Genomic DNA, 115,343 nt, shown 5'->3' with positions numbered 1-115,343 from the left:
TGTTGCGGAAATCGATGTAGTAGGAGTGCTCCCATACGTCACAGCCCAGAAGAGCAGTCTGGTTGAAGCACAGTGGGTTTACACCGTTTTCGGTCTTGGTCACTGCCAGCGAACCATCCGCATTTTTAACCAGCCAGCACCAGCCGGACCCGAACTGGCCTGCGCCTGCCGCTGAGAACTGGGATTTGAAGTCGTCGACAGAACCGAAGGATTCGATCAGAGCTTTCTCAAGCTCACCCGGCATTGCAGATGCGCCCGGCCCCATCATTTCCCAGAACTGGTTGTGGTTCCACAGCTGGGAGATGTTGTTGAAGATGCCGTTTTGTGCCACTGCGTTTGCGTCGTAGGTGCCAACGATGATCTCTTCCATCGTCTTGCCTTCCCACTCTGTGCCCGCGATGGCGGCGTTGCCATTGGTGACATAGGCGTTGTGGTGCAGGTCGTGGTGATACTCCAGCGTCTCGGCGGACATGCCTTTGTCAGCAAGTGCGTCGTGGGCATAGGGGAGATCAGGAAGTTCAAAAGCCATTGCAGCATCCTCTTCTGTTGCGCGAAATTTGTCTGCCCCCAGATGCGGGGGATTTCAGGGCAAGGTCAAGCCCAAAGCGTCCTATTTACGTGACCCTAGTCCGGTTCAGCGACGTTGGCACGTTCCCTGAGCGCTGTAGTACTCGGGCGACTCGCCGAAAGCGTTCAGAATGTCGATGCCCGGTGCGTTCAGATTGGCGGTCGCCTTGTTGCGCTGTTTGAAATAGCTGAGGGAGTAGTTCAAGGACGGCCCGTAGCCGAGACTGGTTTTGACACCCTTGAGTTTCCACCGCAGGGTCAGCCGCGTGTCTGTGTTTTTCTGAACAGTTGCCGGGATCGGACCGCCCTTCTCCTGATTGATGAGGCTATCAAATACGGTCACCTGGTCGCCAGTGAACGTCACGACAATTCGGCTGCGGATCCATTCGTTCGCACCTTGCCGCGGAAAACTGCAATCAAATGTTTGAGCGCTGGCAAGCGGAGCAGCCAAAGCGGCAGCAAGTAGCATAGGGATCAATAGCTTCATTGTTTACGGCCTTTCCTCAGGTCTCCCGTATACGGCATCAGGCCTGCGATGGATGCGAAAATCAAGACGGGGCATTCAATATGCCCCGGCTCCGCGCCAACGACCGCATCAACGGGCTTCTTTTGAAAGTGGTCGAAACGCGGTCACAGCGCCCATCGCGACGCCCACGGCCAGTACCTTTGTCCGACTTAAGAGTTCTTGAACTTAAGGTTGAACCGGTCGGCATTTTCCGGTCGCTTTGGTGTCGTTCAACACATCCACTGTCGGCGTTGCACGAAGAGATCCTTGTTTCGTCTTCATGTTTATTGATGCACGGTATTTGACGTCCACCAATCGGGTGTCGCCACTGCGAAACCGGGACGGGATAGCTTTGACTTCCCAGTTGAATTGAATGCGCTGAGTGCTGGCACGTGTGAGTTTCACATCGATCGGGCCGCCGTGCATTTCCTTGATATAGTAGTCATAGGCCTGCGCCGTGCCTTTGTCCTCGTCAAAGATAAAGAGGGCCGCTTCGCTGGTCCAACCGCCGTAGCCGCTTGTGTATTCACATACGAAGGCTTGTTCGGCACCGATCGCTGGTGTCGCCAGCATGGTTGCAACGGCGACAGTCTTGAGCGTATTTTTCATGAAATGGTATTTCCGTATTCTCATTTAACTTCAGATTGCGACTTCTTTCGCAAATACGGGAATACCTTCTGTAAACGGCAAAATAGAAAACACTGATGCCGGCTCCCGTCTGGATCGAAAATAAGAAGTCAATCTAATTTAATGTCAATCCTAAACACCGGACAGCTCGGGATTAGCTGACCCGGTGCACTCGGTTGGCGATCAGCCTATGTGCTGAACTTCGCCGCCCTGTGTCGCCGAAAGGCGCAAAACATCAAAAACATACTGCGTGACTGAACGGAAACAGATGACTTCGAAACTGTCAGATCCCGTCTGCCAGAAGGCAGCAGGCACCTGTGCGAGACGTGTACGGCGGATTTCATCGGCAGAGAAGACGTCGTGCGAAAGATCCACCGGAGCAAGCTTTGCCAATACATCACGGGTTCCGGCCCCGCTGACCTCAAACACAGCTCGGGCATCAGACACGTTAGCCACCAGAGCATGAGTTCCAGAAAGGCTCTCAGACAAGACAGCGACGGTGTCCAGCACAGTGGCATAGTCAACGACGACCAGAAGCTCGTCAGGTGACATCCATGCAACCTTACCCTTCTCGCCAATCGATACTTTGCGTTGCGCGGGCACTTCGGCACCGGTGGCTACTTTTATCGCAGCGGCCATTTCCTTTGAGGTTAAATCTCCGCGAACCGTGATCATGCCCCGCAGACCTGTTTCCGTGACTTGGGCAAAACCCGTGAACTTTGCGCCAGAGAGCGCGCTAACCGTCTCAGACATTCTGCTTCTCCCCGTCTTTGTCATAGAAAACCGGATCAACCACTTTCGCCTTAACGGTACTTCCATCGACTTTGTTGAACTCTACAACCTCGCCCATTCGGTCAGGGCCAAGATGTAGCAACCCCATCGCAATCCCGCGATCCAATGTTGGAGAGTAGTACGTCGACGTCACGCGCCCTTGCACGTTACGTTGACCATTGGCGTTGGAACCCGAGGCAACGATATAGGCGCCGTCCGGAATAACCGAACCGTCCAGCGTCTCAAAACCCGCAAGCTTCCAGCGGTCGGGGCTCGCCATGTGGTCGCGCATCTGCGCGCGTTTGCCAAGGAAGTCTTCTTTCTTCTTGGAAATCGCCCACTGCATGTTGAGGTCCTGCGGGATCACTGTTCCGTCGGTTTCATCGCCAATCATGATAAAGCCCTTCTCGGCCCGCATGACGTGCAGCGCTTCTGTGCCATAAGGCATAATGCCGAACTCTTCACCCGCCTCCAGCAGCGCGTCCCAGAAAGCACGGCCTTGGCTGGCAGGCACAGCAATTTCGTAGGACAGCTCGCCGGAGAAGGAAATCCGGTAAGCGCGGGCGTCAAAGTCGCCGATCTTGCCGTCTTTCCATTCCATGAAGGCGAGGCCTTCTTTGGAGACATCCATCTCGCCGCCAAGTTTCTCGATCACCTTGCGGGCGTTGGGGCCCACCACAGCGATCTGCGCATATTGCTCGGTGACATTGGCGGTATAGACCTGCCAGTCCCACCATTCGCATTGCAGCCAGTCTTCCATCCAGCCGTGGATGCGCTCGGCGCCACCTGTGGTGGTGTGACACAGGAACGTATCCTCATCGATCCGGGCCACAACGCCGTCATCAATCAGGAAACCGTTCTCGTTGCACATCAGACCATAGCGGCATTTGCCCGGCTTCAGTGTCGACATCATATTGGTGTACATCATGTCGAGGAATTTGCCCGCATCCGGCCCTTTGACAATGATCTTACCCAGCGTGGAGGCGTCCAGAAGGCCCACTGAATTGCGGGTCTGGTTGATCTCGCGCTTTACCGCATCGGCATGGCTCTCATTGCTGCGCGGGAAGCAGTACGGCCGCCGCCAGTGACCCACAGGCTCAAAGAAAGCACCGTTGTCTTCGTGCCAATCATGGATCGGCGTGCGGCGCAGGGGTTGGAATGCCTCATCCCGCGCCTCACCGGCAATCGCGCCCATGGAAATCGGCGTGTATGGCGGGCGGAACGTTGTCGTGCCAGTCGCCGGAATGGGTTGATTGAGAGCATCAGAAAGCACAGCCAAGCCGTTGATGTTGCTGAGTTTTCCCTGATCAGTTGCCATACCAAGCGTGGTGTAGCGCTTGGTGTGCTCCACGCTTTCATAGCCTTCCTGCGCCGCCAGCTTCACGTCCGACACTTTTACGTCATTCTGATAATCGAGCCAGGCTTTCATGCGCAGCTTCGGCCCAGCCCCTTGCGGCATCAGCCAGACAGGTTCCATGCTAGCTTCGTCTTGTACTTCAGCTTTCGGGGCTTCATCTGCGGCTCCGTCGAAGCCAGCCGCCTTAGCCGCCGCGACACCTGCGGATTGCGCATCCGACAGCACGTCACCAGTCAGCAGCGGACCACTTGCGGTGCCTGCGGTGACAACAAAACCGTTGCCGTCATGGCTGGTGGGTGCCCTGTCAGGATCAGGGCGGAAATGGGCCTGATCCTCGTCCCAGATCAGCTTGCCGCCACAGTGGGACCAGAGGTGCACCACAGGGGACCAGCCGCCGGACATGGCCACTGCGTCACAGGAAATCTCTTCCAGCACACCGCCCTCGCCCGCTTGCGCGCAGATCGCCACGCCTGTCACGCGCTTTCCGCCTTTGACCTTGGCGATGGCCTTGCCGTTCTCGACGCGGATGCCAAGAGCCTTGGCTTCCTCCGCCAATGCCCCGCCACCAGCGGCGCGGGCATCAAGGATCACCGGCACATCAAGGCCAGCGGACTTGAGCGCGATAGCGGTTCGGTAAGCGTCGTCATTGTTTGTCACGACAACAGTGCGGTCACCAGCGGACACACCAAAATTCACCGCATAGTCGCGTACGGCACTGGCCAGCATGACCCCGGGGATATCGTTACCCGCAAAGGAAATCGGCCGTTCAATGGCCCCCGTTGCAGTCACAATCTGCTTGGCACGGATACGCCACAACCGGTGGCGTGGCCCAGCCACAGCCGGCGCATGATCCGTCAGTCGTTCATAGCCCAACACGTACCCGTGGTCGTAAACGCCCGCCCCCATCATCCGTGTGCGGATGGTGACGTTGTCCATCGCGTTCAGTTCTGCAACGGTTGCATTGACAAATGCCTCGGATGTCTTGCCGTCAATCTCGCCACCGTCCACAGGAGCACGTCCCCCCCAATGGGCGGTCTGCTCCATCAACAACACCTTGGCACCCGCCTGCCCTGCGGCCTTTGCAGCCTGCAAACCAGCCACACCGCCGCCGACAACAACAACATCGAAGAAGGCGTAGTAATGCTCGTAGCGGTCCGCGTCACGATCCTTGGGCGCTTTGCCGAGACCCGCGGACTGGCGCACAATGGGTTCAAAGACGTGTTTCCATGCCGCGCGCGGCGCCATGAAGGTCTTGTAGTAAAAGCCTGCCGGGAAAAACCGCGCGGCGTAATTGTTGACGACACCCACGTCGAATTCCAGAGACGGCCAGTGGTTCTGGCTGGTCGCGCTCAGACCGTCGTATAGCTCGGTTGTGGTGGCGCGCTGGTTGGGCTCAAACTTGCCGCCTGCGCCAAGGTTCACCAGCGCATTGGGTTCTTCCGCGCCCGAGGCCACAACGCCGCGGGGGCGGTGGTATTTGAACGACCGGCCCATCAGCATCTGGTCGTTTGCCAGAAGGGCTGACGCCAGAGTGTCGCCCTCATAGCCGGTGTAACGGCGGCCGTTAAACACGAAACCGACCTGCTTGGATTTGTTCAACAGGCGACCGCCGGTCGTCAGGCGTGTGCTCATGAGAAGTTCCTCCACGACCAACCGGGATACTTGGCCGAAATTTTGTCTTTGATGTCTTGCGGCGGCTCCAGCGTCTGCGCGGAATAGGTGCCAAAAACCTCAAGCGTGGTCGTGCTGCGCGCGGCATGGAAGAACTTTCCGCAGCCGTTGGAGTGCCGCCAGCGTTCAAAATGCACGCCCTTGGGATTCTCGCGCATGAAGAGGTAGCTCTCGAACTCATCGTCGCTGGAGCCGGGGCCAAAACGCTTCAGATGCGCTTCGCCTTCGGCATGAAGTTCGGTTTCCTCGGCCCAGACGCCACAATAGGGGCATTGAAGGGTTAGCATGTTGCGGTCTCCCAAAAAGTGCGGAGGGCGGCGCCCGATCCGAGGGTGGGTGCAAAGCGCCCGCCCGTGGGGGCGGATCGGGCGCTGCCCGGCGTTGCCGGGCGAACTAGGTTGAGAAGGTGCGCCATCAGTGAGCCACCCCCGCGGCAACGCTTTCGTCGATAAACCGGCCTTCGATGAACCGTTCCATGCCAAACTCGGCCGCCAACGGGCCCGGCTCACCCTTGGCGATCAGCTCGGCCGTGGCCCAGCCGCCACCGGGAATGGCTTTGAACCCGCCGGTGCCCCAGCCCGCGTTGATGAAGCAGTTGCCCAATGGCGTCTTGCCAATCACAGGCGAGCGGTCGCCAGTCACATCTACGATGCCGCCCCACTGGCGCAGCATCTTGAGACGGCTGACCATCGGGAAGGTTTCGCAAAGCGCGCGCACAGTTTCCTCGATGTGGTGGAAGCTGCCGCGTTGGGTGTAGTTGTTGAACCCGTCGGTGCCGCCACCAATGACCATCTCGCCCTTATCAGACTGGGACATATAGCCGTGCACCGTGTTGGCCATCACAACGATGTCCATGCAGGGTTTGATCGGCTCGGATACCAGCGCCTGCAGCGCTACGGATTCCATCGGCAGACGGAAGCCCGCCATATTGGCGAGATCACCGGAGTTGCCCGCCACAACCAGACCCAGCTTGTCGCAATCAATCGGGCCTTTGGTGGTGTCCACGCCAACAACTTTGCCGGCTTCCTGACGCACGCCCACCACTTCGCATTTCTGGATGATGTCCATGCCCATATCCGAACAGGCCCGCGCATAGCCCCAGGCCACAGCGTCGTGACGGCCCGTGCCGCCGCGCTCCTGCCAGAGACCGCCAAGAACCGGATAACGCGGCCCGTCGATGTTGATGATCGGCACCAGTTCCTTGACCCGCTCAGGACCAACAAACTCGGTCTGCACCCCCTGCAACGCGTTGGCATGTGCGGTGCGCTGATAACCACGTACTTCGTGCTCGGTCTGCGCCAGCATCAAGACGCCGCGCGGCGAGAACATGACGTTGTAGTTCAGGTCCTGAGACATGGTCTCATACAAAGACCGCGCCTTTTCATAAAGCGCCGCGGAGCTGTCCTGCAGATAGTTGGAGCGGATGATCGTGGTGTTCCGACCCGTGTTGCCGCCGCCAAGCCAGCCCTTCTCGATGATGGCGACATTCGTTATGCCGAAGTTCTTGCCGAGATAGAAAGCCGTGGCGAGTCCATGGCCGCCCGCCCCCACGATGATGACATCGTATTTTTTCTTTGGTTCCGGCGAACGCCACGCGCGTTCCCAACCGGTATGAAACCGGGCGGCTTCGCGGGCGATAGCAAAGGCTGAATAGCGTCTCATTGGCAGTGATTCCGATACGGCAAAGCTTTCCCCCAGTTTATGGACTTTGCCCGCGGCCTTGCACCCTGATTAAAGCGTACATTTGCGTTCCGGTTGCGACATGTTGCCAAACTCGCTGTCGCTTATGTGATTTTCCCTTTTGCCCGCCTTCACGCAGCATTAAGTGTGGTGCAACCAACGGAGGCCCGATGATTTTCTGGATTGTAGCAGGCGCGTTTGCCCTTGTTTCCATTGCGCTTATGGCGCTGGCTGTGTTGCGGCGACCTGAAGAGGAAGAGCATCCCGCAGCCTATGATCTGCGCGTCTACCGCGACCAACTCAAGGAAGTGGACAAGGATCTCGCCCGTGGCGTGATCAACGAAGGCGATGCAGCCCGCATTCGCACGGAGGTCTCGCGCCGCATTTTGGCTGCCGACGCCCAGTTGCAAGCCGCAGACGGTTCGGCCCAATCCGGGGGACCGGCTCAAAGGGTTCTGGTCTGCTTGCTCGCGGTTGCGGTGGTTGCAGGCAGCTTTGGCCTTTACGCCGTTTTGGGTGAGAATGGCGCTGACGACCAGCCTCTCGAACTGCGCATTGCAATGGCACAGGAACGTCTTGATACCCGCGACGGCCAAACAGTCGCCGAAGCCAACATGCCGCCACCGCAGCCGATCACACCGGACGCCGAGTTTGCGGATCTCATGGACAAATTGCGCAAAGCTGTCGCCGACAATCCCGACGATTTGAACGGGCATGTCTTGCTGGCGCAGAACGAGGCGCGGCTGAACAATCTCACGGCGGCCTATGACGCGCAGGCACAAGTGATCCGTATCAAGGGCGACGATGTCACGCCTTCCGATTACCTCATCCACGCCAACATTATGATTTCCGCAGCGGGCGGATATGTTTCTCCCGAGGCACAGGACTCTTTGCGCAAGGCGCTGGACATGGAACCCTCCAACCTATTGGGGCGGTATTATTGGGGTCTGATGCTCATGCAAAACGGCCGGCCGGATGCGACTTTCCGCCTTTGGGACAAAGTTCTCATGCAAAGCCCGCCGGATGCGCCCTGGGTGTCCCCGATCCGTCAGCGCATCACCGATCTGTCGTGGTTCGCCGGGGTCAAGGACTACCAGATGCCTTCCATGGTTGATCCCCATTCCGGTGCCATGTTGCCGGGCCCAAGTGCCGAGGACATGGAAGCCGCGGAGGATATGGATGCCGGGGACCGTCAGGATATGATCCGCAATATGGTCGAGGGTCTTGCCGAGCGACTTGCCACAGAAGGCGGCACGCCGGAGGAATGGGCACGCTTGCTGACGGCCTATGGCGTTCTTGGCGAGCGTGATCGTGCCGCGCTGATCTGGGAAGAAGCTCAGCAGGTGTTCGCGTCCAGCCGCACCGCGCTCGAGATCGTGCGTGAAGGCGCCCGCAACGCGGGCGTGGCTCCATGAGCGTGATCTATGACGATTTCGAGGAAATGGCCGCCAGCCTGCCGCAGATGCAGGCGTTGATGGGGCTTGATCTCGGCACGAAAACAATCGGCGTCGCTGTCTCAGATGTGATGCAGTCCGTGGCGACACCGATTGAAACCGTCAAACGCAAAAAATTCACTCTGGATGCGGCGCGCCTTGTTGAATTGGCCAAGGACCGGCAGATTGGTGGCATTATTCTGGGTCTGCCGCGAAACATGGATGGCAGCGAAGGACCGAGGGCCCAATCCACCCGCGCTTTTGCCCGCAATTTGCTTCCGCTGGTGACGTGCCCAATTGGATTCTGGGACGAGAGATTGTCGACGGTTGCCGCCGAAAGGGCTCTTCTTGAGGCGGATACGACACGAAAACGTCGCGCAGAGGTTATCGACCACGTTGCCGCAGGGTATATCCTGCAGGGGAGCCTCGACCGGCTCAAGCACATCAGGAGCGCGCTTTGAGCAAAGATATCGTCTGGAAACGCAACGAGGTGGAAAGCCCCTGCATTCAGGTCTGCGTCGTGCATCCCGAGGAGCGCATCTGCACCGGTTGTCTGCGCTCCATCGACGAAATCACCCGTTGGTCAAAGATGGACGCTGACGAGCGGCGTACAATTATGGATGAGCTTCCAAGTCGCGCTCCGCGTCTTCGGAAACGTCGTGGTGGCAGAAGCGCCAAACTACGCCGATAGAGATTTCGCGAACGCCCATAAAAGAAAAGCCGCGCAGAAGAGCGCGGCTTTTCTTTTTTATGTGATTTGTGTCAACGTCGCTTCCGGTCCGTGATCCGTGCGACCTCTTCAACAAGGCTGACAGCGCGCACCACGAAAGGCACAGGGGCAAGAAACAGCAACGCAAGCCAGTTTAGTTCGCTAAACCACTGCATCAGACCATAACTTCCGCAGTGGTTTCGATCACGATCGCATCTGCTGTCAGTGCGGGGTAGCCTCCCACAACCGTTCCGATGACTTCGCCGTCATAGCTGATAAGCGCCTGACCGGCTGTGTCCGGATCCTCCGAGATCGTGACCGTGCCCATAGAACCTTCGGGCACAACAATCATGATCTGGTCTTCGAGGAAGTCGTAGTCTTCGATCACGGGTGCAGTCGCATCCGGAGACAGACCAAGTTGGCTCAAAACAAAGTTGTCCCCATCCAAGCCGCCGGTCGCAGAATCTCCGGCGCCAAGCCACATCATGTCTGAACCGTCACCACCGACCAACGTGTCAGCGGCTCCGTCATCTTCGATGACTGCAACACCGTCGACCGCGTCCTCAGGTGCAGGCGTTACGCTGAGACCAAAGAGGACATCGCTGCCGGCACCACCTTCAAGGCTGTCCGCCCCTTCGCCACCGAGCAAAGTGTCGTTGTCATCTCCGCCCATCAAGGTGTCATCACCGAGGCCACCTTGCAGAGTGTCCATGCCGGCATCTCCGAGCAACGCATCCGCGCCCTCGCCACCGTCAACATAGTCGTCCCCGTCGCCGCCAGCTGCGCCGTCATCTCCAACGCCGGCCAGTATCGAGTCGTCGCCTTCACCACCCAAGAGAATATCGACGCCTTCGCCACCCTCCAGCGTATCGTTACCCAGACCACCGTCTGCGCTGTCATCGCCAAGGCCACCGAGGATGGAGTCGTCCCCCTCATCGCCCATCATGAAGTCTGCGCCCTCGCCTCCGTCCAGGGTGTCGTTTCCGAGACCGCCGTCAGCGTAATCGTCGCCATCTCCGCCAAGGATCGCATCGGTGCCGTCGCCCCCAAAGAGGGTGTCGTCTCCAAAGCCGCCACCGATCAGGTCATTGCCGCCACCCGCAACGACATAGTCGTTGCCAAGACCACCATAAAGGATGTTGTTGCCTTCGTAGTCCTCGATGTCGTCGTTACCGTCACCGCCGCGGATAACATCATCGCCCTGACGACCGCTAAGCGTGTCATCGCCAGCGCCACCATTCATCGAGTCATCGCCAAAACCACCGATGACGCGATCGTTGCCTTCACCACCAAAAAGTGTGTCGTCACCCGTGCGTCCCGCGATCCAGTCATCACCCAGACCCCCCCCAACGGCATCGTTGCCGCCAGCTCCGGTCAGGCTGTCTGCTCCAGCGCCACCCCACACTGCATCATCGCCGCTACCGGCGTTGATGGTATCGTCACCTTCGTTTCCAAGGATCAATTCACCTTCGGACGTTCCCGCTAGGACGTCAGCCGCTGCTGATCCGAGAATGTCCTCTGCGCCAGCAGAAGCCGTTGTGACGCCGCCGCCTGTCGTTCCCCCGCCATCGGTTGTTCCACCACCGGTTCCTGTTGTGGAGCCATCATCACTGGCGGGATCCATTGAATCGTCGTTGTTGGAATCGTTGTCACTTCCGGTTTCATCAATTGCCCAGGCAATCAAACCAACGCCCAAAAGCAAACTCAGCGTAATTAACATATCAAATCCCCCCGGATTTTCTTACCCGTCACACTCTGCCCGAGAATTAACACAATTTTGCCTAAATTACAGATATTTGTTGGATTGTTTCCGGATGCGGAGCATTGCCCGATTTGACGGCAATCTGTTTCCAGAAATTGCGGATTTTGTCCGCGAATTGATTAACGAAGCTTTAACCAGTCATTCCCAACGGAATTCAATTCAGGTCGGAAATACGCAATTGCGCGATGTTCCTGAGCCGACTCGTAGGTGTCCGCCCACGGACCCACCCCATGCAACAACAGACGATGAACGAGGATCGTTTCGCCCGGTTTGGCTTGTACACAAATCCTTTGACATTGCTCAAACACAGCCCGCCGCGCCTGTTGATATGGCTGCCTGATGTCTGTCACGGACCACTTTTCTGGCGGCACATCCCCAAGAGCAGCAGCAAAGGCGTTTCGCATGATCTCGTGGCTGCCGTCCCAAACCACCAACGGGCCCTGATCTGGCTCGTTGGCCGTTAAAGGCAGACCCATGATCCAAGCATGCGGTTCTTCTAAAAATCGTTCCCCGTTTGGTCCCCGTTTCAAGCCATCGACATGAGCCGCGTCTCTGCGTAGCCGGTACCCGAAGGCCGCCTCGCTTTCATCTTCACGTGGCCTGGGGTAACCCGGAGACACAACCGATAGTTGAGCTTTGTGTAAATCGGGCCAGCTGCCGTAAAGAGCTTTTATTGCGGTTACCGGCGCCCCGCCGAAAGGTACGTTATTGATGCTGCCTGTTTCGTCGTTTGGCAGCGCATCAACGCCGACAAACCATGTGTTTTCGCAAACCCACCACTGGCGCATACTTGGCGCCTGCATCGCCTCTCGCCCAGCGCGCCAAGCTGCCTCCCCCCATGTTTTGACACGCGCATCAAACGGAAGCACGCACCAGCCACGAGAGAAAAACGCTTCTACCATCCAAGTGCCTTGCGCAGCATATTGAGCGCCACCAGCGTCAGGAAAACGGCAAATACGCGCTTCAGCGGTTTGGGGTCCATGGCGTGCGCAATGCGCACACCGATCGGCGTCGTAAGAAGCGTCATCGCGATAATGATGAAAAACGCTACCAAGTTGACCGCGCCGATGGTGAATGGCGGTCGATAAGCGGCATCAACCGGAAGGAAAAGGAAGCCAATCACAGACGGAACCGCAATGGTCACCCCAAAGCCGGCAGCGGTCGCCACCGCACGGTGTATGGGCGTGTTAAACAGGCTCATGAGCGGGACACCAAAGCTGCCCCCGCCAATGCCCATCAGGACGGACAGGAACCCCATCATAGGGCTCAAAACCGCGCGCAATGGGCCCTTTGGCATTGCTTGTCCTAACCGCCAGTCCGACTTGCCAAGCCCCATGTAGGCCCCGATCACCAAGGCCAGACACCCAAATACCACCTGAAGTGTCACGGAACGCAGATTTGACGCGACCAACACCCCGATGATGGCACCGAGGACAATACCCGGAGCCCAACCCCGCAGGATCTCCCAGTCCACAGCGCCCTTCTTGTTGTGACTCATGACCGAACGCACGGACGTTACTATGATCGTCGCCAGCGACGTCGCGAGACACACCTGCATCAATTGCGGACCGTCATAACCCAGAGCCGTGAATGCATAGAAAAACGCCGGCACCAGAACGATACCTCCTCCGACGCCAAGCAGCCCCGCGAGCACACCTGCAAGCGCTCCTATAACCAGCAGCAATACAAGCATCTGCAAAAGCAACATGGGATCGGCGGTCATGGTCAGTCTCCGGGCAGTCTTTTTTGTTCGCGCCCGCAGCTAAAACCTAAAAATCCGCTCGCTGCAAGGTGAGCCCCTGCCCGAAGCCGTGCCGTCACCAAACTGTGAGCGCGTCAGGCCGCAGCCTTTGTGACATATGCCAGCGCGGCTTCAACGGTATCCGGTCCTGCGTCTGGTTTGGTCGCATTTTCAGACAAGTAGCGTCTCCAGCCACGCGCCCCCGGCCGTCCCGCGAAAAGACCAAGCATGTGACGCGTCACCTGATGCAACTTACCGCCGCCGCTCATGTGCTGTTCTATATAGGGCAGCATTTGCGCAACCACCGTTACGGGATCACTGTGCTGACCGGTGTCGTAGATGCGATTGTCTGCCTGACACAAAACATCCGCAGGATTGTGATAGGCAGCCCGGCCGATCATGACGCCATCCATGCCGGCCGCAAGATGGGCCTCAGCCTCATCCAGAGTCGTGATCCCGCCGTTGATCGACAAATGCATGTCCGGGAAATCGCGCTTCATCTGATGTACCAGCGGATAGTCCAATGGCGGAATGTCACGATTTTCCTTCGGGCTCAGCCCCTGCAACCAAGCCTTGCGCGCATGCACTGTCGCGCGCTGTACACCGGCACGGGACATGTGATCGAGGAAGTCAGGCAAGACTTCGGTCGGCTCCTGATCATCCACGCCAATTCTGCATTTGACAGTGACCGGCACCGACACAGAGTCCTGCATGGCTTTGACGCAGTCCGCCACCAGCGCGGGTGTGCGCATCAGTACTGCTCCAAAAGTGCCGGACTGGACACGATCGGACGGGCAACCGACGTTCAGGTTCACTTCGTCGTACCCGCGCCCTTCACAAAGCTTCGCGGCCGCGGCCAGTTCTTTCGGGTCTGATCCGCCCAACTGCAACGCCACAGGGTGTTCTTCCTCGGAGAAATCCAGAAGATGCAGTGCCCCACCCCGCACCAGAGCTGGCGATGTAACCATCTCGGTGTACAACAACGTCTCACCAGACAGCAGCCGATGCAGATACCGGCAATGGCGATCCGTCCAATCCATCATGGGCGCGACCGACAAGCGGGCCGCTCTATCCAGGTCTTTGTCTGTCATCTCTTTGACGTTCTTCCGGGTTCTTCCGTGGGGCATGGCCCATCATGTAGTCGGTCTTGGCGCGTTTGCCAGATCCAACGGGCATTCAATTTGACCTCAGGCTCATACAGAAGAATCCACTTTAGCAAAACGGCAATCGCATAGACGACTCAGTTTGAAACCGGAACGCATTGGTCTGCAAAAAGTTGCGAATGTGCCTCTTGGAAGGCTGCGCCTGTCATCTGAACCAAAATATTTGGCGCGTTTATCTGTTGGATTTTCTGAAAAACTACGTGCGAATGCGCTGAGCCTTACATCAACCATCCGGCGTAAATTCAATAATTACAGCACCTTAACGCGTTTCATATTTTAGGTAAATCAACAGCGGATTTGACCTCAATTCCCTTCGCAATCGCGCAGTTTCCGCTTTTGGATTTCGTTAACTTCTAGGGCCTAGGTCCAAGTGCAGGGATGCCGACTGACGCATAAGAAATGCGCGATAGGCCCCGAGGCAGAGCCAAGAATTGTCGCTCTGGACGCAGAAAGCATCACGCGAATTAGGCGGCAGCAGCCGCAACTTCAGTAAGGAGCAATCCATCCGGATTGCGGCCGCGACCTCGTTTTCACGACCAATTTTCTGGCTCAGGGATTCAGTACGATGCCGACGACTATTACAATTGATACAGACAAGGCACCGATCGAGGTGAAGCAGGACATGTTCGGCGGGAACATCCTGTCTGACACCAATGAGACCGACGGTACGCCCAACGACAGCTTTGTTGAAGCCGCAGACGCATTGGGCGTGTCCCATCTTCGCTATCCGGGTGGTCGTGCAGTTGGTGAAGACATTACCCAACTTGACACCTTGGCAACCGGGTTCGATCAGCTTGACGCCGACTTGCGTGCCTATCTTGACTGGGCCAAGGCCACCGGCACCTCCACAACTCTTGTTGTCGCGGCACTTGACGAAACCCACACCGACCCGGCTGAACTGAAAGCCTGGTCGCAACTCGTTCTTGATTACATGGGCGCCGACGCGCACCTGATCAAAGCCTATGAGATCGGCAACGAATTCTGGCAAACCATCGACGAGACGGAATACGGTGCAAATGCCCGCGCGATCACCGAAGCCCTGAACAGCGTGACGGTTGATGGCTACCAGCCCGACATTTATGTGCAGACTGCCAATGTGACTGGTGGTCAGTCCAACTACAAAGGCTCCAGCAACGGCTCCATTTCCGACGCTGACGCCAAAGCCGCCATGCAGCATTGGGAAGCAGACCAGCGCCCGGATGACTGGCTCGACGGAATGAGCGCGAGCGATTTCTACCACAGCCTGAACGACTACGAGCAACGCATCATCAAAGGCAATCTCGAGCTGATGCAGGAACTTGATGCGGACGGCGACATTACCAACGGTTTCCAGTTCGACAGCAGCAACGGCTTCGACGGCATCGTCGCGCACTATTACTACAACGACTGGGAAGGCGGCTTTGACCTGACCGAGAACGACAGCAAGATGGAGGTACGCAACCTCGATCTGCGCTTTGCGGTTTGGGAAGGTCTCATTCCGGATGACGTGGACATTCGCGTCACCGAATGGAACGTGGACAGCAACAACTACAGCGCGCTCGGCTTGCGGGCTGCGGGCACAACGATCGAGATGTTTGCCAACATGCTTGAACTTGGTGTGGACGGTGCCGAATTCTGGGCGATGCGCCACAACACCAGTTCTTCTGTCGCGGGTCCACACCTCGACAATCGCGCGATCGAGTACACGCCGGCCGGGTTGGCCATCCAGCATTTGTCCGACGCATTTGAGAACGCGGGCGGCTCTCTCGAGTTGATCACGGTCGAAGGTTTCAACCCGAGCGAGATGGAAGTGAACGTCTTCAACTCAGAGGACTATGTGGTCGTTTACGTCATGTCGATGAGCGATGATTTCGGCAAGCAGTTCGATCTGGATTTGTCCGGTCTTGTTGACGGCGCGCTGGATTGGAATGCAATCAAGTTCGGCATCGACGAAAACTCCTCTGACGGCCTCAGTGAGAACCGCGCGTATGACGAAGACGGGCTTCTCGTGTCTCGCAACCCGAAGCGTGTGATCAGCAACGAGGAACGCGACGCCTTGATCGCAAAGTTGGGCGACGCGTTCTCCGACGGCATGATCAAATTGTCCGGTGGCGTTTGGAAAACCTACCTGCCCCACCCCGAGGATATTCTGCTGCGCCCGGGCGTGACCAACCCGACGTCGCTCGAAGATTTCTACTATCCGACGGAAAGCGATGTCATCGGCATGGAGACATATTTCTCCAGGGACGCGCTCGGCGGGTCCGTCGCGGAGTTCTCCTTCGAGCTGGATCCCTATGAACTTATCGCAATCACCATCAAGAAGGCTGACGCCGCCATCCACCAGACCGGCACGGACAAGTCCGAGTATTTTGCCGGCGGCAGCGGCAATGACGTTTTCCATGGCGGTAACGGTGCTGACACGATCCGCTCCAAGGAAGGCGACGACACGCTTTATGGCGAAAAAGGCAACGATCACCTGGTTGCAGGCAAGGGCGAAGACATCCTGTACGGCGGCGGCGGTCGTGACAATCTCGAGGGCGAAGATGGCAATGACCGGCTCTTTGGCGGCAATGGCCGAGACACTCTGCGGGGTGGCGATGGCGACGACACGCTCTACGGCGAAAACGGCGACGACTACCTGTACGGCGATGCCGGCAATGACCTGATGTACGGCGGGATCGGCAGTGACCGTCTATATGGTTACGACGACAACGACACCATGTACGGCGATGCTGGAACCGACACCCTTTACGGCGGCAATGGCAACGACGTGATGAACGGTGGCGACGACAACGACACCCTTTATGGCCAAAACGGAAACGACATCCTGTTCGGCGACGCGGGCAACGACTTCCTGTCCGGTGGCGAAGGTCATGACGTTCTAAAAGGCGGGACTGGCAACGATCGGCTGTACGGCGGACGCGGCAACGACACCATGACGGGTGGAGATGGCGCCGACGTCTTTGAATACAAGAACGGCGACGGCATGGATGTCATCACCGATTTCAACACCGCAGAAGGCGACATTCTGAAACTCGCAGGCGTAAAAACGATCGATGACTGGAACGATTTGGTGAGCAACCATCTGATCCAGGACGGCAACAATGTGATCGTACATATGGGGTCGACCAACCACATCACGCTCAACAACGTGAGCATTGGTGACCTTACGGCAGACGATTTCCTGTTCTAACACGCCAAAGTTGTGAAAATTTCAAAGGGCAGTCCGTTTGGGCTGCCCTTTTGTTTTGCCACTCCGCCGGAACAGGCCTCTCCAATGAGGAGAAACCCGCCAACCCTTTGCAAGCAGACCGCTTTCTGCGTTCGACAAGGCATTAATCAATTCCAAAAAATATTTGGAAAACTTGATTTGTCTGCGTATAGTGCGGGCAAATCATAAGGGCAAAAAGCCCAACTAATGAACAAGAGCGGTGAAAACTCATGAATAGTTTCGGTTATGCCGTCCGTGGCGCGGACGGGGGTGTGGTACGTGGGCAATCGGCAGTTTCCGACCACGGAATAATTGCTGTTTCGCAGGCAAGTGAAGTATCGCTGAACCTCTCGCCAATGGATGTGACGTCTTACACCCGTCAGGGCGGTGATCTGGTGGTCACCCTGGCGAGCGGTGAGACAATTACGCTTCAGGGCTATTTCACCGGAGACATGGCCGAAGATCGTGATCTTTATCTCAGCAAGGATGGCCAGTTCCACAAAGTGGAGATGGGCGAACCGGTCGGCGACCAGTACTTTGTTCAGTACGACACCATTCCGATGGATGACAAATGGTCCGAGTATGACGACCTCGCCTTTCTCGATCTGGAACGGATCGAACCTGTTGTCGCGCCAATCGCAGCCGCAGTTCCCGGGATCGGTACGCTTTTGGGTCTCGGCGGTGCGGCGGCCGCCTCCGCGCTGGTAAGCGGCGGCGGAGACGACTCCGGCGACGGCTCTGGTAGCAACGGCTCTGGAGATGATGACGGCGACACGGGTGGTGGCACAGGCGGAGGGTCTGGCGGCGGCGGCACCGGAGCTATTGTTCCAACCGTAGACGACCCGGACGTTGATCGGATCATTGGCGGCACGGGTGACGACACCGTGACCATTACTGGCACCGGCGAAGCTGGCTCGGTCGTCGTGGTGAACGTCGGCGGCGCGACAGAAACGGTCACCATTGACGACTCCGGCACTTGGGAAGTGGTATTGGACCCGTCCGAACTGCCAGCTGACGGCGTATATGATGCCGCGGTCACCGTGACTGCGCCCGACGGCACCGTCTACAATCTGGACGGACCAACAGTGGACATCGACACCACTGCGCCCGATGCGCTGGTGACAGAGGGGACGCAGTCGGTTGGCGAAGTTGTAAATGCCGACGAGCGGGACGCGGGGCACGTGATTACCGGCACAGGCGAACCCGGCGCGTCAATCGACGTCGAAATTGATGGCACCACGCACAGCACAACAGTCGCGAACGACGGGTCCTGGTCGGTGACCTTTGCCTCCGGAGAGATTGCAACTGGCGAATACGAAACCGCTGTTACGATCACCTCCACTGATGCGCGCGGCAACGCGACAACCGTCACGGACATTCTCGAAGTGGACACCATTGCGCCGGGCGCGACGCTGGGCGTTGTCGAAGGCGACAATGTCATAAATGCCGCAGAAGCCTCCGACGGTGTTGTTTTGACTGGAACCGGTGAACCCGGAAGCTCACTTACGATTGATTTCCAAGGACTTACTCGCACTGTCACCGTCGGCAACTCCGGCGCTTGGTCGATGTCTTACAGCGCTGCTGAAATTGTGCCTGGCACATATGACAGCGACATCACATTGACGGCCACCGACGCCGCGGGCAACAGCTCCACACAAAGCTTCACCGTACATGTCGACACCGTTGGTGCCGCCAGCATCACCTCCCCGATTGCCGGGGATGACATCGCAAACGCGGCCGAAGTTGCTGCGGGCCTGACACTTACCGGCACTGCCGAAGCAGGGTCTCAGGTGGCTGTAACGGTCGAAGGTGTAACCCGCAACGTACTGGCTGATAATTCGGGTAACTGGACTGCAAGCTGGACGGCAGCCGAAATTCCCTCCGGCACATATGACAGCACAGTCACGGTCACCGCCACGGACCCGTCGGGTAACAGCACCACTGTGAGCGAAACTTTCACAGTCGACACGGAAATTTCCGCGGGGCTGGACGCAGGGCAACTTGGCGGCGACAACACCGCAAATGCGGCGGAACAGGCCTCTGGCATCACCCTCACCGGCACTGCAGACGCGGGCGCACAGGTTCTGGTCACACTGGAAGGCGTAACACGCACAGTCATGGCAGATGGCTCTGGCAACTGGACCGCAAATTGGACGGCAGCCGAAGTTCCGGCAGGGACTTACGACAGCACCGTCACTGTGGTTGCCACCGATCCAGCGGGAAACAGCACGTCTACAACCGGTACCGTACATATCGATACAGAGGTGTCTGTAGGCTACGACAGCGGTCAGGCTGGGGGCGACGACATCGCAAATGCGGCCGATGTCGCCGGGGGCGTGGTCCTCACCGGAACGGCCGACCCTGGAACATTGGTCCAGGTGACCCTTGCCGGCGTCACCAGAACAGTGACCGCAACGGCAGGCGGCACATGGTCCGCCGCGTATTCTGCGGCTGATATCCCTCAAGGAGAATACGACGCAGCGGTCAGTGTTACCGGCACCGATGCCGCGGGCAACCTAGCGACCACGTCCGGTACATTGCGCGTGGACACGTCCACCGCCGTGACCGTGGATTTGAACGCAGCCATGTTCACAAATCCGGTGAACGCAGCGCAAATGCAAGGTGGCCTCGTGATGGATGGCACCGCAGAACCCGGTGCCACTGTCAGCGTTACCGTAGAAGGCGTGACGCGCACCACGACCGCGGATGCATCCGGCAACTGGTTCGTGACCTACGAAAGCGGTTCCCTGCCCGAAGGCACCTATACCGCCAATGCGACGCTCAGCGTGACCGACGTCGCGGGCAACACAGCATCGACCACCGCGACCTTCGAGGTCGACACCGAAATCACGACCCCGATTGTTCAGTCGGTGACGTTTGCGGGTGATGATGTGACCTCGGTGTCGCTCACGTCCGAAGACCAGACCTACGAGATGCATGCGCTCAATCAGGATGGCTCGACGGCGCAACTGGCAACGACGGAAGTCGCGCTTGGCGGCGACGAAAGCCTGTTTGTCCTGAATCCGCGCGCCGCGGATGGCACCCATCTGGTGATCTCGTCCGAGGATGCGGCAGGCAATGAGTCTGACACTCTTCTGGTGCTGGACGACAACGTCACCAATTCCGGCACCCTGGATCACGCCGCGCTCGGTAACTTCAACATCGAAGCTCTCGAACTGGACTACGCGTCAGACACCAGCCTGACACTGACGGAATCTCAGATCCGCGATCTTTCCGACACCTCCGATACGCTCACAATCCACGGTGGCTCGGACGATCAAGTTACGGTATCCGGAGCGACCAATACGGGACAAACCGTTGATATCGAAGGTGAAACTTATGACATCTACACAGTTGGCGACGACGGTGTGACGCTGGTTATCGATCAGGACATCAACGTCATCGTCTAATTCATCCAAACGGGAAACGCACTCGGGACACAAGCTCAGATCATGGCACTGCATCCGCTTATCAAAGGTCTTCTGCCTCTTCTGGGGCTGAGCCTGCTTGGCGGTTGCATGCAATCCATGCCGCTTGAAGCGCCGGCTTTCCTGAAAGGGAAACAGCAAGAAGACGGCGCTGAGGTCATGAAGGCCGCGAGCGCGTTTTCTCAACCGGACACTAAAGCCCAATCCGACATTCTGGAGACGCTGGTGGCCCGACGTTCGGTTCTGCCGGAAAGCAGCCAGCTTGCCTATGTAACAGACGTCGCGTTGACCTCGTCCAATCGCGCCGCCGAAGCGCAACTCAAGACCGCCAAGTTGCGGGCGGAAGCCGAAGACAAGAACTGGTTGCCAACGTTGGGTCCGACGGTGTCGCTTACCTCGCTGGGTGACGTCGTGGCCGGACTAGTGCTGGATCAGGTCCTGTTTGACCACGGTCGCAAAAAGGCGGAGCGCGACTACGCGGCGGCCGACGTCGAAGTGGCGGCAGTATCGTTATCGCAGGACATGAACGACCGCGCCTACACCGCATTGGCGCTCTATATCAAAGCACTGCGCGGCCAGGAAAAAGCTGCTCTCGGAAACCGAGCACTCAAGCAGATGAACCATTTTGGCGACATTGTCGAAGGTCGCGTGTCCGGTGGCGTGTCCAACAAGGGCGACCTGAGAATGGTTCAAACCAAGATCAATACCCTTCGTACGATGCGGGACACAGCCTCCGAAAGCACCGAAACCGCGCTGTCGGAGTTGACCGCGATGACCGGCACGCGATTTGACCTTGCGCCAGTTTCCGGCGTCGAGGTCAATGGGTCTGTCGAAGCACTTGAGGTTATCAAGGCCAGCGCGGAGGCCAAACGCGCTGTGGCACAGGCGACAGTCGAGCGTGCCGGACAACTGCCCGGCCTTTCGGCCACGGGAACATTGGCAAACACAGGCAATTCCGCGTCTTTGGACCTGAGCACCGAAACGGGCCTTGGTCTTGGCACCGGAAAGCGCATTCAGGCAATTGAATCGACCAAGGAAACGGCCAAACGGCAGGTTGAGGAAGCGCAAGAAGACTCCGCACGCTCCGAAAGCCGCCTGCGCCGTGAAATCGAAAGCCTTTCCCGTCAGGAGAAAGAGGCCAATACTTTGGCCCGCGACGGGCGCCAGACCTATAAACTTTTCGAAGCTCAGTTCCGCGCTGGCCAACGATCTGTGTTGGAAGTCGTTGATGTCTACGAACAATCCACCTATCGCGCTCTGGACGGGATTGACGCGAAATACGACAAGATCCTCGCGCAGCTGCAACTGGCCCGAGACATGGGTCTTCTGGCGAACGGAGACGCGATTTGACCAAGGCCAAAGCCCCGGTTGTTCTCTCGATCGCCGCCGTGAAACCCGGTGCCGCCGCCAACACGCCGCAAAACACACCGTCCAAACCAAAGCAATCTGAACCCAAGGCAAGCGTCACGCTGAGCCAAGCGCAAACAACGCCGAAACCTGCGGCAAAACCGGCTGACGCGCTGCACGACCTGGTAGAAGCCACTGCGACTCGCATCGAACATCGTGCCGGCCTCGTCTCGACTCTGGCCGCTCTCAACGGAGTGGACGTTCCGGTTTCGGATGTTGGCGAGTTCATGTGGACGACATCGCCCGGCGACGTGACCTTGACTGCACTGGCAAAGGCGCTTTCCCACACGGGCGTGGATCCCAAGATCCACAAATCTCTCGCGATTGCGCCCAAGAGCTGGCCCGCGATCACGATGATGAGCAACGGGCAGTCGGTCCTTGTGCTGTCACAGGAAGAAGAGACACTCACAGTCTACGATCCTAGCCAGCCCGACAACCGCGCCGAAGTGCCGGTAACGGAGTTCGCGCCGTTTTTCACCGGACAGGCTCTGGCGGCAAAGGTCTCGCTGCGCCAGTTGGCCGACAGACATGTGCCGCAGATCACCAACGACCATTGGTTCTGGGGCGAGTTTACCAAGTACCGTCGGCACGTCGGCGAAATTATGTTGGGGTCGCTGGTCGCGAACCTTCTTGCTGTGGCGGTCGCGCTTTTCTCGCTGCAAGTCTACGACCGCGTTATCCCGCATCAGTCCGAAGCGACGCTCTGGGTGCTTGCAATGGGCGTTATCTGCGCGATCCTGCTTGAAGGCGCTCTGAAACTTGCCCGTGCGCGAATGTCCGACGCCGCAGGCCGCCGTATGGAGCTTTCGATCCAGCATCGCCTGATGAAGCGCCTTTTGGGTATGCGCTCCGACCGGCGCCCCCTGCCCCCTTCGGGCTTGTTTGCCGCCATGCGTGATTTCGGGGCCGTGCGCGACTTTTTCACGTCCAGCACGATTTCCGTTTTGGCCGACATGCCGTTCATCCTGATCTTTCTTGCGCTGGTCGCCTCCATCGCCGGCAACATGGTCTGGGTGCTGGTCGCTGGCGGTCTGCTGATGGTCTTACCGGCCTATCTCTTGCAAAAGCGAATGATCGACTTGTCCCGTCAGACCCAGGGCGCATCGACAAAGGTCGGTCGTTTGCTGCAGGAAGTCATTACCGAACTTGATACAGTCAAGACACAGCGCGGAGAGGAACGTGTTCTGCGCCTTTGGGACGAGCTGAACGAGGTATCTTCGTATTCGTCTGCGGAGCAGCGCCGGCTGGCCGCGACCCTGACCCACTGGTCCAACGGCGTTCAGCAGATGACGTATATCGCGACCGTCGTGATCGGCACTTATCTTGTTTTCGCTGGCGAATTCACTGTGGGAACCATAATCGCGGTTGGCATTCTGACATCACGAACTCTGTCACCGTTGACCCAGTTCGCCGGCACTCTCGCACGCTGGTCCAACGTCAAGGGAGCGCTTGAAAGCCTTGATGCAATTGCCCTCTCCGAACAAGAGAAAGACGGCGCCCGCAAGTACCTGCGCCGCGAAAGCCTGAAAGGCCAGTTTGAATTGCGGGAAGTCAGCTTTGGTTATGACGAAGAAGCGGCCCCGACGCTGGATGTGCCCGGCGTCGTAATCAAACCGGGGCAACGTGTGACCATTCTCGGCGCCAATGGTTCCGGAAAGTCCACGCTGCTCAAACTGCTTGCAGGACTTTATGGGCCTACCAAAGGCCGTATTCTGATCGACGGTGCCGACATGGGGCAAATCGATCCACGAGATTTGCGACGCGGGATCGGGTACCTGTCGCAGGATGTTCGGCTGTTTGCTGGTTCACTCCGCGACAACCTTAACCTCACGCAACTGGAGCGCGATGACGACCGCCTGATGCAGGCAATCGATTTCGCGGGGCTGGGCGAGTTTATACGCAACCATCCGCAGGGCCTTGATCTTCAGGTCCGCGACGGTGGCGAAGGCCTCTCCATCGGTCAACGACAGTCCATCGGCTGGGCACGGCTCTGGCTACAAAATCCCCCTGTTGTCCTGCTGGACGAACCCACTGCGGCACTGGATCAGACGCTGGAACGTACGCTTGTCAGCCGACTGGACACTTGGCTTGAGGGGCGCACGGCACTTATCGCGACCCACCGCACGCCCATTCTGGCGCTTTCCACAAGGACTCTCATCCTTCAAAGCGGACGCTTGGTTGTAGACGGGCCAAGAGAGAAAGTGCTCGCCCACCTCGCTGCGGGAGAGCGCGCATGACCAGCCTGACACCGGAACACTTTGACAATGAGGATACGGCTTTTGAGGAACAATTGCGTGCCTCGAGACTGACCATCCGGCTGATCGCCGGTGCCGTGCTTCTGTTTCTGGTTTGGGCTGCTTTCGCCTGGGTCGATGAAATCGTGCGCGCAGATGGTGAAGTTGTCAGTTCGTCGCGCAGCCAATCCGTCCAAAACCTTGAAGGCGGTATTCTGGCCGACCTCGCCGTCAAGCAGGGCGACCTTGTAGAAGCAGGCCAAGTCCTCGCCACGCTCAGCGATACCCGTTTCCGCTCGGCATTTGACGACCTGCAAGACCAGATCGACGCTTTGGAAATTCGCCGGATGCGCTTGGAGGCTGAAATCGCCGGCGCGTTCGAATTTACCGTTCCGGACACACTTGCCACCCGCGCAGAGCGGATGCTGGCCTCGGAGCGCGCGTTGCTCAAAGCCCGCCAGACCGATTTGGACAGTCGCCGCGAGGGCGCTTTTACCCAGCTTGAGCAAGCCAAAGAAGAGCTTCGCAATATGGAAGGGCTCTACAAGAAAGAGTATGTGGCTCTGCTTGAGGTCAACAAGGCGCGCGAAAAAGCGTCAGAGGCCGAGATACGCTACATGGACATCCTTACGCAGGCCGAACTGGTGCTGGCGGAAGAGTACTCGGAAACCCTCAAGGACATCACCTCTCTCAAACAGGAAATGCGTTTGGCGACGGACCAACTCAACAGGACCGTGATCACCGCCCCCATGCGCGGCATCGTCAACAATCTGGCCGTCACGACAATCGGAGGCGTGGTGCGCCCCGGTGAAGAAATCTTCGAGATCATCCCTCTTGGCGAAGACCTGTTTGTCGAAGCCCGCGTGCGCCCGGAAAACATTGCCAATGTTGAACCGGGACAGGATGCATCAATAAAGCTGACAGCCTATGACTACACCATTTACGGCACGCTCAAAGGCAAGGTTGATTTCATTTCCGCCGACACTTTCGAGGACGAACGCGATCCCTCCGCGCCGCCGTTTTATCGCGTGACCGTTACGGTGGACGTGGACAATCTGACCGACCGCCAAAAAGCCATCGAAATCCGGCCGGGCATGCGCGCGAGCGTCGAATTGCACACCGGTTCCAAAACGGTTCTGCGCTATTTGATGAAGCCGCTTTACAAGTCCCGCGAAGCGTTCAGAGAACCGTAAACGAAACACTGTCTGTTCCTTGTGGAAGGAACGCACGTTCTGCCGACACCTGACGGGCTACGGACAAAGCCGACGGCAGACTCTGGGCAATCTACGTCTTTATGCAACTCAAGCGCATTTTGCCGGTGCCGACTGAGGCAAATGGAACGGACTTCCTGTTCTTGCAGCGTAGAAACTGTTGGACCTCAGACCAGTATGTATTCATTTGGCAGCACAGCGGCGTTGGGTCGGGGCTGGACACATGGGCTGAATCATGGCTGAGTCTCGTAAAGCATCCTGGGTAAAACGAACTCCCCGCAATGAACCTGAATGTATTCAAGCTGGTGATCACCTCCGCTACCGCAATCCTGCTTTTGGGAGCAGGAGCGGCTCATACCTCCTCTGAAAAACCAGCATCCACAGAAGATGTTTCCTTTTGGGACGAAACCGTTGAATCCCTTACGAGAAGCCCTTGGATATATGAAGGAACAAATGTTTTTGGAGAACTGGCACGAGTTCAACCGTCTGAAAGGGTCCGTGCTCTGGAAAGAACCCCGTACCCGACGGAGCTTGAGAATTTTACATTTCTAGCCAGCAATGATGAAGAACAGAACATCGCCGATTGGTTGCACCAAACGCATACCGATAGCTTTTTGATTTTTCACGATGGCAAGCTTGTTGCTGAAAAGTACTTCAACGGCATGAGAGCTGATACGCCTCATCGCATACACTCCATCACAAAAACGGTCTTGGGAATGGCCGCCGGGCAAGCGGTTGAGGCAGGAAAACTGGATCCTGAGAAATTAATGACCGAATACCTTCCTGCGTTGGACGGCCCGGCATTCAAAAATACAACGGTTAGACATCTACTCGATATGACTGCCGCCATTGATTGGACGGATGGTTCGTCAGGTTACATAGCCGACGCCGGCGCGCTGTTCTGTGCCTTCGGTCAAGACCACTCGGACCAAATTGAAAACTGTGATACCGAGGCTGGCGTCAAACAGTACATGATCTCTCTGGCGGATCGTGAGAGCGTTATAGTAGACGGTGAGGCATTTGATTACCGCTCAGTGCTATCGGCATTACTGGGCATGGTTGTTGAAGCGGCGTCCGGCGAAAGCTACCTGAATGTGCTCGCCGAATTATGGGAAAATATCGGTGCGCAAGATCCAGCATACAGCGAACTTGGACCCAAGGGGATTGTGCAAACAAGTGGAGGGTTATTTACAAGCTCGCGAGACCTCCTGCGATTTGGCATTATGATGCTGGAAAACGGCGAAGTCGGCGACACCCAAGCCATTCCCTCGGATTGGATAGCTGACACTATTCTAGCAAACGATGAAGTGATTGCGGCCTACGAAAGAAGTGCATACGCAGAGGTCTTCGAAGGCTTCCACTACCGCAACCAGGTTTGGGTAAAGAACAGAGAAAATGGTGTGTTTTACGGCATTGGTGTCTATGGACAGCTATTGTACGTAAACCAGACAGCCAATGTGGTTATGGTAAAGTTATCAAGCCAGCCAGATGTTCAAAATACATCTATGTACTTAGACTCTATGGCTGCAATGGACGGAATTGCAGAGACCTTGAGCAAGTGATTTTCACAGCGCCCTGATCTGGCATTCAGAGCCAAATAGCCCAAGCCTCCTTTTTGCTATCCCACTTGGGCTTAAGTCCGCTGGTTGTCGGTTCAGATAGCCGTGTCAGAAGAAACCACCCCAAGTCCGGCTGGAGAGCTCCAGCATTTCTTTTCCAGGAACCAGCATGTTGTGGAACAGCGCAAAAGGTGCCGCGAAGACCCGCCCCGTCGCCGTCGCTGACAGGCCAACGATCAAGGCGCAGGCTACAGCAGATTCAGGCCCTGTTGTTTGTTCGGCAGCTTGACCCAGAACAAATTTGCATACCAACTAAACGAAATCCGAAGGCCCACAGGAAACTCGGACAATAGACGGGGTGAATTCCAACATGGATGGAGGATAACTTGGCCAACAATAGTGAAAATTCGTCAACCGCTCACGTCGAACTGGACCCTGAACACGAAGATGCGGTTGTGAGATGGTGCAACCGAATGATCCGTCATGGCGTTCGTCTCATGTCGGTTCTAATGCTCATTATTATTGTACTGGCGATAATCGATGCGGGATTTACAACGTTCCAGAAGCTTCTTGAACCACCTCTATACATTTTGGAAGTGAGCGACCTGCTCACTGTCTTCAGTGCTGTGCTCGTTGTTCTAATCGCAGTCGAGATCTACACAAACATAACCCTTTACCTGACCGCAAATGTAATTCACATCAAGCTGGTAGTCGCGACGGCCCTGATGGCGGTGGCTCGAAAGATCATCACTCTGGATGACAAGAACTTGGAGCCGCAGTATTTCCTTGGATATGCGGCACTTGGACTATCGCTCGGCCTTACTTACTGGCTCATTGCGAGGAAACCTTGAAACCTGTTTGGACTGAGCAAGCCCAGGTAGGTTTGTTCAATCAAACTATGTATTGAGCCAAACCCGAAACGCTATTTTGGCTTGCGCCTGTTCTGGAATATCGGACCGGCCGGAGGGAGCCACGATTTGTGTACACTGCATTTCGGTCCTCGCACGGTATCGTTGGGATCCGGCTGGCAATGCACTTTCGTAGTGCGCGAAACGGGCACAAATTCTGGCAGTTTTCACTGAAAACGTTCCCCAAACTGCCTTCTTCCATGACATGGGCCTCCACCTCACCTAACGTTTGACCACCCTCAATCGGAGCGCACTATGCATCTCACTCACCTCGTCGCTTTCAACATCGCCCTTCTGGCCGCCATCGCCAGCCCCGGTCCAGCGTTTTTGGTGGCTGTGAAAACCGCCCTCACAAGCGGCCGACGCGCTGGCATCGCCGTTGGCCTGGGTCTTGGCCTCATGGCAGCCCTATGGACGGCAGCCGCCCTGTTTGGTCTCGAAGTTGTTTTCGTCGCCTTCCCGTGGGCCTATACGATCGTCAAAACCATCGGTGCGCTCTATTTGATCTGGATCGCCTACGGCATGTGGAAAGGCGCGCGCGCACCTCTTGAGACAGAGGTGAAACCCGCACGGCACGCTTTTCGGCAGGGTGTTCTGATCAACCTGATGAACCCCAAATCGGTGCTGTTTGCCGCTGCGGTTCTTGTGGTGATTTTCCCGCCCGACATGACGCTCGCCGAAAACCTGCTGGTCGTGGGCAATCACCTGATTGTCGAGTGGATCGTTTATACGGCCATTGCCTTTGGCATGAGCACCGAGATGGTCAGCCAGCGGTATTTAAGGGGCAAGGTCTGGCTTGATCGCGCGGCAGCTTCGGTTCTGGGCGCTCTCGGCATCCGACTTCTAATGGATCGCTAAGGGCTCAGCCGCCGCGCATCATCTTCTGCAGGGCGTCCGTTGTCAGGGTTGTGCCAACAGACACAGTCCGGCCGCCCATTGCCGCGCGGGCGGACACCACCGATACCAATGCCGGATTCTTGCCGTTGCTCAGTGCCAGAACAGGGGCACCTGACGCGCCAAAATCCACATCGCAGCTCATCACTACGGTTTGGTGCTGCGTCGCCAGAACACGACAGGGGTATTCCAGCACAGGATCATTGCGGTTGCCGATGTTGTAGCTCAGCACGCCCAGCATGTCGCCAGAACCAAGGCGGATATCTTGCGCCATCGGCAGCACAGCGTTCTTGTCGATCGGACTCACCAAGCGCAATAACGCCAAATCATGGCCGACCTGTGCGGTCCCCTTGTGGACGTGGCGGTACTGGGGATGCTGCGTTGCGCTCCGAACCTTGCGAACAGCCACGGCCTTGCCTTTGCGCAATCCCGCCTGAAATTCTATCTGGTGGGGTTTGACCCGGCGTCCGTTGTTGGGATCATAAAGGCAATGCGCCGCCGTCAGAACAAGATCGGGCGACACCAGAGCGCCGGTACACATCGCATTCCCGTTGACCATCAACCGTCCAACCGATGCCTCGCCAGGGAGAGAGTCTGCAAGCTTGCGCGCCTTCTGAGCGTCGGCAAAACCCGCGGTCGGCAGCAAGCCGGCAATCAGACAGATCAGTTTTACAAAACGCATAGCAGCTCCTCTGGTCAGCCCGACCAGATAGAAGGACCACTTGGGCAGCATTCAGGCAAAACCGGTGCCTTTTGCCGCCCTTTTCGGCCCCATTTCGGGCGCGGTGCGGGCCTTGTGCCCACTTCCTGCCCCAATCCCAAGCGCTGCTCTTGGACGTTTCGTCCTGCTTGAGCGGACGAGCATGGAACGTTTTGTCACACCTGTCACGGATTAGTTTTGCACCCGCCAAAGCCCATCACTGGCATACGCCCGCGGGCGACGGCGCGACAGGGCATCCATAAAAGGCCTTTATTTCAAAGCTCTTCTCGCCCGTTTGGAAATTTTATTTACACATATTTGAGCGCTAACAGGAAATCTATTTACAGAAGTTTTGTTTTATTTCGGCAGGTTATTTTGTTCTTTTCTGTTCTGTCTATTCTTGTACTGGGCGCTGCCGTCTGTGCAGCGGGGAGAGAGTTTTTGAGATCGAGGAGAGGAGCCTCTATGTCGCCTGATACCGTTGTTAACCACACATTCCCGCCCTCCAGCGAGCTGGCCGAAAACGCCCACATCACCGCTGCGCGCTACGACGAGATGTACGCGTCGTCTATTAGTGACCCAGATGGTTTCTGGCGCGAGCATGGTCAGCGTGTTGATTGGATCAAGCCTTTCACGACGGTGAAGAACACGTCGTTTGCGCCGGGCAATGTGGACATCAAGTGGTTCGAAGACGGCACCCTGAACGTGTCGGCCAACTGTATCGACCGCCACCTCGCCGAGCGCGGCGGGCAGACCGCGATCATCTGGGAGCCCGACAGCCCGGACGAACCCGCGCAGCACATCACCTATGCCGAACTGCACCGCCGCGTCTGCCGCTTTGCCAACGTGCTCGAGGAGCTTGGCGTACGCAAGGGCGACCGCGTGGTGATCTATCTGCCGATGATCCCCGAGGCGGCCTATGCCATGCTCGCCTGCGCCCGCATCGGCGCCATCCATTCCATTGTCTTTGCCGGCTTCAGCCCCGACGCGCTGGCCGCCCGCATCAACGGCTGCGATGCAAAGGTGGTGATCACCGCCGACACCGCCCCCCGTGGCGGGCGCAAGACCGCGCTCAAGTCCAACGCCGATGCCGCGCTGCTGCACACCAAGGACACGGTCAAATGCCTCGTGGTCAAGCGCACCGGCGACCAGACCACCTGGATCAACGGCCGCGACTTTGACTACAACGAAATGGTGCTGGAGGCGGACGACTACTGCAAACCCGCAGAGATGAACGCCGAAGACCCGCTCTTCATTCTCTACACGTCCGGTTCCACCGGTCAGCCCAAGGGCGTGGTGCACACCACCGGCGGCTACATCGTCTATGCCTCGATGACCCATGAGTACACCTTCGACTACAAGGACGGCGACATCTTCTGGTGCACGGCGGATGTGGGCTGGGTCACCGGCCACAGCTACATTGTCTATGGGCCCCTGGCCAATGGCGCGACCACGCTGATGTTTGAGGGTGTGCCGACCTATCCGGACGCATCGCGCTTCTGGCAGGTCTGCGAGAAGCACAAGGTCAACCAGTTCTACACCGCCCCCACCGCGCTGCGGGCCCTGATGGGTCAGGGCAACGAATATGTCGAGAAATGCGACCTCAGCAGCCTGCGCATCCTTGGCACCGTGGGCGAACCGATCAACCCGGAGGCCTGGACCTGGTACAATGACGTGGTCGGCGGCGGCCGCTGCCCGATCGTGGACACCTGGTGGCAGACCGAGACCGGCGGTCACATGATGACCCCCCTGCCCGGCGCCCATGCGACCAAGCCCGGCGCGGCGATGAAACCGTTCTTCGGCGTGCATCCGGTGGTGCTGGACCCGCAGTCCGGCGAAGAGATCACCGGCAATGATGTCGAGGGCGTGCTGGCGATCAAGGACAGCTGGCCGAGCCAGATGCGCACCGTCTGGGGCGATCACGAGCGCTTCGAGAAGACCTACTTCGCCGACTACAAGAACTACTACTTCGCCGGCGACGGCTGCCGCCGCGACGCGGATGGCGACTACTGGATCACCGGTCGCGTCGACGACGTGATCAACGTGTCGGGCCACCGCATGGGCACCGCCGAGGTCGAAAGCGCGCTGGTGGCGCATGCTGCCGTGGCCGAGGCCGCCGTGGTGGGCTACCCGCATGACATCAAGGGTCAGGGCATCTACTGCTACGTGACGCTGATGAACGATCAGGAACCCAGCGACGAGCTCAAAAAAGAACTCCGCACCTGGGTCCGCACCGAGATCGGACCGATCGCAAGTCCCGACCTCATCCAGTGGGCCCCGGGCCTGCCGAAAACACGCTCCGGCAAAATCATGCGACGCATCCTCAGAAAAATCGCCGAAAACGACTACGGCAGCCTTGGAGATACCTCCACGCTGGCCGATCCGTCGGTGGTCGATGATCTGATCGACAACCGCATGAACCGGAGCTGACAGATGCTGGACACACCAAAATCCACCGCGCCGGTGCTGATCCTGCTTGGCCCTCCCGGGGCCGGTAAAGGCACGCAGGCCCGGATGCTGGAAACCTCCTTTGGCCTTGTGCAACTCTCGACCGGCGACTTGCTGCGCGCCGCGGTGGCCTCAGGAACCGATGCAGGCAAACAGGCGCAGGCTGTCATGGCAGCAGGAGATCTTGTCTCGGACGAGATCGTCATTGCCATCCTGCGCGACAGACTCGCGGAACCGGATTGTTCCAAAGGCGTAATTCTTGACGGGTTTCCCCGCACCACGGTGCAGGCTGAAGCGCTGGACGCGCTGCTTTCGGAAACAGGGCAGCGGATCAATGCCGCCATCAGCCTTGATGTTGATGACAGCGCGATGGTCACACGCATTTCCGGCCGCTACACCTGCGGCGCTTGTGGAGAAGGCTATCACGACAGCTTCAAACAGCCCGTCAATGAAGGCGTTTGCGACAATTGCGGCGGCTCCGATTTCAAACGTCGGGCTGATGACAACGCCGAAACCGTGGCGGCCCGTCTTGAGGCCTATCACGCACAAACCGCGCCCTTGATCGCTTTTTATCAAGCGAAGGGCGCGCTGCAATCCGTCAACGCCATGGGCGAGATTGACACGATTGCCAAAGAACTTGGGACCATCGTCGGAACCACTATGGTCTGAGGGAAACCGGAGGCGGCAGGGGCTGCTTCCGAGGAGGAAACGGAACAGAGAAGGAGGAGACTTCATGTCCGAAAATTCATCCACCAGCGCCTATTGGTCAGCCAATGTGCGCATCATCCTGATCAGCCTCGTCATTTGGGCGCTGGTCTCGTTCGGGTTTGGCATCCTGCTGCGCCCAATGCTCGCGGGTATCACCGTTGGCGGCACCGATCTCGGCTTCTGGTTCGCCCAGCAAGGGTCGATCCTGGTCTTTCTGGCTCTGATCTTTTTCTACGCCTGGAAGATGAACAAACTCGATGCCGAACACGGCGTTGAAGAATAAGAGGGCTGAGGGACAATGAGCCAATTTGCTATCAACCTGCTGTTTGTGGGCGCGTCCTTTGCGCTTTACATCGGCATCGCGATCTGGGCCCGAGCGGGCTCCACATCGGAATTTTACGCCGCGGGCCGCGGCGTTCACCCTGTCACCAACGGTATGGCAACCGCAGCCGACTGGATGTCGGCAGCCTCGTTCATCTCGATGGCGGGCCTCATCGCCTTCACCGGCTATGACAACTCTTCCTTCCTGATGGGCTGGACCGGCGGCTACGTTCTGCTGGCGCTGCTGCTTGCACCTTACCTGCGCAAGTTCGGCAAGTTCACCGTGTCGGAATTCATCGGCGACCGCTTCTACAGCCAGACCGCCCGCATTGTGGCAGTTGTCTGTTTGATCGTGGCCTCCACCACCTACGTGATCGGCCAGATGACGGGTGTGGGCGTGGCCTTTGGCCGCTTCCTCGAAGTCTCCAACACAGCCGGTCTTCTGATCGGTGCTTGTGTGGTCTTCGCCTATGCGGTTTTCGGCGGCATGAAGGGCGTGACTTACACACAGGTGGCGCAATACTGCGTGTTGATCACAGCCTATACCATTCCGGCAATCTTCATCTCTCTGCAGCTGACCGGCACTCCGATCCCTGCATTGGGGCTGTTTGGCGAACACGCTGCTTCCGGCGAGCCGCTCTTGGCGAAACTGGATGCGGTTGTCACCGAACTGGGGTTCAAGGAATACACAGCGCATCACGCGGATACGCTCAACATGGTACTCTTCACCCTGAGCCTGATGATCGGTACCGCAGGTCTGCCGCACGTGATCATGCGCTTCTTCACTGTTCCCAAAGTGTCTGACGCGCGCTGGTCTGCGGGCTGGACTCTGGTGTTCATCGCCCTGCTCTATCTGACTGCTCCGGCGGTTGGTGCAATGGCACGCCTGAACATCTCCGAACTGATGTGGCCGAACGGCGGCATCGAGGGCGGTGCTGTGACAACCCAGCAGATCGAGAACGACCCCGAGTATGACTGGATGGCAACCTGGCAGAAAACCGGTCTTCTTGATTGGGAAGACAAAAATGGCGACGGCAAAATCCAGTACTACAACGACCAGAACCCTGAGCTTCAGGCGCTTGCAGCGGAGAAAGGCTGGGAAGGCAACGAGCTGACCAAGTTCAACCGCGACATCCTTGTGCTGGCCAATCCGGAAATCGCGAACCTGCCTTCTTGGGTGATCGGTCTCGTGGCAGCCGGTGGTCTCGCGGCCGCCTTGTCGACCGCAGCGGGTCTGCTGTTGGCGATCTCATCAGCCGTGTCTCACGACCTGATCAAAGGCGCAATTGCTCCGAACATTTCGGAAAAAGGCGAACTTCTGTCTGCACGGATCGCTATGGCAGTGGCCATTGTGGTGGCGACCATTCTGGGTCTGAACCCGCCAGGCTTTGCCGCGCAAACCGTGGCTCTGGCCTTCGGTCTGGCAGCGGCCTCGATCTTCCCGGCGCTGATGATGGGGATCTTCTGGAAGAAGATCAACAACACCGGTGCAGTGGCAGGTATGGTTGCGGGCATCTCCGTAACGCTCGTCTACATCTTCCTGCACAAGGGCTGGCTGTTCATTCCGGGCACCAACAGCTTCACCGACGCCGATCCGCTTCTGGGCACGATCAAGTCGACAAGCTTTGGCGCAATCGGGGCCATGGTCAACTTCGGTGTCGCTTATGTGGTGGCGTCGATGACCAAGGAAACTCCGGACGACATCAAGGCTCTCGTCGAAAGCGTGCGCATCCCCAAAGGTGCTGGCGCGGCACAGGACCACTGATCGGTTTTCCCCACCGATCTGGGGCGGCGCGCCTCCCGGCACCGTCCCAACCTCCTGTCCCGCCCGGCACCTGTCGGGCGGGATTTTTCAATGATAGAGTGCAGTTATGCCCCTGACCCAAGACCAGATCACCCGCTTCCTGCGTTCCGTGCACCCTTATGATGCACTTCCGCCAGACGCGCTGCCGGACCTAGCGGCGAGTTTCGACGTCTGGGAGGTCGAGAAGGACTTTGCCGTCTACGATCTGGGTGAGAAGCTTGCGGGCCTGTTTATCGTCTACGAAGGCGTCATCGAAGTCCGAGACGAAAACGATGTTGTGGTGTCCCACCTTGGGTTGCGCAACTCTTTTGGCGAACGCGGCCTGTTACGAAATGGCATGGCTGTCACGTCAGCACGCGCTGAAGAACATGCACTCCTGCTGGTGCTGCCGGCTGCAAAATTCCGCGCTTTGATTGCCGAACACGAACCGGCACGACGTTTTTTTGATCGATCTCGTTCCGCACGCAAAGCATCTTCAAACGACCTCGCGACGTCGCGCGTAGACAGTTTCATGGCCCGTACGCCGGTCTCGGTTGTACCGGATACAAGTGTCGGAGACGCCGCGCGTCTTATGCGCGGCAAAGGCATTTCGTCCCTTTGCATCATGCAAGGAACAGCCCTCTCCGGCATACTGACTTCCGGCGATCTTGTCGGCAAGGTTCTGGCCGAAGCACGCCCATTGGATACGCCTGTCTCGGACGTGATGTCCCCAAACCCGATCAGTTTGCCGCCAACGGCAATCGGATCCGATGTATTGCACGTGATGATGGAACGCGGCATCGGCCATGTACCGATTGTGGAGGCCGGAAGGCTTATTGGCATCGTAACTCAGACCGATCTTACCCGCGTACAGGCTGTCAGCTCGGCAGAACTCGTCGCCGAGATTGCCAATGCCCGCACAGCGCAGGATATGGCGAAGGTCACCGCGCGCATTCCCCAACTTTTGGTCCAACTCGTTGCCGGCGGAAACCGCCACGAAATCGTCACGCGACTGATCACCGATGTCGCGGACACGGCGACGCGACGCCTGCTTGCAATCGCCGAAGACGAACTGGGGCCGCCGCCTGTGCCTTATCTGTGGCTGGCTTGCGGATCTCAAGGCCGTCAGGAACAAACCGGCGTTTCGGATCAGGACAACTGTCTGATCCTAGACGACAGTGCCACCGACGATATGCGAACCGGATATTTTGCAAAACTTGCCCAAATCGTCAGTGACGGTCTGGATACGATCGGCTATTTTTATTGCCCCGGCGATATGATGGCCACAAACGCGCGATGGTGTCAGCCTCTCGCCGTCTGGCGCCAGTATTTCAAGGGTTGGATCGACACACCCAACCCGGAGGCGCAAATGCTCGCGAGCGTGATGTTCGATCTGCGTCCAATTGGCGGCACCTTCGATCTCTTTGCAGATTTACAGGAAGACACGCTGAAAGCAGCCTCTGCCAACTCAATTTTCGTCGCCCACATGACCGGCAATTCGTTGGGTCATCAGCCGCCACTCGGCCTGCTTCGGGGCTTGGCCACCATTCGTTCGGGCGAGCACAAAAACCAATTGGATATGAAGCACAACGGAGTTGTACCCGTGGTGGACCTCGGACGGTTGTATGCGTTGCAGGGGCAACTTGCGGAAACCAACACCCGCGCCCGACTTAAGGCAGCGCAATCGGCTCAGGTGCTCTCTTCAAGCGGCGCAGCCGACTTGCTGGATGCCTATGATCTGATTGCGCAAACCCGACTGGAACATCAGGCCAGGCAAATCACGGCAGGCGAAAAGCCGGACAATTTTCTAAGCCCCGCCGCCCTCTCGGATTTCGAACGCAGCCACCTCCGCGACGCCTTTGTCGTTGTGAAATCGTTGCAATCCGCTATCGGTCACGGCAAGGGCATGCTGGGCTAAGACGAAGGACCATGGAATGTTTGTAGAACTCATCGCCACTTTTGTCGCCGGGATTGCCGGCGCTGGCCTGATGATGCTGATCTTGCGCGTCACCGGCAACCGGCTGCCGCGTTGGTTGGTACCCGTCACCGCCGGTCTGGCCATGCTCGCAGCTACCATAACCTCCGAGTACGGTTGGTATGATCGCACAATTGAAACCATGCCAGAGGGGTTCTCGGTTGTGCAAACCGTCGAGAACCGTGCGGTCTACCGTCCCTGGACATACGTCGTGCCATTTGTCGAACGCTTTGTCGCGCTGGACGCAACGAGCCTTCAAACCAATTCGTCCCTGCCGGATCAACGTTTGGCGGACGTCTACTTTTATGGCCGGTGGTCGCCGCTTAACCGCCTCACTGTGGTTGCGGATTGTGTCCAAGGCCGCCGTGCCGCGCTGGTCGACAATGTCGCGTTCACGGACACGGGCGCACTCGAAGGCGTAGACTGGGTTTCCGTGTCTGACGACGACCCGCTTCTGATTGCTATCTGCGAGATCTGATATGACCCGCCTGAGCCTGCGCCTGCGTATCCTTCTGTTCTTTGCCCTCATGGCTGCGGGCGGCATTCTGGTCGTGGCACTTGCTCTGTTTGCCGGCTATCGCCATTCCTTCGAAGGCGGCGCCGGTCCCGGTTTTATGCTTGCAGCTATCATATCGGGGTTTGGCCTTTTGGGCCTCGCCACGGCGATATGGTTTCTGTTCGACGAAAACGTCGCAAAACCTATCGAAAGGCTCGCTTCGACCTTGCGTGTGCGGGCTCATGCCGGCGTACCGGCCGCGTTGGATACACACGCAGCGCGCTATCTTGGTGACCTTGCCCCCGCTGCGGATGCCGTGACGACACAGCTCGATGCACAGACCTTGGACGCCGCCGAGCTTGTCGCACTGGAAACCGAGGCGCTGTCTGATGAAAAGAACCGCCTCACGGCGCTTTTGTCGGAAATACCTCTCGCGATCGTTCTGATCGGACCGACACATCGCATTGTGCTTTACGATGGCCAGGCCGCCAGCGCTCTGGCGCAGATTGCCCCGCCCCGCCTGAACGCGTCGATCTTTGACTATTTCGACAAAAGTGTACTGCTGGCGGCGCACGATGAACTGGTTAAATCGGATCGCGAAATCCGCTTTGAGGCCACATGCCTCAACGGCGACGTCAGCTTCGCCGCCCGCCTGAAACCACTGGGCACGGCGCGCGGATACATGATGCTGATTGACGAAGCGCACACCCATCTCTCGCCAGAAGCGTCGCGCCCCCTGACATACGACTTCGACCTGCTCAGCAACGCCGGCCCTTCCGATCTTTTGAAACTCCCGATCGACCGCGTGCCGTTTGTGGTGTTTGACAGCGAGACGACAGGGCTGCTGCCGCATAAGGACGAGGTTGTCCAACTCGGTGCTGTTCGGGTGTTGCGCGGCATGATCGTGGCAGGCGAAAAGATCGACCGTCTTGTCAATCCCGCTCGCCCCATCCCACCGGCTTCAACAAAAGTGCATCACATCACAGATGCTATGGTGGCAGACGCGCCGCCATTTCAAACCGTGGCGACAGAGTTTCATCATTTCGCCCGCGACGCTGTGATCGTTGCCCACAACGCGCCTTTTGACATGGCCTTCCTGCATCGGCGCGCCAAAGACTATGATCTGGCATGGACCCATCCAGTTCTGGATACGGTTCTGCTCTCCGCGGTGCTGTTTGGCACCACGGAAAGCCATACGCTTGACGCGCTCTGTTCGCGCCTCGGCGTGTCCATCCCGCAGCATTTGCGCCACACAGCGCTCGGTGACGCGCAGGCCACGGCAGAAGTGTTGTGCCGGATGCTACCCATGTTGAAATCGCGCGGCTTTGATACCCTGCAAAAGGTCATCGAACAGTGCCAGAAACACAGCCGCCTTCTGGAAGATTTGAACTGAAACACCTGTATCCGCAATTTTTGCACAAATCCCGCACCTGTACGTAAATCCATTGCAGCCCCTTGCAACAGCAGCCAATTCGCTTCAATGCTGCCCCAAAGCACACAGGCACAGACGGCAGGCCCTTGATGGACATCATCTCAGAGGTTTTCGAACCCACCGCGGACAACGAACGCCCTTATCGCAATGCGTTGGGCAGTTTCGCCACCGGCGTGACCGTCATCACAACACTGACTGACAGCGGACCGATTGGCATGACAGCCAATTCGTTTTCCTCCGTGTCGCTTGACCCGCCGATGGTCCTGTGGTGCCCGGCGAAGAACTCTGACCGGTTCGAGCCTTTCGCCTCAGCCAAACACTATGCGATTCATGTATTGCGCCATGATCAATACGACCTCGCACTCGAATTCGCACGCCGCGCTGATGCGTTCGAAATGGTCGATCCATTCCCGGGACATGACAACGCGCCCATCTTTGACGACTGTCTTGCGCGTTTTGAATGCACCACGGCGGCAGCTCATGATGCGGGCGATCATGTGATCATGGTCGGCAACGTCACCCGCGTTTTGCTCAATCAGGGTGCGCCTCTGATTTGGTCGCAACGCGACTACGGCACCTTTGCCGAAGGCGTCTAGGCCCCTTCCCCGCCGGAACCCTTGTCAGATCAGTCGCGGATGGCGAAACTATGCCGATCCCGCGAGGTTTTTGTATTCCTGAAATCTGTTGCGGCTATTGAAGCAAATACATTCAGTTGTGGAGATTCCCTTGGACCCGAACGCCCCCCACCAGAACAGCTTTGACGATATGCTCGCGGCCACCGAACCGCTGGACCCGATCCCGACCGCCGTTGTGCACGCCTGTGACTCCGCTTCGCTCGAAGGCGCATTGGCTGCACGGGACCGGACTTTGATCACTCCAATCCTTGTCGGCCCTGAAGCTCGCGTTCAAGGCGCTGCCGAAGAAGCCGGACTGGATATTTCCGACATGGAAATCGTCGACGCGGAACACAGCCATGACAGCGCAGAGATTTCTGTCCGGCTTGTACGTGAAGGGCGGGCGCAGGCCCTGATGAAGGGCGCCTTGCACACGGACGAAGTCATGAGCGCCGTTGTTCACAAAACGCACGGCCTGCGAACGGCGCGCCGCATGAGCCATGTTTTTGTGCTCGACGTACCGACCTATCCCAAACCGCTGCTGATCACGGACGCTGCGATCAACATTTTTCCGGACCTGATGGTCAAAGCTGACATTGTTCAGAACTCCATCGAATTGGCCCAGGCCCTGGGCGTGGACATTCCCAAGGTTGCAATCTTGTCCGCGCTGGAAACCATTTATCCCAAAATTCCTTCCACGCTGGAAGCCGCTGCCCTTTGCAAGATGGCAGACCGTGGCCAGATCACCGGCGGCATTCTCGAAGGACCCCTGGCGTTTGACAACGCCATCTCAGCGAAGGCGGCCAAAACCAAGGGCATCGTGTCCGACGTGCCTGGCGATGCGGATATTCTGGTCGCCCCGGATCTCGAAGCCGGCAACATGATTGCCAAACAGCTGATGTATCTTGCCGGTGCAGACAGCGCGGGGCTCGTTCTTGGCGCCCGTGTTCCGATCATGCTGACCAGCCGCGCCGATGGCACGCTATCGCGCCTTGTGTCCGCCGCGCTGGCGCAGCTCATGGTGCACCATAATCTTGGAAAGGACTTGATGTGAGCACCGCCAAGAAAGACGCCTTTCTGGTCCTGAACGCCGGTTCGTCATCTATCAAATATGCCGTTTACGGCACCGACCTGACCCTGCATCTGCACGGACAGGTCGACCGTATTGGCCTCGGACCGGCCTATCACGGTGGCAAGAATGAGATTGATCTGCCTGTTTCGCCGGACGCCACTCACGCCGAGGTTCTGGACTGGCTGCTTAACCACATCAAAGGGCTCAGCGACGAATTGCGCATTGTCGGCGCGGGTCACCGCGTCGTGCATGGTGGGCAAGACTTTGCAGCCCCTGCCCGCGTCACCGACGCGGTAATGGCCAAGCTGGAAAAGCTGGCACCGCTTGCTCCCGCCCACCAGCCGCACAATCTCGCTGGCATCCGCGCCGTTGCGCGGCGCTTGGCAGACATCCCGCAAGTCGCCTGTTTTGACACAGCTTTTCACCGGACCCAGCCGCGCATAGCGCAGCTTTTTGCAATCCCACGCTCGTTTTCTGACGATGGCGTGTTGCGCTACGGTTTCCACGGTCTGAGTTATCACTACATCTCGACACAGCTTACACATCATCTGGACGTCCCAAACGGCCGCGTGATCGTCGCACATCTGGGCAACGGCGCCTCTATGTGTGCGATGCAGAACATGAAATCCATCGCCACAACGATGGGCTACACAGCGCTTGACGGTCTGGTCATGGGGCGGCGCTGCGGCGAGCTTGATCCTGGTGTTATTTTTCACATGCTGCGCGATCGCGGCATGACCGTGGAGGAAATTGAAACCACATTGGGCAGCAAATCCGGATTGCTCGGTGTGTCCGGCATCAGCTCAGACATGCGCGACCTGCTCGCATCCGACAGTCCGGCGGCAGTCGAGGCCGTGGATCTCTTTGTCTATCAAGCCGCCAAGAAGATCGGCGCGCTCGCGGCAACGCTCGGAGGTCTGGACGCGCTCGTCTTCACCGGCGGCATAGGCGAAAACGCCGCGCGCATTCGTGCCCGTATTTTGCAAGCCTGTGCATGGCTCGGAGCGGACATGGACGAAACCGCCAATTTCGCTGGAGCGACGCGCATAACTACGCCAAACAGCCGCCTTGCAGCACATGTGATCCCCACAGACGAAGAGCGCATCATTGCCGGAGAAACCCGCCGATTGGTGACGGGCTGAGCTGCCATTTATCCGGGTTCGCCCGTCACACCTCAGAAACGCACTTTGAGTGGCGCGGCACATGGGCCGCGCTAACGGAAACCGGCCCGCAACAGTTCTGCGATCGAGCTTTCGTTGCGGCCCATTGCATTCAACACTTCGGCTTCGCTCCGGAAGATCAGGACAGTCAAATTCTCGATCTGGCCCTTCGCAATCTCACGATGTGCTTGAGCCAGCCCGAAACCAACATCATCAGGCGCATAAATATAGTGCGTCGTCAGTTTCGCTTGCATCTCATAGTGAACGGCCAATTGGGACGTATGCGCGTCCATGCTCTCCACGACAAGTTCTGTACCTTCAACCTCGGAAAGATCGGTCAGTTCAGACATTCCCGGCAAAAAATCGGGGTGCTCCACCGTCGCAAACATTGCTTGCTCCGTTTCCCGGGTTTTAACAAAACCGGAATACTTGGTGTAAACGAGATTCAGCTCTTTGCTGACGGTTACTTCAAAGCCCATGACGGAATGCAAATACAATCCCAACTGTCAGTCAATCCCGGCTCCGCACCTAATCTGGAAAATTTTATTTTTCCAGAGCCGCACCCGGTTCATTCAACAATCGCGTGACATCCCATGACAGCCTCCCTAGCGTGCTCTCATGGATATTTTTGAACGCTTTGTAACGCTTTGGGTTGTGATCGACCCGATCGGCACCATTCCCGTTTTCATAGCTGTGACCGCAGCAATGACCACACCGGAACGCCGCAAGACCGCGTTGCTCGCATCAGCCGTTTCCGCGGGAGTGTTGCTGTTCTTTCTCGTATTTGGCCAGCTTTTGATCGATGGTCTCGGTATCAGCCTCCTGTCGTTCCAGATCGCAGGCGGCATTGTCCTGTTTCTCTTTGCTCTCTCGATGATTTTTGGCGAGTCCAAACCCGAAACGGACAAGCATTCTGCAGACATCGACGCCGAACTGCCCGAGCGCCCCTCACCCGCAGTGTTTCCGTTGGCGGTACCGTCCTTGGCCTCACCCGGGGCAATGCTGGCAATCGTGCTGATGACAGATAACAGCACCGTTCCGATCACCGATCAGGCGTTCACCGGCGCCATTATGCTCGCAGTCCTTTTGGTCGCATATCTTTGTATGCTCGCGGCAGGTCCGATCATCCGGCTAATTGGCAATTCGGGCGCTGCCATTGTCAGCCGCGTGATGGGCATGATCCTCGCATCTGTGGCCGCCGACCTTGTGCTCGGGGCCATGTTGGAGATCTCCAAGAACGGCCTCTAGCCGCGACCGACGTGATGCAGACGGAATACCGACGTTTTGCAGACAGGACTCACAGATCGATTTCGACCACGCCACCGGCATCCTTTGCGCGGCTCTGGCAAAGGATGACCGAAGTCTCTCGTTGCTTGTTGGACAGCACGAAATCGCGATGCTCCACCTCGCCGGAAACCAGTCCACACTTGCAAACCCCGCAGATCCCGTCACTGCACTTCACGTCCACATGAACGCCGTTTTCCAGCAAAACATCGGTCGCGATTTTATCTTCAGGAACAATTAGTTCCCGACCATCTTTCAACTTCAATCTAAATTCGAAGTTTTCATATTCCGGCTGTTCCGGCACAGAGAAATACTCTAGGTGGCGCGCGTCGTCCGGAAAGCCTTGCCGCTCAGCTGCAGCCATGACCCCGTCCATGTACCGATCGGGTCCACATGTATAGACGTGCCACCCGTCCTGATACCCTGCTAGTATCGCGTCCAGATCCGCCCGCGTGCCCTTGTCCGAAAAGTGGAACTCGACTTTATCCGCCCACGGCATCCCTTTGAGATCATTGATGTATCCGGCACCATCCTCGCGACTAGCTGAATAGTGTAGCGAGAAGTCCCGCCCCAGTTCATGCAACCGGTGCGCAAAGGCGATCATGGGCGTTATGCCAATGCCGCCGCCCATCAGAAAGGTCCGGGTCGCACTTTCTTCGAGCTCGAAGTGGTTTATTGGTTTGGACACAAACACCTTTCGGCCTTCAGAAAAAATCCTGTGAAGTAAGGCACTTCCGCCCCTACCTTCATCTTCACGCAACACACCGATCTGATAGGTATCACGATCGTTAGGATTTCCGGACATGCTGTATTGACGCAAAAATTCGGGAGCAACAAGCACGTCAAGATGCGCACCAGCGGTCCATTCGGGCAACGCCGAACCATCCAGCGTCCGGAACTCATATTTCGTCACGTCTGCCGTCATCGCTTCAACCGCGCTGATTTCAACACGCACAACCGGGGCATCCTCCGAAGAAGGAACAGAGTATTCATGCACAACTGACATATCGCCCGCCGAGATGCGCGACTTATATTCCTCCGCAGAAACCATTGATTCATATGCGGAAATACCGGCTTCCCGGTCCATCGGAAAAGGATAGGGCCACGGATGTGGCGCCAACTGCGCTGGATAGACTGCCAGTGTTTGATCCTCGTATTTCAAGTCCAGATCAACTTGCAGATCTCTTCGATTCAAAGGTTGCTTGGTCGGGCGGTACGCGCCGTCCTCCTCAAGTTCGAGGTCCCACCACCACTTCTTCACATCGTTCAACCCGCCGTTGCCGACGGCGTCGTCTAGCTTCGCCAAAGGTTTGGCTAGGCTCGGGAAGTTGCTGGCGGCCCAGCGGAAAGGTGCTTCCGCAAACAACCCTTCGAGATTCCAAGGACAGGTTTTCATACATCGACCGCACATCGCGCCACCAGGTGTGGTCACCCGATATGTAGCGCATTTCTGGCTGTCCGATTTCCAAATTTCGTAGCCATTAAACATCCGTTTCGGGCCGGCCGTAATGGCTCCGGACGGGCATTCTCGAGCGCATTTGTTGCAACTCTCACAGAAGTTTTGCAGCCCAAAATCAATGGGTTGATCATGGTCCATCGGCATATCTGTGGTAATCGCACCAGACTTCAGACGCGGCCCCAGATAGGGATTCAAAATGACCTCCCCGATGCGGCTCACTTCTCCGAGCCCCGACAGCAACAACAGCGGTGGCTGCAAGACTTCACCGTCCATAACGGTATGGGCTTTGGCGTTGTACCCGAGGTTACGGATCTGTTGTGCGATCACGCCGCCAAGCAACGAAAACCGCAGGTAAGCGCGCATGGACTGAGCCACACTGATCCAATCGTCACCGCTTGCACCCTCCATTGTTTCATAGCCCTGATCGATGATCATGCTAATGGCCTGATCGTGTGTCGGATTGATCGGTTCGCCGGTGGCGTCGTGGCTATACCACGCCCACTCCGGACACCGGCTCAGACCTACGGCATCTACACCAAGAAAGTAGCTGGCTGCTTTGAGATTTGCTGCGTTACGCTCCGCATCTGTGGGCTTTTCAACGTCTGCGCTTTCACCGTCCTGCAGTAGGACAAACGCACCAAGCGCACGCCTTTGGGCCATGCTCGGCGCGGCCTTACGAACATAGTACCCCCCTTTGGCCGCGTCCTGAAGTGGCTTGCCCATGTCCCCGAATTGCGCCCGCGCAAACATATCCGCCCGTTTTGGCACCCGCGCCACACGCGCTTCGTCGATGTAGGTCGTAGGTTCTTTGACTCGCTTCAACCTCTCAAATGGATGTGCCCCTTTCACGTAGTCCCGGTTGCGAAACGGATCCTGATTGAGGCTGGATTTGGCAAACCCCTTGCCAAGCCACCACGCCGGCCCTTGGGTCCGGAACCAAGGCTGTTTCGCCATCGGGGCCAATGGCAAGTCATGGGCCAGCTCCATATCAGTGGTCACAACTGCAAGGCCGTAACGCGTACCCAGCCAGGGTGCCACCAAGTCTTCACCTTCAGGGCTGAGCAATCCCGCCGCGACGCCCAGCCGCCCCAAGTCAACATCGGTGGACGTCGCTGTATGGGCCTTGGCATTCCACCCCAACAGGCGAATGTAATTGGCAATCACCACGGCTGTCTCAGTGGCTCGCAAACAGGCCCTGTGGTCCTGTGCATCCATGATCCAATCGCTGCCAGGTTCCCCCCTTTCCGGATCGCGCATGTGCTCCACCAAGAAAACGATCGCCGTTCCCTGCCCCTCGATGCTGCTCGGCGGGGCTTCCATGCTGTCTTTGAGATCGGCCATTATCAGGTCAATTCCGGAGGCGAGAGTTTTGGTCTGACGCGTTTTCAGCGCGTGCGCCAACCTGTCGATCTCCGGATTGCGACGGGGCGTTTGCAAAACGGCCTCAGTCGGTACAGGCCCAATACCGACCATGGACGTATCACTAAAGTATCCAAACGCTTTCAGATGGTTGGACCGTTCCTGGAGGTCTATTGGCACCGCAGAACGCACCTGATTTACAAGCCCATCTCTGAGCGCATCCATCATTGCCTGAAACTCGCCCATCGCATTGACGATACTTTCGGGACTCTCCGGCCTGCTGAAACTCAATGTGCCGTCGCAAGGAACTGCACCCAGCGAAGGCATTGACCCACGCTCCAACCGCTCAAGCGGATACGGGCCCATATGCACAGGCCGTGATTTGTCTGAAAAGAACCTGATCCCCATTGCCTAGCGCTCCCTTTCGCGTCGGTCCGGCCCAAACTGCACGGCTCTCTATGGGGAGGCAAGCGGAAAATGAACGATCATTCAGTCCTGATCTATACGGAGGCTATTTGGTCAGAGACAGGGAGATGGGATCAAGCCCATCGATGAAACCCGTAACGGTCTGCCCAGCCGAAACCGGCCCCACGCCCGCCGGTGTGCCGGTCATCACGACATCCCCAGGGTGAAGCGTGTAAAAACGTGACAAATGCATCACCAGTTCAATCGGCGACCACACCATTTCGGCGAGCGAGGCATCCTGACGAATTTTGCCGTCAACCTCTAAGGAAATCCGCTGGTTACCCAATGCACCAAAGTCTTCCACCGGCGTCATCCGCGCAAAAACCGCAGAATTTTCGACGTCTTTACCCAAGCTCCACGGACGACGGTTGTCCTTTCCGTCTTGTTGCCGGTCCCGCCGCGTCATGTCCAGGGCACAACCAAAAGCAAAGATCGCCCCAGCGGCTTCAGCTTCGTCAGCATTGGAAACCTCCAAACCGATTGCAAAAGCCAGCTCCATCTCGTGATGATAGTTTTCCGTACCGCTTGGATACGGCACCTCGGCACCGCTCAGAACAGCATGCGCAACAGACTTCGTGAAGTACCACGGCGCTTCACGATCGACCTCTCCACCCATTTCGGCGGCGTGGGCGGCGTAGTTGCGACCAACGCAAAAAATACGGCGGACAGGTAACCCGCTGTCATGGCCTTTGACAGGAATTACGAAAATGGGAAGTGGGTCGAACAACAATGACGGCATTGGCCGGGCTCCTCACAGGATCAATCCAGCGCACCATAGCCCCCCATCTTCCCAGGTGCAAAACCGGGCTTAAAGCCTGCTAGAGAAACACAAAATTCGCCGCATCCCGCACTTCAGCCGCGGACATACTTCCTGCAAGATAAAGGCTGCCATGCGGTCCAACATGGACAACAACGCCACCATCGATGTCACTAATCGACAAGTCATTCAGTGAATTGATGTCGCCATAGTCCAATTCGATCACGTCGAAACCCACTTCAAAGTCGGTTATCAGATCACCTGCGGCCATGTCTTCACCGGCAAAGCGGAAGATGTCGGTGCCGGACCATCCGGTCAGCGTGTCACGACCTTCTCCGCCAACCACCGTATCCGTGCCGACGCCACCGTTGATCGTGTCATTGCCATCTCCTCCGCGCAGCAGGTCGTTGCCTTTGCTTCCAGACAGCGTGTCGTTGCCCTGATTGCCGGAAATCGAGTCATTGCCGTCGCCGCCTTTCATGTCGTCGGCACCGCCAAACCCGTAGATCGCATCATCCCCTTCATTGCCGCGAACGTAGTCGTCGCCCGTTCCGCCTTCGAGGCTATCGTTACCTTCATTGCCATAAAGCGTATCGCTGCCGTCACCGCCTTCCACAGTATCGTTGCCATCCAGAGCGTCGACCGAGTCGTTGCCATTGGTGCCAATGATGAGGTCAGCCTGATTGGTGCCCGTGATCGTTCCACCTGGCGGCGGTTCTGGCGCCTCCCCGGGCGGCAAGTCGTTTTCACCGAACAAATATGTGATCTGGACGACCTCGTATGGTTTGAGTTCCAGCAACACTTCATCATCGGAGATTTCCATGTCCGTGATCGTCGCCAGAGTGTCAAATTCGTTGAAGTAATACGGCTCGCCGTCAACGATTGTGAACTCGGCCTCTTCGATGTCTCCGTCGCCATTACGGAACACGCCATCAGAACTATTTGGCGAACTGTCATAGCCGATCCGCACTGCATAAGCCTCATCAAATCCAGGCATCAAGGTTGAGAAATCAAGATCGAGGTTGAGGACCTCGTCGTTGCGGGACACAACCTGGAAAACAACTTTTTCTTCATTTGCGTATGTCTGGATCTCCACCCGTCCATCTTCGTTGCTGAAAGCAGCATCGATCAGTTCGGTGCCGACGAGTTCGGTCGACATCACATCAAAGATGGCACCACGCACAGAATTTAGAACGCGCCCTTCTTCATCAGTGATTGGCATGTCTGTTCGGGTGCCCGCATGATGCGTGGACGTGTTGTGAACCGGTGGCCAAGCATGGGCAGCATCCGCGCCCATTTCAATCATGTACTCGAATTGCTCGGCAATGATGCCCGCTGCCCGCATACCGTTTTGCGGGTAGTTCGTGGTCCGAATATTCCATTCGGTAATGTGTAGATCGAGCTCCTTGTCGAAGTTCTGCTCCCAGATTTCATAGTCGCTGTCGATGAAACCACGTTCGTTCCCATCCCCGGTGAACTCATCATAGTGCTTGTTGTAGTAATAGTGCTCAACAAGGCCATCGATTTCGTCGCGCGCTTCATCGGAAAGCTGATCAATGATCTGCTGGTTGGCATCGTCGCGACGGGCGCCAAACGGACGATCGTCCACGGACGTGTGGAACTCCGATCCATTGTTCGGTGTTGCCATCTGCACAATAATCGACGGTTGCTCGTCCTGAGAAAGGCCTGCCCGCTCCATACCTTCTGCGAATGCACGAGCGGCTATGTCGGCCTTCTGACCATAGGCCGTCTCACCCTGAATCCAGTATTCGTTACCGATTTCGAATGCCTCAACAGCCTCTCCGTACTCGGTAACAACCAGTTCGGCAAAACGCGCCATGTCGTCATACATCGCTTCGTATTCTTCAACGGTGAAGACTTTGGTCGGTGTACTGAGGGTCAAGCGAACATCTGCACCGTTTTCGTGAGCGGCAATGACGGCATCCAATGCAGCCACAACTTCAGGCCGAAGAACCATCTCGCCGTTCTCATTTTCCTCAAGCTCCATGACGTTGAGCCAGCGGGTGCCCTCTTCTTCCGGCGTTTCCGGGTCAGCCTGCCCAGCTGGGAAACGCACGTGCATCACATCCAATGCGTCAACAGCCGCAACATAGTTGTCCAGCGGCACCCCGAGTTCAGTGTTCACGCTATAGATCGCATTCGCACCGAACATTGCTTCGCTCACCATGTTGCCGGTGCGCGTTGCTGTTTCCAACGTCATGGAAATTGTCGGCCCTTGCTGCATCGTAGACTGGAAACCTTCCGAGTCCGGGTCAGGTTCCAAATTGCCCAGCCACAAGGTCTGATCCTGCAAAAGATGCGAGTCCACGCCATGCAAAATAGCGACGACACTGCCATTGTACTCGACCAAGGCTTCGCCGCCTTCTTCACTCTGGTAGATCACAACGTTGCCGGTCACTTCCTCCGCGGTCAACGGCGTTCCGTCTGCATGCAGTAGAGTGATGATCTCGATATTCCCTGTGTCGGTATACGTTTCGAAATCAAAGACTTGCACAGGCACATCGTCGCCTGAGTCTGGCACAACGATCTCAAACAAATCTGTGCCTTCTTGCCCGACAACCAAGTCGCCGTCGTCGGCACGGATTGTGTCATCGCCATCGCCGCCGCCAACGGAGTCAGGAGCAACAGAGGCGTCATCAACGCTGTCGATGGACACCAATAGGTCGTTACCTTGTTGACCGTCCAAATGGTCCGCCCCGTTGCCGCCAATCAGGGTGTCGTCGCCAAGCGCGCCTTCCAGGAAGTCATCAGTCGCAACGCCATCCGGGTCGCCAACAAGAAGATCGTCACCGTCAAAGCGGCCGGTCAATCCTGGAGACAAGTTACCAAGCCAGTTTGTGTCGGCCAAGAGATCGTCACGAGTGAAACCTTCTATGATCGCAATAACTTCGTCATTGAAAATAATGTTGGCGTTGCCTTCCTCGGTGTCTTCTATGCGAGCATCCGCCTCGATCAGTCCGGCGCGCGTAATTAATTCCCCATCTGCGTTCAGGAACGTCACAAGGTCGGTGCGCAATTCCGCGCCCTCTTCATGGAACAGGCTGAGGTCAGTTATGACCACAGGGTCTTGCCCTTCACCGCCAACAACAATCTCAAATCTGTCTACGCCGGCACCTCCGGAAAGAGTATCTCCGTCATCGCCAAGCAGGCGATCGTTTCCAGCTTCGCCGAATACGAGGTCGGCTTCGCCAGGATTTCCACCAACATCAAGCGCCGTGATGACATCATCCCCCGCGCCCCCTTCGAGTCGGTCAAACCCGCTGCCACCAGAAAGGACGTCGTCCCCTCCGCTACCAATCAAAGTGTCATTGTCACCGTCACCGAACAGAAAATCATTTCCTAGCCCACCTTTGACGAGATCATCCCCGGCACCGCCACTGACCACATCAACGCCGTATCCTCCGAGGAGTGTATCCATACCTTCGTCGCCATAAAGAAGATCGGCTCCGGCCATCCCTTCGATGCGATCATCCCCTTCGCCACCCGAGATTGTGTCCTCTCGCAGAGTGCCGGTAAGTGAATCTGCATCGTCGGTGCCGACAATGTTTTCGCCGGGTAACGCAGCAACGGAACGTACGGCGCCATCCTCAGTCACTGCGTTTGACGTCTCGGTGTCCGAAGCTTCTGTTTCCGCCTCACCTCCGTCGTCGCCTTCAGTTGCAAAGCTTTCGACAGTTTCATTTGACGCAACGGAGTCGGCACCTGAAGTACCATCTTCTGCGGTGTTGTCACCGCCTGCAGGGGACGCACCATCCGAGGTGTCCCCATCGTCCGAAGTATCAATGGTTAGTGCCAAGAGTCCGGCCGCTGAAGCCAGAAGTAGTGCCATCAACATTTGCGCCCCCGCGAAATCAGTGGGGAAACCTGCCAAGTGCTCGGACTGTCTCAAGCAGCCTTATTTGAAAGTGTAGCGCGACATTTCAGATACCGTTAAGGGAATCTTAAGTTTTTTGTTTCCGATCTGAAAACAATCAAAAGTTAACGTTACCGTTATCTCCCGCTGCCTTGCCCAAGAACGCTGCGTAACCCACAGCTTTGACTGGATAAAACGCCGCACAATTAGAAACGAAGGCGGAAACAATGCCCGCCCTCGAATTAAACTTTTCCATTCTCGTGAGTAATCAGATCCGGAAGATCGGCTGAAGCAGGCGAGGTACAAACGCGTTGAACTTCAACGGAGCGTCTGTCGCCGCAAGGCAAATGCACGCAGGTCCATCATCTGCCACCGGTGTGTGTTCCAAGTCTTCGTTTGCCACTTCCAAATCGCCTACGCCAAAACTGCCGGTTTCGTCGCTAAAGCTGCCTTGCAGGACCAAAGTAAGCTCCAGACCACCATGCGTATGATCGGGCACGGCCTGACCAGGCGGAATGTAGAGTAGCCGAACGGACCCGGCGTCTCCAGCATCAAGGATGCATTGCTTTACGCCCATTCCAAGTTTTTTCCAACGTGGAGGACGGCCCTTCAGCGCTTCCATGACGGGTCCCGGATACACGCCGGAACGTTTGGCCAATGGTGTCTCATCAATCGGTTCTGCAAGGTCCAGCATTGCCATTAAGGCCTCTTTGACCTCGGCTTCCACCGGTGCTGCAGTCATCTCTTCCAATACTGCGCCCCCCATGTGTTCATGGGCGGACAATGCAGCACGGCACGTGTCACACATCGACACATGCGCTGCAATCACCAGCGCGAAAGGTTTCGGCAACGTGCCGGCTGCATAAGCCGCAAGCAGTGGTTCGGGGATATGATGGGTGATCGCGGTCATTCCTGACGCATTCCTTTTAGCTCGTGGCGCAACTTGTCCAGACCAAGACGGATACGGCTCTTGATCGTGCCAAGCGGCAAGCCTGTCTTTTCGCTCAACTCCCTGTGAGACATCTCGCCCAAGTAGGCGGCCTCGATCATCTCGCGTTGTGCGGGCTTGAGCCTCGACAAAGCTTCGCGCAGATGCAGAGTTTCTTGTTCCATGCCCAATATCTGCGTCGCATCGGGCTCAGCATCAGGGGCTTCACCCAATTCTTCAGGTATGGGACGGTTCTCTTTTCGGATCACGTCGATATGGCGATTACGCGCAATCTGGTAAATCCAAGCCGACACCTGAGCTCGTTCTGGATCGAACATGGCAGCCTTACGCCAAATCGTGAGCATCACGTCCTGAACGATTTCGTCTGCTTGTCCGTGGCCGCACCCTTTGCGCATCAAAAGACCTTTGATCCGCGGTGCATAATGGTCGAACAAAGAAGCAAAGGCCGTTTTGTCGCGCGCATCTCGCACAGACAGCATCCATTGCGTCTGCTCCGTGTATTCTTTCGGCGCCTTTGTCGACACGTGCCGTCTGTCCCTGGTGTGACGCGCGTGTGTGGCAGCCGGATTTTTTGCCGGTGTTTCAACGCGTTCTTTATGTTCTGTCAGTGTCAGCATACCGAGTTTACGCGAGATGGCAAAACTCGGATCACTACGGGCCCTATTTTTTGATCCGTCCGCTACAATACCCCGTAAATTCAAAGAACTGACCAGCGGAGAACTCATGTCTTTTGATGCACCCCCAATGCGCCCTCAACGCATTGCCGTCGTTGGTGGCGGCATTTCCGGCCTTGCGGCAGCCTATCTTCTGGCGCCGCAACATTCCGTAACAGTCTTTGAGGCCGCACCGCGGCTTGGCGGCCATGCGCGCACAGTTTTGGCGGGCAAAAACGGAGACCAGCCTGTCGACACAGGGTTCATTGTCTTTAACTATGCAAATTACCCTCACCTGACGCGGATGTTTGCAGACCTCGACGTTCCGGTGGCAAAATCCGACATGACTTTCGGCGCGACCGTAGATCGGGGCCGCATCGAGTACTCTGTACAATCCTTGCACGCTCTCTTTGCACAACCGCGCAACATTTTGCGACCTGGCTTCCAGCGCATGATACGCGACATTCTAAAGTTCAACGCCCGTGCTGAAAGTCTGGCAAAGGACGATCTGACCCCACTCGGAGATCTGATGGACGAACTCAACACAGGCGAGTGGTTCCAAAGATATTACCTAACACCGCTTTGCGGAGCGATCTGGTCTACGCCCACCGACCGAATTCGCGATTTCCCGGCACAAGCCGTGGTGCGGTTCTTCCGGAACCACTCTCTTTTGTCCGGTCGCGAGCAGCATCAATGGTGGACCGTGGATGGCGGTTCAATAGAATACGTCAGGCGGCTCGAAGCGTATTTGCGAGGCATAGGCGTTGCCGTTCGTACCGCAACCCCCGTTGTTGGTGTTTCCCGCGATCTTAATGGCGCAACAATACGCACAAAGCGCGCGGAACCGGAGCGGTTTGACCAAGTGATTTTCGCTTGTCACCCAGACGTTGCACTCAAAATGCTCACGGACCCCAGCCCGGCGGAACGTCAGGCACTTGAGCCATTTCAGTACCAAGACAACCGCGTCGTGTTGCACCGCGATCCGCGTCAAATGCCGAAACGCCGCGCCGTTTGGTCAAGTTGGGTGTACAAGGCGGACACGACAAAACCGGAACCTGCAATAGGTGTGTCCTATTGGATGAACCGTTTGCAAAACATTCCCCAGAACGATCCTCTGTTCATCACTCTCAATCCGACGGATCCAATTCCGGATGAGCTGATTTACGACGACAACACATTCCGCCACCCGGTATTCAACGCTGGAGCTTTGCAAGCTCAGGAGGCGCTCAAATCACTTCAAGGTGCTCAGAATACGTGGTTCGCAGGCGCGTACACCCGCCATGGCTTCCACGAAGACGGCTTTGCAAGCGCTGTGCGCGTGGCGCGGAAACTGGAATTGGTGTCCGCATGAGTTCAAACATCTGGCCCGACCACATCCGGGGAACGACCACTCATGCCCGAAGGGGCGCTATCACAAACGCGTTCAGATACGGCGTCGACTTTGTCCTGATTGATCCTGACAGCGCGGCTGGCCCGAGACTATTTTCGCGCAATGGGACGGGGCTCATGAGCGTCACAGACGTTTCAGTTGGAGGCCCGCTTGGCGATGGCCGCGGAGCGGAGTGGGCGCGCGACGCCTTTTCCGCTCGGGGTCTTGATGCAGACAGCTACGAGTTGCGGTTTCTTACTCAACCAGGCTTTCTGGGGCATGTTTTCAACCCGGTCAGTTTCTGGCTCGCGATGCGCGACGACAACCTGATTGCGGTGATTTCCGAAGTCAGCACGCCGTTTAAGGACAGGCACTCCTACTTAACCCACCTGCCGGACTTCGCGCCGATGGGCCCAAAGGATACGACCCAAGCAACCAAACGCCTACATGTGTCTCCGTTTCAGGACGTCGCCGGCGATTACACTTTTTCGTTTTCGATAAAACCGGACCGCATTGCGGTCCGTATCTTTTACGAACATGGGCCTGAGGGGGTGATCGCCACTCTTTCAGGACCGCGACAGCCACTCACGAACAGGTCCATCGTGGCCTCAGCCATACGCCGCCCGCTTGGCACAATACGCACCGTAATACTGATCCACTGGCAGGCGGCTAAACTGAAACTTAAAGGCGCAATCTGGCGCCAACGACCCGTACCACCGACCGAGGAAATCTCCTGATGTTTTATGTCACCAACCGCGTAAAGCGCGATTTTCTGGCAACCTGCGAATCCATCACTCACGGTGCCCTACGCATTCGCACTCCGGAGGGGCACGTCCATGATTTCGGGTCGGGCGCGTTACAGGGAGAAATGCAAATAAACGATTGGTCGGTCGTCACCGCAGCCGCGACGCGCGGAGATATCGGACTTGGGCAAGCCTACGTAAAGGGCCTTTGGGACAGCCCGTCGATCAAGGACGTCGCAGAAGTTGGGCTACGCAATTTGCACCACTTCCACAGCTATGCGCACGCCGGCTTTTTTCACAGCCTCAAGTACTCCGTTGCAGACAGATTGCTACGTCCTTCTGGTCTGCTGAAGGGCGCTAAAGGGCAAAGCATTGGCAACGAATTCTTTCAGCTTTGGCTGGACGATGGCATGAGCTATTCGGCGGCGCTCTATTCGGACGACATTTCTGATTTGGCTGGAGCCCAAACCAACAAAAACGATCGCATTCTGGGACGCTTGTCGGACGGCGATCGTCTGCTCGAAGTCGGGTGTGCTTGGGGCGGCTTCACCGAAATGGCGGCGGAACATGGACACGAAGTGACCGCACTGACACAGTCTCCCGGGCAAAAGGGATATACCGACGCACGCCTTGATGGGCGTGCAGAGGTCATGCGCGGAGACCATCGCTCCACGCAAGGTCAATTCGACAATATCGTCTCCATCGAAGCGCTTGAGCGACTTGGACCGCGCGAATGGCCCGCGTTCTTTGCGTCCTTGAAAAACCGCCTCGCAGAAGGTGGCCGCATCATGTTGCAATCTATCGTGGTGCCGGATGACAACCTATCCCGGTACCTCCGTAGTTCCGATTTCTTTAGGCAGGCCATGGTGCCAGGCGGAGCCGCCCTCTCCCGACGTGAGATAAGTCGTCAAGCAGGTCTTGCTGGCCTCCGAATGGTCGATGACTTCGCATTTGGTTTGTCATATGCCCGAACCTGTTCGGATTGGCAGACTCGATTAGAGGCCAAGACCCCGCGCTTGAACCGCATGGGGTTTGACGACACGTTCCTGCGCGGCTGGCGCTATCACCTCGGCGCGGGTTCCGCAGCTTTCGCCGCGGGGCGCGCCGATGTCGTGCAAGTCGAATTGGCCCACGCCTGAACCCAATCCGGCCTAACCGGCCACCCACCAAGGACCAAAATGAGACTTTCAATGCTGATGAGCTGGATTATTCCCATTGCCGTTTTCCTGGTTCTGCTCGCAATCGCCGGGCGATGGATTGGCTTTCGGGCGCAAAACCCCGACTTTTATTCTGAACAGGGACCGGAGTTCGTTCTCACGGAACACCTGAACGGCCCCATCCTTTGCGAAGGCGTCATCTATGGGCCTCTTGGCCGCGTAGGCAGCACTTTCGTCGCCCACATGCAGGGTGACTGGAACGGGGACACAGGAACGTTGGCAGAAGACTTCACGTATTCGACTGGCAACACACAATTGCGCAAATGGCACCTCAAACTGGGTGAAAATGGGCAATTCACAGCGACCGCTGACGATATCATCGGAACCGCCGAGGGTGTACAACGGGGAAACACAGTACGAATGACCTATAGCATCCGCCTCACAGAAGAAGCCGGTGGTCACATTCTGGATGTCACAGATTGGATGTATCACACTGGCGATGGCGTGATCATCAACCGTAGTCAGATGCGCAAATTCGGCATCAAAGTCGCTGAACTCGTTGCAACCATGCGCCCAGCGACAAAAAATACCAGCCAGACGGACAACTTGGCGGCGGAATGATGTTTCGGGACAAAACATACTGGCTCGTGGGCGCTTCCCACGGGCTTGGGCGTGCGCTTGCCAAAGCGCTTGACGCCGAAGGGGCAAAATTGGTTTTGTCCGCGCGTTCTCCGGATGAGCTCAGAAACCTTGCACATAGCCTGACTTCAGCGTCGGCACTGCCTCTCGATGTTACGGACAGCGAAGCTGTTGCCCGTGCCTCCAAGGAGATCGGGCCGCTGGACGGTGTTATATACTGCGCTGGTGCATACGATCCGATGGCTGCTGCTGATTGGAAGCCAGAAGGCGCGGAACGTATGGCTGACGTGAATTTTATGGGAGCACTTCGGGTTCTCGGCCAAGTTGTCCCCGCAATGGCAAAACGTAACGCTGGCCACATTGTTTTGATCGGCTCCCTGGCAGGTCACCGCGGACTTCCCAATGCGATCGGATATGGTGCATCAAAGGCCGCCGCCATGCATCTTGCGGAAAACTTGCGGGCAGATTTACGCCGCACCAACATCAAAGTTCAGATGATCAATCCCGGGTTTATTCGCACGCGGTTGACGGACAAGAATGAATTCGACATGCCGCAAATCATGAGCGCGGACGATGCTGCCCAAAACACGCTGAAGGCGATGAAGTCCAATCGGTTTTCAACGTCTTTCCCGGCACCTTTCGCCTGGCTTTTCGTCTTGGGTCGGTATCTGCCGCTGAAATGGTTTCAAGCCATTTTCGGACAGAGTAAATAGTTTGGGCAGCTAAACAACGTCGACAATATCGCCTTCTTTGTAGCCCCTCAAACGTCCTTTCTCGCGCGCGGCAACAATCGCCATCCGTCCAAGCCCATGACGTTTTTGGTCAGACGTGCGTTTGTACCAAAACAAAACGCGAGTTTCGGGAAATCCAAGCCAGTTCAATATCTTTTTCATAGACTTTGGACCATCGGGCAGCCACGACAACCTATGGACCCCCGACATCAAGGCTTCAGTCGACTCAAATTTCATTGTGAGCGATGTCCCTTCGTCCGCGCCGGATGCCAGAGGCCTTGTCGCGGTTGTTATGAACAGTATGTCGCGTGTCTTGTCCGCTGCTATTTTCAATCCAGCCACTGGGTCGGGCAAGTGATAGAAAAGGCCTGAAAACCATGTCACATCAAAGTCTTCCGGCATCGCTTTCAAGTTCAATAAATCCGCGACCTCAAACCTCATGCCCTCCGAATTTCCGCTACGGTTTTGAGCCACAAAACGCGCCTGATCAATCCAATGCTCACGCACATCAAACCCGAAAGTCCGGGCGGCCCCAGCGTCTTTTGCTGCAAAGCAATACCCTCCTGCATTGCAACCACAGTCCAAAAAACTGCGCCCATCCAACCCGTACGGAAACAGCCCCTTCAGGCCTTGCCTAAATTTTTGCGACGGGATGACCACCGACACTTTCTCGCGCGTTTCATTCCAAACCACGTCCGGAGCAGTAAACAAACCATCTCCCATATCTATCCGATGATGCCAGGGACCCAAGCTTTCAATCTCCTGTTCCAACGATTTCCGCTTCTCCGGAGAAAACACCGCGGGTCTTTCCTGATCAAACTGCGAAAAATAGTCAGCCATAGAAGGATCTGCAAACGCTTCGTAGAGCGCGATCTCTTCTGCTGATTTTTCCCTTATTTGGTCCCCGTATTTGTTGAAAAGCTCTGCAGCGACCGTAGGCTTCTTGGCCGTGTTAACCCTTTCTACTTGCGGAACTGAAAGACCCAAACGCCGCAAGAGTTGTTCGCTATCGTCATCAAACCGCTCGACCAACATCACTCCATAGAAATCTCGTTTGATGGCCTCAATTGTCTCTAGGAAGCTCGCGCCTTCATACGGCTGCAAATATTGTAGCTGTTTGTTATATTGTAGTGGCGTGTTCAAATAGGTCTCAAAATCGGGAAAGCGCTCCAGAAACCCTTTCTGATCCGTATGCCTGTCGGACGTGCAATAAAGATAGTCGGAAATAAATCGCTTCACCGGATCGCGAAGAGACGTCACCAAATGCACCTTTCGATCGCTGCGCTTTAGGCATTCGCGGATGTCGCGATACCGGTAGTGACCACTGATCATACAAGTTGAGCCAGTCGGCGCGTTGTTTAGCGCCTCTTCAAATTCGGCCGTCATCTGACGATGGTAGCCGCTTTTATGGCCTGCGTGATTGTCTACGCCGATGATTGGCGCCGCCAGGTTGTCCTTAGCAAGCGCTCGTTGCATCGTTCTTCGAAAACTCGAACCCGCGGTTTTTGGGATGTGAATGTTTACAATTAGTTTCGACAATTGTGTCCCTTTGGTTCGATCAAGTTCGAGTCTGCTCAAGCCGTTCGGAAATAGCTGAATACATTGCCATTTCCGGCGCCAAAGCTTCTCGAAGCAATTCGCCATATTGGGTCATTACTTGTTGAGATTGCGCCGTGTTGCCCGCGACATTCTCCCGTGTCGGCGGCACAGGCCCCAGAGATAGCTGAGGCAAGAGCGTTTTCAAATCGTCGTCAAACCGTTCGGTCATCCCAATGAAATCAAATGCTTTCAAGGCGGCCTCTGCGGTCTCTTCAACAGATGCGCCCTCACGTGGCCGCAAGTAGTCGAACTGCTTATTCATTTGCCCTGGGCTTTTTACATAGTCGCCCAACGTCGGGTACTCCGCCTGGAAGGCCAAATGCCCCGGATGCTTTTCTGAACACGAGTATAGATAGTCGGACACAGTGCGCTTAACGGGGTCCCTCAGAAAGGTAACAAGTGACACTTCGCTCTGCCTTCCGGCAAGGACAGGCACAATGTCCCGATAACGAAAATGCCCAGACATTATCTGCAAGCCATCCGCAAAAAGCCGGGGGAGACTGGCCCGCGCAGCTTCTGCAAGGCCCTCGAAATATGGTAGCCCTTCCACGCCACGGTCGACGCCAATGATACCAGCGTCCAGCTTAGGCAGATTACCCAGTGCGAAAGCCAAAGCTGATCGCAAAGAGGACCCTGCCGTCTTCGGTATGTGCACCAAGATCACCTTGTTCTGCACACTAAATTCTCCTTGGTCCGAAAGTTGTTGGATTATCCAGACTTACGCGCTTGCAAAAATCAAGCTCCCGATACCTGTTTGTCTTCTTTTTGTTGACTCAGCAGCCGGATAAAGTTCTGGTTTGGCGGCGGGTTGCCCGAATTATTTCGGAACAAGGCATTTTGGGGGGAAGCTATGAAGGTTTGTGTTACGGGGGCTGCTGGGTTTCTGGGCTCGCATTTGTGCGACCGCCTCTTGTCAGAAGGTCACGCGGTTACAGGCATCGACAATTACCTCACCGGCTTTCCAAAAAATCTAGCTCAAGCCAAAGAAAATCCAAACTTCACGCTTTTGAAACATGATGTAGAACAGCCTATGTCAGGGGAATTTGATCTTGTTTATCACTTGGCTTCGCCGGCCTCTCCGCCGATGTACCAAAAGGATCCCATCGCTACCGCGCGGATCAATTTTCTCGGCACTCTGAACGCACTCGAACTGGCCCGTCGCAGCAACGCCCGCTTCCTACTCGCATCAACATCAGAGACTTACGGCGATCCTAAAGTACACCCGCAACCGGAAACCTATGCTGGCAATGTCAATCAGACAGGTCCGCGCGCCTGCTATGATGAAGGCAAGCGCATTGCGGAAACTTTGGCGTACGACTTTGCCCGCCAATACGGTCTCGAGACGCGCGTTGTCCGAATTTTCAACACGTTTGGCCCGCGTATGCATCCTGAAGATGGCCGAGTGGTCACAAGCTTTGTGTATCGGGCATTGCGCGGCGAGGATTTGACGGTATTCGGCGATGGATCACAGACCCGTTCGTTCTGCTATTTCTCCGATTTGATCGAAGGATTGGTACGCATGATGAATGCGACTTCGGTCAATGGTCCGGTCAACCTCGGCAACCCCGAAGAAATCACAATCGCCGAACTAGCGCAGTTGATTGTGGAAATGACCAATTCCGGCAGCAAGTTGACTTTCAAACCGCTTCCGCAAGACGATCCCAGACAACGCAAACCCGACATTACGAAAGCCAAAGCCGTTTTGGGCTGGGAACCACAAGTCACTATGCGGGAAGGCCTTCAGAGAACGATCGAGACGATGTCAGCGCAACCTGAAGCACAATTGCTGAAAATCCGGGCCTGAAATGTCGCGCGTGTTGGTATTCGGAGGCGCTGGATATATCGGCAGCCACACTTGCAAAAACCTAAGCGAAAACGGCTTCACACCTGTGACTTTCGATAACTTGAGCGAAGGTCACAAAGACCACGTAAAGTGGGGCGATTTGATAGTCGGAGACATTCGAAATCAGGATGAACTTGATAAGGCCGTCGCCAAGGTTAGGCCTTCTGCGGCAGTTCACTTTGCCGCCTGTGCGTATGTAGGGGAGTCCGTACGGAACCCGTCGCAATACTATGAAAACAACGTTCGCGGTTCGCTTAATATCATACAGACCATGCATCGGGCTGGAAACATTCCCCTCATCTTCTCCTCCTCCTGCGCCACCTATGGCGACCCAGCGGCAGACCGCATTTCCGAGACTACGCCCCAGAACCCGATTAACCCTTACGGTCGAACAAAATTGATGACGGAACACATGCTTCAGGATTTTTCCGCTGCATATGGTCTTCGCTCCGTGGCCCTGAGATACTTCAACGCTGCAGGTGCCGATCCAGACGGAGAAATCGGGGAATCGCATCGTGAAGAAACCCATCTGATCCCCCGAGCAATTCTATCTGGACTGGGGGAAATCGACGATTTTTATGTTTTTGGAACAGACTATTCGACGCCTGACGGCACGGCCGTACGTGACTATATCCATGTTACAGATTTGGCACGTGCACATGTTGCCGCGTGTAAATACCTTCTGGATGGTGGACAGACGGACCAATTCAATCTGGGCGTAGGTGAGGGATACTCTGTCAAACAGATTATCGAAACGGTCAAAGTTCACCTCGACAAACCAGTTCCGCACCACCTTCGCGCAAGGCGACCAGGCGATCCGGCAAGCCTTGTCGCGGACGCCAGCAAGGCTCAAAGGGTTTTGGGGTTCGAACCGCTACACTCCAGCCTCAATGAAATTGTCGAGACCGCCACCGCCTGGCACCGCAAGCAAGCGACTCACAATCCGGCAGAGGCCGAACTGCAAAGCCGATGAAACGTCACCACCTATTTGATACTTTCCCAGGGTTCTTTGACTTACGGTTCGTGCGTACCTCGCAGAATATTTCCGAAGCTGTGTCGGATGAAGAGGTTGTCGAACAAATTTTGGCGGAACGAACGTCAGCTCTTCCACCGAATGCATTTTTCGATCTAGCATTTTACCGTCGGCAAATTTCGGGGACTTCCGAGCCCTCACTCAATCCGACCGTCCATTTTCTTACACATGGTGCGGCGGAGGGCCGCCTGATCAACCCGCTGTTTGATCACGATTTCTATGCGTCCCAAGCTCGACTACGAAACGTGACACCTGTTGAAGCGATTGAGCATGCAAATGTGCATTTCGGTGCCTCAATTGCTCACTTCAGCCCATTTTTGCATCGTGAAAGGCTCGCCGTTCACCTGGAGGGCCCCGACGCAGCTTCGCTTCTGGAAGAGTTACTACAAAACGATGCACCTCCAAGATTGGCACATCCCTTTCTAGGGCTTGGCTTGTCCAGCGACGGGCTTGAGGGTCTGTCGGTCAAAAGTGCTATCGAGCACTATTGGCAATCCGGAAATGTGCAATCTCCTCATCCCATGTTCGACGAAAGCTTCTACCGTTCACAACTTCCGGATGGTTTGGACGTCCAGTACGCGCTTTATCACTATCTCACTTCGGCAAAGACCACGTCACCTCATCCTCAGTTTGATCCGGAATACTACGAGCAGCAATTCATAAGACATGGCCACAAACCACCGCACGATACACTCCTGCATTTCTTAGACACGCCGGCCGAAAATCGGCTCCCGTCCTCACCTTTCGTTTGGGCTGCGCCGCGGATTGGTGATCCGATTTCGAAACAGGCGTCTCAGGATGTAAACGTGCCGTCTCCCCACAAAATGATACCGAGCGAAGCATTTCGTATGCATCGGCGAGCCTCAGCCAAGTCCGACTCTTTTCCAGACCAATGGATCAAAGATAAGAGCAGTATTCCGCTTTCGTTGTTTCCGGATTTTTCGCCTGATTTCTATGCGCGGCAAGTTCCGCAAGAATTGGACACCCCTGCGGCTTTACTCATGCATTATTTGCGGTTCGGCTACCCGTCAGGCAGTCGCCCCAACGGTCTGATTTCATTGCCTTATGTAAAATCTCAATTAATCCGCTCGGGTGAAGGTATTCAGGATCCAATCGACCAATACTTCTCAAACAACTGGCACCTTAGGCCACGCGTGATGATTGTTCTCGAGACCCTGGAAGACACCGAACCAACGCGTGCGTGGTTGGACTTTCTAAAGGCGCAGAACGGCGCCAGCGAGGTTGAGTGGATTGTTGTCGGACCAACACAGACGCAACTATCTCAGTCCTTTTTTGACGTTGCCCACGTCTGGCATTTGGGCGCCCAACCGCTGAGCAAACTAAGCGAAGCAACCATAAGGGAATCTGCCGAAAAATTGGTTCGAACGCTTGGGGTAAACACACCCGTTGCAGCCTTTTTTGACTGTTCTGACCAAACCCGGCTTCTAGAGGCATTCGGACAAATGCGCTGTCCCAAACTTGCCTTTGGATCGCAGGGGTACGCTTTGGAACAAGACGTGCAGATGCGGTTGGAACAATGGGCGGACAAGGTGCTCTTTGAGAATGACACAGAAGCCGCAAAAATAGAGGTCAACGGTGCGGTCGCCTCACACAAACTTCACTCCGGTTTTCACCTGCGTCTTGCACGGACGAAGAAACGTGCACTAACCCCACAAAACCTTCGCTCGAAATATGGATGGTCGGACACAGACGTTGTCGTACTTTCCAGCGGCCCACCCTCTCTGGCAGACGGCGCAGACCTGTTTGGAGCTTTGGCGGCACTTTGTTTTGAAGACCGCGATATCCCAAAAAATGTTCGGTTTGTTTGGCACGGGGAAGGACACCTCTGGGGCAACGCGCCGAAATTCTATGCGGCTCATTATGCGCGAACGAGTGGCGGATCAGATCGCTTTCATTTGGTCGACGACATAAGTTTTGAAGAAGCGCTAAACGTCGCGGACCTCTACGTAAAGCTCGGGCGCGACGGGTGCGACCAAATCCACCTGAAACACGCGTTGTCGCAGGGAACGCCTATCCTATTGATGGCTGGATCAATTGATTTTGAACCTCTCGTGGCAACGGACGCGGTAGTTTCCTGCCCTGCTTTTGACCTGAAACGACTGAAGTCCGCTCTAAAACAACTGTCTTCCGATCCCGATGCGCGCTCGGAACAAGGTCGTAAGGGTACGGAGTACGTGTTGAAAAGTTTATCTCTGGAGGCGCTCTCAAAGCGGATATCAGAGGCCTTGGGTCTGGTTGCAAGCGACTTGGATTTACCCGCTCCAGACCTTGCGATCGACCGTACTCTTTTGCTGGTCACATCCTCACCGGATAGGCTCGGTCTTCATCTCGACGCAGACGCAGCCAAGTCCGATTTCAAACACTTTCACACCGCCCAAACAGAAACAGGCCTTTTTCCCGCCGAAATGGAAAGAGAGTTGCGCAATGCAAAATGCGAACATTTGGTGTTTGCAACGCCATCTTCGGCGCAAACCTGGAAGGATTTGGAGAAATTTGACGCAGCCATATGGATGGTTGAGAGTATCCAAGCCGAATTAGACGCAATTTACCAACATGGTGCGTCGTTTGACAAAATCGTTGTTTCAAGCCCGGAAACTTACGACGAACTCTGCCTCCTGACACCCGAACTCACCAGCCGGATTACCGTCACCGACAGGATGCAGCCATGATCCAGGCAACTCTCAATACAATCCTGAACATTCTCAGAGACCAAAGAACCAGCGCAGCGACGGGTTTGAAAAAATCCGACGTGTCCAAGGTGCTCGACTCAGATTTTTATCAACGCACCAACCCGGATGCTGCTGCTGCCGCAGTTCCAATGGACCAACATTTCCGCAGACACGGCATCAGTGAAGAGCGAAAACCAAGCGCCTTTTTCACCGCGGACTATGTCCGCAACCACCTGATCGATAGAAGTTTTCGCGATGAAACGGCACTCGATGCCTACGTAAGGTCGGGAATGTTCGAAAAGCCCCGCCTTCTGTTTGTCAGTCACGATGCCAGTCGGACGGGCGCACCCGCTATTATCCTGCGTCTTCTGGACATGATCTCAAAAACCGGAGCCTTTGAGTGTTTCACAATTTTGGATGCAGGTGGCGAACGGCTTCCCGAATTTCAGGCCTTGTCCCATTGCCACGTAATGTCCCGAAGCCGACACGCGCCCGACGGGACCGAGGAACAAGCTATTCACGAAATCCGCTCGCTGTTTGGCAAAACTGGCATTTTCCGCGGCAACCCACCGGTTTGCGCATTGGTAAACTCGGCAGAATCCCATCGCATTGGCCGTGCACTGGCCGCGCAGTCTGTGCCGGTCATTTCTCTAATACACGAAATTGCTGCCTACTATCCCCCTGCCAGATTTGAAGAAATTGCAAATTACTCGCACACGGTTGTGTTTCCGTCCCAATTCGTCAGCCGGGCCGCGGAAACCTATTCCGAACTGGACATGAAAAAGACGACGGTACGCGGGCAAGGACTTCTTCAGGATGATTTCGGCTCGATGGAAAAATCCACTTGTCGCCGCCTTTTGCGTGAACGGTTGAATCTACCCGAGGACGCCTTCGTTGTTCTGAACGTTGGGACGGTTGATATTCGCAAAGGGTCGGACATGTTCGTCGACATCGCCGCACTCGCATTGGAAATGGCGCCACAGGGCAAACCACTTCACTTCGTGTGGCACGGTGCGCCGGATAAGAGTTTTACCTACGCTCAGGATGCCGTGATTGCTGCGGAGCTTGAGCAAAACATTCACTTTCTCCCATCTACCCCCGATATCGAACAAGTGTTCCTTGGTGGCGATCTTTTCTTGCTGACGGCGCGCGCAGACCCCTTCCCGTGCGTGATTCACGAGGCAATGGCATGCGGCTTGCCGGTCATTGCTTTTCGCAATGGTGGCGGTGCTCCCGAATTGATCGGTGATGACGCTGGCACGATTGTTGACATGGGTGATCTGGCCGCTGCAGCAAGAGCCGTCGACACCTATCTTATAAATCCTGCTTTGACGGTTGACCAAGGCACTGCTGCGAAACAGAAAATCGCAGCCAATTGGGACTATGCTTCCTATTGCATGGACGTCTACGGGCTCATAAAATCTGCAGCCAAACGCCAACCGGTCGCGGGCTGGCCCGAACTCCAGTTTCAAACCGCGCCCGAGCACTTGATCGTTATGAACGGCTGTCGAGAGGATTTGCGAGCACTCATGGCGCTTGGGGGGCCGCCTGAACAATGCGACGTCGTCCTCATCGATGGCCGTTTTGGAGCGGACGTGGACGAGGTTCTGGCGGAGCTGAACGCCAAGAATTTTCGCGTTAAACTGTGCCAGCCTCCGGAAGACACACGCGACGCTCGGGCACTATTCTTGCGCGATTTGTTGGCGAACCCTCGCCCCAAACGCCTTACAATGATCAATACGTTGGAGCTTCTGTCGTTGACCCAACTCACTCCACTGACGATCCCGAAACAAGCGGTGCTGACCGGCAATTCCTTGTCGACAACCTATCTCGGCAAGAGAATTGGACATCTTGAGGCCCTGCATCTGTCTGATCCGGATCTACAAGCGGCGCTTACCACCCACACTCACGGCGCCAGAGATGTGGTGCGCCCCTTGCAGGTCTCGCCATAAGTGAAAGGCAACAAGCTTGAGTAAATCAACTCGGAACATCGTTTCAGAAATCGAAGCTCTGGCGCCTTGGCACCACACCATCGAACTGGGTGGCGGCATATCAACCCAATCGGCCAAATCGTCGGCCAATGGAATTTTGCAGTACGATCCGTCCAAACTATTTTTCTCAGTAATCGACAAGATCTTTCCTGATGGCCTCGCCGGCCGATCTTTTCTCGATTGCGGCTGTAATGCTGGAGGCGTGGCATTGGCCGCTCATGAACGGGGTGCCGGAAGGATCTACGGGTTTGATGCCCGGTCGAACTGGATTGAACAGGCAAGTCTGGTTTTGCGCCATAAAACAAATGCTCCTCAGAACATTTTGTTAGAACACGCATCTTTGTCGGAGCTTGAGACACACGACGCTGAATACGACGTAACTTGGTTCGGCAATCTGTTTCAGCATCTCGCCACTCCGGTCGAGGGATTGAAGTTCGCGGCGGACCGGACACGCGAAGTGCTGGTTCTGACGACCGCTTGCGCCGCCTACGACGCCCGAGAACCGGAAAGCCCAAACATTGAACTGGTCGTTGAAAAATCAAGCCATCCTCTTTCCGGAATTGATGGCTTTGGGTCTCTGCCAAGCGGTCCAGAGGTGATCGAGGGAATTCTCTCTTGGCTGGGCTTCGTGGACATCCGTGTAGTGCGATGGCGACATCTTACGCCCAAGCAGAGCGAGGGAAAATCCGAGGCGCCACCTCGCGGCAGGTTGGTTATCGTTGCGGCCAAACAATCTGGATTACTGCGCAACCTTCCCAACCTGACCCACCCAACCGATCGCGCCTGCGAGGCAGGTTCAGAACCAAGGCCCCGTCAGTTTTCCAACGGGGGTCGGCGAGGCCGCGCAGAAAATCCTCCGCTGGGCTGGCAGGACACGTCGCCTTTTGAAACAACTGAGGCACCGGCGGCTTGGGACCAAACACGCCTCGCAGACATCGAGCCCCAGAAACTTCCGAACATTCTGAAAACTCTGGATCTTAAAGCAGCGTCCTCGCGCGATACTGCCGCTATTCCAACCCCAAAAGACAAAGAAAAGCACGACGAGGACAGCGACTTACAGTACTGGTTGTCCGGACTTCGGGACTACACCCTCATTTCTCGGCAGTTGGAGGCATTGAACCACTCGACCAAGCGTCTTTTGGACATCGGTTGTTCTTCAGGCCGAATATTGCGCCATTTCGCGTTCCAATCCGATGTTCCAGAACTGTGGGGCGTGGACGAGCAGCACCGGCAGGTTAGGTTTGTTAACACGCATTTACCGCCATCCACACGCGCCATCGCCGTGCAAGACATTCCTAGTCTTCCGCTAGAGGACAACTATTTCGATGTCATCACCGCTCTTTCCAATGGTTCGCGGTTAGAACCGTTAGAGACCGCGTTTCTGGCTGAATTACGTCGTGTTCTGCGACCCGGCGGTATCGTTTTTTTGACTGTTGATGAAAGCCGCCTAAAAAAAGAACCGCTTTGTGAAGAGACTGAAGAGCTCGGATTGCTGTCTCAATCGCGCGGGGTCCATCATCCAAGCCTTTCCAACCAAATTTGGGGTCGCATATTTTCGAAGGCCGAATTCTTACCGACCGAAAACACGGAACAGTCACTTCTCATTTTGCAAAAGTAGTTTATCTCTCCAAAGTAAGCCGAATTTTGCAAGATAACTGCGACCTCTCTATCGAGAACGGCACTTCCAACTAAAAAATGGACTAGAGTGTGTTTGGCGAAGATTGAAAAGTGGTGCCCCCACACGGACTCGAACCGCGGACCTACTGATTACAAATCAGTTGCTCTACCAGCTGAGCTATAGGGGCACTGGCGGGGAGATACGCAAAATGCGGGGCGCCCGCAACCCCCTTTTTGACTATCTATTGGCACGCGCCAACAATGCCACCGCGACCAGCCCGACAAGCACGATCATGATGGCACCGGGACTGGCGTCTCCCAGGTTCTCCAAGCTCGCCTGGTCATGTACTTGTGTCGCCAACGTATCAAAGTTGAACGGCCGCAAGAGCATCGTTGCAGGCAGTTCTTTGACGCAGTCCACAAAGACCAACAACAAGGCTGACCCAACCGTACCGCGTATCAGCGGCGCATAAACTTCTCGCAGGACCTGTCCCTTTGAGCGCCCCAAAGAACGCGCGGCCATCGCCAAGCTCGGGGGAACGCGCCCCATAGCGCCATCAGCAGCCCCCTGCGCAATGGCAAAAAAACGTACACAATACGCCAGAACGATCGCAAAGGCAGACCCGGTAAGCAGCAATCCGGTCGGTCTTCCCGTTATCGTCTCCACAAGATCAGCCAACGTGTGATCGAGCGATGCCAGGGGAATCAGGATGCCAACGCCAAGCACAGCTCCGGGCGCCGCATATCCGATGGTTGTTAGCGGCAGAAGAAGCCTCGGCAGGTTGCGTCCGGACAACCGAACGCCGTACACCATAAATACGCCTGCAAGCACTGTCAGAACGGCCGCAATCCCGCCAACGCGCAGTGTGTTTCCAAGTGCCCGTACAAGGTCGGGGTCTGTCCAACGATCCCCATTTGACAAGGCATGGTTCAAGATCACACCAAATGGCAGAACAAAGCCAACGGCGAACGGAATAAAACAGGCCACAAACGCCAAAACTGAAGTCGCGCCGCGCAATTGAGTACGCTCCGGAGGGCGATGACGTGTTGACAGGCTGAAGAACTGAAATTTGCGACGACTGACCTTTTCCATTGTGACCAAAAAGATCACAAGCATGAGAACCACAGTCGCAATTTGAGCGGCCCCTCCCGCATTATTGCTTTCCAGCCAGACCGAAAAAATACCAGTGGTCAAAGTCTGCACTGCAAAATAATCGACGGTGCCAAAGTCATTCACCGTCTCCATCATCACGATGGCTGTGCCTGCCGCGATCGCAGGTCGGGCAAGCGGCAGTCCGACCCGCCAAAAGCGGCCGAACGCGCCTACTCCCAACGACTGCGCGACTTCTTCACCAGCGCCGGACTGTTCGCGAAACGCTGCCCGCGCCAGGATGTAGACATAGGGAAACAGGGCTGCGGCCAACACAACAATAGCGGCCCCCAAGGACCGGATCTCAGGAAACCAATAGTCCTTGGATGTCTTCCAACCGAACAGATCACGCATCGCCGTTTGAACCGGTCCCGCGTATTCCAAAAAATCAACCAGAGCATAGGCCCCGACATAGGCCGGTATCGCCAAGGGCAGCAAAAGCGCCCATTCAATCCACCGCCGACCGGCAAAGTCATACCGTGTGATGAGCCACGCAGTCGTCGCGCCGATTGTTGCCGCCAAAAGCCCAACAGCCATCATTAGGATCAAAGTCGTGCGCACATACCTTGGAAGGGTCGTGGACAAGAGGTGCGGCCAGATGTTTTCGACGGGATGAAAGGCGATCCATACAACGGCCAGAATTGGCCCCAAGACCACCAATGCGATAAAAAACGCGCCCACGGACCATGGGTCAAGGCTCACGCGAAACGGCGCAAAAGCGCGGGAGGACGGATGTGTTTCCTTCATTGCGCCCTTCTGTTGCCTGAATCTGGTTTCACTGTCCAGAAACGAAGATATACTAAACACGACCCTCGCGGAAAATCAGACAGAAAATGAAGCTCGTTCTCCACATCGGCGCCCATTTCACCGACGAAAATAAGCTTGTTAAAAGCCTTGTGAAAAATGCGGCAAAGCTGGCCGAGCATGACGTGATTGTGCCCGAGCCCCGAAGCTATAGACGACAGATCCGCGACATCATGGACAACGTCGATACCTATCCCATTGTTCCGGCGCACCGCGACAGCCTTTTGCGGGGCATGCTCGGCGACCGGCTTCCAGATAGGATTGTATTGTCCAACAGCAACTTTTTTGGTGTGCCTCGCGGCGCTGTACGTGAAAATCGCATCTATCCCAATGCGGTAGAGCGGCTCCGCGACTTCGCAAAAATTTTCCACGCCGAAGACATCGAAGTTTTTATTGCGATCCGTGACCCCGCGACCTTCTTGCCCGCGCTTGTGAATGGCAGCACAGAAAAGTCGCTCGAAACGGTTACTGGTGGATCGACCCCAATGGCATTGCGTTGGTCCGAACTGATAATGCGAATCCGTCAGGCCCTTCCTGAAGTTCCCGTCACGGTCTGGTGCAACGAAGACACCCCGCTCATATGGGAGGAGGTGCTGCGCGAGTTTGCTGGATTTGATCCCAACATGCCCATTGATGGCGGTTCTGATCTACTGAGTTCGATCATGACGCCACAGGGATTCGGACGGTACCAAAGCTATGTTGCTTCGCATCCGGACCTAACAGAAATGCAGAAACGCCGGGTAATCGCTGCATTTCTCGACAAGTTCGCAATTGAAGAGGAGGTCGAAGAAGAGCTCGACCTTCCCGGATGGTCTGAAGATTTTGTCGAAGCCATGTCAGACGCCTACGATGAGGACGTCTTCCTGATTGAGCGCATCCCGGGCGTGACACTGATAACGCCGTAGGCCCTGTCTAGTTCTACGCCTTCCATTGGGCTGGATCCAATCGCAACAACTGCGAAATCTGGGCATAAACTTTTGGTTCGCCCTCCAGAAGCTGATCCGGCTTCTCAAAGAAGGTTTCTATGGCGACAGCAAAGAACTCTTCATGGTTTTGCGCACCATAGGCATCCAGAACCGTCTTTCGCCCGCGTTCTACGTTTTGAACGTGACGGTCATAGGCCTCCAGAATATCACGTTCCCACGCCGCGAACTCTTGCCCTTCAGCCATGACAGGCGCACCATCCGTCCGCCCCGATAAATCATCCAGTTGATGGGCAAATTCGTGCAGGACAACGTTGTGTCCATCGCGATCGTCAGCGGCGCCCTGTGCAGAATGTGCCCAAGACAGGATCACGGGGCCACGCGACCAGCTTTCTCCAGCCCGTACCGTCTCCCGTTCCGTCACCACATAGCCATCATGGACCACGTCCATCGATTTGAAGGCACTGGGATAAACAAGAATGGTGGTCAGGTTGCGGTACCAGGCGGGGCTGTTGACCACCAACAGACAAGCTTGTGCAGCGATAGACAACATCATGTCTTCGCTGACTTCCAATCCGTCACAACCTTGAAATTCCACTTGATCAAGAAACAGGTTCATCTTTCCCTGCAACTGGATTTTCAGCGGCTCAGGCAAGCGTTCGACAAGTGGCACAAGTTTAAGAACGACCGCCCAGTCTTCAGTGGACAGCGTTGACCGCATCAAAGCTTCCCTGCGTTGCTTACGCTTGTGCGTCCTTTGCAGGAAAAAGCCTACCGCACCCGACAACACCAAAACTATCAGCACCGTGATCATGTTGGATATCCCCTGAACCGGATCATGGACCAAATATCACGGCAGTCACGTAACGCCCAATTTTGTGGTCGCGTGGCCAGGGAGCGTTGCCCCCAGCCAGATGCGTCAGTTCATGCCGAGCGCTTCTTTGTACATTTCGAGCACAGCCTCTTCCTCGGCAATGTCGTCCTTGTCGCGTTTGCGCAGGGCGACGACCTTACGCAGAACTTTGGTGTCGTAACCGCGGGACTTTGCTTCCGCCATTACTTCTTTCTGCTGATCCGCAATGTCTTTCTTCTCCATCTCTAGCCGCTCATAGCGCTCCACAAACTGACGCAATTCGCCAGCGGTAACGCGATAGCTGCTGTCGACACTGCTTTCGGTCGGGGTATCGGACGAGAAGTCAGACATGGAAACTCCTGAATGGTGGCCAAATGGCGGGAAACGACTGGTCAAAGGTGCCACTGCCATATGGGCCGAGGCGACCGAGGCCGCAACCTAGCGCCCCCCTTACGGCCCTGCAACCGCGGATATGCGCCCGCGGCCAATTCGCGCCGCATCTTGCGCGCTGAGGCCGGATACGATACCCGCCATGCGCAAGCTACGGCAAGGAACGCAATATGAGCTGGATAATCTGGGTAGGCGCGGCCATCTCACTTTTGGGATTGATCGGTCTGATATTGTCTATCGTCAAGGTCAGCAAAGCTCGCAAGGCCGGTCTATCTGATGAAGAACTGCGCGTCGCCGTGCACAAGGTGATCCCGCTTAACCTTGGATCGCTGTTTCTTTCGGTTCTCGGCCTTATGACAGTGATCGTCGGGATCTCTTTTGCCTGAGCCTATCGCGCCAAGTGACCGCCGTTCTTGATAAGGTGATCGAAAACGGGATCAGGCGCCGACAAACTGTCGCCTTCCGCCTGCATGGCCCTGAGTGTCGTCCGAACACGGACCAAACCCTCCAGTTCCGCCGCCATCATTGGCCCGCCGCGCCAGCGCGGAAACCCGCAGCCGTGAACCAACGCGACATCTATGTCGGAGGGCGTGCGGACCACGCCCTTGCGCAAAAGCCCGACTCCCGCATTGGCCATCGCCGCCAAAACGCGCCCCTGAATGGTTGATGTAGAAAAGGTCTTGGGCTCCAAGCCGGCCGAAGAACGCATTTTGTGCAGTGTTTCATCCAGATCAGCCGATCTGGGCTTTCCTGTTTCGTCGTAAGCATACCAACCGCGCCCCGCCGCGCGCCCGCGGTGAAGAGCGAGTGCCAGGGACAAACTCAACCGTACACCACTCGTTTTGAACCACGGTGCATCAAGCCCAGTCAGGTCTGCTGCCTCAAACGGGCCGAGTGACATGCCCCACTCACGCATTGCCGCATCAATGTCGTATGGATGCGCACCGCGCAAAACCATTTTTTCAGCGGCTCGCAAGCCTGCGCTCATGACGGAATGCCCGATTAAACCTGCAACCGGCTCGACACGAACGGGCACTTTGCCCAAACGCCGCAAAAGCCAGAGCGCACGCGCCACTGTGTCATCACTGCTCTTGGGACCGACGACCAGCTCAACCCCTGGCGATAAATGCGCTGCCCCCGAAAAATAGAGGCCGATCACCTCCTCTGGGCATCCAGTTTCCAATGCCAGCGAAGTCACATTCACAGAAGCACCATGTGCCGCCAACACCGCACCTTCTTTGGAAACGCCATCCAACTGAGCAAAAATCTGTCTTTCGACTTCAGTATTCTGACCGGAAGCCTCAAGGACAAAGTCGGCCTCCGCGACAGCAACCAGATCATTGCCCGTGTGCAACGAGGCCTCGATTCCATCGCGTGCAATCTGGGTCAATCGACCCGACGCAACCGCATGGTCAAGCAACCCGCCAATTCTGTTGATGCCCTCTTCCAAAGCAGATGTGTTTCGCTCAACCACCACCACTTCGAGACCTGCCATAAGGCAGGCGACCGTAAATCCCGCGCCAACTGCGCCGACTCCAATAACGCCCACAAGCCCTACGGGGTCCGCTTTGCCGTTCTTGAGTTCCGGAAATTGCACAACACGTCGCTCTGCCAATGCGATATGGCGCAAGGCTTGGAATGTCGGTGCGCCAATCCGTGAGAGAAACCTGTCCTGTTCAAAACTCAACCCAGCGTCGAACGGCAGCAGGCGACTGGCTTCGACGCATGCAAGAATATCATCGTTGGATGCTTCAGGGTGCGCATGCAACCTGCCCCGCCATTTGGTCAGCGCCGTCTCAAACGCCTCACTATCCGCGAAACCGTCGCGCCGGTCCGAGGTCCGACGAGGCCCCAACCCCTCTTCGACGAGAAGTGATGCAAAGGCTATTGCAACTTCCAGCACATCTTCTTTCACGACGCGGTCAAAGAAAGCTCCAAGTTCAGCCTCCGTAACCGACAACGGCACGCCTTCAAGCATCAGTCGCAGCGTTACATCAGCCCCTGCCAACCTCGGCGCACGCTGCGTACCACCTGACCCGCAAAGAATGCCCAAACCTACGTCGGGAAACCCGACTTTTGCACCAATATCGGCAACTCGATAGTGGCACGACAATGCAAGCTCGAACCCCGCGCCTAAAGTCATTCCTGACACGGCGGCAACAACCGGCTTTTTACAAGTTTCAATCTGAATACAGAGCCGCGCGACCTCAGCGGCTCGATTGGCGTCCAGCGCGCCCAACGGGTAACCGGCGCTGAATTGCCCGCCGCTTCCTGCTACGACAATAGCCGCGACATCACGCGATGCTTGTGCCTGCGCAACTGCCATCGACAAGCTTGAACAAACTTTGGCGCTCAAGGCATTGTTGGGCGGCGACGCGATCTGCAAAACCGCAATACCGTCGCTTACTGAGTACCTGACTGCTTCTGTCATGCCTTGCCCGGCCCCTTTTCGCGGCGCATTCCTGCGCAACTTTCGTTCTGTGGAAATCTTATCCACAGGGCACGCCGAAGCAAGTCCTGCTTAACAGCTGGGGTCAGACTGGCAAATTATCAAAACGGTCCTCGATCTCTTCCTCGAGCAACTCAAGGTCGAGATCGCGGAAGCGTAAAGGCACCGTCGCGCCATGCAGTCGGATGTTCGTAATCACCCGGTGCAAATCCTGATGAAGACTATATCGCTCCGCTCCGTTTGCCGCAGCAATCAAACCGACCAAACGGTCTCCCTTTCGGATCAGCTGTTCTGTTTCAGCATGAACCATACGTCGTCCTCCCTCTAAAATGTCTCCTCGTTGTGTCTGCGCATTTTTAACGCAGACACTGTTGCCCCTCTCCGCCTCAGCCTGCGTGACGCGCCGCGCAGGTAACGCACATTGTCGCCTCAGGGACCAAATCTAGTCGCGCCTCCGCAATTTCTTCACCGCAAGACAGGCAATCGCCATATTCCCCATCTCGCAAACGCTTGAGTGCAGCCTGGATTTTGACGACTTCGCTCAGGCTCTGCTGTTCCAGAACTTCCAGAACCTCTTCGCCTTCCACTTCTTGCGCCTGATCTTCAATATCCTTGGTGTGCGGAACGTCCAGTTCTGCTTCGATATTGTGGATGCGTTCATCCAATTCTGCCAATCGCGCCATAAGGGCGCCTTTGCGTGCAACAACGTCAGTCATGATGGGACTCCATATGGGACTCCATTGGTTATCGGCAAATATTATGACAGCGGATCTCATAGCCTGCATTGACCCACATCAAGCCGATGCCGCATTCTTTCACGGCGTAGGCTTGAAACACATTCAAAAAGTGATATGTGTTTAACAACGAAACGGAGGAATCACTCGTGAAACCTGAAGTAACCGGATTTTTTGACGACGCCACGAACACTATTTCATTCGTGGTCAAAGACCCCAACAGCGCCAGTTGCGCGATCATCGACAGTGTTCTTGATTTTGATTACTCCTCGGGCCGAACTGACACCAAGTCCGCGGACGAAGTAATTGAATTCGTGAAAAAAAATGACCTCAAAGTCGAATGGCTTCTGGAAAGCCACGTGCACGCGGATCACCTGTCCGCAGCCCCCTACCTTCAGGAGCGCATCGGCGGAAAAATCGGCATAGGCGAGAACATCACCGTGGTGCAGGACACCTTCGGCAAGGTCTTCAATGAAGGCACGGAGTTTCAGCGCGATGGTTCCCAATTCGACAAGTTGTTCGTGGAGGGCGACAGTTTTCATATTGGCCAGATGCGCGGGGATGTGCTGCACACGCCGGGTCACACGCCTGCATGCCTGACCTATGTAATTGGTGACGCCGCCTTTGTGGGTGATACACTTTTCATGCCCGATTTTGGCACCGCACGCTGCGATTTCCCGGGCGGTTCTTCGGAAATGCTCTTCAGCTCAATCCAGAAGATTCTCGCATTGCCGGAGGAAACCCGCATCTTCGTCGGTCACGACTACAAGGCTCCCGGACGTGATGAGTACGCTTGGGAAACCACAGTGGGCGAACAAAAAGCTCTCAACGTCCATGTAGGCGAAGGCAAAACCCAAGAGGAGTTTGTTGAGATGCGAGATGCGCGTGACGCAACACTTGCCATGCCAAAACTGATCATCCCATCGCTGCAGGTGAACATGCGCGCGGGGCAAATGCCGGAACCGGACGAAGAAGGCGATGTCTTCCTCAAAGTTCCGGTGAACAAACTCTAATCCCACTCACTCCAAGGAGTTCAAAATGTTGCAATCTATTCCCAGCGACTGGCTCTGGGGCCTTGGTGGCGGCCTGCTGATCGGCCTCGGCGGTGCAGTCTACCTTCTCGGAAACGGGCGTGTCATGGGCGCGTCAGGCATTATCGGGGGACTGGTAGATGGATCTGGTCGCTCCACATGGGCCGAACGTGTCGTTTTCCTCGCGGGCGTGTTCCTCCTGCCTCTATTGCTCTTACCGACAATGGCGCCAGTCGATACACACGCTACCAGCAATGTCGCGGTTCTGATCGCAGCCGGTCTTTGCGTAGGTGTCGGAACCCGCCTCGCGAACGGGTGCACTTCCGGTCACGGGGTGTGTGGCATTTCACGGCTTTCCCTTCGTGGGATCACTGCCACCGTTTTCTATATCCTTGCTGGCGGCCTGACTGTCGTCTTCTTCCGTCACCTTCTGGGAGTGATTTGATGCAACGCTTGTTTCTCGCATTCGCCGCGGGCGGCCTATTTGGAAGCGGCCTTTTCCTGTCAGGCATGACAGATACAGCCAAAGTTCAGGGCTGGCTCGATGTCTTTGGCAACTGGGACCCCACGCTGGCTTTCGTTATGGGCGGCGCCATCATTCCGATGGCCATTGCCTGGGCATTCACCAAAGGCAGAAAACCATTGGCGGGTGGTTCGTTTCCTGCCCCACCCGAGCCAAAACTTGGACGGAACCTCATTTTGGGGTCGGTGCTTTTCGGTGTCGGTTGGGGGCTTGCCGGCTTGTGCCCGGGTCCGGCCGTAGCGTCACTCACCTATGGCGGCTGGCCGCACTGGGTGTTCTTCGTCGCCATGATCGCCGGGATGGCCTTCGCTCCTTCCTTCCGCGCGACTATGGACAGAGCAATTCCTGCCGAGTAATCAATCATCCATGGATATTCGACAGATCACCGACCGCTTCTTCGTCTCGCCGCAAATCGAGGCATCCGACATGCAGGCTTTGGCCGATGCTGGCTTCACACTCGTCATCAACAACCGTCCAGATGCGGAAGTTGGCCCGGACCATTCTTCGGCCGCCATGCAGGCCGCAGCAGATGCCGCCGGGCTCGCGTATGTAGAAAATCCGCTGACAATGGAAACGATGACCCCCGATCGGCAATCGCTGCAACGCAACGCCTCTGAAGAGGCTACCGGCAAGGTTCTGGCGTACTGCAGGTCCGGAACTCGTTCTGCGATTTGCTGGACACTGTCTCAAGCCGGCCGCATGAAGGCGGACGATCTTCTCGCTGCCACTGCGGCGGCAGGATACGACCTCGGCGGATTGGAACAGCATCTGCGCGCCAGAGAGGCCTAGGCCTCACGCAAGATCACCACAAAGAAACCGCGTCCAACACATCCTGTTGGCGCGGTTTTTCGTTTCTAGGAACCTGTCAGGTCGAGATCTGGCAAGTCGGCCAGATCAGGCAAGTCAGGCAAACTGTCGAGATCCGGCAGATCCGGCAAACCGCCTACATCGGGAAGATCTGGAAGACCGCCTATGTCTGGCAAGTCCGACGGACCGCCAACATCCGGGAGGTCTGGCATGCCCAAATCATCCATATTGAAATCACCCAGTCCCTCCATAGCCGCATCTAGATCCGGAAGATCCGGGACCTCTGGTTCTGGTACGGGAACGGCCGCTGGCTCCGGAAGCGGCGCAGGTTCGGACACTGTCATTGGCTCTGCAACGTCCATCTCCGGCATCGGAGGCGACATGTCCTGCGAAGCATTGTCATCTGCGCCAGCCGGTACGATGGCTTCCACCAACCTCACTGCCCGCATGCCATTGATTTGTCCCAACTTCACTGCGGTAACGCGACCACCCTCGACGCTTTCAAGCGTCGTTTCCTTAGTCGCCTCGACGGGAAGCGTGATTACTTGACCCACTTGTAGATGCTGCATGTCGCCAATGGTCATGTGCAGCCGGCCAACGACAGCCGTAAGGGCCGCATGGGCCTGCAGAACCCCAGCCTGGAAGGATCCTGCAGGAGTCTCTGCCTCGTCCACCTCTTGAGGCAGTTCGACTTCCGGCTGGAAGTCTGGGAACGCAATTCCTAGCGTTCCGGACTTGGCACCGCCATCCAGCGAAATGTCCATTAACAGAAAGTGGTAGTCATGGGATTTCAGCGACAATGACAGCGTCCGCGTGTCTTCTGTCACCGCCCCGAATTTATAGTGCTGAAGCCAACCCGGTGCTTCGTCTGTGCTCATAAGAGTGACGAAGCGCGCCACAGTGTCCTCTACAAACGGTGTCACAAGCGCGGCATCAACCAGAGTCGGCGTACGCGGCGCGGCGGCATGCGGCAACACTCGCCCTAATGTCTGGTGCTCAACGAGGCCAGACATCACCTGAATATCAATCGCGAGAGCCGCGCCGGCACCGTTCTCACCTTCAAGAATGGCCAAAAGGCTTTCGGAGTCCAGCATGCCGACAAGAGTCTCGTGCGACACCATGCTGCGCTGGACACGAGTCACTTCGCACGCCAGCCCCATGCCGTTTTGTGCCGACAAGGCCATGCCCAACCGCATCGCCTTTTCTGGACTCATGGACCGAGCTTTGTGTCCATTCAGCCCATCGACGGCCTTGCGCTTCAAGATAGATGTTGTTGCCGCGTCGCTCATGTTCGCTGCCTGCGTCTCTTTGGTATTGTCCCCAGCCGCAGTCATCGCCCAATAAGGTTACCAGACGCTTTACAAGTTTAACTATTGTGCCGCCATTTTCCCGTGATCCGGAAGGGTTACGCGAAATGCCGCTCCCCCCTGTCCGGGCAAATAGCCGACCGACCCGCCAAGTCGCGTCATGATTTCGCGACAAATCGCCAATCCCAGACCGGCACCGTTAGCCCGCTGAACCCCGACGCGTGCAAACTTCTCAAACACAACTGCTTGATCCTGTTTGGAAATTCCAGCGCCATTGTCAATGAAATCGACGGTCGTGCCATTGTTCGACTGTCCGACCTCGATGCGGAGTTCGGGGCGAGCGGCGTCACAGTATTTCTGAGCATTTCCGATCAGGTTGATGAATACCTGACCAAGACGGTCCAGATCGGTGCTCAACGAGATTTGCTCTCCAGCACGTTGCCGACGAATCCGCAATCGGTCCTCTCCGCTGCCTGTCAGCGCAGTCGCGACGGCGTGGTCGATCAAATCCTCCAGATTGCCCGATTGCATGTTCAGGCTTACCTGACCGTTTTCAAGCACGCTTAGGTCCAGCAAATCATCCAGAAGCCGTGTTAATCGCAGAGCCTCATCATGAATGATCGAGCTGTATTTGATCTGCTCTTCGGCACTTAGTTTATCTGTATCGCGCAAAATCTCGGAAAACGCCCGTATCGATGTCATGGGCGTGCGCAACTCGTGGCTCACCTGGCTCAGAAAGGCGTCCTTCTGCTCAGAAATCTGCGTAAGCTTCTCGTTTGCTTGTCTCAACTGCCGTGCTGTTCGGGTCAGTTCCTGGGATTTTGCCTCCAATTGGCTGGAATGCTCCATGATCTGCGCGGTTTCATCCGCAACTGCCATCAGGTCTTCGACCGATACCGACGCTCCGCCGACAATCTGTTCAACCATGGCATGCGCGGTCGCCGCACCAACCGAGCCTGCAAGCTCTCGCTCTAGAACCTGCAAGAAATCAGGCGACGGTTCTGGCAAAACTCCGGACACTCCCTGCCGCTTGGCTTCCCGCTCAAACAAGCCCTGAGCTTCCCGCGCGCCCAGTATCCGTTGGGCCATAATCATCAGGTCTTCCGACTGGACCATGTCACCGCTCCAGCCTTGTGGCGTTCCGGAATGCTCAAACACATTCACAAACTGCGCACCTTGCAGTCGCTCCACCGGAGACGGAAACCCGACTAGAGAAACAACAAAAAATGCTAGGGCATTCAGAAGGATAGACCAGAATATAGCATGAACCAGTGGGTCCATTCCGGTGATCCCGAAAAACGCTTGCGGCCTTAGCCAACCGATCCCAAATGGCCCGTTTACCACCAAATTTTCCGAGATCATGCCAGTTCCAAAACTCGGCAACAACAGCGTGTAGGTCCAAATAACAAATCCAACCGTCAACCCGGCGAACGCACCTGGCCTGGTTGCACCGCGCCAGAATATCCCGCCGATTAAAACGGGCAGAAACTGCGCAACCCCTGCGAATGAAATCAGACCAATTGAGGCCAGCGCCGTACCGCCGCCAGACACTCGGTAGTAAAGATATCCAAGCGTCACAACGGCGGCGATGGAAATTCGCCGAGAGAGAAGCACCACGTGCCGCACGTCCCCAGATACGGTCGCCCCGCCAAGGTTGGAACTCAGCCAGATCGGCATCACAATATGGTTCGAGACCATCGTCGACAACGCAAGAGCCGCCACGATCACCATCGACGTCGCGCTTGAGAACCCGCCGAGGAATGACAGCATTGCCAGCGTGTCATTGCCTGTCGCAAGAGGGACTGTCAGAACAAAGAAATCCGGGTTCGATCCGGGCGGCAACAGGTCGAGCCCAACCACGGCAATGGGCACAACGAACAGGCTCATCACCATCAGATAGGCGGGAAACGCCCAACTTGCGGTGCGCAAGTGGTCCTCGCTTTCGTTCTCGACCACCATGACCTGAAACATGCGCGGCAAGCACAGGAAGGCTGCTGCCGACAAGAAAATCAATGTCGCCCAGCGATCTCCCTCGATTTTCCATTCGCCGATCTTGCTGGCGTCTATTCGCTGAAGAATGTCACCGACACCGCCGCCGATGCCCCAAACAACAAACACGCCGACTGCCAACAGAGCAAATAGCTTGACCACAGCCTCGACCGCAATGGCGATCACCACACCATGGTGGCGTTCGTTTACATCAAGGTTTCGGGTGCCGAAAATAATGGTGAACAAGGCCAGGCCTGCGGCCACCAATAGCGCATTGCTCTCCTGTTCGCCAAGCGGCACACCGGCATCATAAGCATCTGAAAAAACAGCAAAGCTGACGGTAACCGACTGAAGTTGCAAAGCAATATAGGGCGTCGTTCCGATCACAGCGAGAATGGTAACGCCAACCGCGAGCAGATTGGACTTGCCGTAGCGGGACGAAATCATATCGGCGATCGATGTGACCCTTTGCGTTCGCCCGATGCGGACAAGTTTGCGTAAAATCCACCACCATCCGACCATCACCAAAGTCGGACCGATGTAGATTGTCAGGTACTCGAGCCCGGAACGCGCCGCATATCCGACCGCGCCATAGAAAGTCCACGCAGTGCAATAGATCGAGAGCGAAAGCGTGTAGACCAAGGGCGACCGTAACCAGCCACCCTTACCTTGCATCGCGGCCCGCTCAGCTGCGAAAGCCACTAGGAAAAGAAAGGCCACATAAATCAGACATACCGAGACGAGAATATTCAGCGTGCCCATCACTCACGCCCCTCCTCGGACCCGTCCCTTCCGTCTCTCAACGCCCGCGCCAGAATGCCTCCACAAACCACAAGGCCAAACCAGACAACAAAAACGTAAACGACGGCATCAGAGGTCGCTACGCTTTCCCCGTCTTCGGTGGACCACAGCAGCGGCACCGCCCAAAGGATCGCGCCAATCACAGGCACCATGCGGATAAAATCAATCAGACGGCGGCGCCGGTAGCTTTGCCGCTCCAGAAATACCTGTTTGGGTCGCTCGCTCACCCGACCACCAGCTCGCGTACCGCCTCCAGCACTTCGGCATTGGAAAACGGCTTGGTCATGAACCGGCTTGCGCCAGCGCGCTCCGCCATTTCACGATCCTTGACCTGCCCCTTCGCGGTCAGCATCAAAACCGGCAAATCGGCCAAACCTTCATCTTCGCGTAGCTCACGGAGAATCTCGTAGCCGGTTTTACCGGGAAGCATCACATCAAGTATGACAATGTCCGGCTTCGCCTGCACCACAACGCCTACCGCGTCGTGCCCATTGGAATGGGTCGCAACAGACCAGCCGTCGCGAGACAAAATGAAGCTAATCGCCTCTATGATATTGGGTTCGTCTTCAATCAGAAGAACGCTCTTGCCCATGCAGCCTCCCCTCCCCGAAAGTCTCATGAGTGCCGACCCATTCTTAGCGGGGTCCTGCCAAAAGCCAAGGAAAATTGCGGGCTTGCCCGATCAAGCCAACAAAGATGGCTCACGTCGCCCTTCGCAACCGACACTTGGGCAAACCCGGCAGCTTGATCCAACTTCGCGGCCCTCCGAAGTGCCGCCTTCCAAAGGAATAACCAACATATAGCTGTGGTAGAGGGGCGCTTCGTCGAGTTTCATAGGTCCAATTGGATCTGCAACGGCGTAGCATTCAAAACTGCGCGCATCGCGTCCGGTGACTGTGACCGTCTGCCGCAGCGGTTGCATCGGCCGCGCCAGTGCTTGAAACAGCGGCCACTTGGGACATGCACCGGAAAAACGTGGCATTGGAAAGCCGTCTATCGCCTTCCTTTGCATCAAAGTGCCCGCCCCGTCGCACATCACCAAACCACAAGCCATCGGCAACATCTGCTCTGAAAGTGCCGCAAGCCGGCGCAGCACAACTGCCAGCGGGACAGCGGCAGAATTGGCAATGTCCACAGGCTTGGCTCCGTATGTACCCACAAGTGATTGCAATCTGTTCGAGGGCAACCGACGGGCATCATCCACAAGTTGACTGATCACGGTCAAAGCCATGTCTTGCGCTGCTTCCGAAGTAAGAGTGTCTTGCTCCTGCACAAAACTCTTCAAAGCCTCGCCATCCGCATTGATAAGATCATCAAAGCGGAACCCGTTGGACGACAACATCGCATCCACTTCTTCCGTCGGCAAAGTCAAACTCGCAGCGGCGTCCCCCGCTCCGTCCAGATAAGCCACAAGCTGCTGTGAGCTTTCGGCCAGCCGCTGGCTGTCTTCATTCAGGTTGCGGTGAAAGCGGTTTTGCCATTCCGGTTCAATTTCCCCGGGCTCGGCAAGAATGCCCGCAGTAGACCGGATTGCCGTCACCATCGTCAGCATCTCGTGCATGGACGTTGCAAGATGCGGATCATGCGTCAGACGGTCCGTAAGTGTCACCGCGGTCCGCTCCAGGTCTTCGATCCGGCTGTGCTGTCGCGCAATCAACGCGGCCCACCCCGGAAAACGCCCCGCAAACTCGTCTACACGATCAGTTTCCGCGCCCGCCTGCGCGCCATCGGCGGCAGCTTCTCCAAGCGATGAAATCAGTGCGGCTTCTGCTCCTTCGCTCAGCAAAGAGGCTTCGACACCAAGCTCTGCCGCTATGTCCACAAGCAGTTTGCCGCCGATTCTACGCCGGTTGTGCTCGATAAGATTGAGATAGCTCGCCGAAATCCCTACTGACTTTGCAAGCTCTGCCTGCCGCATGCCGACCACCGTCCGCCTTTCGCGTATCCGGCTGCCTGTCAATGTGTCGCGCGCCATTGATTTTTCCTTGCGTAAATCAAACACTTTCCGCGTCGCAGAAAAATTTTTTTACAAATTGCTGCGTCGCAATGCGAACATCTTTACAAAAAAATTGTGTCTTTGAAAGCAGTTGTTGCGAAATTTTCGACCTCGCCGCGATAATGATTTTGCACATAAGTGCGCGCCGCCCGTCGGGGAAGAGGAGCCTCAAAGGCGGCGACAGACCAAACGGGAGGATTAAATGTCCAAAACCAATTACACACGTCGTCGTGTGCTAAAGACCGGTGCCGTCGCAGGTGCCGGTGTTGCGCTGCCCACTATCTTTACGGCGCAATCTGCAGCGGCCTACACCAATGAACCTACCGGTTCGTCGGTCACTCTGGGCTTCAACGTGCCCCAGACCGGTCCTTACGCAGACGAAGGCAACGACGAGCTGCTCGCTCAGCAGCTGGCCGTAGAGCACCTGAACGGCGAAGGCGATGGCGGCTGCCTGAACACCTTCACCTCGAAAGCGCTCAAGGGGAACGGCATTCTCGGCAAGAAAGTCGAGTTCGTGACCGGCGACACCCAGACCAAGTCTGACGCCGCCCGTGCATCGGCAAAGTCGATGATCGAGAAAGACGGCGCGGTCATGATCAATGGCGGTTCGTCTTCGGGCGTGGCGGTGGCTGTTCAGGGTCTCTGTCAAGAAGCTGGCGTGATCTTTATGGCGGGTCTGACGCACGCCAATGACACCACCGGCAAAGACCGCAAGGCAAATGGTTTCCGTCACTTCTTCAACGCTTACATGTCCGGTGCTGCACTCGCACCCGTGCTGGCCAAAGAGATGGGCAACGACCGCAACGCCTACCACCTGACTGCCGACTATAACTGGGGCTGGACCCAGGAAGAGTCGATTGTGGCCTCTACCGAAGCTCTGGGCTGGAACACAGTGAACACTGTGAAAACCCCGCTGGCGTCCACGGACTTCTCGTCCTACATCGCGCCGGTTCTGAACTCCGGTGCCGACACACTGGTTCTGAACCACTACGGCGGCAACATGATCAACTCGCTGACCAACGCGGTTCAGTTCGGCCTTCTCGACAAGGTCGTGAACGGCAAGGACTTCAAGATCGTTGTGCCACTCTACTCCGAGCTGATGGCCGCCGGTGCTGGCGAGAACATCAAAGGCGTGCTGGGTTCCATGAACTACAACTGGCAGCTTCAGAACGAAGGTTCCAAGCAGTTCGTGAAGTCCTTCGGTGAGAAGTACGGCAAGCCGCCGTCCAACTCCGCACAGACATGCTACGCTCAGGTTCTGCTTTATGCTGACGCATGTGAGCGCGCGGGCACCTTCAACCCGTGCGGTGTTGTCGAAGCGCTCGAAGGCTTCGAGTTCGACGGTCTTGGCAACGGCAAGACGCTGTATCGCGCCGAAGACCACCAGTGCTTCAAGGACGTTCTGGTTGTACGCGGCGCGGAGAACCCGACGAACGCCTACGACACGCTGGAAATCGTCGAGGTTACCCCTGCAGAGCAGGTAACCTACGCACCGAACCACCCGATGTTCGGTGGCGACGAAGCCACGCTCGGCACCTGCAACGCAGGCGCCTGATACAAGGCCAAAAGCCAGCCGGTCGCGCATTTTGCGCGGCCGGTTCTGCCCGCTTTTGACGCCGCCTCCTAAGAGCTGCGCATCGCGCTGGCAGCCATCATAACCAACAGGTCGAAGACAATGGACGCATTCATCCTGCAGATCCTGAACGGGCTCGATAAGGGCTCCGCCTATGCGCTGATCGCGCTGGGACTTACACTCATTTTCGGCACTTTGGGCGTCGTGAACTTTGCACATGGTGCGCTGTTCATGATCGGCGCCTTCTGTGCCGTGTCGCTCTCCAAACTAATGCAACTGAGCTACATAACCATCGACGAAACCCAAAAGGACTTCCTCGGCAATCCTCTGAAGGTGGAAACACCCTATGTCGAAAGCTGGTTCGGCCCCGAAATGGGCGCCGCCATCATCGACTGGTCAGTGCCGCTGGCGATCCTTCTGGCGATTCCGGTGATGATCCTCGTAGGCCTCATCATGGAGCGCGGCCTCATCAAGCACTTCTACAAGCGTGAGCACGCCGACCAGATCCTCGTGACCTTCGGCCTCGCCATCGTGCTGCAGGAAATCGTGAAATACTACTTCGGCGCCAACCCGATCCAGACCCCGCCGCCGGATGCCCTTCTGGGTGTGTCCAACCTCGGCGCATGGTTCGGCTTGGAGCTGCCTTACCCGAACTGGCGGATCGTATACTTCTGCTTTGCCGGTCTCGTGATCTTCGGTGTCTTTGCCTTCCTGCAATTCACCACCTTCGGCATGGTTGTTCGCGCCGGTATGGCAGATCGGGAAACCGTCGGCTTGCTGGGCATCGACATCGACCGGCGTTTCACCATCATGTTCGCAATCGCCGCCTGTGTGGCGGGCCTTGCGGGCGTAATGTACGCACCGATCAACCCACCAAACTACCACATGGGCATGGACTTCCTTGTTCTCAGCTTCGTGGTCGTTGTGGTCGGCGGCATGGGCAGCCTTCCTGGCGCAGTACTGGCTGGCTTTTTGCTCGGTATTCTGGAGAGCTTCGCGTCTACGACCTGGGCGACCACCACGCTCCCCGGCATCAACCAGATCATCATCTACCTTGTCGCGATCATCGTGCTCTTGACCCGTCCGCGTGGTCTGATGGGCCGCAAAGGCGTGATGGAGGAATAAAACATGCTTGGACTCAATAAAAACGACCTCACGCTTCTCGTGGTTGTCGCGGTGCTGACACTCTTCGCACCCTTCATCCTGAACCCCTTCCCGACGGACAGCGCGATGGCGCAGTTCAACGCGGGTTATCCGGACCTGATGCAACGCTTCATCATCTTTGGCATCTTTGCCATCGGGTTCAACATCCTCTTCGGCCTCACAGGTTATCTCAGCTTCGGCCACGCGGCCTTCCTGGGTGTTGGTTCCTACGCCGCGGTCTGGATGTTCAAACTGCTCAGCTACAATGTGGTGCCGGCCATCGGTCTGGCAATCATTATGGCAGGACTGTTCTCGGTGCTGATCGGCTATGTGTCATTGCGCCGCTCGGGGATCTACTTCTCGATCCTGACGCTTGCATTCGCGCAGATGTCCTTCGCCTTGGCGTACTCGGTTCTCTCGAACCCGAAGTTTAACCTCACCAACGGTGAAACCGGCCTGCAGGTCTATCCGAGTGATCCACAGATCTTCCACGGCGAGGGCATGCAGGACTTTCCCCATTTCTTTGGGATTTACATGAACAGCACGCACACTATGAACGTCGGCGCCTGGAGCTTCGACTTCAACGCAGGCTACTATCTCTGTGCGATCATCATGATCGCGGTGTTCTACCTGTCGGTCCGTATCTTCCGGTCGCCGTTTGGCATGATGCTGCGCGCTATCAAGTCCAACCAGACCCGTATGTCCTATACAGGCCTGAACCCGCGTCCGCACACTCTGGCAGCTTTTGTCATTTCCGGCATGTATGCCGGTCTCGCGGGCGGCCTGATGGCAGCAATGGACCCCCTCGCTGGCGCCGAGCGCATGCAGTGGACCGCATCCGGTGAAGTTGTTCTTATGACCATCCTCGGCGGCACCGGCACCCTGATTGGTCCGGTTCTGGGCGCGGGCTTCATCAAGTACTTCGAGAACATCTTCTCCAAGATCAATGACAACATCCTGCACCAGTGGTTCGCGTTCCTGCCCGACGGCCTTGAGGATTTCGTGGTCTTCATCATCCACCCCTTCATCGGCAAAGGCTGGCACCTGACTCTGGGCATTATGTTCATGCTTGTGGTGATCTTCTTGCCCGGTGGTCTTGTCGAAGGCGGACAGCGTCTTGGCAAATGGATCAAGTCCCGCGGTAAATCCAAAGCCGCAGCAACCACCGAACCCGCAGAATAAGGAGACCGACAGATGGGAATTCTCGAAGTCAAAGACGTAGGTAAGCGGTTCGGCGGCCTTCAGGCGCTGGGTGACGTGAACCTCTCCGTAAAGGAAAACAGCGTACACGCGATCATCGGCCCCAACGGGGCCGGGAAATCCACCCTCCTGAACTGCCTTGTGGGCAAGTTGATCCCTGACACCGGCTCAGTCATGTTTGACGGCCAGTCTGTGCTCGGCCGCAGCCCTCACGAAATCAATCAGATGGGTATTTCCCGCGTGTTCCAGACACCGGAAATCTTTGGCGAGCTGACCGTCATGGAAAACATGATGATCCCCTGCTTCGCCAAACGAGACGGCGCCTTTCGCATGCATGCCATCAAGAACATGATGTCCGAGCGCGACGTCGTGGAGCACGCCGAAAAGGTGCTGGAGGACATGAACATGGCCGACAAGCGCAATATGCACGCCGACGCCATGTCACGCGGAGACAAGCGCCGCCTCGAAATCGGCATGTGCCTGGCACAGGAACCGCGCCTTCTTTTGCTTGACGAACCAACAGCAGGCATGGCGCGGGCCGACACCAACAACACCATCGACCTGCTCAAGCAGATCAGCGATGAACGCGACATCACAATCGCGATTATCGAACATGACATGCACGTTGTGTTCTCTCTTGCGCAGCGCATCACCGTGTTGGCGCAAGGCACTCCGCTGGTCGAAGATGATCCGGAAAACATCAAGGGCCACCCGAAGGTACGTGAAGCGTATCTCGGCGAAGCCGCGTAAGGGAACAGGACACATGAACGTCAAACCCGACTTCTCAAAAGGCCACAATCTGGCCGAAACAGCCCCTGCTTTCCTCTCTGTCTGGAACATGGAGAGCTATTACGGCGAAAGCTACATCGTTCAGAACATCAGCTTCAATGTGCACGAAGGTGAAATTCTCGCCCTTCTGGGCCGCAATGGCGCCGGCAAGACCTCAACCCTGCGCTCGATTGCCCGCATGGACAATCCTCAGGTGACTCACGGCGAGATCTGGCTCGACCACCAGCCCCTTCACCTGATGAAAAGCCATGAGGCGGCACAGGCCGGCATTGGCCTCGTTCCGGAAGATCGCCGCATCATTCCCGGCCTGACGGTTGAGGAAAACCTCGACCTAGCCCAGATCGCCCCGCCCATCGGCTGGTCCAAAGAGCGCCTCTATGAGCTCTTCCCCCGCCTCGGCGAGCGTCGCAAACAAGAAGGCGTGACTCTCTCCGGCGGCGAACAACAAATGCTTTCGATTGCACGCGCCCTTAGCCGCGACATCAAAGTGCTCTTGCTCGACGAACCCTATGAAGGGCTGGCGCCTGTGATCGTGGACGAGATCGAAAAAACTCTCCGCATCATCAAGGAACAAGGCATCACCACAGTGATCGTCGAACAAAACGCGGTGCGTGCACTGGAACTGGCCGACCGGTCGGTGATCCTCGATACCGGGTCTGTGGTTTTTGACGGCGCCGCGGACGAAGTTCTTCAGAACGAAGAGCTGCGGGCCGAATACCTCGCGATCTGATCGCAGAAACTTGCCGGCTGCGCCCAAGGTCTGATTGACAGTTGGGCGCAGCCGCCTACGCTCGCCTCAAACAGGACTACACGAGGTACGACTATGTCTGACAAAACCTATGCCCCGTCCGCGGAAATGACCGCCAACGCGCACATTAACCCCGACAATTACGCATCCATGTACGCGTCGTCTATTAGTGACCCAGATGGTTTCTGGCGCGAGCATGGTCAGCGTGTTGATTGGATCAAGCCTTTCACGACGGTGAAGAACACGTCGTTTGCGCCGGGCAATGTGGACATCAAGTGGTTCGAAGACGGCACCCTGAACGTGTCGGCCAACTGTATCGACCGCCACCTCGCCGAGCGCGGCGGGCAGACCGCGATCATCTGGGAGCCCGACAGCCCGGACGAACCCGCGCAGCACATCACCTATGCCGAACTGCACCGCCGCGTCTGCCGCTTTGCCAACGTGCTCGAGGAGCTTGGCGTACGCAAGGGCGACCGCGTGGTGATCTATCTGCCGATGATCCCCGAGGCGGCCTATGCCATGCTCGCCTGCGCCCGCATCGGCGCCATCCATTCCATTGTCTTTGCCGGCTTCAGCCCCGACGCGCTGGCCGCCCGCATCAACGGCTGCGATGCAAAGGTGGTGATCACCGCCGACACCGCCCCCCGTGGCGGGCGCAAGACCGCGCTCAAGTCCAACGCCGATGCCGCGCTGCTGCACACCAAGGACACGGTCAAATGCCTCGTGGTCAAGCGCACCGGCGACCAGACCACCTGGATCAACGGCCGCGACTTTGACTACAACGAAATGGTGCTGGAGGCGGACGACTACTGCAAACCCGCAGAGATGAACGCCGAAGACCCGCTCTTCATTCTCTACACGTCCGGTTCCACCGGTCAGCCCAAGGGCGTGGTGCACACCACCGGCGGCTACATCGTCTATGCCTCGATGACCCATGAGTACACCTTCGACTACAAGGACGGCGACATCTTCTGGTGCACGGCGGATGTGGGCTGGGTCACCGGCCACAGCTACATTGTCTATGGGCCCCTGGCCAATGGCGCGACCACGCTGATGTTTGAGGGTGTGCCGACCTATCCGGACGCATCGCGCTTCTGGCAGGTCTGCGAGAAGCACAAGGTCAACCAGTTCTACACCGCCCCCACCGCGCTGCGGGCCCTGATGGGTCAGGGCAACGAATATGTCGAGAAATGCGACCTCAGCAGCCTGCGCATCCTTGGCACCGTGGGCGAACCGATCAACCCGGAGGCCTGGACCTGGTACAATGACGTGGTCGGCGGCGGCCGCTGCCCGATCGTGGACACCTGGTGGCAGACCGAGACCGGCGGTCACATGATGACCCCCCTGCCCGGCGCCCATGCGACCAAGCCCGGCGCGGCGATGAAACCGTTCTTCGGCGTGCATCCGGTGGTGCTGGACCCGCAGTCCGGCGAAGAGATCACCGGCAATGATGTCGAGGGCGTGCTGGCGATCAAGGACAGCTGGCCGAGCCAGATGCGCACCGTCTGGGGCGATCACGAGCGCTTCGAGAAGACCTACTTCGCCGACTACAAGAACTACTACTTCGCCGGCGACGGCTGCCGCCGCGACGCGGATGGCGACTACTGGATCACCGGTCGCGTCGACGACGTGATCAACGTGTCGGGCCACCGCATGGGCACCGCCGAGGTCGAAAGCGCGCTGGTGGCGCATGCTGCCGTGGCCGAGGCCGCCGTGGTGGGCTACCCGCATGACATCAAGGGTCAGGGCATCTACTGCTACGTGACGCTGATGAACGATCAGGAACCCAGCGACGAGCTCAAAAAAGAACTCCGCACCTGGGTCCGCACCGAGATCGGACCGATCGCAAGTCCCGACCTCATCCAGTGGGCCCCGGGCCTGCCGAAAACACGCTCCGGCAAAATCATGCGACGCATCCTCAGAAAAATCGCCGAAAACGACTACGGCGCACTCGGGGATACCTCCACACTGGCAGAGCCTCAGGTTGTGGACGATCTGATCGAAAACCGGATGAACCGCTGAATTTCCCCCGGTTCGGGCTTCCCAATTGGCCCGAACCCACTCCCTGTCGGGCCGGCGACTTCGCTGGCCCGTTTTTTTATTCAGCAGGCCGCAACACCGGGCGCCGCAATCGCCAAACCGCGCCTGCAACAGCCGGTAGGACACAGGCCGCAGACAATAGCGCGATGCCCTGAAACCCGATGACGCTGTATGCCTCTTTGAACAGTGCTGTGCCGGCAAACATCGCAACATAGGTTGTGGTGCTATAGAGCCCCAGAATGGCGCTACGCTGGCTGACAGACAAAGCACTCAACTGCCCGACCATGATGTTCAAACCCAGATGATTGATGCCCCCCCAAAGAAGGCAAACAACCAGAACGGCTGTGCCACTTTGCCCAAGCGCCGACATCAGAACATAAACCAGCGTCAAGGCACCGAATACCACCGGCGCCGCCCGCACAGCACCAAAACGGTCTATCAGTTTGTCCAGCGGCGCGACCACGCCAAACCCGATCCCGTAGGCCAAAGACGCTACTCCCGCCACCGCCGTGCCGTAGCCCAGGGTGGCGGTCATATGTGTACCAAGAAAGGCATAGGTGCCGTAAAAAGCGGCCATGAATGCCGCGACGGCCACCAAGACCGGTTTCACTCCGGCCACACGAAACGCGCTGAGCGGAGACGTGGATACGTCCGCCACGGCCTTCCGGGGGACGTCTAGCCGCGCGACCAACAACCAAAGCAAGACACTTGCCAAAGCCATAACCGCAAAGACAGCCCGCCAATGCAAAACATCTGCGAGTACAGCAGACAGTGACACGCCCGCGACAAGGCTCAAAGTCCAGCCTGTGAGCACTTTGCCAAGCGTCGCGCTCTCCTGCCCTTTTGGCGACACATCCGCGGCCAACCCATAAATCGCGGGCAAAGCCAAACCTGCACCGATGCCCGTAATGCCCTGTGCGACAATCAAGATGGTCAGCGAGGGCGCGGAAGCACTGAGCAAAAGCGCAGCTGCGAGAATACTTAGCGCCCAAAGCAATGCGCGTTTCAACCCGATGCGATCAGCCTGTGGTGCAAGAAACAACGCACTTAGCGCGGTTCCGGCACCATAGACAGCCGAAGCAAGCATCACATCAGCGGCATCCCGCCCTGCAAAAGCGGTCGCCACCTCGGTTGCAATAGGGCTCAGAACCAACGAGTTCGCGCCGACCACACCAATGGCGCACATCAATATCCAAACAGCTTTCATTGATTCCTCCAAACTTGAGAAATCAGTAGTTTCATTCGCGATTTAATTGTACATAATTCTGAGGTTTCTTGAAAAAATCGAATGAGATTCAGACAGCATGAAAGACAAACAAGGTTTGGACGGCATTGACCGAAAATTATTAGGCCTTCTGACTGAGGATGCGGAGCAAAGCTACGCCACCCTTGGTGACAAAGTCGGCCTGTCACCTCCCGCGGTTCATGAACGTGTGAAACGTTACAAGGCCAACGGTCGAATTTCGGGGGTCTCCGCGCATCTGGATCCGGCAATGACCGGCAAAGACTTTCTTGCCTTCATTCATGTGGACACATCAGGCTGGGGCAAAAGTGATGGCATAATGAATCTGGCGAACCTGCCCGAGGTAGAAGAAATCCACTCGGTGACAGGCGACACATGCATGTTGCTCAAGGTGCGTATGGAAAACCCCAAGGCCATGGAATCCCTTCTTGAGCGCATCTACAAATTGCCGGAGGTCACGGCGACAAAAACCTATGTCGCGCTGTCCACATATTTGGAACGTCCGGTCCAGGCTGGGATCTCGGTATTCTGACGCCAAGGGCATTTCGCCAATTGCCTTCTTCGTCTGGCACGCCTAGCGTGCAAAAATGAACGGTCATTCAGATACCCGGGACCACCCATTGCTCGGCATCATGCTGATGCTGGGATTTTGCGTTATGGCTCCAGTCGGCGACGCCCTCGCCAAACTCCTGTCCACACAAATGCCGATGGCACAGCTGGTTTTTGTACGGTTCTCCGTTCAGGCGGCCATCCTGATACCGATCGTCATCCTGACGCGGCGCCACTGGCGCATGTCAACGCGGGTATTCCAACTGGTCATCTGGCGCACCTTGCTGCACATCGCCGGCATCGCGTGCATGTTCACTTCCCTGCGTTATCTACCTCTGGCCGATGCAGTCGCCATCGCCTTCGTAATGCCTTTCATCATGCTGCTCCTGGGCAAATATGTATTGCACGAAGAAGTCGGCCTCCGCCGCCTTCTTGCATGTGTGGTCGGGTTTGTTGGCACCCTGATGGTGATCCAGCCCAGCTTCGCCAAAGTCGGCGCTCCTGCCCTACTTCCACTCGCAGTGGCGTTCATTTTTGCCTTCTTCATGCTGATCACTCGCAAAATCGCAAAGGATGTGGATCCGATTTCAATGCAGGCTGTGTCCGGCGTCATCGCGACCGTTTTGCTTTTGCCGGTGCTTTACTTCGGGGCATCGAGCGGGGTCGCTGACCTGGAAGTTATTGTGCCTCAGGGCGACATCATCTGGCTTTTGGTCGCAGTGGGGATTGCAGGTACGGTTGGACATCTCTTTATGACGTGGTCACTGAGATATGCGCCTGCGGCTACGCTGGCCCCTATGCAATACATCGAGATACCGATTGCAGCGCTGGTCGGCTGGATTGTGTTTGCAGACTTACCCAACGGACTGGCCGCGCTTGGCATCTGCGTCACCATGGGGGCGGGTCTTTATATTGTTTTCAGGGAACGGGCCAGCTTGCGCCAGAGTCAGTCAGCGCCCTGACCGCTTCCTGCAAACAGGACCGCGGTAGTATAACAAGCATGCCTGGCGCGCCTACCTCGAGATGCACCGGTCCTTTCGCCGCATTGGATGTCCCCACTCTCCCATTTGGCGCAAGGCTCAGCCCCTCCAAAGGCCACTCAAGCCCCTCCGAACGCCCCGTAAGGTGTGTCATGGGAAACAAGGACACCCGCGTTCCCGCAGCCAAATCGAGCGTTAACTTTGGAGGCGCGGTAAAGACGACGTCTTCGCCTCCCAACAAGACACATTGCCGGTGAGACAATCGCACGAGCGTATTGAAAGCCGCCAGGTGATGGTCAACGCGAGCGCCACCGAACCCGATTCCCACCACCAGCGGAGCCTCGATTGAGCGCAGCGCCTTGTCGAAATCGGTGGTCTCTTGCTCCGCAATCCGGTGCATCCTGTTTGCAGGAATTTCCGACAGAACCCGCGCAGGAATCGAGTCGAAATCTCCGATAACAGCCTCCACAGCCAGCTCGAAATCGAGGCAATGGGCTGCGCCCCCATCTGCCGCAACGACTCGGGGTGCAACCTGAGTCGCCTCGATTACGTCTGCATTCGTTAACGAACCCGCCCCTACGAGTGTGATTAGTTCCAGACTTTCAACAATCGCGGTCATGAACGCCTTTTTCGCCTCAACTTGTTGGCCAAGTCACAATTTGGCCCCAAAATGATACCCTGCGTTGCACAGAATCGGTCACGTTTCGACTTTCCTGCCGTGGTAAAGAGAAAGTCGAGCAGTGCAAAGGACCCGAATTCAATGGTTACGAATAACAAAGTGCTTACGGTTTCCTACGGGACTTTCTCGTGTACCCTTGAGGGGTTCGAGGATTCATTCGATACGATGAAGGCGATTGCGGAGTACTTCCGCGATCTGGCCGCTGATGATCGCTACTTCGGAGCCGAGCCTCCGACCCCTGATGCCGAAATGCTCGCTCGCATTGCCGAGCGCGAAATCGAACGCCGCGTGAGTGCGCGCATGGATCAAGGCGCCATCGTGCTCAGCGCTGCCGATCGTGTTGCCCCCGAACCTGTGGCTAACGACACAGCCGAAGACACTGCTCCCGAAGTCGAAGAAGTTTCCCTCGCTGAGGCTCATGACACGGCGCACGATGAAGCAGCGCAAGACATTGCTCCCGAAGCACCTGTTGTGGTGGATCAGGAAACAGCTGAAGCGGTTGTCGTTTCAGAAAATGATGAAGCCGCTGAAGAAGCATCTACGCAAGACGATGCAGCCGGCGCGGATGTTGCGGATGTCGCCGTAGCAAGCGCTGCTGCTGCGACCGTAGAGGCCATTTCGGAAAGCGATGAAGATGCTGCAGAAGAGACCGTCGAAGCGCCTGCCGAAATGGAAGTCACAGACATTGTAGAGTCTGACAAGGCTGGCGATGGGGAAGAAGCTCCGGTTCACGAAATGGCGGAAACCGACGAAGCGCCCTCTTCCGAAGCGGATGATGCCGACGGCGTCGATCTTGGCGCAGTCGCAGAGGCCGCTTCCGAAGACGAACAGGAAGAAGAAACCGTCGACTATGTTGCGGCAGAAGAATCCTTTGACGCCGAAATCGAAGAGGCCGAAGCCGATGACGTTTTCGACTCTCTGGCAGCGGCTGACGTACTTGTTCTGCAAGACAGCATTCAAGCTGCCATTGCCGAAGACACACCTTCGGTTGCCGAGGACAACTCCGACGACGTTCAAGATATTGACGTGCCGGACGTCGAAATCCTCGACCCGGTTGCAGAAGCTGACGATGTATCGGACGACTGGGACGAGGAAGAGCCCGCCTCCGACTATGAGCAAAACTCCATCGCGGCCAAACTCGAGCGCATCCGCGCAGTAGTTGCCCGCGGCAACAGCACCGCCGACGAAGACGGGTTCTCCGAAGACGAGCACGCACGTGACCTGGAGGTCGCCGAGGACGCGCCGGCCGCCACTGTGTACGATGCCGAAGACGACGACATCTCCGATATCTTCGCTCCGAAAATCCAGCCAGTGTCCGACATACTCGACGCCGCTGAGGAAGCAGACGAAGCGGACGCTGAAAATGACGTCGTCGAAGCTTCGGCTGAAGAAACTGCAAAACCGGCGCTACGCGCCCGTGTCGTGCGCATGAAAAAAGCGGACTTCGAAGAGGCTGTTGCCTCCGGTTTGCTCGAAGCCGAAGCCGTGGACGATGAAGAAGACGACTATGCCGACGACGACGAGGACATTTTTGCCGAGGACGCCGCTCCGGCTCATGCCGTAGCTGACAGCGCCCTTACGCCCGAGGATGAAGCCGACCTGATGGCAGAATTGGCCCAGGTCGAAGCGGAACTCAAAGGCGACGTCACGGCGCAACCGGAAGCGGGTCTGACAGACACCGCGCCGGAAGAACTGACCGCTTCCATCGAGCAGGAAGACGACTACGCCGAGGACGCCGCGCTTGAGGAGACCGAGGAAACGTCCGAAGCCCCTGTGGAGGAACCTCAGTCGTCCAAGCCGGTCGAGTCGACACATGCCGAACCTGACCTGTCGCGTCTGATGGCAAAAGCCAACAGCGAATTGGAAGAACCCGAAGGCTCACGCCGTCGCCGTGCCATCGCGCATCTGCGTGCCGCTGTCGCCGCCACCCGCGCCGAAAAAGCCGCAGGAAACGGTACAGCAGACAAAGATGACACCGTTGCCTATCGCGACGACCTAGCAAGTGTTGTCCGCGCTGTACCCGGCGGCAAGGACGGCAGTACTGCCGAAAAATCCAAGCCCCGCGGCTCCGCGGCTCCGCTTAAGCTGGTGGCCGAGCAGCGCATCGACGCGCCGCAGGATGCCCCCGCCAAGGCGCCTGCAGCTGCGGCAGAAGAAGAAACCAAGGCCCCACGGCGCGTTCCTGTTCGCCCGCGCCGGGTGTCATCCGACCGGATAGACCGCGAAGAAATCGCGCGGTCTGCTGCTCCGGTCGGCTCCGTTGCCTCGGTGCAGGGCGGCTTTGCCGACTACGCCAAATCTGTCGGCGCTGCCACTATGCCGCAGATTCTCGAAGCAGCGGCGGCATACGTGACCTTTGTCAAAGGTCAGGAGCGGTTCTCGCGTCCAATGCTGATCCGCATGGCGCGCGACATAAACGAAGAGGAATTCTCCCGCGAGGAAAGCCTACGCAGCTTTGGCCAACTCCTGCGCGATCAGAAGATCCGCAAAATCGCTGGCGGTCGCTTCACGGCCGACGAAAGCATCAATTTCAAACCGGCTGATCGCGCCGCAGGTTGAACCGCCCAAAACCACTCGCAAAAAGCCCGGCGATCGCGCCGGGCTTTTTTTGTTTTACAGAACTATCCCAAAGTCGCATGCTTGTCGTATCAGCAATGTCCGCGGTGGGGCTTCTGCCGCGTCTTGGCATGTCGCCGGTACAACGTCTTCAGTTCTCTGTCCCGACGATCCGAAACCGCGATTTTTAAGCAATTCAAAAGGAAGAAGCATGAGTCGACTACTTTGCCTATCCACCCTCGCCTTTTCCCTAATGGTCAGCACAGCCACAGCCGTGTCGCCCACCGCATCCGATTTTGACGACACAGGAGACATCCTGGAACGCTCAAAAAAGCACAGCGATATCGAGTATGACATTATGGTTCAGCGGGCCACTCAAGCTGCGATTTACTACATGCCCGCAGTCGCTCAGGTCGACTTCATCAAGGCAACACGCCGCGCCGGAGGCGATTACGACACGGTCAACTATGTCACAGAACCTTTTGGATCGGACAAAGGCTTCCTGACTGCGAATGACACCACCGCCTATGCCTGGGGGTCGATCTCGATGGCCGATGGCCCAATGGTTGTCGAAGTCCCGCCAATGACAGACAAGGTCGACTACTTCGGCTCCTTTATTTCCGCGTGGCACGTTCCATTGATTGACGTCGGTTCCAAGGGCGCTGACGAAGGCAAAGGCGGGAAATACCTGTTTCTGCCACAAGATTACGAAGACGAATTCGGTACAGCCAATGAGCTGGAAGCACAGGGCTACATCATCGTTCCCAACCTGGATACGCATGATGTTTCCTATTCTTTCCGTCCGACACTCCTGAATGGTGCAACGCATGCCGATGCCGGAGAACACGCCAAGGGCATCAAAGTTTTCTCGCTCGAAGAAGCCGTAAACGCAGAAATCGAACCAACTGTGCACCTTGATATGACCGACCAGCCATATGATTGCTTGCCCTACTACAACATGACCTTCATCGAAGACATCAACGATGTGGTTCAGAACAACCCCATCCGCGAAAAGGATCGTGGGGTCTATTCAATGTTGCAAAGCATTGGCATCCAGAAAGACGAAGCGTTCGATCCCACGCCAATGCAGAAGAAAGCGGCGCTCGAAGGCCTGGAACTGGCCTACGCCTACATGCAGCAGAAGTTCATAACCGAAGGTGAAACTGTCGCACCACTTTGGGTCAAAGACGGTGAAAAACTGTCCGAATGGTCCTTCTGGAACTTCGGCCCTCAGGCTCAAATGGGCTTTCCTTTTGAGGATGGCGAAGAGATCCTGATCGACAAGCGCGCAGCCACATACTTCTACGTGACTTTCTTGCCAAACAAGCTGGGGGGAGCCACCTTCTACCTGACCGGTCTTCGCGATTCAGACGGAAACCTTCTCAATGGACAGGACACCTACAAGCTGAATGTTCCCGCGGACGTTCCTGCCAAAGATTTTTGGTCCGCCATCGTCTACAATATGGAAACCAAAAACTTCAACCGAGGCGTTGATCGGGTCGGAGCGTCTACCAAAGACCTGGACAATATGGTGAAAAACTCGGACGGGTCTGTGGACTTGTATTACGCTCCCAATCTGGACGAAGTTCCAGAGGGATTTGAAGCCAACTGGGTCACCACCGAAAGCGCAACCGACGCAAATGAATGGTTCTTCCTGTTCCGCCTCTATCGTCCCGAAACCAAAGATTGGTTCAAAGACTGGATGCTCAACGACGTAGTGAACATCTCCCAGAAATAACAAAAGGGCCCCTTGAGGGCCCTTTTTCATTGGGTCTTCGCGCCCAAAGAACGCAAGCTCAATACTGGTCGTCTTCAGGTGGAGCATCCGGATCGGCTTGTCCGATCCCGAGGAAAACCGACTTGAATGGCAAAATCCAGACAATCCCCAAACCGACGTACAAAGCGAGCGTCACAAGGAAGTTTTCCGTGTTCAGCCAGGTCGCCAGAACGCTTGCCAGAATGATGTAGACCGGCAAACCAACCACAAGGATCACCAGCGCCCAGCGCTTGCGTGCTTTGTAACTCATGGCCATGATCCGGTCTCCTTTTCCTGCTCAGACGACTACGCGATCAGTCCGCGAACGGATCGGTCACAAGAATCGTGTCTTCCCGCTCTGGGCTGGTGGACAGCAGGGCAACTGGGCACTCGATCAACTCTTCGACGCGGCGCACGTACTTTACGGCATTGGCCGGAAGGTCATTCCAGCTGCGCGCGCCTTCAGTAGTCTCGGACCAACCATCGATCTCTTCATAGATCGGCTTACAGCGCGCCTGCTGATCAGCCGCTGTCGGAAGGTAGTCAAGGCGCTCTCCGTCCAGATCATAGCCCACACAAATCTTTAGAGTGTCAAACCCGTCCAGCACGTCCAGCTTGGTCAGGCAAATGCCTTTGATGCCCGAAGTCGCGCAAGTCTGGCGCACCAACGCCGCATCAAACCAGCCACAACGGCGCTGACGGCCAGTGGTCGTGCCGAACTCGTGTCCACGCTCACCAAGCCGCGCCCCATCCGCATCCGGATTGCCATCGGCATCCAGCAGCTCGGTCGGGAACGGTCCCTCGCCCACACGGGTGGTATAGGCCTTCACGATCCCGAGAACATAGTCGATCGAACCTGGTCCGATGCCGACGCCCGTCGCAGCCTGTCCTGCAATCACGTTCGAGGAGGTCACATAAGGATAGGTGCCGAAGTCGATATCCAGAAGCGCGCCCTGTGCGCCTTCGAACAGGATCCGCTTGCCTGCCTTGCGCTTTTCATTGAGCACCTTCCAGACCGGTGCCGCGAACGGCAGGATGTCCTTGGCAATTTCTTTCAGAAGCGCGATCAGTGCATCACGGTCAATCGGCTCCACACCCAGACCTTTGCGAAGCGGGTCGTGATGCTGCAAGGCACGGTCGACGCGCGCTTCCAGAGTGGCTTCGTCAGCAAGGTCCGCGACGCGGATCGCCCGGCGCCCCACCTTGTCCTCATATGCCGGTCCAATGCCCCGACCGGTTGTCCCAATCTTGGTACCCTTGGAGGCCGCTTCTTCGCGTGCACGGTCCAATTCACCGTGGAACGGCATAATCAGCGGGGTGTTTTCCGCGATCATCAGCGTGTCCGGAGTGATTTCCACACCTTGCCCGCGCACCGTCGCGATTTCATTCATCAGGTGCCAAGGGTCCAGAACGACGCCGTTGCCGATTACCGAAAGCTTACCGCCGCGCACAACGCCAGAGGGCAGCGCGTGAAGCTTGTAGACCTTACCGTCGATGACGAGCGTGTGGCCCGCGTTGTGACCGCCCTGAAAGCGCGCAATCACATCCGCGCGCTCGCTCAACCAGTCCACGATTTTGCCTTTTCCCTCGTCGCCCCACTGGGCGCCTACGACGACAACATTGGCCATATCCGGTCCTTTGAATAGAGTTCAAACCCGCGCCCTTTTAGCCACCTTGTACGGCATGGAAAACCGCAAAGTTGGGCTTTTCAGAACAAGAACGTTGAAATCTGCCCCACCAAATCGTCACAGCCAGCCAATCGTGCAGAGCGATCCGTCCCAAAAAGCTCGGCTTACCCTCGTGGCAAACGCACAGGCTGCCCGTGGGGTGTGGACAAATAGGCCCCCTCCCATTCCGCACGCATCTGCTCGATGTCAGCAGCCGCAGCTAGTCCCTTGTCGCGCAAAATCGTTTCCAACGCCTCAAGCCAGGCGTTGAAATAGTCATCACCGCCATCCAGTTCCTTCGCAAGTCCGCGCGTTTTCAGCGTCGCGCCAAAAGTCTCCGCCCATTCTGTCCAGGCAAACTGTCCTGCCTCATTCATGGCGACCGTCAACGCAAAGACCTGTGCATGCCATGGCGCTTCAAACGCTGGTTCAGGCCGCACACTCATGCCGGCTCCAAATAGCTCTGCCACATATCAAGAACCATTTCGTCACCGGCTTCAGCTTCCGATCCCCAAAGCTCCCGAGCTTCAAAGCGCACTGCATAGAGCGGCTCCGGCGCTTCGCCCAACCCATGTGCATTACTGTCTGGAAAGACATGCGCTCCGTGCGAAAGAACCACTTCTCCTACCGCACCGGCGGCATAGGCCGGCAAACGCGTGTGACCACCCACGACCGTCGCATTTCGGGCGGGGCGTCGGGCGCGCACCTTGTCTCCTACGGCAAACCGCGGCGCGGCGGCTTCTCGCGTGTAGGGACTCCCCGCAGCCAGTGTTGCGGCAACCTTGTCGGCCCGCAAAGCCTTCTCGGACAAAGGAGAAGTGCCGTTTCCGCGACCCGCATCCAGCTCTGCAATCGTCACAACACCTTTTGCAACCAAACTGTCCGTCAATCCACCCAACCACTTTTCGTAGTAGGAAAACCCTGCATAATCCGCAGACGACAAGCACTCGCGCGCGTGGCGCGATGCGTCGATGTTCCACTGACCCAAAGCCCCGCAGGCAAGGTTTAATGCCAGCGCACGTTCATGCCACTCTTTGGCAAATGTCGCATTGTCTTCCGGGTCGATCGCGCCCGTGCCAAATCGACCACCCATGTCATGTATCCGGCTCATGCTTTCAGACCTTCCGCCAATCCTGCGCCGATCATGCTGTCACGCGTCACCAATGCGGCCAGTTCCTCCTCGGACAGCCCCTCAGTGCCAGTGGGTCGCATCGGTACGACCAGATACCGCACCTCCGCAGTGGAGTCCCATACGCGCACTTTCTGCCCTTCGACCAGCGACACACCAAACTCCGCCAAGACCTTGCGCGGCTCCCTCACGGACCGTGCCCGATATGCGTCGGACTTGTACCAGCCCGGCGGGATTCCCAGCAAAGGCCAAGGATAACAGCTGCACAATGTGCAAACGACGAGGTTGTGCACCTCCGGCGTGTTCTCGACAAACACCATGTGCTCGCCCTGCCGCCCATAAAGCCCCATATCCTTGAGCCGCGGCATCGGATCATTCAACATCTCTTCGCGAAACGCCGGGTCCGTCCACATCTTCGCCACCACGGCAGCACCATTCTTCGGCCCGATCTTGTTCTGATAGGTGTCGATGATCTCGTCCAGGGCAGCTGGGTCAACCAGCCCCTTGTCGGTCAAAATTGTCTCCAGCGCTTTGACCCGAAGGGCAGGTTCGGACGGCAGATGCGAATGCGGGTGGTCATGATCATGTGGCATGGCGCGACCCTGCCAGAGCACTTCACGCCCGTCCAGCCATGATCGTCGCACCTGTGTTCGCCAAGATGTGCGGCGAAACATCCTTGCCCCCCGCGCAAAACTTGCCTACATAGCCCGCTATCAAACCGAATGCTCGCTAACAGGTCCCAATGGAAAACGTTGTCCTCATCATCCACCTTCTTCTTGCTTTGGCCCTGATCGGGGTCGTGCTGATGCAACGTTCCGAAGGCGGTGGCCTTGGCATGGGCAGCGGCGGTGGTGGCGGTGCCATGACCGGTCGCGCTGCTGCAACGGCGCTTGGCAAAGTCACTTGGTGGCTTGCTGGTGCGTTTATTTGCACCTCGATTGCGTTGACGGTGATTGCAGCGCAAAACAGCTCTTCGAGCTCGGTATTTGATCGCCTCGGCACCCAAGCTCCTGCGGCTGAAGACAGCACGCCGGCTCTGCCAGGCGGCGACTCGCTTCTGCCGCCGGCGGAAGGCGACGCACCGCTGGTGCCCCGCGCCGACTAAGGTCGCGCGAATCTGACAAACAATCAGCGCTCCCTCTGGAGCGCTTGATTTTTTGCCCCCTGAGGGCATCCACAACAGCTTGAGGCATAAGAACCGTCCGCAACAGCATCTTGCGGTCCGGTTGCCAAATTGCTGCGAATCCTTTATGACTTAAGTCCCGTGATGCATGGACAGATTCTGCTGTTCCGGGCGCTACAAAAATCGACAGGCACGTCAAGAAATCACGGGGGATGCCACAGGCATGGCACGCTATATTTTCATTACTGGTGGGGTTGTTTCATCGTTAGGCAAAGGTCTGGCGTCGGCAGCTTTGGGCGCATTGCTTCAAGCACGGGGCTACACCGTGCGTCTGCGCAAGCTCGACCCGTACCTCAACGTCGACCCGGGCACGATGAGCCCGTTTGAACACGGTGAGGTCTTCGTAACGGACGATGGTGCGGAAACAGACCTCGACCTCGGGCATTACGAACGGTTCACGGGCGTGCCTGCGCGAATGACCGATTCTGTATCCTCCGGCCGAATCTATTCCAACGTTCTGGAGCGCGAACGGCGTGGCGACTATTTGGGCAAGACCATTCAAGTGGTTCCGCACGTCACCAACGAGATCAAAGATTTTATCAACATCGGTGATGACGAAGTCGATTTCATGCTTTGCGAAATCGGCGGCACCGTCGGAGACATCGAAGGCCTCCCCTTCTTCGAAGCGATCCGCCAGTTCTCCCACGACAAGCCGCGCGGCCAGTGCATTTTCATGCACCTGACGCTGTTGCCCTATCTTGCAGCCTCCGGCGAACTGAAAACCAAACCAACCCAGCACTCCGTGAAGGAATTGCAATCCATCGGTATCGCGCCCGATGTGCTGGTCTGTCGTTCTGAACAACCGATTCCGGAAAAAGAGCGCAACAAGATCGCGCTGTTCTGCAACGTGCGCAAAGAGGCCGTCGTGGCTGCCTATGATCTCAAGTCGATCTACGAAGCACCGCTCGCCTATCACCGGGAAGGTCTGGATCAGGCGGTGCTGGATGCCTTTGGTATCGCGCCTGCCCCGCGCCCCGATCTGACCGTTTGGGAAGACGTCAACGACCGCATCCACAACACTGATGGCAACGTCAACGTGGCCATTGTGGGCAAATACACCCAGCTCGAAGACGCCTACAAATCCATCAAGGAAGCCCTGACCCATGGCGGCATGGCAAACCGGGTGAAAGTCAACGTCAGCTGGGTAGACGCCGAAGTCTTTGACAAAGGCGACGCTGCACCGCATCTGGAAGGCTATGATGCAATCCTGGTTCCGGGCGGTTTTGGCGAACGCGGCACCGAAGGCAAGATCAAAGCCGCGCAATATGCCCGTGAGCACAAAATCCCCTATCTCGGCATTTGCCTTGGCATGCAAATGGCTGTCATCGAAGCGGCACGCAACAAGGCTGGCATCACCGATGCAGGCTCCGAGGAATTCGACCACGAAGCCGGCAAAACCCGTTTTGAACCTGTGGTCTATCACCTCAAAGAGTGGGTGCAGGGCAACGCAAAGGTTCAGCGCAAGACCACTGACGACAAAGGTGGCACGATGCGCCTTGGCGCTTACGACGCGGCGCTCAACGAAGGTTCCAAAGTTGCTGAGGTTTACGGCTCCACCGCGATCGAGGAACGCCACCGTCACCGCTATGAGGTAGACATCAAGTACCGCGAGAAACTCGAAGCCTGCGGCCTGAAGTTCACCGGAATGAGCCCGGACGGCCGCTTGCCCGAAATCGTGGAATGGGAAGACCACCCGTGGTTCATCGGTGTTCAATTCCACCCGGAACTGAAATCCAAGCCTTTTGACCCGCATCCACTGTTCCGCGACTTCGTCCGCGCCGCCAAGGACAACAGCCGTTTGGTTTGATCTGCAGCGACAAGACAACCCGCGCCCGGCCCTTTGGTCGGGCGTTTTCGTGTTGTTGGTCCTTCGACCCAACTTTGACGCGTTTTCGATTTTCTTCCCCGCAATCCCCGATTGACTAGAATCACCTTGTCGCCAACTCTGCGACCAATTGGTCAAAATCAGGGATTTATTTATGCTTCTCCGAATTCTCGCCACGACAACACTCATCGCAACTCCGGCATTGGCGACGGAGTCAGACCGAGCTGATACGCTTTTGAAGCTGATCCGTGACAACGGCTGTCAGATGACCACCGCTGAAGCTGACGACATTCTGCCCAAACACGATTTCACGATGGATGAAACCCGCGACATCGTTCGGGCCTGGGCGCAGGACGGATTGATCGAAATGAACGATTTCGCAGGGATCAAACTGTCGGAGAAAGGTTGCCAAGGCGGCTAAGCTTCGGCACCTTGAAAGAAAAAAGACCTTCAGGAAGGAATACACCACATGCCCAAGGGCTATTGGATTGCACGCGTCGATATCGACGACTTTGAACAATACAAAAATTACATTGCCGCCAACGCCAAACCCTTTGCCGATTTCGGTGCCCGTTTTCTGGTGCGCGCAGGCCAGTTCGAAAATCCCGAGGGCACTTCGAGATCACGCAATGTGCTGATCGAATTTCCGTCCTATCAGGCGGCACTCGACTGCTACAAAAGCGAAGACTATCAGGCTGCCTTCAAGCTCCGCGCCGACGTTGCGACCTCCGACCTGATCATCATCGAAGGATATGATCCATGATCTGGGACAGCCTACTTGACCGTCTCCGCAACAAACCCGCCGAACAGGAACTGCCGGAGCTGGACGAAAAACTCGCCCTAGGCGCGCTCATGGTGCGAGTGGCCAAATCCGACAACAATTACCACGTCATGGAGATTGGCGAAATCGACCGCATTCTGGGTGCAACATTCGGTCTGAACGCGGTTGAGGCCGCAAAGATGCGCGCCACCTGTGAAAAACTGGAAGCCGCCGCTCCCGGCACGCCCGATTTTGCCCTGATGATACGCGAGCATATCGACTATCCGCACCGTCTCGAAGTTGCGCAGCAACTTTGGCAGGTCATCATCGCGGACGGCACCCGCGTGACCGCCGAAATTGCCAGTTTGCACGAAATCGAAGGGATGCTTGGCATCAAGCCGGAAGACAGCCCCGCGGACGAATAACCGCGGGACCAGCTTTCAAGCCACTTCATCAACGCTCTTGGGCAGGTTTTTTACGGTTTTTGCCAAACCTTCGAGGTTGGCGGCGATAACTCTGCCCATCATGGGCTTAAAAACACCCTGCCCCAACAGCCAGCCAAGGGGGCCAAATTTCATCCGGCCTTCAAAACGCCAGACCACCCGTGCCCTATTGCCCATAGGGTCGATCAGCAGGGTCGCATTGGCCGCAGCCATCGGCATTGAGTCCATCTCCGAAAGTGAGACGCTGTAGCCCCGTCCGACCTGCCATTCCGTGACGGTTTCCACCAGCGACTGACCGTTGTTGAAATGACATCTGCGCTGCGCTCCCACCTGATTCTCGGCGGCGGTGAGAGCTTCGACCCGTACGACTTCCGGGGCAAACTCGTTTATGTGCATGAACCGCCCCATCACCGACCAGACCTGTTCCGGTGTCGCATCAATCTCCAACGCCCGCTCAACTTTCAGCATGCGGTGCTCCTTTCCGGCCCCCTAAGGCCTGTCTCCAAACTGTGTCTGAGGCTTTAGTATCCTTGCCCTGCTGACAGCGTTGTGTCAGCAGTGTGTCAGCAGGAGGCATAAATGCGTCGGACCGAACGCCTGTTCCAGATCATCCAGATTCTGCGCTCGTCGCGGGGGCCTGTCACGGGAGCCCGTCTTGCCGAAGAACTCGAAGTCTCTTTGCGCACGCTCTATCGCGACATGGCCGAACTTGCCGCTCAGCGCGTACCAATTTTGGGCGAGGCCGGAACCGGCTACGTGCTTCAGGATGGGTACGACATGCCGCCCCTGATGCTGACGGCAGACGAACTTGAAGCCGCCGCGCTCGGAGCTGGGCTGGTTGCAGCGCAAGCTGATCCGTCGCTGGCGAACGCCGCTCGCGACCTCGTGGCAAAGCTGTCCGAAGCCATTCCCGATGATCTTCGCCCCGTAGTACTGGATTCAGCAACACGTCCGATTGCCACTGGCAAGCCAACAGAAGACAGTTTCGACAGCGCGGCCCTGCGCCACGCAATTCGCGAACGGTATCGCTTGCGGCTAACCTACAGGGATCGTGACAACACCTCGACGGAACGTATCATCTGGCCATTGCTAATCGCCTATCTGGACGCCACCCGTTACATTGTTGCCTGGTGCGAAGCACGCAACGACTTCCGCCATTTTCGCACAGATCGTGTCGCCGACTTAATTGTGCTGCCTGAAAAATATCCCGGGCGCCGAGCAAAGCTACTCAAAGACTGGGAAGAGGTTGTGGCCAATCAAAGGCGAACTGGAAGAGCGCCAGTTACAAAAGAATAAGTTGCCCCAGCCTGGAACGCCGCCTACATCTTTGAGCATGTTCGCAGATTTTCTGAAACGGCTGACCGCCCCCGCCCCGTCCCCGTTGGATCAAACCGATGCACGACTCGCATTGACAGCGCTCCTAGTGCGAATTGCGCGTGCAGACGACCATTACTCCTCCGCAGAAGCGCTCAAGATCGAACGCATTGTGACCGAGCGCTACGCGCTGGCAACGGCCGATGCTCAAAACTTGATGCGGGATGCTGAAACGCTAGAAGCCGAAGCTCCGGACACCGTTCGCTTCACCCGCGCCATAAAAGATGCAGTGCCGCATGAGGAGCGTATCGCAGTGATAGAGGCCATGTGGTCGGTCGTTCTCGCAGACGGCGAACGCGACGCCGAAGAAGACGCACTCCTGCGCCTGTCCGCAAATCTGCTCGGCATAAACGACAAGGACAGTGCTCTGGCGCGTCAACGCGTCTCCACCAAGCAATGATCGCAGCACTGCCCATGTATGACCGGCCCGAAACGGCCGAAGCAAACGACCGCTTCTGGGAAGCGGTCCGCGACCATCTCGGTTTCGGTCCTGCAACCCTGACGCGTGGGCGCGATGTTTGGGATATCTGGCAATCGCCGGATCTTGTACTGGCCCAGACCTGCGGTCTGCCTTATCGCTCAAAACTGCACGGCAGAGTAACTTTGGTTGGCACGCCCGACTATCGTCTCTACGGGTGTCAGCCGGGCTATTACAACTCCGTTATCGTGGCCCATCGCTCGAGGGCGACTGACCCCTTGGACACGTTCGACAATGCGAAAATGGCCTTCAACGATCCCCTGTCACAATCCGGCTGGGCGGCTCCGCACAAACACTTTGCAGACAACGGCCTGCGAATCGGAGACCTGCGCGAGACAGGCTCCCATGTCGAATCGGGACGTTCGGTAGCGGATGGGTTTACGGACTTTGCCGCAATTGACGCGCTCAGCTGGGAAATGATCCGCCGGTACGAAGAGTATGCCGCGGACCTCATTGAGGTGGACCGCACCGCTCCAACGCCTGCACTGCCCTTCATAACGGCCCACAAACGCGATCCGATGCCGATCGCGAACGCGCTTTCCCGAGCAATTTTCGACCTTTCGCCAGCCGACCGCGACGTGCTGCACCTTCATGACATCATCGACATCCGTCACACGGCCTATCTTGCGGTCCCAATTCCGCCCATGCCCTGAGGTCAGAGATTAACCAATTGGCAAAAATTGGCGGCTTTTCGCCAGAATCCGCTGCGTCTCCGCCGTTTTGCAAGTTGCATTTGCGCATTTTTTCATCCCTATTGAGGCACCAAGTCATAACAAGAATTGATGGGGATCACGTGCCCGATACCGCGCCCGTTCTGGAAATCCGCGACCTGCACAAAGCTTACCACGACCTCGAAGTCATCAAGGGCGTCGACATCACCGCACACCGGGGCGATGTTGTGTCCCTGATCGGCTCGTCCGGGTCCGGCAAATCCACCATCCTGAGATGCGCCAACCTCCTGGAAAACAGCCAGCAAGGTGAAATCCTGTTCAAGGGCGAACCTGTCTCCTGGAGCGGCGCGGGCCACAACCGTGTGCCTGCCGACCAGAAACAGGTGCTGCGTATTCGCACGAACCTCTCGATGGTGTTCCAGCAGTTCAACCTGTGGTCGCACATGACCATCCTGCAAAACGTTATGGAAGCTCCTGTTACGGTTCTGGGTCGCGACAAGGCCGAGGCCGAAGAAGCCGCGCACGCCTACCTCGACAAGGTCGGCATCCGCGACAAGCACGACGTTTACCCGGCCCAACTGTCCGGCGGTCAACAACAGCGCGCGGCGATCGCCCGCGCGCTGGCTATGGAACCCGAAGCGCTGCTGTTTGACGAACCGACTTCGGCGCTTGATCCGGAACTGGAACAGGAAGTTGTGCGCGTCATCAAATCGTTGGCCGAAGAAGGCCGCACCATGCTGATCGTGACCCACGACATGAAAATGGCCGCAGATGTATCGGACAAGGTTGTATTCCTGCATCAGGGTCTTATCGAGGAGCAAGGCAGCCCCGATGAACTTTTCGGCAACCCCAAGAGCGAGCGCCTGAAGGGCTTTCTGTCCTCCACCGTGCATGCCTGAGACACCACCGCCAACTTGACCTGCGGGTCCAAATTGGCAACCTGAGACCACACCGGCGACAAACGCCGGAAAACAAACACAAGCTAGGGAGTGTAAAATGAAAAAACTGATCCTTTCCACAGCAGCGCTGGCGTTGACCGCCGGCCTCGCAATGGCTGACACCGTGCGCATGGGCACCGAGGGCGCCTACCCTCCGTACAACTTCATCAACGACGCGGGTAACCTCGACGGTTTCGAAATCGTTCTGGGTAACGAGCTTTGCAAGCGCGCTGGCCTGACCTGCGAGTGGGTCAAGAACGACTGGGACAGCATCATCCCGAACCTGGTGTCCGGCAACTACGACACCATCATTGCGGGCATGTCCATCACCGATGAGCGCGACGAAGTGATCGACTTCACTCAGAACTACATCCCGCCTGCGGCCTCCGCCTATGTCGGCACCTCCGCAGACGCGGACGTTATGGGTGGTGTGGTTGCAGCTCAAACCGCAACCATCCAGGCAGGCTACGTTGCCGAGTCCGGTGCAGCCCTGATCGAATTCGCAACGCCTGAAGAAACCGTGGCAGCAGTCCGCAACGGCGAAGCAGACGCGGTATTCGCAGACAAAGACTACCTCGCACCGCTGGTTGACGAGTCCGGCGGCGAGCTGGTCTGGGCTGGCGAAGATGTTCCGCTGGGCGGTGGCGTTGGCATGGGCCTGCGCGAGTCCGACACCGAGCTGAAAGAGAAGTTCAACGCAGCCATCGACTCCATGAAGGCTGACGGCACACTGAACGCTCTGATCGTTGAGTGGTTCGGCCCCGACGCCGCCACCTACTGATCTGACTGATCCCGCAGGTCCGCGCTTTGCTGCGCGGGCCTGTTTTTGCATCCGGCCCCTGCCCTAACGCTGGGCAGCCGCCAAACCGAAGACACCCGCGATGTTCTCCTACTGCGCCGATCCTTCCACGCTTGATACGTTCTGGTGGTTCTCCTGCTACCTGACGAACGGCGTGCACATGTCGTTTTACAAGAGTTTCCTATTGGTACTCGCGCTATTGGCCGTTACAGCCCCCGTGGCTTTGGCTTTCGGCTTTTTCGGCGCCATGTCCGCCCGCAGTCACATCGCCCCGCTAAGTTGGCTTGGCAAAGGCTACATCGCCATTGTGCGCGGTGTGCCCGACATTGCCTTTTTCCTCTTCTTTGTAATCGCACTCGATCAGTCCTTCGAACTGGTAAAGCACAGCATCGTCTGCCCGGACTGGACGGACCCGATCCGTAAGGGCAACGACTTCCTTGTTTGCCCGCAAGCCAAGGTGCCGCTCGGCACTTCGCCGGAATATGTGCACCAGCTTTATGGCTTTATGCTTGCCGTGATTACCTTTGCCATTGTCTTTGGCGCCTTTGCTGCCAATGTTCTCTTTGGTGGTATGCGCGCCGTTCCTCATGCACAGCTTGAAACAGCGGAAGCCTACGGAATGACCCGCCGCCAAACTTTCTGGCGCATCCTCGTGCCGCAAATGTGGGTTTATGCGCTGCCCGGACTGTCCAACCTCTGGATGGTCCTGATCAAGGCAACGCCGCTTCTTTTCCTCCTCGGCATCGAAGACATCGTCTATTGGGCGCGCGAACTGGGCGGCACCAAAACCTCGAAGTTTTCCGCATACCCGCACCCTGACTGGCGCATGTGGTACTTCCTGTTCCTGCTGGTGTTCTACCTCAGTTTCACAAAAGTGTCCGAGATCGTGCTGGAGCGCCTGATGCGCCGCCTGAACAAAGGACAGGCCACCGCCGGCGGCGAAGCATTGCGTAAGGAGGCTGCGGCATGAAGACCTGCGCCCAGACCATCTCCGATTATGCCTTCCGCTCTCTCGGCTACGGCGAACGCCTGCTCCCGCGCTCGGACTTCACACTGTGCGAGCAGTTCACCCTGATCGGTTCCGGCATGATCTGGAACATCTATTTCGGCGTGATCGCACTTTGTACCGGCTTCTTCTTTGCCGTGGCATTGGCGATGGGCAAGAACTCTGACAAGTGGCTCTACCGTCGCCCTTCAGAAGTGTTCATCTTTATCTTCAGGGGCAGCCCGCTCTTCATCCAGTTTTTCTTTGCCTACTTTTTCTTCCTTTCGATGAAGAAAAGTTACGCGCTCTTTGACCCGCTGACAGCAGCGTGGCTTGGTGCTGTGATCGTGCTGTTCTGCAATACTGCGGCATATTCAGCGGAGATCTTCTTCGGTGCCCTGCGTTCGATCCCAAAAGGCGACATCGAAGCCGCAGACGCCTATGGCATGACGGGTTGGCCCCGATTCCGCCGCATCGTCTTCCCGACGATGATGCGCCTTGCCTGGCCGGCATATACCAATGAGGCGATCTTCCTGTTCCACGCCACTGCGCTGGTGTTCTTCTCTGCGTTTCCGGCGCGGGGGCAAAAAGGTGATGCGCTTTATTACGCCAGCTATTTTGCCGACAAGACGTTCAACCCGTTTGTTCCGTATCCCATTCTGGCTTTCTACTTCATCCTGCTGACGCTGGTGATCATCTGGCTCTTTGGGATCATGAACCGCCGCCTGAATAGGCACTTGCCGCAATCTGCAACACCTAAACTGCGGGTGCGTCCAAACCTGATCCGGTGACCCTTTATGAGGGCACCGCTTCTCGGGCGCACAGACGGAGTCGATTGCCTTGCCCGAATGGGCATGCGCTACCCCTTATCGTAGGCCGCAAAAGCCTCTGCAAAATCCGGATGCCAACGGGACAAAGCCGGCCGGTTTTCCACAATGTCCCCGATCGCCCAACTGACCCGCCGGCGGTCTTTCGCCTCATCCACATCGTTGTCGGGGCACAGAATATAGAAATCCCCAAGCTTCACTCGCGCGAGCATGTAGTCCACCGCCTCTTCGCTGGTCCACGCCGCCGGTGGTTTCTCCGGCATGAAAGCCGCAATCATACCGGTATAGGTAAAACCAGGCACAAACAGGTGGGCAGACATAGGTGCCTGCACTTCACGTAGCTCATGTGCCAACTGCTCGCTCAACACCTTCACAGCAGCCTTGCTAACATTGTAGGCAGGGTTTCCGGGCGGTGTCGTGATGCCTTGCTTGGAACCCGTGTTGATCACCACAGCAGGCCGCGCGGCCTCAATCATACGCGGGACAAAAGCCTGAATGCCGCGCAACACCCCCATGAAGTTCACATCGAGCAGCTTTTGCCAGTTGTCCATCTCGCCCCAAGGCGTCGTCCTCAGACCACCGACGCCTGCGTTGTTCATCAAAACCGCGACATCACCAAGCTCAAAAGCCTTGTCAGCAAGCGCGAAAACATCAGCGTCGCTGGTCACATCAGTCGCAATGCCAACGACCTCACGGCCGCCTTGCGCGACCGAGGCCACCTCGGCAACAGCCTGGTCAAGGGCATCGCCGGGCAAATCGGCGAGAACCACGCTCAACCCTTCCTGTGCAAATCGCATAGCCGCAACCTTGCCCACGCCGCTGGCTGCCCCGGTCACCACGGCAACGCCACCTGCTGAAATCGCTGCATCATACATTTGTCTTTCCTCCGAAACGGACCCAACACTCCCATTAAACCACAAAAATTCGACCGAATGTGGCACCGACGAAATACCGACACTTTGCCGACGCTTTGCAGACCGGAACAAATTCCTCTGGACATTGATAACCGCGCCGGAGATATTTTGATCAAATTCCGACAAGACAGGTGCTACATGGTTCCGCTTCACTACCAGACATTCCGCATCGGGGTTGCCGATCTGAACGGCCAGATTCGCGGCAAACGGCTGCCGACCTCACAGGCGACCAAACTGGAAAGCGATGGTGTTCGCATGCCCCTTTCGGTTCTGAACGTGGACATCTGGGGACACGACATTGAAGGCAGCCCGCTGGTTTTCGAAACCGGCGACCCCGACGGTATTCTGCGACCGACAAACCGCGGACCTGTCGCCCAACCCTGGCTGGATACCCCGTCTGAGATCGTACCGATGGCCATGTACAACGAGGATGGCTCACCGTTCTTGGGCGATGCACGACAGGCGTTACAGTCGGTACTCGATCGCTTCGAAGCGCGTGGCTGGTCGGTTATGGCCGCAACCGAAATGGAATTCACTTTGGTGGACGACAGAGGCGAGGTGCTCCAACCGCCGCTTGATCCGCGCAGTGGCCGCCAACTCATGTCTGGCGAAGTTATGGGCGTCGACGAACTGGACGCCTTTGATCCGTTTTTCACCGACGTCTATCAAGGCGCCGAAGCCATGGGCATTCCAATTCAGTCCATGATTTCCGAGTGCGGTATCGGCCAATTCGAAGTGACACTGAACCATCAGGACGCCATGAAGGCGGCCGACGACGCGCTGATGTTCAAACTACTTCTGCGCGGAACCGCAAGAAAACATGGCCTCGCAGCCACTTTTATGGCCAAGCCCTATCTCGAGGATGCGGGCAACGGGATGCACGTGCATTTCTCGGTCGTGGACAAGGACGGGAAGAACGTCTTTGACAATGGTGGCCCCGAAGGGACTGACATCCTCAAGCAGGCCGTCGCCGGATGCCTTCAGGCCATGCGGGCCTGTACTCTGATTTTTGCGCCCCATGGTCCCAGCTATGATCGCTTCGCACCAGGCAACCACGCGCCGACATCCGTTTGCTGGGCCTACGAAAACCGCACCTCTGCACTTCGCATTCCAGGAGGCGCGTACGGCGCGCGGCGGATCGAACACCGTGTGGCCGGTGGCGACATAAATCCCTACTTGATGTTGGCCGCTGTCCTCGGCGCAGCGATAGAAGGCATCGAAGAAGGTCTCACACCGCCTGCCCCCATCGAGGGCAACGCCTACGATCTCGACTTACCTCATCTGGCCGAAGGCTGGGAGGCCGCGATAGAACTGTTCGCGTCGGACCCGTTCATTACCCGTTGTTTGCCCCGACAGTTGATAGACAATATGGTTATGACAAAACGTCAGGAGCTGCGCGAACTGGCAGAAATTCCCAAGGAAGACCACTGGAAGACCTACCTCGAGCGGGTCTGAGTCAGCGCAAACCAACAACGAAATAATTTGATCAAACACACGGTGCACTATGAAAATCGGAATCCTGCAAACTGGCCACACACCAGAGGAGCTTCAAGAGGAATTCGGCGAATACTCCGACCTCTTCCAGTCCCTTTTCGCTGGCCATGATTTCGAGTTCGAAACCTACAACGTGGTCGATAATGTCTTTCCCGATGGCATCCACGCTGCGGAAGGCTGGCTGGTTACAGGATCGAAACACGGGGCCTACGAAGACCATGAATGGATCCCGCCACTTGAGGATTTCATCCGCGCCTGCGTGACGGAAAATGCACCCATGATCGGGATTTGCTTTGGCCACCAGATCATTGCCCAAGCGCTTGGCGGCAAAGTGGAAAAATTCGATGGGGGCTGGGCTGTCGGACGTCAGACGTACGACTTCGCGGGAACAGAAATCGCTTTGAATGCCTGGCATCAGGATCAGGTTACGGAACTGCCACCCGGGGCTGTGACTATTGCCTCGAACGACTTCTGCAAGAATGCAGCCATCATCTACGGCGACCGTGCATTGACCGTACAGGCGCACCCTGAATTCGACGGGCTGTTTATCGACGGCCTGATCAACACACGCGGCCGGGGTGTCGTTCCCGACGACCTGTTGGACGCGGCAGAGGAGACCCTCGCCGCTCCCGTGGCCAATCAGACTTTGGCAGACCAATTCGCAGACTTTTTCCGACAGGAGCGCAGCAAATGAGCGACTGGATTTCCAAAGCCCCCGACGCCGCACGTGAGTACCTAAAAGACCGCCGGCTGGATGAGGTGGAATGCATCATTTCCGATTTGCCCGGAATTGCCCGTGGCAAGGCTGTTCCGGCCACCAAGTTCGCGCGTCAGAAGCACTTCCATTTGCCGGATTCCATTTTCTACCAGACGCTTACGGGCGGCTGGGGAGAAGCCGCGGGCGAAGGTGGCTTCATTGAAAAAGACATGATCCTGAGGCCGGACTGGACGACGACCACTGCCGCACCATGGACGGGTGATTGGACGCTGCAGGTGATCCACGATGCCTATGACACCGAAGGTGACCCAGTTCCTTTCAGCCCACGCAACGTCCTGAAACGCGTTGTCGACCTCTACCGCAAAAAGGGGTGGGAGCCAGTCGTTG

General features: G+C 56.8%; 104 protein-coding genes and 1 tRNA gene (2 of these 105 only partly in view). 63 read left to right on the top strand and 42 right to left on the bottom strand.

The features are described 5' to 3' along the window. The 7 genes from BXY66_RS05585 to BXY66_RS05555 all read right to left on the bottom strand — a co-directional run. Positions 1–529 carry the 5' portion of a superoxide dismutase gene (locus BXY66_RS05585; RefSeq protein ID WP_132859168.1) on the bottom strand. It extends 71 nt beyond the left edge of the window, so only the first 529 of its 600 coding nucleotides appear in the window; its start codon is at positions 527–529; the stop codon falls past the left edge of the window. 105 nt (positions 530–634) lie between these two features. After that, complete coding sequence (locus tag BXY66_RS05580) at positions 635–1,054, bottom strand: hypothetical protein (RefSeq protein WP_132859167.1); 420 nt, start codon at positions 1,052–1,054, stop codon at positions 635–637. Positions 1,055–1,258: 204 nt separating this feature from the next. Further along, entirely contained in the window at positions 1,259–1,681 is a 423-nt protein-coding gene (locus BXY66_RS05575) for a hypothetical protein (protein ID WP_132859166.1), read from the bottom strand. A gap of 201 nt (positions 1,682–1,882) precedes the next feature. Then, positions 1,883–2,452, bottom strand: coding sequence for a sarcosine oxidase subunit gamma (locus BXY66_RS05570; RefSeq protein ID WP_132859165.1), 570 nt, complete (start codon positions 2,450–2,452; stop codon positions 1,883–1,885). Continuing rightward, positions 2,445–5,459, bottom strand: coding sequence for a sarcosine oxidase subunit alpha family protein (locus BXY66_RS05565; RefSeq protein WP_132859164.1), 3,015 nt, complete (start codon positions 5,457–5,459; stop codon positions 2,445–2,447). Before BXY66_RS05565 ends, BXY66_RS05570 begins: the two co-directional genes overlap by 8 nt. Further along, complete coding sequence (locus BXY66_RS05560; RefSeq protein ID WP_132859163.1) at positions 5,456–5,785, bottom strand: sarcosine oxidase subunit delta; 330 nt, start codon at positions 5,783–5,785, stop codon at positions 5,456–5,458. The genes BXY66_RS05565 and BXY66_RS05560 overlap by 4 nt, the downstream gene beginning before the upstream one ends. A 127-nt stretch (positions 5,786–5,912) precedes the next feature. Beyond that, positions 5,913–7,160 (bottom strand): sarcosine oxidase subunit beta family protein, encoded by a 1,248-nt coding sequence (locus BXY66_RS05555; protein ID WP_132859162.1) that lies wholly within the window; start codon positions 7,158–7,160, stop codon positions 5,913–5,915. A gap of 188 nt (positions 7,161–7,348) precedes the next feature. On the opposite strand from BXY66_RS05555, the gene ccmI reads away from it, so the two are divergent. From ccmI to BXY66_RS05540, 3 genes are read left to right on the top strand one after another with little or no spacing between them, the layout of a single operon-like run. After that, positions 7,349–8,593: a c-type cytochrome biogenesis protein CcmI gene (gene ccmI / locus BXY66_RS05550; protein ID WP_132859161.1), complete on the top strand. Its 1,245-nt coding sequence runs from the start codon at positions 7,349–7,351 to the stop codon at positions 8,591–8,593. A 2-nt stretch (positions 8,594–8,595) separates the two neighbouring features. Beyond that, on the top strand, positions 8,596–9,072 hold the full coding sequence (gene ruvX / locus BXY66_RS05545) for a Holliday junction resolvase RuvX (RefSeq protein ID WP_132860354.1): 477 nt from the start codon (positions 8,596–8,598) through the stop codon (positions 9,070–9,072). Then, complete coding sequence (locus BXY66_RS05540) at positions 9,069–9,302, top strand: DUF1289 domain-containing protein (protein ID WP_132859160.1); 234 nt, start codon at positions 9,069–9,071, stop codon at positions 9,300–9,302. The genes ruvX and BXY66_RS05540 overlap by 4 nt, the downstream gene beginning before the upstream one ends. A 71-nt stretch (positions 9,303–9,373) precedes the next feature. Here BXY66_RS05540 and BXY66_RS20670 read toward each other — a convergent pair whose 3' ends face one another. The 5 genes from BXY66_RS20670 to dusA all read right to left on the bottom strand — a co-directional run bounded on the left by BXY66_RS20670 (position 9,374) and on the right by dusA (position 13,914). After that, positions 9,374–9,496, bottom strand: a complete 123-nt coding sequence (locus BXY66_RS20670; RefSeq protein WP_279432481.1) for a hypothetical protein — start codon at positions 9,494–9,496, stop codon at positions 9,374–9,376. Then, a complete protein-coding gene (locus BXY66_RS05535) occupies positions 9,496–11,040 on the bottom strand; it encodes a calcium-binding protein (protein WP_132859159.1) in 1,545 nt (514 codons plus the stop codon). Before BXY66_RS05535 ends, BXY66_RS20670 begins: the two co-directional genes overlap by 1 nt. Before the next feature lie 161 nt (positions 11,041–11,201). After that, positions 11,202–11,885, bottom strand: a complete 684-nt coding sequence (locus BXY66_RS05530) for a phytanoyl-CoA dioxygenase family protein (protein WP_243694302.1) — start codon at positions 11,883–11,885, stop codon at positions 11,202–11,204. Between the two features lie 92 nt (positions 11,886–11,977). Next, the gene (locus BXY66_RS05525; RefSeq protein ID WP_132859157.1) at positions 11,978–12,805 is read right to left on the bottom strand and encodes a sulfite exporter TauE/SafE family protein; all 828 of its coding nucleotides are present in this window, start codon (positions 12,803–12,805) and stop codon (positions 11,978–11,980) included. A 113-nt stretch (positions 12,806–12,918) separates the two neighbouring features. Next, the gene (gene dusA / locus BXY66_RS05520) at positions 12,919–13,914 is read right to left on the bottom strand and encodes a tRNA dihydrouridine(20/20a) synthase DusA (RefSeq protein WP_132859156.1); all 996 of its coding nucleotides are present in this window, start codon (positions 13,912–13,914) and stop codon (positions 12,919–12,921) included. 637 nt (positions 13,915–14,551) lie between these two features. Here dusA and BXY66_RS05515 point away from each other — a divergent pair. The 8 genes from BXY66_RS05515 (at position 14,552) to BXY66_RS05480 (ending at position 28,781) form a co-directional block, all read left to right on the top strand. After that, a complete protein-coding gene (locus BXY66_RS05515) occupies positions 14,552–17,158 on the top strand; it encodes a calcium-binding protein (protein WP_132859155.1) in 2,607 nt (868 codons plus the stop codon). A 248-nt stretch (positions 17,159–17,406) separates the two neighbouring features. Beyond that, positions 17,407–20,586, top strand: a complete 3,180-nt coding sequence (locus BXY66_RS05510; protein ID WP_132859154.1) for an Ig-like domain-containing protein — start codon at positions 17,407–17,409, stop codon at positions 20,584–20,586. Between the two features lie 42 nt (positions 20,587–20,628). Next, the gene (locus BXY66_RS05505) at positions 20,629–21,954 is read left to right on the top strand and encodes a TolC family protein (protein ID WP_243694301.1); all 1,326 of its coding nucleotides are present in this window, start codon (positions 20,629–20,631) and stop codon (positions 21,952–21,954) included. Then, entirely contained in the window at positions 21,951–24,248 is a 2,298-nt protein-coding gene (locus BXY66_RS05500; protein WP_243694300.1) for a type I secretion system permease/ATPase, read from the top strand. Before BXY66_RS05505 ends, BXY66_RS05500 begins: the two co-directional genes overlap by 4 nt. Further along, positions 24,245–25,438 carry a beta-barrel domain-containing protein gene (locus BXY66_RS05495; protein ID WP_132859152.1) on the top strand — a complete coding sequence of 398 codons (1,194 nt, stop codon included), beginning with the start codon at positions 24,245–24,247 and terminating at the stop codon, positions 25,436–25,438. The genes BXY66_RS05500 and BXY66_RS05495 overlap by 4 nt, the downstream gene beginning before the upstream one ends. Positions 25,439–25,737: 299 nt before the next feature. Beyond that, positions 25,738–27,018, top strand: coding sequence for a serine hydrolase domain-containing protein (locus tag BXY66_RS05490; protein WP_132859151.1), 1,281 nt, complete (start codon positions 25,738–25,740; stop codon positions 27,016–27,018). A gap of 383 nt (positions 27,019–27,401) precedes the next feature. Then, positions 27,402–27,866: a phosphate-starvation-inducible PsiE family protein gene (locus tag BXY66_RS05485; protein WP_207911290.1), complete on the top strand. Its 465-nt coding sequence runs from the start codon at positions 27,402–27,404 to the stop codon at positions 27,864–27,866. 312 nt (positions 27,867–28,178) lie between these two features. Beyond that, positions 28,179–28,781 (top strand): LysE family translocator, encoded by a 603-nt coding sequence (locus BXY66_RS05480; protein ID WP_132859150.1) that lies wholly within the window; start codon positions 28,179–28,181, stop codon positions 28,779–28,781. Positions 28,782–28,785: 4 nt separating this feature from the next. On the opposite strand, the gene BXY66_RS05475 is transcribed toward BXY66_RS05480, so the two are convergent. Then, positions 28,786–29,499 (bottom strand): trypsin-like serine peptidase, encoded by a 714-nt coding sequence (locus BXY66_RS05475; RefSeq protein WP_243694299.1) that lies wholly within the window; start codon positions 29,497–29,499, stop codon positions 28,786–28,788. A gap of 483 nt (positions 29,500–29,982) precedes the next feature. Between BXY66_RS05475 and acs (BXY66_RS05470) the strand changes: the two genes are divergently transcribed. From acs (BXY66_RS05470) to BXY66_RS05425, 10 genes are all read left to right on the top strand, one after another. Further along, on the top strand, positions 29,983–31,947 hold the full coding sequence (acs, locus tag BXY66_RS05470) for an acetate--CoA ligase (RefSeq protein ID WP_132859149.1): 1,965 nt from the start codon (positions 29,983–29,985) through the stop codon (positions 31,945–31,947). 3 nt (positions 31,948–31,950) lie between these two features. Further along, entirely contained in the window at positions 31,951–32,634 is a 684-nt protein-coding gene (locus tag BXY66_RS05465; RefSeq protein ID WP_132859148.1) for an adenylate kinase, read from the top strand. Between the two features lie 64 nt (positions 32,635–32,698). Then, the gene (locus BXY66_RS05460; RefSeq protein ID WP_132859147.1) at positions 32,699–32,956 is read left to right on the top strand and encodes a DUF4212 domain-containing protein; all 258 of its coding nucleotides are present in this window, start codon (positions 32,699–32,701) and stop codon (positions 32,954–32,956) included. A gap of 15 nt (positions 32,957–32,971) precedes the next feature. Beyond that, positions 32,972–34,759 carry a sodium:solute symporter family protein gene (locus BXY66_RS05455; protein WP_132859146.1) on the top strand — a complete coding sequence of 596 codons (1,788 nt, stop codon included), beginning with the start codon at positions 32,972–32,974 and terminating at the stop codon, positions 34,757–34,759. 106 nt (positions 34,760–34,865) lie between these two features. Next, positions 34,866–36,695: a DUF294 nucleotidyltransferase-like domain-containing protein gene (locus tag BXY66_RS05450; protein WP_132859145.1), complete on the top strand. Its 1,830-nt coding sequence runs from the start codon at positions 34,866–34,868 to the stop codon at positions 36,693–36,695. A gap of 16 nt (positions 36,696–36,711) precedes the next feature. Then, a complete protein-coding gene (locus tag BXY66_RS05445; protein WP_132859144.1) occupies positions 36,712–37,230 on the top strand; it encodes a hypothetical protein in 519 nt (172 codons plus the stop codon). 1 nt (position 37,231) lies between these two features. Continuing rightward, on the top strand, positions 37,232–38,641 hold the full coding sequence (locus BXY66_RS05440) for a 3'-5' exonuclease (RefSeq protein ID WP_132859143.1): 1,410 nt from the start codon (positions 37,232–37,234) through the stop codon (positions 38,639–38,641). Positions 38,642–38,769: 128 nt separating this feature from the next. Beyond that, complete coding sequence (locus BXY66_RS05435) at positions 38,770–39,276, top strand: flavin reductase family protein (RefSeq protein ID WP_132859142.1); 507 nt, start codon at positions 38,770–38,772, stop codon at positions 39,274–39,276. Positions 39,277–39,406: 130 nt separating this feature from the next. Further along, positions 39,407–40,348, top strand: coding sequence for a bifunctional enoyl-CoA hydratase/phosphate acetyltransferase (locus BXY66_RS05430; protein WP_243694298.1), 942 nt, complete (start codon positions 39,407–39,409; stop codon positions 40,346–40,348). Further along, the gene (locus tag BXY66_RS05425; RefSeq protein ID WP_132859141.1) at positions 40,345–41,508 is read left to right on the top strand and encodes an acetate/propionate family kinase; all 1,164 of its coding nucleotides are present in this window, start codon (positions 40,345–40,347) and stop codon (positions 41,506–41,508) included. Before BXY66_RS05430 ends, BXY66_RS05425 begins: the two co-directional genes overlap by 4 nt. Before the next feature lie 71 nt (positions 41,509–41,579). Here BXY66_RS05425 and BXY66_RS05420 read toward each other — a convergent pair whose 3' ends face one another. Further along, positions 41,580–42,005 (bottom strand): hypothetical protein, encoded by a 426-nt coding sequence (locus BXY66_RS05420; protein ID WP_132859140.1) that lies wholly within the window; start codon positions 42,003–42,005, stop codon positions 41,580–41,582. A 139-nt stretch (positions 42,006–42,144) separates the two neighbouring features. On the opposite strand from BXY66_RS05420, the gene BXY66_RS05415 reads away from it, so the two are divergent. Next, on the top strand, positions 42,145–42,774 hold the full coding sequence (locus BXY66_RS05415) for a MarC family protein (RefSeq protein ID WP_132859139.1): 630 nt from the start codon (positions 42,145–42,147) through the stop codon (positions 42,772–42,774). A 49-nt stretch (positions 42,775–42,823) separates the two neighbouring features. Here the strand turns inward: BXY66_RS05415 and BXY66_RS05410 are convergent, their stop codons facing one another. The 5 genes from BXY66_RS05410 to BXY66_RS05390 all read right to left on the bottom strand — a co-directional run bounded on the left by BXY66_RS05410 (position 42,824) and on the right by BXY66_RS05390 (position 52,197). After that, positions 42,824–46,036 (bottom strand): reductive dehalogenase, encoded by a 3,213-nt coding sequence (locus tag BXY66_RS05410; RefSeq protein WP_132859138.1) that lies wholly within the window; start codon positions 46,034–46,036, stop codon positions 42,824–42,826. A 103-nt stretch (positions 46,037–46,139) separates the two neighbouring features. Next, positions 46,140–46,832, bottom strand: coding sequence for a fumarylacetoacetate hydrolase family protein (locus BXY66_RS05405; RefSeq protein WP_132859137.1), 693 nt, complete (start codon positions 46,830–46,832; stop codon positions 46,140–46,142). Between the two features lie 79 nt (positions 46,833–46,911). Further along, positions 46,912–50,706, bottom strand: coding sequence for a calcium-binding protein (locus BXY66_RS05400; RefSeq protein WP_132859136.1), 3,795 nt, complete (start codon positions 50,704–50,706; stop codon positions 46,912–46,914). A gap of 286 nt (positions 50,707–50,992) precedes the next feature. Then, entirely contained in the window at positions 50,993–51,634 is a 642-nt protein-coding gene (locus BXY66_RS05395) for a ChrR family anti-sigma-E factor (RefSeq protein WP_132859135.1), read from the bottom strand. Then, the gene (locus tag BXY66_RS05390; RefSeq protein WP_425057059.1) at positions 51,631–52,197 is read right to left on the bottom strand and encodes a sigma-70 family RNA polymerase sigma factor; all 567 of its coding nucleotides are present in this window, start codon (positions 52,195–52,197) and stop codon (positions 51,631–51,633) included. Before BXY66_RS05390 ends, BXY66_RS05395 begins: the two co-directional genes overlap by 4 nt. 199 nt (positions 52,198–52,396) lie before the next feature. Here BXY66_RS05390 and BXY66_RS05385 point away from each other — a divergent pair, with 199 nt between their 5' ends. The 5 genes from BXY66_RS05385 to BXY66_RS05365 are packed head-to-tail and all read left to right on the top strand — an operon-like array spanning position 52,397 to position 56,947. Continuing rightward, entirely contained in the window at positions 52,397–53,677 is a 1,281-nt protein-coding gene (locus tag BXY66_RS05385) for an NAD(P)/FAD-dependent oxidoreductase (protein ID WP_132859134.1), read from the top strand. Then, positions 53,674–54,432, top strand: coding sequence for a DUF1365 domain-containing protein (locus BXY66_RS05380; protein WP_132859133.1), 759 nt, complete (start codon positions 53,674–53,676; stop codon positions 54,430–54,432). The genes BXY66_RS05385 and BXY66_RS05380 overlap by 4 nt, the downstream gene beginning before the upstream one ends. Further along, complete coding sequence (locus BXY66_RS05375) at positions 54,432–55,577, top strand: class I SAM-dependent methyltransferase (RefSeq protein WP_132859132.1); 1,146 nt, start codon at positions 54,432–54,434, stop codon at positions 55,575–55,577. The genes BXY66_RS05380 and BXY66_RS05375 overlap by 1 nt, the downstream gene beginning before the upstream one ends. Before the next feature lie 39 nt (positions 55,578–55,616). Then, entirely contained in the window at positions 55,617–56,216 is a 600-nt protein-coding gene (locus BXY66_RS05370) for a DUF3833 family protein (RefSeq protein WP_243694297.1), read from the top strand. Next, positions 56,213–56,947: an SDR family NAD(P)-dependent oxidoreductase gene (locus BXY66_RS05365; RefSeq protein WP_243694296.1), complete on the top strand. Its 735-nt coding sequence runs from the start codon at positions 56,213–56,215 to the stop codon at positions 56,945–56,947. Before BXY66_RS05370 ends, BXY66_RS05365 begins: the two co-directional genes overlap by 4 nt. Before the next feature lie 9 nt (positions 56,948–56,956). Here the strand turns inward: BXY66_RS05365 and BXY66_RS05360 are convergent, their stop codons facing one another. Together BXY66_RS05360 and BXY66_RS05355 are read right to left on the bottom strand one after the other, a co-directional pair. Continuing rightward, complete coding sequence (locus BXY66_RS05360; RefSeq protein WP_132859130.1) at positions 56,957–58,609, bottom strand: methyltransferase domain-containing protein; 1,653 nt, start codon at positions 58,607–58,609, stop codon at positions 56,957–56,959. After that, a complete protein-coding gene (locus tag BXY66_RS05355) occupies positions 58,524–59,240 on the bottom strand; it encodes a sulfotransferase family 2 domain-containing protein (RefSeq protein ID WP_165929108.1) in 717 nt (238 codons plus the stop codon). The genes BXY66_RS05360 and BXY66_RS05355 overlap by 86 nt, the downstream gene beginning before the upstream one ends. Positions 59,241–59,414: 174 nt before the next feature. On the opposite strand from BXY66_RS05355, the gene BXY66_RS05350 reads away from it, so the two are divergent. The 5 genes from BXY66_RS05350 to BXY66_RS05330 are packed head-to-tail and all read left to right on the top strand — an operon-like array spanning position 59,415 to position 67,739. Next, positions 59,415–60,368: a UDP-glucuronic acid decarboxylase family protein gene (locus tag BXY66_RS05350; protein WP_132859128.1), complete on the top strand. Its 954-nt coding sequence runs from the start codon at positions 59,415–59,417 to the stop codon at positions 60,366–60,368. 1 nt (position 60,369) lies between these two features. After that, a complete protein-coding gene (gene galE / locus BXY66_RS05345; protein WP_132859127.1) occupies positions 60,370–61,380 on the top strand; it encodes a UDP-glucose 4-epimerase GalE in 1,011 nt (336 codons plus the stop codon). Next, positions 61,377–64,130, top strand: coding sequence for a hypothetical protein (locus BXY66_RS05340; RefSeq protein ID WP_132859126.1), 2,754 nt, complete (start codon positions 61,377–61,379; stop codon positions 64,128–64,130). The genes galE and BXY66_RS05340 overlap by 4 nt, the downstream gene beginning before the upstream one ends. Then, entirely contained in the window at positions 64,127–66,082 is a 1,956-nt protein-coding gene (locus tag BXY66_RS05335; RefSeq protein ID WP_132859125.1) for a glycosyltransferase family 4 protein, read from the top strand. The genes BXY66_RS05340 and BXY66_RS05335 overlap by 4 nt, the downstream gene beginning before the upstream one ends. A 16-nt stretch (positions 66,083–66,098) precedes the next feature. Continuing rightward, complete coding sequence (locus BXY66_RS05330; RefSeq protein ID WP_132859124.1) at positions 66,099–67,739, top strand: methyltransferase domain-containing protein; 1,641 nt, start codon at positions 66,099–66,101, stop codon at positions 67,737–67,739. Positions 67,740–67,850: 111 nt separating this feature from the next. Here the strand turns inward: BXY66_RS05330 and BXY66_RS05325 are convergent. Together BXY66_RS05325 and BXY66_RS05320 are read right to left on the bottom strand one after the other, a co-directional pair. Next, a tRNA-Thr gene (locus BXY66_RS05325) sits at positions 67,851–67,926 on the bottom strand. Between the two features lie 50 nt (positions 67,927–67,976). After that, a complete protein-coding gene (locus BXY66_RS05320) occupies positions 67,977–69,635 on the bottom strand; it encodes an ABC transporter permease (RefSeq protein WP_132859123.1) in 1,659 nt (552 codons plus the stop codon). An 86-nt stretch (positions 69,636–69,721) separates the two neighbouring features. Here BXY66_RS05320 and BXY66_RS05315 point away from each other — a divergent pair, with 86 nt between their 5' ends. Next, entirely contained in the window at positions 69,722–70,597 is an 876-nt protein-coding gene (locus tag BXY66_RS05315) for a hypothetical protein (RefSeq protein WP_132859122.1), read from the top strand. Between the two features lie 13 nt (positions 70,598–70,610). Here the strand turns inward: BXY66_RS05315 and BXY66_RS05310 are convergent, their stop codons facing one another. After that, positions 70,611–71,429: a M90 family metallopeptidase gene (locus BXY66_RS05310; protein ID WP_132859121.1), complete on the bottom strand. Its 819-nt coding sequence runs from the start codon at positions 71,427–71,429 to the stop codon at positions 70,611–70,613. Positions 71,430–71,534: 105 nt separating this feature from the next. Continuing rightward, positions 71,535–71,819 (bottom strand): DUF2312 domain-containing protein, encoded by a 285-nt coding sequence (locus BXY66_RS05305; protein ID WP_132859120.1) that lies wholly within the window; start codon positions 71,817–71,819, stop codon positions 71,535–71,537. 209 nt (positions 71,820–72,028) lie between these two features. Between BXY66_RS05305 and BXY66_RS05300 the strand changes: the two genes are divergently transcribed. After that, complete coding sequence (locus BXY66_RS05300; protein WP_132859119.1) at positions 72,029–72,244, top strand: hypothetical protein; 216 nt, start codon at positions 72,029–72,031, stop codon at positions 72,242–72,244. A 2-nt stretch (positions 72,245–72,246) separates the two neighbouring features. Here BXY66_RS05300 and BXY66_RS05295 read toward each other — a convergent pair whose 3' ends face one another. The 3 genes from BXY66_RS05295 to BXY66_RS05285 form a co-directional block, all read right to left on the bottom strand. Beyond that, positions 72,247–74,289, bottom strand: coding sequence for a 3-hydroxyacyl-CoA dehydrogenase NAD-binding domain-containing protein (locus BXY66_RS05295; RefSeq protein ID WP_132859118.1), 2,043 nt, complete (start codon positions 74,287–74,289; stop codon positions 72,247–72,249). 103 nt (positions 74,290–74,392) lie between these two features. Next, positions 74,393–74,617, bottom strand: a complete 225-nt coding sequence (locus BXY66_RS05290; protein WP_132859117.1) for a hypothetical protein — start codon at positions 74,615–74,617, stop codon at positions 74,393–74,395. 76 nt (positions 74,618–74,693) lie between these two features. Then, positions 74,694–75,023 carry a TraR/DksA family transcriptional regulator gene (locus BXY66_RS05285; protein ID WP_132859116.1) on the bottom strand — a complete coding sequence of 110 codons (330 nt, stop codon included), beginning with the start codon at positions 75,021–75,023 and terminating at the stop codon, positions 74,694–74,696. 167 nt (positions 75,024–75,190) lie between these two features. On the opposite strand from BXY66_RS05285, the gene BXY66_RS05280 reads away from it, so the two are divergent. The 4 genes from BXY66_RS05280 to BXY66_RS05265 are packed head-to-tail and all read left to right on the top strand — an operon-like array spanning position 75,191 to position 77,384. Further along, positions 75,191–76,054, top strand: a complete 864-nt coding sequence (locus tag BXY66_RS05280; RefSeq protein ID WP_132859115.1) for an MBL fold metallo-hydrolase — start codon at positions 75,191–75,193, stop codon at positions 76,052–76,054. 37 nt (positions 76,055–76,091) lie between these two features. Continuing rightward, on the top strand, positions 76,092–76,517 hold the full coding sequence (locus BXY66_RS05275) for a YeeE/YedE family protein (RefSeq protein ID WP_132860347.1): 426 nt from the start codon (positions 76,092–76,094) through the stop codon (positions 76,515–76,517). Further along, positions 76,517–76,951, top strand: coding sequence for a YeeE/YedE family protein (locus tag BXY66_RS05270; RefSeq protein ID WP_132859114.1), 435 nt, complete (start codon positions 76,517–76,519; stop codon positions 76,949–76,951). The genes BXY66_RS05275 and BXY66_RS05270 overlap by 1 nt, the downstream gene beginning before the upstream one ends. Positions 76,952–76,961: 10 nt before the next feature. Further along, positions 76,962–77,384 carry a protein tyrosine phosphatase family protein gene (locus BXY66_RS05265; protein ID WP_132859113.1) on the top strand — a complete coding sequence of 141 codons (423 nt, stop codon included), beginning with the start codon at positions 76,962–76,964 and terminating at the stop codon, positions 77,382–77,384. A 65-nt stretch (positions 77,385–77,449) separates the two neighbouring features. Here the strand turns inward: BXY66_RS05265 and BXY66_RS05260 are convergent, their stop codons facing one another. The 5 genes from BXY66_RS05260 to BXY66_RS05240 all read right to left on the bottom strand — a co-directional run bounded on the left by BXY66_RS05260 (position 77,450) and on the right by BXY66_RS05240 (position 83,474). Further along, positions 77,450–78,691, bottom strand: coding sequence for a FliM/FliN family flagellar motor switch protein (locus tag BXY66_RS05260; protein ID WP_165929107.1), 1,242 nt, complete (start codon positions 78,689–78,691; stop codon positions 77,450–77,452). Positions 78,692–78,772: 81 nt separating this feature from the next. After that, the gene (locus BXY66_RS05255; protein ID WP_132859111.1) at positions 78,773–81,460 is read right to left on the bottom strand and encodes an ATP-binding protein; all 2,688 of its coding nucleotides are present in this window, start codon (positions 81,458–81,460) and stop codon (positions 78,773–78,775) included. Next, complete coding sequence (locus BXY66_RS05250) at positions 81,460–81,726, bottom strand: hypothetical protein (protein WP_132859110.1); 267 nt, start codon at positions 81,724–81,726, stop codon at positions 81,460–81,462. The genes BXY66_RS05255 and BXY66_RS05250 overlap by 1 nt, the downstream gene beginning before the upstream one ends. Continuing rightward, positions 81,723–82,091 (bottom strand): response regulator transcription factor, encoded by a 369-nt coding sequence (locus BXY66_RS05245; protein WP_132859109.1) that lies wholly within the window; start codon positions 82,089–82,091, stop codon positions 81,723–81,725. Before BXY66_RS05245 ends, BXY66_RS05250 begins: the two co-directional genes overlap by 4 nt. 90 nt (positions 82,092–82,181) lie before the next feature. Next, complete coding sequence (locus BXY66_RS05240) at positions 82,182–83,474, bottom strand: helix-turn-helix transcriptional regulator (RefSeq protein WP_132859108.1); 1,293 nt, start codon at positions 83,472–83,474, stop codon at positions 82,182–82,184. A gap of 223 nt (positions 83,475–83,697) precedes the next feature. Between BXY66_RS05240 and BXY66_RS05235 the strand changes: the two genes are divergently transcribed. The 6 genes from BXY66_RS05235 to acs (BXY66_RS05210) all read left to right on the top strand — a co-directional run bounded on the left by BXY66_RS05235 (position 83,698) and on the right by acs (BXY66_RS05210) (position 90,970). Next, the gene (locus BXY66_RS05235) at positions 83,698–85,050 is read left to right on the top strand and encodes a substrate-binding protein (RefSeq protein WP_132859107.1); all 1,353 of its coding nucleotides are present in this window, start codon (positions 83,698–83,700) and stop codon (positions 85,048–85,050) included. Positions 85,051–85,170: 120 nt separating this feature from the next. Next, complete coding sequence (locus BXY66_RS05230) at positions 85,171–86,193, top strand: branched-chain amino acid ABC transporter permease (protein ID WP_132859106.1); 1,023 nt, start codon at positions 85,171–85,173, stop codon at positions 86,191–86,193. 3 nt (positions 86,194–86,196) lie between these two features. Continuing rightward, entirely contained in the window at positions 86,197–87,393 is a 1,197-nt protein-coding gene (locus tag BXY66_RS05225) for a branched-chain amino acid ABC transporter permease (RefSeq protein ID WP_132859105.1), read from the top strand. A 12-nt stretch (positions 87,394–87,405) separates the two neighbouring features. Next, positions 87,406–88,161 carry an ABC transporter ATP-binding protein gene (locus tag BXY66_RS05220; RefSeq protein ID WP_132859104.1) on the top strand — a complete coding sequence of 252 codons (756 nt, stop codon included), beginning with the start codon at positions 87,406–87,408 and terminating at the stop codon, positions 88,159–88,161. A gap of 13 nt (positions 88,162–88,174) precedes the next feature. Then, the gene (locus tag BXY66_RS05215; protein ID WP_132859103.1) at positions 88,175–88,930 is read left to right on the top strand and encodes an ABC transporter ATP-binding protein; all 756 of its coding nucleotides are present in this window, start codon (positions 88,175–88,177) and stop codon (positions 88,928–88,930) included. A gap of 93 nt (positions 88,931–89,023) precedes the next feature. Beyond that, positions 89,024–90,970: an acetate--CoA ligase gene (acs, locus tag BXY66_RS05210; RefSeq protein WP_132859102.1), complete on the top strand. Its 1,947-nt coding sequence runs from the start codon at positions 89,024–89,026 to the stop codon at positions 90,968–90,970. Positions 90,971–91,046: 76 nt separating this feature from the next. Here acs (BXY66_RS05210) and BXY66_RS05205 read toward each other — a convergent pair whose 3' ends face one another. Then, on the bottom strand, positions 91,047–92,195 hold the full coding sequence (locus BXY66_RS05205; RefSeq protein ID WP_207911289.1) for an MFS transporter: 1,149 nt from the start codon (positions 92,193–92,195) through the stop codon (positions 91,047–91,049). Between the two features lie 97 nt (positions 92,196–92,292). Between BXY66_RS05205 and BXY66_RS05200 the strand changes: the two genes are divergently transcribed. Together BXY66_RS05200 and BXY66_RS05195 are read left to right on the top strand one after the other, a co-directional pair. Next, entirely contained in the window at positions 92,293–92,763 is a 471-nt protein-coding gene (locus BXY66_RS05200; RefSeq protein ID WP_165929106.1) for an Lrp/AsnC family transcriptional regulator, read from the top strand. Positions 92,764–92,818: 55 nt separating this feature from the next. Beyond that, the gene (locus tag BXY66_RS05195; protein WP_132859100.1) at positions 92,819–93,742 is read left to right on the top strand and encodes a DMT family transporter; all 924 of its coding nucleotides are present in this window, start codon (positions 92,819–92,821) and stop codon (positions 93,740–93,742) included. On the opposite strand, the gene BXY66_RS05190 is transcribed toward BXY66_RS05195, so the two are convergent. After that, positions 93,699–94,379 carry a thiamine diphosphokinase gene (locus tag BXY66_RS05190; RefSeq protein WP_132859099.1) on the bottom strand — a complete coding sequence of 227 codons (681 nt, stop codon included), beginning with the start codon at positions 94,377–94,379 and terminating at the stop codon, positions 93,699–93,701. The two genes, BXY66_RS05195 and BXY66_RS05190, sit on opposite strands and share 44 nt — an antisense overlap. 141 nt (positions 94,380–94,520) lie before the next feature. On the opposite strand from BXY66_RS05190, the gene BXY66_RS05185 reads away from it, so the two are divergent. Continuing rightward, a complete protein-coding gene (locus BXY66_RS05185) occupies positions 94,521–96,998 on the top strand; it encodes a hypothetical protein (protein ID WP_132859098.1) in 2,478 nt (825 codons plus the stop codon). A gap of 208 nt (positions 96,999–97,206) precedes the next feature. Then, the gene (locus tag BXY66_RS05180) at positions 97,207–98,733 is read left to right on the top strand and encodes a DUF1214 domain-containing protein (protein ID WP_132859097.1); all 1,527 of its coding nucleotides are present in this window, start codon (positions 97,207–97,209) and stop codon (positions 98,731–98,733) included. 58 nt (positions 98,734–98,791) lie between these two features. Here BXY66_RS05180 and BXY66_RS05175 read toward each other — a convergent pair whose 3' ends face one another. The 5 genes from BXY66_RS05175 to nthA all read right to left on the bottom strand — a co-directional run bounded on the left by BXY66_RS05175 (position 98,792) and on the right by nthA (position 102,140). Beyond that, positions 98,792–99,028, bottom strand: coding sequence for a DUF2842 domain-containing protein (locus BXY66_RS05175; protein WP_132859096.1), 237 nt, complete (start codon positions 99,026–99,028; stop codon positions 98,792–98,794). Between the two features lie 37 nt (positions 99,029–99,065). Then, positions 99,066–100,379 carry an adenylosuccinate synthase gene (locus tag BXY66_RS05170; protein ID WP_132859095.1) on the bottom strand — a complete coding sequence of 438 codons (1,314 nt, stop codon included), beginning with the start codon at positions 100,377–100,379 and terminating at the stop codon, positions 99,066–99,068. A 164-nt stretch (positions 100,380–100,543) separates the two neighbouring features. Then, positions 100,544–100,864 carry a nitrile hydratase accessory protein gene (locus tag BXY66_RS05165; protein WP_132859094.1) on the bottom strand — a complete coding sequence of 107 codons (321 nt, stop codon included), beginning with the start codon at positions 100,862–100,864 and terminating at the stop codon, positions 100,544–100,546. Then, entirely contained in the window at positions 100,861–101,529 is a 669-nt protein-coding gene (nthB, locus tag BXY66_RS05160) for a nitrile hydratase subunit beta (RefSeq protein WP_132859093.1), read from the bottom strand. The genes BXY66_RS05165 and nthB overlap by 4 nt, the downstream gene beginning before the upstream one ends. Beyond that, positions 101,526–102,140, bottom strand: a complete 615-nt coding sequence (nthA, locus tag BXY66_RS05155) for a nitrile hydratase subunit alpha (RefSeq protein ID WP_132860346.1) — start codon at positions 102,138–102,140, stop codon at positions 101,526–101,528. Before nthA ends, nthB begins: the two co-directional genes overlap by 4 nt. Positions 102,141–102,289: 149 nt before the next feature. Between nthA and secG the strand changes: the two genes are divergently transcribed. The 5 genes from secG to BXY66_RS05130 all read left to right on the top strand — a co-directional run bounded on the left by secG (position 102,290) and on the right by BXY66_RS05130 (position 105,740). Then, complete coding sequence (gene secG / locus BXY66_RS05150) at positions 102,290–102,652, top strand: preprotein translocase subunit SecG (protein ID WP_132859092.1); 363 nt, start codon at positions 102,290–102,292, stop codon at positions 102,650–102,652. A 241-nt stretch (positions 102,653–102,893) separates the two neighbouring features. Next, complete coding sequence (locus BXY66_RS05145) at positions 102,894–104,537, top strand: CTP synthase (RefSeq protein WP_132859091.1); 1,644 nt, start codon at positions 102,894–102,896, stop codon at positions 104,535–104,537. A 172-nt stretch (positions 104,538–104,709) separates the two neighbouring features. Next, on the top strand, positions 104,710–104,976 hold the full coding sequence (locus BXY66_RS05140) for a hypothetical protein (RefSeq protein ID WP_132859090.1): 267 nt from the start codon (positions 104,710–104,712) through the stop codon (positions 104,974–104,976). Positions 104,977–105,024: 48 nt separating this feature from the next. Next, positions 105,025–105,318 (top strand): DUF1330 domain-containing protein, encoded by a 294-nt coding sequence (locus tag BXY66_RS05135; protein WP_132859089.1) that lies wholly within the window; start codon positions 105,025–105,027, stop codon positions 105,316–105,318. Further along, positions 105,315–105,740 (top strand): tellurite resistance TerB family protein, encoded by a 426-nt coding sequence (locus tag BXY66_RS05130; protein WP_132859088.1) that lies wholly within the window; start codon positions 105,315–105,317, stop codon positions 105,738–105,740. The genes BXY66_RS05135 and BXY66_RS05130 overlap by 4 nt, the downstream gene beginning before the upstream one ends. Before the next feature lie 15 nt (positions 105,741–105,755). On the opposite strand, the gene BXY66_RS05125 is transcribed toward BXY66_RS05130, so the two are convergent. Then, on the bottom strand, positions 105,756–106,226 hold the full coding sequence (locus tag BXY66_RS05125; protein WP_132859087.1) for an SRPBCC family protein: 471 nt from the start codon (positions 106,224–106,226) through the stop codon (positions 105,756–105,758). Between the two features lie 111 nt (positions 106,227–106,337). Here BXY66_RS05125 and BXY66_RS05120 point away from each other — a divergent pair, with 111 nt between their 5' ends. The 7 genes from BXY66_RS05120 (at position 106,338) to BXY66_RS05090 (ending at position 111,794) form a co-directional block, all read left to right on the top strand. Next, positions 106,338–107,054, top strand: coding sequence for a helix-turn-helix transcriptional regulator (locus BXY66_RS05120; RefSeq protein ID WP_132859086.1), 717 nt, complete (start codon positions 106,338–106,340; stop codon positions 107,052–107,054). Positions 107,055–107,091: 37 nt separating this feature from the next. Next, positions 107,092–107,532, top strand: coding sequence for a tellurite resistance TerB family protein (locus BXY66_RS05115; RefSeq protein ID WP_132859085.1), 441 nt, complete (start codon positions 107,092–107,094; stop codon positions 107,530–107,532). Continuing rightward, positions 107,529–108,263 (top strand): phosphate/phosphite/phosphonate ABC transporter substrate-binding protein, encoded by a 735-nt coding sequence (locus tag BXY66_RS05110; RefSeq protein ID WP_132859084.1) that lies wholly within the window; start codon positions 107,529–107,531, stop codon positions 108,261–108,263. Before BXY66_RS05115 ends, BXY66_RS05110 begins: the two co-directional genes overlap by 4 nt. A gap of 140 nt (positions 108,264–108,403) precedes the next feature. Beyond that, positions 108,404–109,180: an ABC transporter ATP-binding protein gene (locus tag BXY66_RS05105; protein WP_132859083.1), complete on the top strand. Its 777-nt coding sequence runs from the start codon at positions 108,404–108,406 to the stop codon at positions 109,178–109,180. Positions 109,181–109,277: 97 nt separating this feature from the next. Beyond that, positions 109,278–110,000 carry a transporter substrate-binding domain-containing protein gene (locus BXY66_RS05100; RefSeq protein ID WP_132859082.1) on the top strand — a complete coding sequence of 241 codons (723 nt, stop codon included), beginning with the start codon at positions 109,278–109,280 and terminating at the stop codon, positions 109,998–110,000. A gap of 100 nt (positions 110,001–110,100) precedes the next feature. Then, positions 110,101–110,988: an ABC transporter permease gene (locus BXY66_RS05095; RefSeq protein WP_132859081.1), complete on the top strand. Its 888-nt coding sequence runs from the start codon at positions 110,101–110,103 to the stop codon at positions 110,986–110,988. Then, positions 110,985–111,794: an ABC transporter permease gene (locus BXY66_RS05090; RefSeq protein WP_132859080.1), complete on the top strand. Its 810-nt coding sequence runs from the start codon at positions 110,985–110,987 to the stop codon at positions 111,792–111,794. The genes BXY66_RS05095 and BXY66_RS05090 overlap by 4 nt, the downstream gene beginning before the upstream one ends. A 68-nt stretch (positions 111,795–111,862) precedes the next feature. Here the strand turns inward: BXY66_RS05090 and BXY66_RS05085 are convergent, their stop codons facing one another. Beyond that, the gene (locus BXY66_RS05085) at positions 111,863–112,705 is read right to left on the bottom strand and encodes an SDR family NAD(P)-dependent oxidoreductase (RefSeq protein WP_132859079.1); all 843 of its coding nucleotides are present in this window, start codon (positions 112,703–112,705) and stop codon (positions 111,863–111,865) included. A 177-nt stretch (positions 112,706–112,882) separates the two neighbouring features. On the opposite strand from BXY66_RS05085, the gene BXY66_RS05080 reads away from it, so the two are divergent. The 3 genes in view from BXY66_RS05080 to BXY66_RS05070 are tightly spaced (at most 49 nt apart) and all read left to right on the top strand, a layout consistent with a single transcriptional unit that may run on beyond the window. Next, the gene (locus BXY66_RS05080) at positions 112,883–114,199 is read left to right on the top strand and encodes a glutamine synthetase family protein (protein ID WP_132859078.1); all 1,317 of its coding nucleotides are present in this window, start codon (positions 112,883–112,885) and stop codon (positions 114,197–114,199) included. A gap of 49 nt (positions 114,200–114,248) precedes the next feature. Continuing rightward, complete coding sequence (locus BXY66_RS05075; protein WP_132859077.1) at positions 114,249–114,932, top strand: type 1 glutamine amidotransferase; 684 nt, start codon at positions 114,249–114,251, stop codon at positions 114,930–114,932. Beyond that, positions 114,929–115,343, top strand: the beginning of a protein-coding gene (locus BXY66_RS05070) for a glutamine synthetase family protein (protein WP_132859076.1). The gene runs 944 nt beyond the window's last position; only the first 415 of its 1,359 coding nucleotides appear in the window; the start codon lies at positions 114,929–114,931; its stop codon lies beyond the right edge, outside the window. The genes BXY66_RS05075 and BXY66_RS05070 overlap by 4 nt, the downstream gene beginning before the upstream one ends.

Source organism: Shimia isoporae, assembly GCF_004346865.1.
Classification (GTDB): Bacteria; Pseudomonadota; Alphaproteobacteria; order Rhodobacterales; family Rhodobacteraceae; genus Shimia; species Shimia isoporae.
The sequence above is the reverse complement of the archived record's forward strand: the minus strand, read 5'-3'. Positions and strand labels throughout refer to the sequence as shown.

Excerpts from the sequence above, each read along its gene's own strand:
- BXY66_RS05310 (WP_132859121.1), bottom strand. The coding sequence starts at position 71,429 with ATGATCACGGTGCTGATAGTTTTGGTGTTGTCGGGTGCGGTAGGCTTT.
- secG (WP_132859092.1), top strand. The coding sequence starts at position 102,290 with ATGGAAAACGTTGTCCTCATCATCCACCTTCTTCTTGCTTTGGCCCTG.
- BXY66_RS05090 (WP_132859080.1), top strand. The coding sequence starts at position 110,985 with ATGAAGACCTGCGCCCAGACCATCTCCGATTATGCCTTCCGCTCTCTC.
- BXY66_RS05335 (WP_132859125.1), top strand. The coding sequence starts at position 64,127 with ATGATCCAGGCAACTCTCAATACAATCCTGAACATTCTCAGAGACCAA.
- BXY66_RS05315 (WP_132859122.1), top strand. The coding sequence starts at position 69,722 with ATGAAGCTCGTTCTCCACATCGGCGCCCATTTCACCGACGAAAATAAG.
- BXY66_RS05405 (WP_132859137.1), bottom strand. The coding sequence starts at position 46,832 with ATGCCGTCATTGTTGTTCGACCCACTTCCCATTTTCGTAATTCCTGTC.
- BXY66_RS05230 (WP_132859106.1), top strand. The coding sequence starts at position 85,171 with ATGGACGCATTCATCCTGCAGATCCTGAACGGGCTCGATAAGGGCTCC.
- BXY66_RS05580 (WP_132859167.1), bottom strand. The coding sequence starts at position 1,054 with ATGAAGCTATTGATCCCTATGCTACTTGCTGCCGCTTTGGCTGCTCCG.
- BXY66_RS05115 (WP_132859085.1), top strand. The coding sequence starts at position 107,092 with ATGTTCGCAGATTTTCTGAAACGGCTGACCGCCCCCGCCCCGTCCCCG.
- BXY66_RS05095 (WP_132859081.1), top strand. The coding sequence starts at position 110,101 with ATGTTCTCCTACTGCGCCGATCCTTCCACGCTTGATACGTTCTGGTGG.
- BXY66_RS05145 (WP_132859091.1), top strand. The coding sequence starts at position 102,894 with ATGGCACGCTATATTTTCATTACTGGTGGGGTTGTTTCATCGTTAGGC.
- BXY66_RS05490 (WP_132859151.1), top strand. The coding sequence starts at position 25,738 with ATGAACCTGAATGTATTCAAGCTGGTGATCACCTCCGCTACCGCAATC.
- BXY66_RS05380 (WP_132859133.1), top strand. The coding sequence starts at position 53,674 with ATGAGTTCAAACATCTGGCCCGACCACATCCGGGGAACGACCACTCAT.
- BXY66_RS05180 (WP_132859097.1), top strand. The coding sequence starts at position 97,207 with ATGAGTCGACTACTTTGCCTATCCACCCTCGCCTTTTCCCTAATGGTC.
- BXY66_RS05080 (WP_132859078.1), top strand. The coding sequence starts at position 112,883 with ATGGTTCCGCTTCACTACCAGACATTCCGCATCGGGGTTGCCGATCTG.
- ccmI (WP_132859161.1), top strand. The coding sequence starts at position 7,349 with ATGATTTTCTGGATTGTAGCAGGCGCGTTTGCCCTTGTTTCCATTGCG.
- BXY66_RS05100 (WP_132859082.1), top strand. The coding sequence starts at position 109,278 with ATGAAAAAACTGATCCTTTCCACAGCAGCGCTGGCGTTGACCGCCGGC.
- BXY66_RS05450 (WP_132859145.1), top strand. The coding sequence starts at position 34,866 with ATGCCCCTGACCCAAGACCAGATCACCCGCTTCCTGCGTTCCGTGCAC.
- BXY66_RS05205 (WP_207911289.1), bottom strand. The coding sequence starts at position 92,195 with ATGAAAGCTGTTTGGATATTGATGTGCGCCATTGGTGTGGTCGGCGCG.
- BXY66_RS05305 (WP_132859120.1), bottom strand. The coding sequence starts at position 71,819 with ATGTCTGACTTCTCGTCCGATACCCCGACCGAAAGCAGTGTCGACAGC.
- BXY66_RS05120 (WP_132859086.1), top strand. The coding sequence starts at position 106,338 with ATGCGTCGGACCGAACGCCTGTTCCAGATCATCCAGATTCTGCGCTCG.
- BXY66_RS05560 (WP_132859163.1), bottom strand. The coding sequence starts at position 5,785 with ATGCTAACCCTTCAATGCCCCTATTGTGGCGTCTGGGCCGAGGAAACC.
- dusA (WP_132859156.1), bottom strand. The coding sequence starts at position 13,914 with ATGACAGACAAAGACCTGGATAGAGCGGCCCGCTTGTCGGTCGCGCCC.
- BXY66_RS05200 (WP_165929106.1), top strand. The coding sequence starts at position 92,293 with ATGAAAGACAAACAAGGTTTGGACGGCATTGACCGAAAATTATTAGGC.
- BXY66_RS05085 (WP_132859079.1), bottom strand. The coding sequence starts at position 112,705 with ATGTATGATGCAGCGATTTCAGCAGGTGGCGTTGCCGTGGTGACCGGG.
- BXY66_RS05135 (WP_132859089.1), top strand. The coding sequence starts at position 105,025 with ATGCCCAAGGGCTATTGGATTGCACGCGTCGATATCGACGACTTTGAA.
- nthA (WP_132860346.1), bottom strand. The coding sequence starts at position 102,140 with ATGCCACATGATCATGACCACCCGCATTCGCATCTGCCGTCCGAACCT.
- BXY66_RS05530 (WP_243694302.1), bottom strand. The coding sequence starts at position 11,885 with ATGCAGGCGCCAAGTATGCGCCAGTGGTGGGTTTGCGAAAACACATGG.
- BXY66_RS05515 (WP_132859155.1), top strand. The coding sequence starts at position 14,552 with ATGCCGACGACTATTACAATTGATACAGACAAGGCACCGATCGAGGTG.
- BXY66_RS05110 (WP_132859084.1), top strand. The coding sequence starts at position 107,529 with ATGATCGCAGCACTGCCCATGTATGACCGGCCCGAAACGGCCGAAGCA.
- BXY66_RS05170 (WP_132859095.1), bottom strand. The coding sequence starts at position 100,379 with ATGGCCAATGTTGTCGTCGTAGGCGCCCAGTGGGGCGACGAGGGAAAA.
- BXY66_RS05370 (WP_243694297.1), top strand. The coding sequence starts at position 55,617 with ATGAGACTTTCAATGCTGATGAGCTGGATTATTCCCATTGCCGTTTTC.
- BXY66_RS05535 (WP_132859159.1), bottom strand. The coding sequence starts at position 11,040 with ATGTTAATTACGCTGAGTTTGCTTTTGGGCGTTGGTTTGATTGCCTGG.
- BXY66_RS05255 (WP_132859111.1), bottom strand. The coding sequence starts at position 81,460 with ATGGGCACGCTGAATATTCTCGTCTCGGTATGTCTGATTTATGTGGCC.
- BXY66_RS05420 (WP_132859140.1), bottom strand. The coding sequence starts at position 42,005 with ATGGGCTTTGAAGTAACCGTCAGCAAAGAGCTGAATCTCGTTTACACC.
- BXY66_RS05285 (WP_132859116.1), bottom strand. The coding sequence starts at position 75,023 with ATGACTGACGTTGTTGCACGCAAAGGCGCCCTTATGGCGCGATTGGCA.
- BXY66_RS05340 (WP_132859126.1), top strand. The coding sequence starts at position 61,377 with ATGAAACGTCACCACCTATTTGATACTTTCCCAGGGTTCTTTGACTTA.
- BXY66_RS05295 (WP_132859118.1), bottom strand. The coding sequence starts at position 74,289 with ATGACAGAAGCAGTCAGGTACTCAGTAAGCGACGGTATTGCGGTTTTG.
- BXY66_RS20670 (WP_279432481.1), bottom strand. The coding sequence starts at position 9,496 with ATGCAGTGGTTTAGCGAACTAAACTGGCTTGCGTTGCTGTTTCTTGCC.
- BXY66_RS05415 (WP_132859139.1), top strand. The coding sequence starts at position 42,145 with ATGGATATTTTTGAACGCTTTGTAACGCTTTGGGTTGTGATCGACCCG.
- galE (WP_132859127.1), top strand. The coding sequence starts at position 60,370 with ATGTCGCGCGTGTTGGTATTCGGAGGCGCTGGATATATCGGCAGCCAC.
- BXY66_RS05505 (WP_243694301.1), top strand. The coding sequence starts at position 20,629 with ATGGCACTGCATCCGCTTATCAAAGGTCTTCTGCCTCTTCTGGGGCTG.
- BXY66_RS05495 (WP_132859152.1), top strand. The coding sequence starts at position 24,245 with ATGACCAGCCTGACACCGGAACACTTTGACAATGAGGATACGGCTTTT.
- BXY66_RS05125 (WP_132859087.1), bottom strand. The coding sequence starts at position 106,226 with ATGCTGAAAGTTGAGCGGGCGTTGGAGATTGATGCGACACCGGAACAG.
- BXY66_RS05290 (WP_132859117.1), bottom strand. The coding sequence starts at position 74,617 with ATGGTTCATGCTGAAACAGAACAGCTGATCCGAAAGGGAGACCGTTTG.
- BXY66_RS05260 (WP_165929107.1), bottom strand. The coding sequence starts at position 78,691 with ATGAGCGACGCGGCAACAACATCTATCTTGAAGCGCAAGGCCGTCGAT.
- BXY66_RS05565 (WP_132859164.1), bottom strand. The coding sequence starts at position 5,459 with ATGAGCACACGCCTGACGACCGGCGGTCGCCTGTTGAACAAATCCAAG.
- BXY66_RS05300 (WP_132859119.1), top strand. The coding sequence starts at position 72,029 with ATGAGCTGGATAATCTGGGTAGGCGCGGCCATCTCACTTTTGGGATTG.
- BXY66_RS05410 (WP_132859138.1), bottom strand. The coding sequence starts at position 46,036 with ATGGGGATCAGGTTCTTTTCAGACAAATCACGGCCTGTGCATATGGGC.
- BXY66_RS05435 (WP_132859142.1), top strand. The coding sequence starts at position 38,770 with ATGGACATCATCTCAGAGGTTTTCGAACCCACCGCGGACAACGAACGC.
- BXY66_RS05575 (WP_132859166.1), bottom strand. The coding sequence starts at position 1,681 with ATGAAAAATACGCTCAAGACTGTCGCCGTTGCAACCATGCTGGCGACA.
- BXY66_RS05570 (WP_132859165.1), bottom strand. The coding sequence starts at position 2,452 with ATGTCTGAGACGGTTAGCGCGCTCTCTGGCGCAAAGTTCACGGGTTTT.
- BXY66_RS05395 (WP_132859135.1), bottom strand. The coding sequence starts at position 51,634 with ATGACCGCGATCACCCATCATATCCCCGAACCACTGCTTGCGGCTTAT.
- BXY66_RS05360 (WP_132859130.1), bottom strand. The coding sequence starts at position 58,609 with ATGGCGAATTGCTTCGAGAAGCTTTGGCGCCGGAAATGGCAATGTATT.
- BXY66_RS05235 (WP_132859107.1), top strand. The coding sequence starts at position 83,698 with ATGTCCAAAACCAATTACACACGTCGTCGTGTGCTAAAGACCGGTGCC.
- BXY66_RS05190 (WP_132859099.1), bottom strand. The coding sequence starts at position 94,379 with ATGACCGCGATTGTTGAAAGTCTGGAACTAATCACACTCGTAGGGGCG.
- BXY66_RS05365 (WP_243694296.1), top strand. The coding sequence starts at position 56,213 with ATGATGTTTCGGGACAAAACATACTGGCTCGTGGGCGCTTCCCACGGG.
- BXY66_RS05225 (WP_132859105.1), top strand. The coding sequence starts at position 86,197 with ATGCTTGGACTCAATAAAAACGACCTCACGCTTCTCGTGGTTGTCGCG.
- BXY66_RS05460 (WP_132859147.1), top strand. The coding sequence starts at position 32,699 with ATGTCCGAAAATTCATCCACCAGCGCCTATTGGTCAGCCAATGTGCGC.
- BXY66_RS05270 (WP_132859114.1), top strand. The coding sequence starts at position 76,517 with ATGCAACGCTTGTTTCTCGCATTCGCCGCGGGCGGCCTATTTGGAAGC.
- BXY66_RS05195 (WP_132859100.1), top strand. The coding sequence starts at position 92,819 with ATGAACGGTCATTCAGATACCCGGGACCACCCATTGCTCGGCATCATG.
- BXY66_RS05165 (WP_132859094.1), bottom strand. The coding sequence starts at position 100,864 with ATGAGTGTGCGGCCTGAACCAGCGTTTGAAGCGCCATGGCATGCACAG.
- BXY66_RS05215 (WP_132859103.1), top strand. The coding sequence starts at position 88,175 with ATGAACGTCAAACCCGACTTCTCAAAAGGCCACAATCTGGCCGAAACA.
- acs (WP_132859102.1), top strand. The coding sequence starts at position 89,024 with ATGTCTGACAAAACCTATGCCCCGTCCGCGGAAATGACCGCCAACGCG.
- BXY66_RS05350 (WP_132859128.1), top strand. The coding sequence starts at position 59,415 with ATGAAGGTTTGTGTTACGGGGGCTGCTGGGTTTCTGGGCTCGCATTTG.
- nthB (WP_132859093.1), bottom strand. The coding sequence starts at position 101,529 with ATGAGCCGGATACATGACATGGGTGGTCGATTTGGCACGGGCGCGATC.
- BXY66_RS05555 (WP_132859162.1), bottom strand. The coding sequence starts at position 7,160 with ATGAGACGCTATTCAGCCTTTGCTATCGCCCGCGAAGCCGCCCGGTTT.
- BXY66_RS05480 (WP_132859150.1), top strand. The coding sequence starts at position 28,179 with ATGCATCTCACTCACCTCGTCGCTTTCAACATCGCCCTTCTGGCCGCC.
- BXY66_RS05075 (WP_132859077.1), top strand. The coding sequence starts at position 114,249 with ATGAAAATCGGAATCCTGCAAACTGGCCACACACCAGAGGAGCTTCAA.
- BXY66_RS05245 (WP_132859109.1), bottom strand. The coding sequence starts at position 82,091 with ATGGGCAAGAGCGTTCTTCTGATTGAAGACGAACCCAATATCATAGAG.
- BXY66_RS05445 (WP_132859144.1), top strand. The coding sequence starts at position 36,712 with ATGTTTGTAGAACTCATCGCCACTTTTGTCGCCGGGATTGCCGGCGCT.
- BXY66_RS05400 (WP_132859136.1), bottom strand. The coding sequence starts at position 50,706 with ATGTTGATGGCACTACTTCTGGCTTCAGCGGCCGGACTCTTGGCACTA.
- BXY66_RS05475 (WP_243694299.1), bottom strand. The coding sequence starts at position 29,499 with ATGCGTTTTGTAAAACTGATCTGTCTGATTGCCGGCTTGCTGCCGACC.
- BXY66_RS05220 (WP_132859104.1), top strand. The coding sequence starts at position 87,406 with ATGGGAATTCTCGAAGTCAAAGACGTAGGTAAGCGGTTCGGCGGCCTT.
- acs (WP_132859149.1), top strand. The coding sequence starts at position 29,983 with ATGTCGCCTGATACCGTTGTTAACCACACATTCCCGCCCTCCAGCGAG.
- BXY66_RS05265 (WP_132859113.1), top strand. The coding sequence starts at position 76,962 with ATGGATATTCGACAGATCACCGACCGCTTCTTCGTCTCGCCGCAAATC.
- BXY66_RS05440 (WP_132859143.1), top strand. The coding sequence starts at position 37,232 with ATGACCCGCCTGAGCCTGCGCCTGCGTATCCTTCTGTTCTTTGCCCTC.
- BXY66_RS05375 (WP_132859132.1), top strand. The coding sequence starts at position 54,432 with ATGTTTTATGTCACCAACCGCGTAAAGCGCGATTTTCTGGCAACCTGC.
- BXY66_RS05455 (WP_132859146.1), top strand. The coding sequence starts at position 32,972 with ATGAGCCAATTTGCTATCAACCTGCTGTTTGTGGGCGCGTCCTTTGCG.
- BXY66_RS05510 (WP_132859154.1), top strand. The coding sequence starts at position 17,407 with ATGAATAGTTTCGGTTATGCCGTCCGTGGCGCGGACGGGGGTGTGGTA.
- BXY66_RS05385 (WP_132859134.1), top strand. The coding sequence starts at position 52,397 with ATGTCTTTTGATGCACCCCCAATGCGCCCTCAACGCATTGCCGTCGTT.
- BXY66_RS05320 (WP_132859123.1), bottom strand. The coding sequence starts at position 69,635 with ATGAAGGAAACACATCCGTCCTCCCGCGCTTTTGCGCCGTTTCGCGTG.
- BXY66_RS05525 (WP_132859157.1), bottom strand. The coding sequence starts at position 12,805 with ATGACCGCCGATCCCATGTTGCTTTTGCAGATGCTTGTATTGCTGCTG.
- BXY66_RS05140 (WP_132859090.1), top strand. The coding sequence starts at position 104,710 with ATGCTTCTCCGAATTCTCGCCACGACAACACTCATCGCAACTCCGGCA.
- BXY66_RS05130 (WP_132859088.1), top strand. The coding sequence starts at position 105,315 with ATGATCTGGGACAGCCTACTTGACCGTCTCCGCAACAAACCCGCCGAA.
- BXY66_RS05240 (WP_132859108.1), bottom strand. The coding sequence starts at position 83,474 with ATGGCGCGCGACACATTGACAGGCAGCCGGATACGCGAAAGGCGGACG.
- BXY66_RS05465 (WP_132859148.1), top strand. The coding sequence starts at position 31,951 with ATGCTGGACACACCAAAATCCACCGCGCCGGTGCTGATCCTGCTTGGC.
- BXY66_RS05175 (WP_132859096.1), bottom strand. The coding sequence starts at position 99,028 with ATGGCCATGAGTTACAAAGCACGCAAGCGCTGGGCGCTGGTGATCCTT.
- BXY66_RS05185 (WP_132859098.1), top strand. The coding sequence starts at position 94,521 with ATGGTTACGAATAACAAAGTGCTTACGGTTTCCTACGGGACTTTCTCG.